This window comes from Sphingobium sp. RC1 (assembly GCF_059738765.1).
The window spans coordinates 169,873-284,504 of sequence record NZ_AP027308.1 but is presented as its reverse complement, the minus strand read 5'-3'; the positions used below and the strand labels follow the sequence as shown (position 1 = coordinate 284,504).

Below are 114,632 nucleotides of genomic sequence, written 5' to 3'. Positions count from 1 at the left end.
AGTTCCCGCCGGGATGCAAAGCGCGCCATATTTATGCGCGTTGGTAACCAGCTCATGCAGGATGAGTGCGACGTGCAAAGCCAGTTCAGGCGCCAGTTCCAGTTCCGGCCCCTCGATAGTCAGTTGCCCAAGATCGATAGCGCCAATGTCAATCTGCCCATTGACCAGTTCCCGCAGCGACGCGCCTTGCCATGTCGTGCTGCTCAGCAATGAGTGCGCGCGGGCGAGGGCATGGATGCGCCCGGTGAAGGTTGGAGCAAAGTCCGACGGACCCGATGAATGCCGCAATGTCTGCACCGCGATCGCCTGAACCGAGGCGAGGGTGTTTTTAACCCGATGGTTGAGTTCCCCGATCAGCAGGCGTTGCGTATCCTCGGCCCGCTTCCTTTCCGTCACGTCCAGCACCTGGACATTGACCGACACGAGCCGCCCCTGCCCATTGAGCAGCGCAGAACAATAGCATTCGCATTCCAACGTCGGCCCCTCGGCCGTCCGCATGCGCAGATGTTGAACCGCGCGAACGGATCGCCCGGCGATAAGGTCACTCATCAGGCTGTCGAACGTGGCCTCGTCTTCCGGGTCGATCCATTTCAGCTCGTCCGCCTTGAAACCAGCGACTTCCGGCGCCCGCCATCCAAACAGCCGCTCTGCCCCGTTGGACCATGCCACGATGTGTCGTCCGGCATCGAATTCGATGATCGCCAGCGGGGAATTGTCACTATGGGCATGCAGCCGGGCGAGGGCGGCGGCAATCTCGTCGCGCTGCCGGGCCAGTTCCTGCCGCTGCCCGAATAGCTCGACGAAAACCGCCGTCTTGTTGCGCAGGATATGCGCATCGACCGGCTTCAGCAGATAATCGACTGCGCCTGCTTCATACCCGCGAAAGCGGCGCCGTTCATCGGTCGCGACCGCCGTCAGAAATATGATGGGGACCCTGCGTGTCCGTTCGGTGCCGCGCATCAGTTCGGCGAGTTCAAAGCCGTCCATGCCCGGCATCTGCACGTCCAGCAGTGCCAGTGCGACATCATGCACCAGCAGCAGTTCGAGTGCCTGAACGCCAGACCGCGCCTTGAGCAGTTCGATGCCTTCCCCCGCGAACAGGGCATCCAACGCCGTCAGATTTTCCTCAACGTCATCGACAGCCAGGATCTTGGGCTTTTCAGGCGGCATGGCGCAGATCCTCCATATCCTTGACGTTGCGGCGGTAGATTTTTTCAGCCTCGTGGAAGTCGGCGAAGGCCTCGGAATAGCGGGAAAAGCGGAGCGTCTCCTTTGATCCCAGCCCCAGGAACCCGCCGCGCACCAGCGATCCGCCGAACAGCCCAAGCGCACGGTCCTGCAAGTCCCGATCGAAATAGATCAGCACATTGCGGCTCGATACCAGCTGCACTTCGGCAAACACCTCGTCACTGGCGAGATTATGCTCGGCGAACACCGCGCGGCGGCGCAGCGTCTTGTCGAACACTGCCGCGCCATAGGCTGCGGTATAATAGTCGGACAGCGACCGCTTGCCGCCAGCCAGCCGGTGATTTTCCGTAAACTGCGCGATCCGGTCGAGATCATATATCCCTGCCTCCGCCTTCTTGAGCGCGGCGGGACTGATATCCGTGCAATAAAAGATCGTGCGATCTTCCAGCCCTTCTTCTCGGAACAGGATCGCCAGCGAATAAAATTCCTCGCCATTGGCGCAGCCCGCGATCCAGATCTTGAGCGAAGGATAGGTGCGAAGGTGCGGCACCACCATTTCCCGCAGCGCGCGGAAATAGGCCGGATCACGAAACATCTCGCTCACTTGGATGGTCAGGAAACCCATCAGGTCTGCGAACACCGCCGGCTCGCGCAGCAGCAGATGCTGGAGTTGCGACAGGCTTTCGCATTCATGCCGTTGCTGCGCGCGGGCCAGGCGCCTGTGAAGCGAACCACGCGAATAGCCGCGAAAATCATAATGATAATGCCGCCAAAGTGCCTCCAGCAGCAAATCGAGTTCCAACTCCTCGTGAGGCGCAAATATCTCCTCGCTCATCGCGGCATCCACACGCGCGTGAGGCTCAGCAGCTTGTCGACATCGAGCGGCTTGGCAAGATAGTCGTTCGCGCCCGCGTCCAGGCAATCCTGCTGGTCGCGCGCCATCGCCTTGGCGGTCAGCGCAATGATCGGCATCTGCCTGCCCCAAGGCTGCGACCGGATTTCGCGCGTGGCGGTCAAGCCGTCCATCTCCGGCATCATCACGTCCATCAGCACCAGATCGACCGGATCGGAAAGGCCGCGCGCCGCCTCGTCCAGCGTCTGGAGCGCCTCGCGCCCGTTGCGCGCGATACGCACCTTCGCGCCGTGCGGCTCGAATATGGAGGTGAGGGCATAGACGTTGCGAATATCGTCCTCAACCACCAGGATTTCACGCCCATCCAGCGCCGCGTCGCGGTTCAACGACTTGGCGATCAGCGCCTGTTGCGGTTCGGGCAGGTCCGACACGACCTGATGCAGGAACAGCGTTACCTCATCCAGCAGTCGCTCAGGCGACTTCGCGCCCTTGACGATGATCGACTTGCTGTACCGCCGCAGCCGCATCTCCTCTTCCTGGGCGAGGTCGCGCCCAGTGTAGACGATGACGGGCGGGAAGCCGACGGCTTCGTCGGCGCTCAGGCGCTCCAGCAGGTCGAGGCCGGACGCATCGGGCAGGTTGAGGTCCAGCACCATGCAGTCGAATGTTTCGCGCCCAAGCAGTTCGAAACATCGCGCAGCGGAATGCGCCTCCACCGTCTCGACATCGCGCGACGCCAGCAGCAGCTTGACGCTTTCGGCCTGCTGCGCATCATCCTCCACCACCAGAACGCGGCGCATGCGCTGCGCCATGCGTGCTTCCAGCCCTTCCAGCATCTCGACCAGCGCGTCGCGCTTCACCGGCTTGAACAGATAACCGATCGCGCCGCTTGAAAGTGCCGCCTGGCTGTCATCATCCACTGACACCACATGCACCGGGATATGGCGGGTGCGTACGTCGCGCTTGATCCGGTCCAGCACGGACAGGCCGGTATGATCGGGCAGGTTCATGTCCAGAATGACGGCATTGGGCACATATTGCCGTGCCATCAGAGCGCCCTCATCCGCGGTGCTGGCGATCAGGCACTGAAAATTCAGTTCATGCGCGACATCGCAAAGGATCTTGGCGAAAACAGGATCATCCTCAACGATCAGGATGACGCGGGCGTCCCCCGACAATCTTTCGCGATCGTCCTGCGCAGCGGGGCCTCGGCGCGGGCGGCTAGGCTTGGGATTGGATGGCGCGGATCGGAACTGCTCGGCAGGCCGTATCCTGTCCGCCGATGCCGCTGCCGCGCCGTCATATCGCTCGGGCAGGATCAGCGTGAAGGCGCTGCCTTCGCCAGCGGTGCTTTCTACCTGCACTTCGCCGCCCAGCAACCGGGCGAGTTCACGCGAAATGGAAAGGCCAAGGCCAGTGCCGCCATATTTCCGGCTGACCGTGCCGTCCGCCTGGCGGAACGCTTCGAAAATCACCTGCTGCTGCTCGGCCGGGATGCCGACGCCTGTGTCGCGCACGGTAAACGCAATGCGCCCATCGGGCGTGCTGCTGACGCTCAGCTTGACCGATCCGCGCTCGGTAAACTTTATCGCGTTCGACAGGAAATTTTTCAACACCTGTTCGATCCGCTGAGGATCGCTTTCCATCTCGGTTGGTGCGTTGGGGGAGGGGTTTGCGTCGAACGCCAGCCCCTTGGACTGCGCGGACGGCGCGAATATCGCGTCCATCTTCTCGGTGAGCGCGCGGATGCTCATGCGGCGGGGCTGCAATTCCAGCTTGCCCGCTTCGATCTTCGAAATGTCGAGAATGTCGTTGATCAAGGTCAGCAGGTCATTGCCCGACGTTTCGATCGTCTCCGCATGGCGGACCTGATCGGGGGAGAGATTGCCGCCGCGATTTTCCGCCAGCAACCGTGCCATGATCAACAGCGAATTCAACGGGGTGCGCAGTTCGTGGCTCATATTCGCCAGAAACTCGGATTTATAGCGGCTCGCCTGCTCCAGTTCGCCCGTCTGGTTTTGCAGCGAATGTTGTGCCCGGGTCAGATCATCGCGCTGAATCTCCAACTGTCGCGCCTGTTCCTCCAGCTGGGCGTTGGTCTGCTCCAGTTCCGCCTGCTGCGCCTCCAGCCGTGCGGCCGATTCCTGCAACTGGCGGCTTTGCTGCTCCAACTCCTCATTATTGGCGCGCAGTTCTTCGCTCTGCGCCTGCAATTCTTCCGCCTGCTGCTGCGTTTCCTCCAGCAATTCCCGCAGGCGCGCACGATATTTGCCGGAACGAATGGCAACACCCAGTTGCCCCGCGATCCTGTCGAGCAATGCCAGCGCATCGCCGTCCGCGTCCTTGGAAAGTCCGAGTTCTATGACGGCATTGATGGTGCCGTCAGCCTGCGTGGTGCTGATCAGCAGGCTGTCCGGTTTCGATTGGCCCAGCGCCGATCCATAGGACAGATAGCCCTCGGGCACATCTTTCAGGAAAAAGCTGCGGCGATCGCTCACCGCCTGACCGAGCAAGCCGTCTCCCACCGAAAAGCGTTCGGGCAGGGGTGCGTCGGCAGGAACGGCGTAGGTCGCGTAGCGGCGGAAACCCTCGCCATTGGCGATATAAAGCGCCCCTGCCTGCGCCTGAAGATAATCGGCCATGAACGTAAGGGCGCTCGACGCCAGTGTATCCAGCGGTTGCTCCCCACCCACTGCCTTGGCAAGGCCAACTTGCCCATTTTGCAACCATTCCTCCCGCGATATCGCCAGGCGGTTGCGAATGAACAGGACGCCGACAATCGCCAGGATCCAGCAGGTCACGCCCGCCAGCGAACGGTTGGTGATGGCGACTTGAGGATCGACACCGGCCGGGGCAAGGGTGAAGCCGATAATCATCAATAGTGTCGCGGCTATTGCAACGACGATCGGGACCAGTGGACGCCGGGCGACATAGGACAGCACGAGCGGCAGCAAATATGCCACCCATACGGCGGTTCCCAACGGAAAGATTATGTCGGCGAGAAAGGGAAGGGCGAGCAGGACGGCCAACGCCGCATAAAGCCCTGCCTGCGTGATCGACGATTTGACATGCTGCATTTTAAAAAAGAGCCCCTGTAACGCTTCAAGCGCACAGGAAGCTCGCTCCCCCTTTAGACCCATTCCCTGATCGAACATCCAGACCCTGCAATACAGGGCAATCAATTCCATCCCGGCGGTCTCCAACGACCCGAGCGAATATTGGTTCCACGATATTCAGGCTTCACCAATTCACGCCCTTGTTCACTCGGGCCGTTCGCCTCTATGCAGGCGTCTGGGAGCAAGAAGGGCAGGAGGGGCTATGCTGACCGGGACGAACACACCGGCCGTTGCGGCGACATCTGGCGTCAACAAGCGTGAGCTACGGACGGTCGTGGGCGCCAGCCTGATCGGCACCATGATCGAATGGTTCGACTTCTTCATCTATGGCGTGGCTTCGGCGCTGGTGTTCAACCGATTGTTCTTCCCGTCTTTCGATCCGTTGACAGGCACGCTGCTCGCCTTCTCGACCTATGCCCTCGGCTTCCTAGCCCGGCCGCTCGGCGGCGTGGTCTTCGGCCATTTCGGCGACCGGATCGGACGCAAGACGTTGCTCATGATCAGCCTGCTCACCATGGGCCTTTCCACGACTGCTATCGGCTTCCTGCCCACCTATCAGCAGATAGGAACCTGGGCGCCGATATTGCTCGTCCTGCTTCGGCTGCTTCAGGGCTTCGCCGTCGGCGGGGAGTGGGGCGGGGCAGTCCTGATCGTGGCGGAGGTCGCGCCTGCTTCGCAACGCGGCTTCTGGACCAGCTGGCCGCAGGTCGGCGCGCCCGCAGGCAACCTTCTGGCCGCTGCCGTTTTCGCCATATCTTCCGCGCTGCTGACGGAAGCGGACTTCATGGCCTGGGGCTGGCGCGTCCCGTTCCTGCTGTCGATCGTGCTGGTATTCGTGGGCTGGTGGCTCCGCCGCGCCGTTTCGGAAAGTATGGTTTTCGCGCGCGAAGCGGCGGCAGGCGGGGTCGAACGCTTCCCGGCCGTAGAGGCAATCCGGCGCAAAGGCCGCGCCTTGCTCACCGGAGCCGGGCTCCGCTTCGGCGAGAATATCTGCTACTATGTCGCCGCAACCTTCTCGATAACCTATTGGACGGAAATAAGGGGCGGCGACCGTTCGCTCGTCCTCAACGCCGTGCTGATCGGCTCTGCCCTTGAATGCCTGACCATGCCCTTCTTTGCCGCACTGTCGGACAGGATCGGACGCAGGCTTGTATATGGCGCGGGCGCGATATGCGTTGCAGCCTGGTTCACGATCTTCTTCTCGCTGCTCGACAGCGGAACGATCTGGACCGTCGGACTGGCAATCACCATCGCGATGGTAGCGCACGGCGCCATGTATGCTCCCCAGGGCGCGATGATCACCGAACTCTTCCCAACGCGCCTGCGCTATTCGGGAGCCAGCATCGCCTATCAGGCGACCTCCATCGTGGCGGGGTCTCTCGCCCCCATCATCGCCCTGTCATTATATAAGGCGAGCGGCGGAACGGGCTTGGTCGCCGCCTATGTGATAGGCGGTCTGCTCCTCACCCTGATCGCCGTGGTTGCCGCCCCCGAAACGCGCGGAGTGGATTTGAACAGCGTGACCTGATGAGAGCGACGCTCTGCTTCTTCTAGGCCGGCGACGGAACAAGCTGAAGGTCCAGCTGTTCAATATCCACCTGGAGGAGGTACAAGATGGCCGAAGTACATAAAGATCCCTATACCGGAGACCGCGTGGTCGTTCACAAGAGCAACGGCGGGCGCACTGTCGCAATCGTGCTGGTCGTCATTCTGGCAATTGTCGGCATCCTGTTTGCCACCGGCTTCTGGAAGGCCGACGTATCTGGCGGCGATGTTCCGGAAGTCAGCGTGAAGGGCGGAGAGCTTCCCAAGGTGGACGTCGATTCGAAGGCAGTAGTCGTCGGCTCCAAAAAGGAAACCATCGACGTCCCAACCGTTGGCGTGAAGGACAATGGCGAGGAGTAACACTCGCTCAAGCAAGACTTTTTGAATAGAAAGCGGGCGAGATGCCGCGATGGCTGAAAAAGCTGCCGCGATATCTCGCCTGCTCTTTATATGCTTGGCGGCAGGCGATCAAACCTCAGCGATGATCACCTTCACCCCGGCTTTATCCAGCATCTCCATCGCTCCCGGTGCGACGCCCGGATCCGTCACGACAATATCCACTTCATTCAGGCCGCAAACGATCGCGCCCGATGAAGAGGTGAATTTACTACTGTCGACCAGCAATATCACCTGTTCCGCCCGATCAATCAGGCGGCGTTCGGCGGCAACCAGGATGACGTCCTGTTGCATCACCCCCTGAGGCCCCACCGCCGCCGCGCCCATGAACAGTTTGGGCGCATGGAATCGCGGCATCGACTCTTCACCCGCAGGCGCAAGAATGATGTTCTGCTCCCTGAACAATGTCCCGGAAGGCAGCAATATCTGCGTCCCCGACTGAGGCAGCAGCGCATTGGCGATGTGCAGCGAATTGGTCAGCACCGACAGGTCCAGTCCGCCAATATGCGGGCACATCTGCAATGTCGTCGTGCCGCCATCGATCATGATGCCTTCACCATGCTGGCATAGCTGGGCGGCGGCCCGCCCGATCGATCGCTTTTGCGCCAGATTTTCCGTTATCGACTGGGCAAAGGGCGTACCCGCGAGCCGGGCGGCGCCTTCAGGCTTGCCGCCATGGCTTTCCGTCAACCTTGCACCACCACGAACACGGTGGATCACGCCCCCTTCTTCAAGGCGGGAAAGGTCACGGCGGATGGTGGCGGGGGACGCCGCAAGCCGCGATTCAAGAGCGCGATAGCTGACGAAGCCGGTAAGGCCCATTGCTTCGATGATCAGCCTTTCGCGCTCTTCCGCGTGCATTGTCCCCAAACCCCCTTGATCAGGCAGCCGCCCGTTCAGCTTCAAGCTGTTCCAGCGACTTGCCTTGGTTGCGCGGCGCCCAAAGGGTGCCGATGACGCCGCTTATGACGAGGAAGCCTGTCAAAATCCACGCCAGTGTTGTGAAGCCGGTAGCGCTCAGCATCGGCACGAAGAAGCTGAATATGCCAAGGCTGATGCGGACGATGGCGAAACACAGCCCCTGCGCCGTGGACCGGAGCATCGTCGGGAACATCTCCGAACTCCACAGCTGGAAGAAGCTCTGCGCACCGAAACCGCCGCCGAACTGGAGCAGGAAGACGTAGAGCAGCGCCACCGGGATAGTCAGTGGGAAGATGGCGAGCAACGCCATGCCGACGATCTGGATCGCCGCCGAAATCGCGAACATCGTGCGCTGGTTCACCTTGTCGGCATAGCGCATGAAGACCAGACCGATGGAAACCATGCCGATCGCGAAGGACAGCGCCTGGATCGCGACCGACTGCGCCTGTGTGGCAGCGCCAACTGTGCGCAGGATATAGGGGAAGAAGAAGCCGTTGGTTCCCGCCCACAGGTTCCAGAAACCATACATGCCAACCAGACCCAGGATGGAGGCGAGATATTTGGGCTGGAACAGCGTGGACACCGGCAATTTGGGTGTGCCTTCCTTCTGCGCGGCTTCCCAGCGCTCGGATTCCTTCATGCGCGAACGCAGGAAGGTAAGGCCAAGGGCAATCACCAGCAGATGGGCAAAGACGATGCGAGCGCCCAATTCTCCAAGGCTGGTCAGCGCCAGGCTGAGCAGCAGCACGACCACCGGACCCAGATACCACAGCACCTGCGCGACGCCTGAATGCTTGCCGCGCCTGTCATCGGGCGCTTGCTCCGCGATCAGCGACCAGGATGCCGGAATGTCGGCGCCAACCGCGACGCCAACGATCAGGAAGCCCACCACGATCATCCAAGGCGCAAAGGCAAAGACCAGCAGCGCCATGCCGACCGCGTAGACGAGCATGTCCCACTGGTAGATTTTTTTCCGGCCCAGCTTGTCGCACAACCGCCCGCCAACATAGGCACCAACGCCCGCGCCGATCGCGTTCGGGCCGAACGCGCCGATCAGGCCGATGAAGTCGTTCGACAGCTTATAATGTTCCTGCCAAAGCGCGAGTGCGGCAGAGCCGGCAACGATCGAACCAGCGTCGATATAGTTGGCAAGACCCGCAAGGATCGTATCCCGCCAATTGTCCTTCTGTGCTCCCGCACTCATTACACGTCCCTCCCGGCCAAAATGCTCTGATCTATGTCGGCGATATTGGAGCAGCCGGTGAGCGCCATCGCCACGCGCATTTCGGCTTCAATTAATTGCAGCATCTTCGTAACGCCCGCTTCCCCCTGCGCAGCCAAGGCATAGGCCCAGGCTCGGCCCAGCAGCACGCCCTTGGCGCCCAGCGCCAGCATGCGCACCACGTCCAGACCCGATCGGACGCCGCCATCGGCCAGCACGGTCAGCTTGTCGCCAACCGCCTCGGCAATCGGGGGCAGGGCGCGGGCCGTGGACAGCACGCCGTCCAGCTGTCGCCCGCCATGGTTGGACACGATGATGCCGTCCGCGCCCAGCGCAGCGGCCTCCCGCGCGTCCTCGGGGTCGAGCAGGCCCTTGATGATCAACGGCCCCTTCCATTCGGATCGGATGAAATCCAGATCGCGCCAATTGATCGACGGGTCGAAATTATTGCGCATCCAGGCGAAGAAATCTTCAATCCCGGTCTTGCCCTTGAGCACGGGAGCGACATTGCCCAGCGTATGGGGGCGGCCGCGAACGCCCACATCCCATGCCCAACCGGGCTTCATGGCGGCTTGAGCGGTACGCCAGATTGCACCCTTCAGGCCGTCCGCCCCGGCAAGCCCGCTATGATAGTCGCGATAGCGGCTGCCGGGCACCGGCATATCCACGGTGAAGACAAGCGCCGAACAATTGGCCGCCGCTGCCTGGGCCAACAGGTCCTTCATAAAGGCCCGGTCCCGGATCATGTACAGCTGAAACCAGAAAGGACGCGATGCCGCACGTGAGACTTCCTCCAGCGAACAGGCGCCCACGGTTGACAGGGTGAAGGGCACGCCAGCGCCTTCGGCCGCCTTCAGCGCCTGACATTCGCCGCGCCGTGCATTCAGCCCGGCCAGGCCGATCGGCGCGAGCGCCACCGGCAGAGCCAGCTTCTGCCCAAACAGGTTAGTCGAAAGATCGAGTTCCGAAACATCGCGCAGCACCCGCTGGCGGAGCGCGATGTCGCTGAGTTCGCTCACATTCTTGCGCAGCGTCACTTCGGCGTAAGAACCGCCATCGATATATTCGAATAGGAACCGGGGCAGGCGGCGGCGGGCGGCCTCGCGGAAATCGGCAACGCTGGCTATCGGCATTCGCGGAAACCTTTAAGAAACCATCTCACCAATTCCAGCCAACCAACTGGAACGGTAAGAGGAAATATCCTGATCCAGCGGTTTGACAAGGCTGAGCGATCCCTGCGGCTTCAGGCTCGGATCGATCAGGCGCAGTGCACCGAAGGACACATCATTATGGGCGTTGGCCGTATAGACCTGCATTTCGGGCCGCAGCGAAGCCAGAGCCCGCACGAACACCTCCGCATCGGCAAAGCGTCCCTCGACCAGCAGTCGATCGCGTGAGCCGATCAGGTCCAGCATCGTGTCGGCGACCAATGCTGCATACAGGCAGACCGCCGCGCGCCGCTGATACCAGTCTTCCGGCCGTGCAATCCAGTTGCCGCTGCCGGTGGGGTAGGGGCCAAAGCCCTGCGCCAACGTCGGCAGTAACATCGCGCCCGATAGTACGACCTCGGACACAGCGGCCAGCAAGGCTGGTTGATCGGGTTTGATATCGACGCGGCGTGTGTCAAATTCGATCACCGTCTCGATCTCGCGTCCGCCCATGAAGCGGGCCGATGGCACGGCGCATCCATAGGCATCGACGTTCACCAGGCAATCGCGCCCTTCGGCAAGGCTGCTGGTCGCCAAAGCTTCTTTCGGCAGGCGCATCGCGATGAACCAGGTGCCGGTGGATAGGATCGTCGAATCGCCCTGTGCGATCTCTTCAAATCCGCGCGCGGCGAGCAACGCCGCGTTGGAATCGTGCAGCCCGGCAAGAGCGCGGATATTGGGCGAAAGGCCGGTGCGCTCCGCCAGTTCGGGCCGGATAGTGCCCAGGCTGTCCGCGGCCTTGACCAGCGGCGCAAAACGCTTCGCCCAGCCAAGCCGTTCGGCCAGCGGTGAAAAGCGGGCCTGATCGGGCGTCCAGAGGTCGCTGTGACAGCCGAGGCTTGTCACTTCCGTCGCTGCGGTTCCCGACAGGAACCAGCCCCAATATTGAGCCCAGGGCAGCAGCGTCGCCGCCGCCATCTCGGCGGGGTAGAGGCGTTCGAGCCAGTACAGTTGCGACCCGATATTAAGGCCGTCGGGCAGGGCGGGCGAACCGGTGATCGCAAAGGCGTCGCGCTCCTTGCGATAGGCGTCCATGATCTCGTTCGGAATAGACTGCTCATAATCGAGCGGCGCGAAGGCAAGTTCATCGCCGACAAGCGCAGCCACGCCTGCGCCATGCGCGACGGGGACGATGACTTCCACAGGACTCGACGCGTAGCGCGAGAGTGATTCTGTGAGCCATGCGGCGATGCCTGCGGTGTCGAGGCGGCGAATCCCGTCCTCGATCCGCACCTCGTTCGGGCGGACCTGTCGATCCAGAATCTGGCCCTGGCGAGACCAAAGGGACACTTTGCTCAGCGTTTTGCCGATATCGACGATGATAGCGAAGCCGCGGTTCAGTTCGTCCTCCCGCATGAAACTTTTCTCATATTGTTTGATCGAATATGATCGATTAGTAACGCAAAGGATTGATCGAGGAAAGCGCAAATGATAATAGGAGCGCCATGAACATGCAAAATCCAGTCTCGTCGGCGGCCATCCCCTTTGCCGTCCCCTCCAGCCGCTGGGATGACGGCGTCGCCGCGACTCTCAGCCCTGCCGAATTGCTCTTGTATCGGTCGAATCTGCTCGGTTCGGACCTGACGGTGACCAATTTTGGTGGTGGCAACACCTCCGCCAAGATCGTGGAGACCGATCCCCTGACGGGCGCGCAGACCGAAGTGCTGTGGGTCAAGGGTTCCGGCGGCGACATCGGTTCGATGAAGCTGGATGGCTTTTCAACGCTCTATCAGGAAAAGCTGCTAGGCCTTGAGAAACATTATGGCGGTCCCGACGACGACGACAAGATGGTCGGCTACCTGCCCCATTGCACGTTCAACCTGAATCCCCGCGCCGCCTCGATCGACACCCCGCTGCATTCGCTACTTCCTTTTGCACATGTCGATCACGTCCACCCCGACGCCATCATCGCGCTTGCCGCTTCTTCCGGCGGCGAAGCCGCGACCAAGGAAATCTGGGGCGGCAAGATCGGCTGGCTGCCCTGGAAGCGCCCCGGCTACACACTGGGCGTGCAGCTGCGCGACTATGTGAAGGCCAACCCCGGCGTCGAAGGCGTAATGCTCGCGGGCCACGGCATCATCTGCTGGGCCGACAGCGCCAAGTCCTGCTACGAACATACGGTCGAGCTGATCGCGGACGCCGCCAATTATCTGAACGCCAAGCTGGCCGAAAAGCCTGCCTTCGGCGGCCGGGTCGTTGCTCCTAATGCTGATCGTGCAGCGATCGCCGCCGATCTGATGCCGCGCCTGCGCGGCCTGATGACCGGCGCGCGCACCAAGGTCGGCCATTATTCGGATGACGCCGAAGCGCTGGAGTTTGTGGGTTCGTCCGAGTTCCTGCGCCTTGCCGCGCTGGGCACTTCCTGCCCCGACCACTTCCTGCGCACCAAGATCGCGCCGCTGCCGCTCGATCCGGCGAAATTGCAGGACGACGCCTATCTGGCGGAGCAGATCGCGGCCTATCGCGAGATGTACGCGGCCTATTATGAGCGTTGCAAGCGGTCCAACTCGCCCGCGATGCGGGACGCCAACCCGATCGTCGTGCTGGTGCCGGGCGTCGGCCGCATCACCTTCGCCGGTGACAAGACGACCGCGCGTCTGGCCGGTGAGTTTTACGGCAACGCGATCAACGTCATGCGTGGCGCCGAAGCGATCGGCGAGTATATCGCGCTGGACGAACAGGAAGCGTTCGACATCGAATATTGGCTGCTGGAAGAAGCAAAGCTCCAACGCATGCCCAAGCCCAAGCCGCTCGTCGGCAAGATCGCCTTGGTAACCGGTGGCGCGGGCGGCATTGGTGCCGCGACCGCTGCACGCCTGCTGGCGGACGGTGCCTGCGTCATGCTGGCCGACCGTGCCGCCGACGCGATTGAAGAAGTGCGGGCGGGCTTTGCCAAACAGTTCGGCAAGGATGTGATCCGCGCCGCCGTGTGCGACGTGACCGACGAAGCGCAGGTCCAGGCCGTGTTCGACGATTGCGCCCGTGAGTTTGGTGGCCTCGACATTCTGGTCGCCAATGCAGGTATCGCTTCGTCGGCGCCGATCGAGGAAACCACCGTCGCCCTGTGGCGCAAGAATTACGACGTGCTGGCCGAGGGCTATTTCCTTACCGCTCGTGCCGCCTTCCCGCTGATGAAGCGGATGAAGGAGCAGGGCGGCGCCTCGATCGTGTTCATCGGTTCGAAGAATGGCGTTGCCGCCGCGACCAACGCGTCGGCCTATGCCTCCGCCAAGGCCGCCGCCAACCATCTGGCGCGCTGCCTGGCGCTGGAGGGCGCGCCCTTCGGCATCCGCGTCAACACGGTGAACCCGGATGCTGTCATCAAGGGCAGCAAGATCTGGGACGGCGACTGGCGCAAGGAACGTGCTGGCGCGCACGGTATCGACTCCGGCAAGGAACTGGAGGAACATTACCGCCAGCGTTCGATGTTGAAGCGCGACGTGCTGCCGTCCGACATCGCTGAAGCGGTTTACTTCCTCGCTGGCGACATGTCGGCCAAATCGACCGGTAACATGATCAATGTCGATGCAGGCAACGCCCAGGCGTTCACGCGCTGATCGATCAGGAGAGGCTATTATCATGAGCAATCTGCCCATTTCCGCCGAGCTGATCGCGGAATCCAATGCCCGCGACACGCAAGCACTGGAAGAAGATTATGCCGCGCTCGGCCGCAAGCTGTCGCGCACCGGCATCGACATCGACGCGATCAAGGACCGCGTGGCGGGCTTTTCCGTCGCCGTACCCAGCTGGGGCGCGGGACGGGGCGGCACCCGCTTCGCCAAGTTCCCGATCGCGGGCGAACCGACCAACATCCACGAAAAGCTGGAAGATTGCGCCGTCATCAACCAGCTGAGCCGTGTCACGCCCCGCGTCTCGCCGCACTTCCCCTGGGACAAGGTAAGCGATTACAAGGGCCTGCGCGAGGAAGCTCAGAGCCTTGGTCTTGGGTTCGATGCGGTCAATAGCAACACCTTCCAGGATCAGCCCGGACAGGCCCAAACCTACGCCACTGGATCGCTGTCCTCGACGGTCGAAGCGACGCGCCAGCAGGCCGTCGAGCATAACATCGAATGCATCGAGATCGGCCGCCAACTGGGTTCGACCGACCTTACTGTCTGGGTCGGCGACGGCACCAACTTCCCCGGCCAGCAGGACTTCGCCCGCAGCCTGGACCGCTATCTGGAAGCCGCAGCTCAGGTCTATGCGGCGCTGCCCGACGATTGGCGGATGCTGCTGGAACATAAGATGTTCGAGCCGGCCTTCTATTCGACGGTCATTTCGGATTGGGGTTCGTCGATCCTCGCCGCGCAGGAGCTGGGTCCGAAGGCCAAGTGCCTGGTCGATCTTGGCCACCATGCGCCCAATGTCAACATCGAGCAGATCGTGGCCCGCCTCCACCGTTTCGGCAAGCTGGGCGGGTTCCACTTCAACGACAGCAAATATGGCGACGACGATCTGGACAGCGGTTCGATCAACCCGCACCAGCTGTATCTGGTCTTCAATGAGCTGGTCGAGGCGGAACTGCATCCGCGCGACGGGTTCAACCCCAGCTACATGATCGACCAGTCGCATAATGTGACCGACCCGATCGAATCCATGCTTTCGTCTGCCGAGACGATCACGGCTTGCTACGCCAAGGCACTACTCGTTGATCGGGGCGCGCTGCACGCCGCGCAGGAAGGCAATGACACGATGATGGCGTTCCAGGCGCTGCGCCGTGCTTATAATGTCGACGTGGCACCGATCATCGCCAAGGCACGGTTGGAAGCTGGTGGCGCGATTGATGTCCTTACAACCTACCGCGCCAGCCTGTGGCGCGAGCGCAAGGCGCAGGAGCGCAAACCGGTCGGCTTGGGCGCGGGAATCGTCTGATCTGAAATGTGATAGGACGCTGCCAGAATATGGTAGCGTCCTATTTTATGCCGGGAAGATCGTCGGCATATTTTAGTGAGATGATTGGGCAAAGCTCATCGCCGCGATATCTGTGCTTGTGAACAATGCGGCTTCCGCACGGGGCGCTCGCACCTACGTTGTAGATTAGCAGGCCAACTTCGATGCCATCAGTGGCTGCCGCAACCTTCGGCAGCATTTCGTCGGATGTGACGTCCAAAGGGAGTGTGCGAACCTCTACATCGAAGCTAGCTCCAATGTCATCTTTCAACGTTCGACGCGGGTCGGGCTTGCACGCGATCAAAGTAAGCGGGGTCTGACGGCGGCCTTGCGCGGCTGCCGTTCGCAGGGATGATTGCCGCTCTTTGAACGGGTTGGCCGCTGCCGGGCCGACGGCGGTGGACGGTGGAGCAAAAGCGGGCCGTCCTGCGGCACGCAGCGAGGGAGTGATCGGTATCGAGCTGCCGTCGGGCATCAGGGTGAGCGTGGACGCCACCGTCGATGCCAATGCGCTGTCGCGGGTGATCGGTATCCTGACGCGATGATCCCGCTGCTGCCTCAATGCGGATATTCCTGGCCTGCGGTGCGACAGACATGCGCAAGGGTTTCGACGGCCTTGCCGTGATGACGCAGCAGGTTCTGGAGCAAAGTCCGCATTCCGGCGCGCTGTTCGCCTTTCGAGGGAAGCGCGGGGATCTGACGAAGCTGCTCTGGTATGACGGTCAGGGCATGTGCCTTTTCTCCAAGCGGATGGACCCACGCTTACCGTGGGCTAGTCGGCTAGTTCAAAGAGCTGGCGCAAATTGTGGGCGCCATTCGCCAAAAGCCCAATATCGGTGCCGACAGACAGAAAATTGACGCCCTCACCGATGCGCCGCTGGGCATCGTCCGGTGAAATAGCAAACAGGCCTGCCGGTTTTCCTAGAGACTTAATGCGGCTTAACCCCTTGGAAATCGCCTGCTGCACGTCAGGATGACCGGGGTTCCCAAGATACCCTAAAGACCCAGCGAGATCGGCGGGACCGATGAATAGCGCATCCACGCCCGGCACAGATGCGATATCCTCTATTGCATCCAGACCTGCCTGGCTTTCGATCTGAACGATCGTGAATATTCTCTCATGCGCGGTCGCCAGATAGGATTTATCGACACCGAACCCGGATGCCCGGCTGGTCGCGCTCGCGACGCCGCGCATGCCAAGAGGTGGAAACCGGGTAGCCGCTACGATCCTTTCAGCCTGGGCGCCACTTTCCACCATAGGCACCAACAGGGTCTGGAAACCGATATCGAGATACTGTTTGATGATTGCCGCTTCGTCAACGGGGACGCGCGCAACCGGGGCGACTGGATAGTTGGAAATCGCCTGAAGCTGAGCCAGCAACGTTTGCAATGTGTTTGGCGCGTGCTCCCCATCGAACAGCAGCCAGTCAAAGCCTGCACCCGCGCAAATTTCAGCCGTATAAGGATTAGCGAGCGCTTGCCAAAGCCCGATCAACGGGCGACCTTCATCCAAAAGCGTACGAAAGGCGTTCATGCAAAGCGCACCGAAATGGCGCCCATGGGACCATAGTCCACATGGAAGCTGTCGCCCGCGCGCGCGGGCACGGGCGCGGTGAAACTGCCGCCAAGGATGATTTCACCCGCCTCCAGATATTCACCGTAAGGAGCTAGCTTGTTGGTCAGCCAGGCTGGACCATTGGCCGGATGATTCAGCACCGCTGCGGCAACGCCCGAATCCTCGATAACCCCATTACGGTAAAGCAATGCGGATACCCAACGCAGATCGACGTCCATCGGGCGGATCGGCCGCCCGCCCAGCACGATGCCCGCATTCGCGGCATTATCCGAAATCGTATCGAACACCTTGCGCGTCACGCGACTGGCCTTGTCCACCTGCTCAATGCGCGCATCGATGATCTCGAGCGCTGGAACAATATAGTCCGTCGCCGAAAGAACATCAAAAATCGTGCAACCAGGGCCGGTCAACCGGCTTTTGAGGATGAACGCCAGTTCTACTTCGACCCTGGGGACGATAAAGCGCTCGATCGGGATATCCTGCCCATCGGGAAAAAGCATGTCATCGAGCAACAGGCCGAAATCGGGTTCGCTGATATTGGACGATCTTTGCATCGGACGGCTGGTGAGGCCGATCTTGTGTCCAATCGGACGTCGTCCATCGGCTATCTTCCTGGCGACCCACGCGCGCTGCACGGCGTAAGCGTCCTCGATCGTCATGCCTGGATAGGCCAGGGAAAATTGAGAAACCTGCGTGCGCGATTTTTCCGCGACATCAAGTTGGTCCGCCAAGCGGGTGATGATGTCGTCAGCGAGCGCCATGATCAGAACTTTCCGAAGCTTGAGAAGGGCAAACTGCGCATTTTTTGTGCGTTGAAATCATTTAATGCACTTCCGTTGATCGTCCCGCTCACAATAAGGGTTATCAATATGCAGATCGCTATTTATTTAACATGATAATTTGTCAAGGCCGATATGAGCCCGAGATGTGATATGACGTGGTATCGTCTCCCCTATCGCGCTTCCTTGGCAGGCGATTTGCTCGGCGCTCGTGAAGCCTTTATGGGACCAATACGGCCGATCCTGGGCGATGCAAGCGTGACCGAGCAGCAGTGGCGCGTGCTTCGCGTACTCGCCTTCGAACGCCATACGGAGCCATCGGTGCTAGCGGAAGCGGCCCTGCTGCACGCACCCAGCCTGCCCAGAATATTGAAAGATCTGGTCGATCGGAGGTTGATTATGCGCGAAGCAGACACGCAGGATCGCAGGCGCGCGAACCTGACGCATTCCGATCAGGGGTCTCTGACGTCAATAATGGATGAGGTCGGATCGACCTATCCAACAACGAAGCAGTTTTATTTAACATAAGATATATTATCAATCATAACGGCCATGGCCGCTATTCGGACACGTTGCCTTCCAGACCATCATTGTCAGAAAACATGTCTCGCTGGACAAACGACCTAACGCCGGACCCATTTCTGCCGCCAGAACGATCGATACAGCCTTAGGGCGTAAACTCATAAATATCGCGTTCGAGGCGCCAAAATGGCGAACATATCGGGCCAAAATACGCGCCGCGAAGGTCATACACCTTTGCAAGCGTATTTTGGTTCGAGATGGAAGCCATTTTGGCGTCCTGTGGATTTGACCAAAAAGGCCCATCACGGCGTCGAGAAGGCTTGAAATAACGACATATTCCTGCGCCCTCTCTCCTTGTGCTGGGCCTTTTTGCCTCAAACCTCGAACGCGATATTTATGAGTTTACGCCCTAGCTTCAGTCGGATTGTACCTCAGGGAATGAGATGAAGCGCATTAGTACCCGCCGAACCGTCCCGATATACCATAAGTCCGGACGCCGCCTTGATCCTGAAGCGGTTCCTGAAATCACGGCATTTCCAACAATATATCCGAGACTCCAGACCGCAGTCCTGGCTTTAGCCCAAGGCGCTGCGACTGCTCAGACCGGCACATGGCTCGCGAAAAGCGCCGTGGCTCCCCGCTAGCCTGTTGCCTGCAAAATCAACCGCCGTTCTGGCTCAGCTGAAGCATGTGGCCCTCCGGATCGGCAACAAAAGCAACCTGCATGCCGCCCATGCCGGGAACTTCCCGCGCTGGCTCCAGAACACGTCCACCGGCTTTTTCCACTCGGGCGATCAGGTCGGCAATATCCTTCGTTGCCAGGCCTAGGATCGACTCGTTTGCGACCGGCGTTTGGGTGTCGTGGAACTGAGCAAGAATGAACAGCGGCCCACCCTCGTAGGTCGGCATAAACACGACTTCGCTGACCTTCCGTCCATTGATTTCCGCTTCAACGCGGTTCATCTCGACCAGGCCGATAGCCGAGGAATAGAAGGACACCGCCTTGTCCAGGTCCTTGACCTGGAGCTTGGTGAACATGAAATCGGTGTTGCCGTTTTTGGCAAAAGGTATCGCCACGTTTTGTCTCCTATTCCGACATTCTCGCACAGCGATCGACTTCTCGCCGAACTGCATGAAGCGGTGGAAGCCGCCATTAGGCGGCTTCGTCCATTGCATCGGCGGGGATGTTCGTGGGACCGCCAATATCGTAGACCTTGGCCAGAAGACCGACGAACGCATTGTCGTTCATGGGATCGGTCGGCACTTCGAACTGGACACCACGCTTCTTCATGTCCTCGATCAGCATGTTGATCGCCTGCTCATGGGTGATGTCGTCGCGGTGATCGTAGGTCAGCTTGAAATCGTCCATGTCCTTGAACAGACGAGCGCCCCAATGGACCAGGAAGCGCATTTCCTCTTCCGGCACCTTCTGGGTGACCTTACCAAAAGTTTCGATCTGCCAGCCCGTCGGATCCTGCGCATCGGGGCCAAAGGTCGAACTGATGTCGAGCCCTTGCGGCCTGCGCATGGCGACCGGACCCGCAGCCTGTCCGTGGTGGAACGTCATCTCGTTTTCGACGACCACCGCGCGGCCCCAGATGGGGGCGTTGATCTGCATGGCCTCACCGCTCGGCCCATCAGGCCAGCAGTTAAAGCCGCCGCCGATCTTGCCCTTGTAATACCAGGCGATCACCTGGCCCTTCTTCGAGCGCCAGCGATTGAACAGGCAGGACTTCGCCATGGTCAGCAGCAGCCAAAGCGGCGTGTTTTCCATCGTCAAACCACGGAAGACCGTACCATCCAGATGGGGCGGCCCGCCGAGGGGGGTTGGCCCCTGGATATTGAAGAGGAAGGTCTCGGGTTCGGCATATTGGCAATCGTAATAATTACGCACCAGCTCGAGAAAGCGGGAGTTGTAATAGCAATCCTCGATCTCTGGGTAGAAGCAGGTTCCCCCACGCGCCAAATACCCTCGAAATCCGGGATAGATGCCAATCATGTCCCAGGTCAGCTTGACCCCTTCCGGCAATTGCTTGCCTGCGCCTGAGGTCGTGGCGATAACCTCCTCTGGCGTCTTGAAGTTTTCCGCAAGCATCAACGGCCAAGGACCATTGTTACGAGCAACACTCAACAAACGCGCATGCTGATCGTCCGTATAAGCTTTATCGATCAACTGCGGAGGTGCGACAGGGCGGAACTGCTCAGCGAGATCACGAAGCATCATCTAGTCTCCCAATATCATTCGGTTGTTTACGGAAGCGGATCAGATGGTCAGCATTTCCATTTCGCGCGGTGCGGTCTTGGCGGCATCGTCGGCACGCGTGACATTGAAGTCTTCTTCGCGGGGCGAGCGCAGGACATGCCATATGCGCGAGTTGTGGCGCGGGATGGCGAGGATGACCTTCTTCTGCCCGTCGGCGCCCTTGTCGCGATAATAGCCATGGGCGCTGCCGCACTGGACCCAGGCCGTGTTGGCCAGGTTCGCATCGACATCGTCGATGAACGCCTGCGTCGCCTCTGGCGACACATCGAAGGACGACAGATGATCGTCCACCATCCATTGCAGCAGTTCGACGATATAATGGACCTGCTGCTCGCTCACCACCGCATGGTTGGCGACCAGATAGCTGTAGGGCGCGCCCATGAAGACGAAGTTGGGGAAGCCGGTGATCAGCATGCCTTCATAGGAGAAGGGATGCGGGTCGAACGCGTCCGTCAAAGTTTCGCCGCCGACGCCGCGAATGTCGAACTGCCGCCCGAAATGCAGATTATAGCCGGTCGACAGCAGCAGCACGTCGCATTCGATCCGCGTGCCATCGGCCAGGATCACCGCGTCCTGCTCGGCCTCGGCCAATTCGCCGCGCACGATCGACACATTGGGCTTCTTGAGCGTGTCGTAAAAACCGCAATCGAGGATCGGCCGCTTGGCGAACACCGGGAAGTTGGGTGTCAACAGCTTCACCATCTCCGGATCGTCCGGGAAATGGCTCTTCAGATAGCCTTCGCACATCATGCGCATGCCGTCGTTGATCGGGCCAAAGCCGCCCGTCTTCGCGGCATAATCCTCATCCTTCATGATCATGCCGTGCATGTCGCGCATCTGGCTGTGCAAGCCCTGCAGACGCTTCCACTGCGCGACGAAGGGCACATATTCCATCGCCCAGCGCTCGATTTCGGCCACCGGCGCATGCGCCTGCGGATTGGGGATGATATGTTCCGGCTGGCGCTGGACGATCACCAGTTCGCCGACCTTGTCGGCAATGGCCGTCGCTACTTGTACGCCCGAACAGCCCGTGCCGACCAGGACGACCTTCTTGCCCGTCAGATCGACCGAATGGTCCCAGGCGGCCGAATGAATGACCGGCCCCTTGAAGCTGTCGAGATTCTTCACCTTGGGATAATTGGGATTGTTGTTGGGTCCCACCGCCATGATGAGGACGTTGCACTCATGGCTTTCCGGCTTGCCGTTGCGGATCGCCTTCACCGTCCAGATCTTGCGCTTCTCGTCCCATTCCGCACCCTCGACCCAGGTGCCGAACCGGATCCGGTCGCGAAGACCATATTTGTCGGTGACGCGATCGAGATAGGACAGGAATTCCGGGCCACGCGGGTAGAATTGCGTCCAGGAAGCATTGGGTTCGAAGGAGAAGGAATAGACCCGGCTCGGCGTATCGACCGCCGCGCCCGGATAGGTGTTGGTCAGCCAGTTGCCACCGACCGTGTCCATCGCCTCCAGCACGGTGAAGTCAAAACCGGCCTGCTGCAATTTGATGGCGGCGTTGATGCCCATCATGCCCGCGCCCACAACCAGCACCTTGAAATCGGCGGGCGGGACATCGGCAGCCTTGCGAATGCGCGTGTCGGTGGTGAACCCGGCATGCTGGAACGCGACATCCACCGACATTTCGGGAAGGTCCTGACCCAGCAGCAAACGGCTCATCCGCTTGAACATCGGCCGGTCCAGCTGTGGCATGACCGGAGGCTTCCCGGCCTTTACCGCCACGCGCAGGCGATCGCGGATCTCGGCGACCACGGCCGGATCGATGGCAGGCCGTTCTTCATGCGCATGGATGTCGACGAACGTCTCGACCAGCTCTTCCTGCCGGCCGTCAATCGCATCCCAATAGTGGTTCAGCAGCGTCCGATTGCCGGTCATCTGGATCAACGCCATCAGCGCCATGGTGGGGTCCAGCGCATCGATCGCGGCATCGACCCTGGCATTCATGTCCAGCACCCGTTCGTGCATCCCGTTTCTCCTCATATGTGCCCGCTTTCGGACTCGATGAGAATGAATTACACATTAGTGTGTAATTGATCAAGCAACATTCACCGACAGCGGCCAAATGATGCTGCGCCACCCTACTGGTCTGCTCCGTCATTTCGGCTTCAGTCATTTGGCGATCCGCCCAGGATCATCCGCCACTGAAGCTCACCGAAGGCTTCGTCTCGCCATTCATTGGGGACGTTGCGCCAATCCCCATTTTCCGTGTCGGATCAATTGGTGAGCCCATATGGTAACTTCACGTTAGACATGCGGGCGCTCCCCATGAAATGCCAATTCAATCCGTGAAAAATTTTCGACATTGGCGATGTTTCCTCGATGGAGCTTGTCGGCAACGTAAGTTGCGAACAACTATCCATCTCTCATTATGGACTCACCGGCATATGGAACCATCCGCTGCCGGACGGCCCGCTGCGAATTAGCAACGTCCGTCTCGCCAACATTCCGGACAAACAGAGTTCGTCGCTCGGTTAAAGGAATTCTCTCACATGTCACTCGCTCCCGCCATTGCCTCTCCTTCCTCTCCCGTCATCATCACCGGTGGCGCATCGGGCATAGGTCTTGCGTCCGCTCATGCGCTGGCCGTCATTGGCCGCCCTGTTGCTCTATGGGACATCGACGGCGACAAGGCATCGGCAGCGGCCCGCGCCATCATGGCGGAACATGGCACAGCGTCCACGGGCATTGCGATCGATCTGCGTGAACTTGGTGGCATCGAAGCTGCCCTGGCGGCGACGCGAAAAGCGATCGGCAGGCCAGGCGGACTGGTCCATGCTGCTGGCGTTGTTGATACAGCATCGCTGGACGGACTGACGCCGGAAAGCTGGGACAGCGGGATAGCGATCCATCTCCGCTCCCTCGCGTTCATCGTTCAGGCACTCCATCAGGATCTGGCGGCGCAGCCGGGCTCCGCAATCGTGGCGATAGCTTCCATCAACGCAACCCTCGGCAATGCCATGAACCCGGTCTACAGCGCGGCGAAAGGCGGAATATTGTCGCTCGTAAGATCGCTGGCCGATCGGCTGGCCCAAGATGGCGTCCGCATCAATTCGGTATCACCGGGCCAGATCATGACGCCCATGATGCGTCCCGCAGTCGAAGCTCTGCCCCATGGGCATTTCGAAAAGCGTATCCTGCTCAATCGCCTTGGCGATCCAGAGGAAGTGGCACGGGTTGTACGCTTCCTTTTGTCCGATGAGGCAAGCTATATCACCGCGTCGGAGATTGTCGTCGATGGCGGCAACATTTCGTCCCAAAGGGGATGAGCATAAGGATCGCGGCTTCCTTCCCGGGTCGCGGCGCATTCTTCTCGAATGCCACGTCCCTTACCCACCACCCGTTGCCCAGCCTCGGGTAGCCAGAACGAGGACGTTGACCGGCGTTCATAAATGAAACGTAGTTGTTTACATTATCGACCTCGCACACTAAAACCGCCCCTAATGATGTAGCTTACAGGGCTGCGCTAGCCATGCCGACGACCGGACAAGGCCTGTTACGCCTGGCCCCGTGTTAAGTAGCAAGGCCTGCGAATGGTCTTGCCTGAAACGGGCCTAATGAAAGTCGACGAGGAGATTATGTGCGCCATCCCTTCCGTTATCTGACGCTCATGCTTTGCGGCGTTACGCTCGCTGGACAGGCTACCGCCGGTGAAATGCCGCGCCTTCGCACGGAAAATGGCCGCCATGCGCTGATGGTTGACGGCAAGCCCTATCTGATGCTGGGCGCGCAAGTTCATAATTCCAGCAATTATCCTTCGGTACTGCCCCAGATATGGCCGGTGATGCAGGCTTTGAGCGCCAACACGATCGAGATTCCGGTCGCCTGGGAACAGTTCGAACCCAGCGAAGGCAAGTTCGACTATAGCTGGGTCGATACGCTGCTGACCCAGGCCCGCCAGAATGACATGCGCGTGGTGCTGCTGTGGTTTGGCAGCTGGAAGAATGGAGAATCGACCTACACGCCAGAATGGGTGAAGAACGATACCAAGCGCTTCCCCCGCCTGATGCGCCGCGATGGCCGTCCGACAATGACCTTGTCGCCGCTGGGCGAAGAGACGCTCAAGGCGGATCGCAAGGCCTTCACGGCACTGATGCGGCACTTGCGTGAGGCGGACGCCAAGCACACGGTGATCATGGTCCAGGTCGAAAATGAGATCGGCAGCCATGGGGTCGCGCGTGACTATTCGCCCGCAGCAGAGCAGCTGTTCGCGCAGCCTGTGCCCGAAGACGTCCGCATCGCGTCCGGCAAGCCTGCCGGCACTTGGGCGGAAGCCTTCGGCAAGGAGGCGGATCAGGCATTTGCGGCATGGACCTATGCCCGCTTTGTCCAGCAGGTTGCCGTCGCGGGTAAGGCCGAGAAGAACCTTCCCCTCTACACGAACGCAGCAGTGTTCGACGCCACGGGGACGGCCATGGCGGCTCAGGTTGCGAGCGGAGGCCCCAATTGGAATGTGTTGCCCATATGGAAAACCGTTGCGCCCGCGCTAGACCTTATAGGCCCTGATCTCTATCTGCCCGTGGATAAGACCTATCTCGGCCTGCTGGATCGTTATACCCGCCCGGACAATGCATTATTTGTTCCGGAAACGAGCAACGCGGCTTGGGCGGCGCGCTTCTTCTGGTCGGCGCTCGGTCGTGGAGCCATTGGCTACGCGCCTTTCGGCATGGATGCGACCAGCTATTCAAACTATCCGCTGGGTGCACGGAAGCTGGACGCAGCCACGATCGAAGCCTTTGCCGCGCCCTATCGCCTGTTCCGTCCAATCGCGAGCGACTGGGCGGCGATCGCCAGCAAGAACCCCACTTGGGGCACTGCGAAGAATAGCGCGGGCGAAGACTCCACCAATATGGGCAGCTGGAAGATTTCCGTGACCTACGGCCGTAACAACTTTGACGTGCCCGCCTGGCCCGGCATGGAACCGCCGCCCTGGGCCAAGGAGCCGTTAGGCGGAGGGGTCGTTGCTCAGTTGGCTCCCAACGAATTTCTGGTCGCGGGTCAATATAGCCGGTTCCAGTTCGCACCGACGGATTCCGCTGTCAACGGGCAGATCCTCAGCGCGGAAGAAGGGACGTTCGTGAACGGCCGGTGGGAAGCGCGGCGTCGCTGGAATGGCGATCAGATTTCCTACGGCTTCAATTTCAACGAACAGCCTGCGCTTCTTCGCGTAAAATTATCCACCTATTAAGGTTCAAGCCTGGGGGCGGCACGCCCGCCCCCTCACGGCTGCGGCTGGCTACTATCAGGTGACCTACAGTCGGCTCGAAATCGGCTGGCGTATCGACCCGTTGATCCTCAAACGCCGATGAACGCCACGCGACTCTCTTTCGACCTTGCAGCCTCGCGCTCGCGCGCCTGTTCCAGCGCTTCATGATTGTCGCCGATCCAGTCACAAATCTGACTGACCGTTCCCAGGAACCCCCTACCCAGATCGGTCAGTCGATATTCCACGCTCGGCGGCATGGTCGGCCGGACCTCCCTTGATACCATCCCGAAACGCTCAAGTTCGCGCAGCGTCTGCGTCAACATTTTGGAACTGATGGGCGCTGCGCAACGCTTGAGGTCGGAAAAGCGCATCTCGCCACCACCCAGTCTGTAGGTGACAAGCATTGTCCACTTGTTCCCGACCAGTTCGAGAATTTCCAAGGCGGTTCGTGGGTCTACTTTGGTATCCATAAGATACCTAATACCTGATCGGTGCCTTGTTGCAAATCAAAACTAGAATCGGTAGCCCTCTTTCATCAAGAGGCGCGACACGCCTGTGGAGAGGAACTATCATGAAAATTCTTGTTATTGGCGGGACCGGCATGATTGGCGGCCATGCAGCCCTTCATCTTGCATCGCAGGGGCATGACGTCACCGTCTCGGGCCGCAAGCCCCCGCAACCGGACACCGAACTGTCGCGCCTGCCCTTTTTGCAGGGCGATTATGTTGAGGGCAGCTTCACGGGGCAGGACTTGACCGGCTTTGACGCGATCATCTTCGCGGCCGGAGCCGATCTTCGCCATGTTCCCGAAGGTGCGGATTATGAGGCTCACATCTTCCGGGCCAACGCCGAAGCCGTGCCGCAGTTCGCCGCGCTCGCCAAGCAGGCAGGCGTCCGGCACTTCATCCATGTCGGCAGCTTCTATCCGCATGTCGCGCCCGAACTGGTGGAAAAAAGCGTATATGTTCGCGCCCGAAAACTTGCCACCGACGGTATTACCGCGCTGGCGGATGACAGCTTCCATGTTGTCAGCGTGGACGCGCCGTTCGTCGTGGGTGCGGTCCCGGGCATGAGCCTGCCGATGTTCGAAGCATATACCCGTTATGCCGAGGGACAACTTGGCATCCCGCCCTTCGCTCCCGCCGGGAGCACCAATTTCATTTCCACCCTGTCCTTGTCCGAAGCGATCCAGGCCGCTCTGGAAAGAGGCGAAAATGGCAAAGCCTATCTGGTTGGCGACGAAAATCTGAGCTTTGCGGACTATTTCAAGCTGTTCTTCCGGGCCGCCGGGAACGACGTGGATGTGCCTGCGCTGGACCAGGAACATCCCCTGCTGCCGGACGTCGCGATCTTCACGGGGCGCGGAAACGTCGTGCGGTACGAGCCCGACGCAAAGACGCTGGCTGACCTTCGCTACCGCCGCAACGATGTCGCGCGCGCGGTAAAGGAAGTCGTCGATCAGTTCCGGTCGGCAAAATGAGTATGGCTCCTCTGGCGGGCCGAACAGCGGTCGTTACGGGGGGCAGCGGCGGTATCGGCACGGCTTGCGCACAGGCGCTGGTCGCCGATGGCGCGCGCGTGCTCATCACAGGGCGCAGACTGGAGGCGCTGAACGCAGCGCGCGCCCGCATAATCGGCGATTTTCCGGAAGCCCAAGTGGCGACCTTCGCTGGTGATGCTACATCCGAAAAGGACGTTGGCGACGCGCTTACGCAGGCTTATGCCATGGCAGATCGCCTCGATATTCTGGTGCCTGCGGTCGGAGGCGGCGGCTTCGGCCCCTTCCTCTCGACCAGTGTAGAGGATTTGCGCCGGGATCTTGACCTCAACATCACCAGCGCTTTCATCGCGATGCAGGCCGGGGCCAAGTTGATGCGCGAAGGCGGGTCAATCGTGTGCATATCGTCCACGGCCGCGACCCTCCCCTTCCCCGCACTAGCTACCTATTGCGCCAGCAAAGCCGGGCTGGAGGCGTTGATCCGAACCGTGGCCGACGAACTGGGCACGCTCGGCATTCGTGTGAACGCGGTTCGCCCCGGCCTCACCCGCAGCGACGCGACGGTGGACATGTTCGCCAGCCCGGCGATCATCGATCGCTTTCTGGAGCAAACGCCGCTCAAACGGACGGGGGAGCCGGAAGATATCGCGGCGGCCGTGGCCTATCTCGCCAGCCCCGCTGCGTCCTGGGTCACCGGACAATCCTTTGCGGTCGATGGCGGACAGGAATTGCGGCGCAATCCGGACCTGCTGGGCGCCGCCTGATCAACGGACAGAATAATCGAGGACAGGATGATGCTGGATTTCACGGGCAAGACGGTTTTGGTGACTGGCGGCGGCGCGGGGATCGGACGCGCCTGCGCCGATGCATTTGCAGGGCAAGGCGCAAAGGTCTTCATTGCAGAGATCGATCCGGAACGCTGTGCCGATTTCACCGTCGGCAAGGCGATCCAGTGCGACGTCAATGATCCGCAACAGGTTGATGCGCTGGCCGACCGACTGAAACAGGAAACGGACGGCAAGCTCGATGTCCTTGTGAACAATGTCGGCCATTTCCTTCATGCCAAGTCATTTTCTGATCTTTCACGTGATGAGATGCAGGAAATTGTCGGCCTCAACCTGATCAGTCTCATGCATGTGACGAACCGTCTGCTCCCGCTACTGAAGGCATCGGCCCCCGGCAGTTCGATCATCAACATCACCTCCATCGAAGCCTATCGCGGCATTCCCAACTGCTCTGTCTATGCCGCCGCCAAATGGGGGATAACGGGCTTCACGAAGAGCCTCGCGCTCGAACTCGCGCCACTTGGCATCAGGGTGAATGACATCGCGCCGGAAACCACGGACACCCCACAGACCCCCGTCGATTATATGGTGCCGCCGGAAAACCGCGAACATGTGCAAAGATGGGTGCCGCTCGGGCGCTTCGGCCATCCGGACGACTGCGCGGGCGCGGCGCTCTACCTTGCCAGCCCGCTTGCGTCCTGGGTCACGGGAACGGCCATCAATGTCGATGGCGGTTCGCTGGCGGCGGCGGGATGGATTCGCGATATCAACGGGACCTGGACCAATATGCCGATCGTGACCGGCAACGGAATGAACCTGTGAGCGGCGCGATGAACAAGCTGATCGACGAAGCGGCACTCCGGCGCTCAGCGGAAATTTATGCTCAGGGTGCGGATCGGAAGGACAAGCAACTGTGGCGATCCGTGCTGGCGGATGACTGCCGGATTGAAGGGCCGGGATTCATCACAGAAGGGCTGGAGGCGACGTTGATGTCCATCGATGGACTCGCGCAGATGTTCCGCTCGACCTTCCACTGCGTCCATAACCAGACAGTTATGATCGATAGTGACAGAGCCAGCGGAGAGACCTATTGCACCGCCGATCATTTGCTCAACGACGCAGACCAGATTTTGCGCTGGACGATCCGTTATCTCGATGAATGGCGTCGTGATGGCGACGCGTGGCGCTTTACCCGGCGCAAGCTCGAACTGTTGTGGGAGGAACTGGTGCCTGTGACGGTTCGTCACGGCTGACCCAAATCCCAATTCATTGGGAAGCAATCAAAATCGCGCTACACATGTTGGACCCTGTCCAGCCCGGATCATATGCCGCATCGTCGGCGTTGTAGATCCAGGCAGCAAAGTGGAATGCGATGAACGAAAGACGTGCCTGCATAAACGCGATAGGTTGCGCCGTTCCTGACCAGGATGTGCATTCCCCTTTCATTCGATGGGCCAGCCAGCAATTAGTGGATGAACGGGCGCGCAGTCTGTTCGTCCGCATGGCAGAGCGCAGCGGCATCAATCATCGCTGGTCAGTCCTTCCCCAAATGGACGCGGAAGCCTCACCTGTCGATCCGGGCGGCTTTTATGCGGACGCCATGCCTTCGACATCGCAACGCATGCAACTCTATCATCGCTACGCCCCTGAATTGGCCCTTCGAGCCATCGCCGCTTTGCGCGCGAAGATAGTTCTTGATGGCGTCACCCATCTGGTCGTCGCCAGTTGCACCGGCTTCGTCGCTCCCGGCGTCGATCAGATCATCGCCGATGCGCTGGGTCTGGTCGGTGTGGAGCGGACACTTGTGGGGTTCATGGGCTGTTACGCAGCGGTCGCGGCGCTTCGGACTGCGCGGCATATCGTGCGGTCGGAACCCGATGCGCGCGTGCTGGTCGTCACCGTCGAACTGTCCTCGCTTCACCTTCAGCGGGAACAGCAGGTCGAAAGATTGCTGATGATGCTGCAATTCGGCGATGGCGCGGCGGCGGCACTGGTCAGCGCGCAGGATAGCGGCTTCGCGATGGATGCGCCCTTCGCGATAAATCTGGAAGGTTCTGCCGATCTCATCCGGTGGGAGATAGGCGACGCCGGTTTCGTCATGCACCTGTCCGGCGAAGTCCCGAGCCGCATTCAGACTGCTCTGCGAGACAACGGCGTCAGGGAGCGGATTTGCGGTTCGACTGATCCCGCATCGGTCGCGAACTGGGCGGTTCATGCGGGGGGCCGGTCCATATTGGACGCGGTCGAAAACGGCATGGAGCTGCAACCCGATGCTCTGGCCGTGTCTCGCGGCATCCTCGCGCGCCATGGCAACATGTCGTCCGCGACGCTGATGTTTATCCTCAGCGACCTGCTTGATGAAGGGAGCTCCGGCCCCGGCGTCGCGCTCGCGTTCGGACCGGGCGTCGCTGCGGAAGGATTCCGCTTTTCGCGGGCAGGTTGATGACAGGAGCGGCCAATCTGGAGGCGCTCATCATCGGCGGCGGCCCGGCTGGCTCTGCCACCGCCATCATCCTCGCCCGCGCCGGAATGAGGCCGCATCTCATTGAGCGTCAGGCCACTGCCCCCGCTGGCGTGTGCGGCGGCTTTCTCGGCTGGGACGCGATCGCTGGCCTTATGGAATTGGGGGTAGACCCGTGGAAGCTTGGGGCGCGGCCCATAAGCCGCTTCAGGCTGGCCACGGGGGCACGCTGCGTCGAAGCAGCCCTGCCCGCCACAGCCGCCGGTATTTCCCGCCACGTCCTGGACAATGCTCTTATCGAGGCAGCCGCCCACGCCGGTGCTATTGTCAGCCGAGGCCGAACGGCCCGCACAGCCGATCCAGATAGCCGCGCCGTGCGTTTCGACAATGGCGAGACGCTTACCGCAGACGCCCTGTTCATAGGCGTCGGCAAGCATGAGTTGCGCGGCGTGACCCGGCAATTCTCAAGCTCATCGGTCGGGCTGCGCACCTCCCTCCCTGCGTCCTCCGCATTGCATGGCGCGCTGTCGGGCTTCGTTGAACTGCACCTGTTTAATCATGGCTATGCAGGACTGCTTTTGCAGGAGGATGGATCGATCAATCTCTGCCTGTCGGTAAGCAGAGATCGGCTCACCACAACGGGAAGCGTTCCCGCGCTGCTAGACGAGTTGCAACAGGAGGCCCCACTGCTCCACGAACGGCTTCAGGGCGTCCCCACCCATTTCGATGCTGTCGCGGGCGTTCCCTATGGCTGGCGCGCGCCCCAAAGCCAGAAAGGCGTCTTTCGGATCGGCGACCAGAGCGCCGTCATAGCCTCACTCGCGGGCGACGGTATCGCTATCGCCCTGGCCAGCGGAGCGAGCGCTGCCGGAGCAATGCTGGTCGCAGGACCTGAAGCCTCACCGGCATGGCAGGACAAATGGCGGCGGCAGTGCGCGCGGCCTGTCGGCATTGCCGAAGCCCTGCGCCATGGTGCCGCAGCGCCCCTGACCCGCAATATCCTCATGTCGCTCTTACGGTTCGCGCCTGGATTGGGAACCGGCGCCGCATCCCTCACCCGGATCAGGAAAGGGTAAGCGGCGTCTCCCGCACGCGCTCCACGCACAGGCGAAAGGCGAAACGGCGCACTATCCGCACCTGATCCTCAGATATGCCCGCCTGCGCCAGCAGATCGATCCACTCCCGACGCCGGAACGATCGAGCGATCGATAATTGACCGTCTTCCCGCACGATCCTGTGGACGCGCAGCAGTCGCGCCAGAATGGGGAAGCCCCAATGCGCAAAGCCATGTCGGTGCAGGTCGCAGATCAACCAGCCCATCCTCGCATTCGCCTCCATATGACGCAGGAAGGTCATCGACTGCGCGTCGGTCATATGATGCGTGACCTGGCTTGAAATGATGAAGTCGAACGGCTCCGGCTGATCGAGATAATCACCAGCCCGATAATCGATCGACAGGTCGGACGGGGTCGCATGCCGCGCCGCCTGCAAACTCTTTTCATTGAGGTCCACGCCGATCAGTTCGGCATCGACACCCCGGCGCCGCGCCCATCGGGCAATCGCGCGCAGAACGTCGCCGTCGCCAAATCCAACATCGAGCAGGCGGAAATGTCTTGCCTGTCCCGCTGCGCGTTGGAGGAAAGCGATGGTGGGCCAGGATGTGAATGTCCATCGGTTGACGCGCGCCAGATCGTGCAGAACCCGCTCATAAACAGCCGGATCGAGATCGGGCGCATCCATCTGCTCTTCCTGACGCGATCTTGTGATGAGCTTGGCCATGTCTCGTCTTCTCCCGCCCTCATTCTACCACATAGAAAGCAGTTGATGCGCTGCAGTTTTTGTCTCACCGTGCAAGGGCGGGGGCGGATAGGAGTATGACAATGCTGGCGGCTTCCCTCCTCTTGCTCGCCTCTTCGGCTGCGCTTCCTGCAACCGACGTAGCCGGTCTATGGGTGACGGACGATGGCAAAGGCCTCGTCAAGATCGAGCCGTGCGGCGCGAAACTGTGCGGCCGGATCGTGCGAGTACTCGATACGAGTGCCGACGTCCCCAAGACGGACGTCCATAACCCGAACCCTCGCCTCCGCGCGCGGCCTCTGGCGGGCCTTCTCACCCTCTGGGATTTCAGCCGATCCGGCTCCACATGGACAGGCGGGCGGGCCTATGATCCGAAAAGCGGGAAAAGCTATCGTTCCTCACTGGCGCGCAACCCTGACGGATCGCTGAAGCTCACGGGCTGCGTGCTCTTCATCTGTGAATCGCGACGCTGGACCCGAGGCGGCTAGGCCGCTTCCCACTGGAATATCCCATACCGCATCGCCCCTGTACGTAAGGCGAGGATAAGGCGTGGAAGGCTCAATATAAAATCGCGGCTCATCGTCGCGCGGCCAAGCGCAAGCCGACGAATGTCCCGGTCGCTCAACACGCTCTTCGTCAGACGACCAAGGCAGATCGACCAGGTACGGCGCACCTCCCGGCTGATGTCCCGATAGTCCATCAGGCGAAATCCAGCATTCGAGGCCAACGTCAGATAATCTTCCCGGCTTCCCATGTTGGGCAACCTGCCCTCCTTGCATATCGGCAGCAGCAAATGCCGCACCTCCCAAGCAGATGCCCCCTCCCCCTCCAACCAGGCGCACACGACCAGACGGCCGCCCGGCCGCAATATGCGCCTTGCCTCGGTGAAGAAGCGCTGCTTATCCGTCATATGCTCGGAACTTTCGATCGCATAAGCGCGGTCGAACGACGCCGTTTCCAGGCCATTGTCCAACCAGTCCCGCACCAGACAGGTAAAGCGCGGCGAACGCTCTTGCGCAATTGCGTGCTGGGCTGCCGATAGCGTCAGGCCGACGATCGACACGTCATGACGTGTCAGGATATCGGCCGCCGTCGCGCCATATCCGCAACCAATGTCGCAAATTCGGTGCCCCGCTTCTATGTCAAGCCTTTGCTCCACCGCAGCCACCAACTCGGCAGCGGCCTGCTCGGGCGTTTCGGTCCCGGTGCGCCAATATCCGTGATGGACATGATCGCCCCAAATGCGACGATAGGCGAGGTCAAGCTCATCATAGTGAAGCGCGACGCTGCGGGCCGTTGGCGCATTGTCGGGAACAATCATGCGGTTCAGGGCACCGGCCGATCCGCATGCGTCGCGGTCAGGAAAGACGGATACAGCATCGTGACGGAAGCCGCAGCGATGATGACGAGCGCAGCGATCAACGCGGTGCCACTACTCAACCGCCCCCGATTACGCGCATAAAGCACCAAGCCGAGCAGGGCCGCAGCGATCAGGATGATGATGGCAGTAAGTCCGGTTAGCGACATCGATCAAACTCCTGAAATGAGGAAGATCGGTCCCTCGTACAGGGATCACGAAGATTGCAATTACCGATGCGGCGTTTCGTTCCGGTTTTCGTCCCCCACTGGTGCTGTGGTTACAGAGGCTGGTACCGCCACATCTGACGTTCGCGATGCCGGATCGGGCGCACGCAGGCTGGTATAAGCTATGAGCGCCGCCAGAGCCAGACCCGCAGCAACGATCGCCCACAACCATCGCTTGGCATTTCGCCGCTGCCGCCGCTCTTCATCCTTGGGCATCAGCCAGCCTCTCTCTGCGCTTTACCTAATCGAACGGCGGTTAAACCGGTTCCGGCAGATAAGGATGGATATTATGAATGACCGCAATGCACATCTCGCGATTGCATGTGCGCTCAGGCAGTCAGTGGCTCGATCCGGTCGAAGCCCCCTTGCGTTCCCCCCGCGATAGGCAGAACATCGCTCCGTCAGAAGGACCGTCTTCGCCACGAAAGACGGGATGAGGAGAGCAAGGATGAGCGGCACGCAATCGCGCTCCATTGCGCTGATCGGCCCCGCCGGAGCGGGTAAAACCAGCCTCGTGGAAGCAATCATGCACATCAGTGGGGCTGTTTCGCGACAGGGATCGGTCGAAGCTGGCACCAGCGTTGGCGATGCAAGTCCGGAAGGGCGAGAGCGGGGAAGCTCCACCGAACTCAATCTCATGCAGTTTGAATGGATGGGGGATCATTTCTCCATCGTCGATATTCCGGGCTCGCCCAGCTTTGCCGATGACGCGGCCATCGCTCTCAATGCGGTCGATCTGGCTATCGTCGTCATCGATCCTGACCCGGCCCGCGCCCCTCTGGCAGAGCCCACACTGCGCAAGCTCGAACGGGCGGGCGTTCCACATGCCCTGTTCGTCAACAAGATCGAGCAGGCGCGAGGCAGCATCCAGGACCTGCTTACGGCCCTCGCTCCCATGAGCGCCGCCGCGCTCGTCGCCCGACAAATCCCGATCCGGTCGGGTGATCGGATCGACGGCTTCGTCGATCTCGCGCTGGAACGGGCCTATCATTATGAGACAGGCAAGCAATCGCAGCAGATCGCGCTCGCCGAAGAGTTGAAGGCTGACGAAAGCCAGGCGCGCTTTCATATGCTGGAACAACTGGCCGATCATGACGACGTCCTGCTTGAACAGCTTCTGTCGGATGAACAGCCAAGCCTTCAAACCATCTTCGCCGATCTGGCACAGGAAACCGCGAGCGGCCTCATCGTGCCGGTGCTGTTCGGTTCCGCCGCCAATGGCTTTGGTATCCGCCGCCTGCTCAAGATGCTGCGGCATGACACACCTGCCCCCGCAAAGACGGCTGATCGGCTAGGCATCAGCGGAGCGGCGGCACAGGTGCTGAAGATTTCCCATGCGGCAACGGTAGGCCGCCTGGCGATCGCGCGGCTGTTCGGTGGCAGCTTACAGGACGGCGCCGACTTGCAGGACAATGGCGGACAATCGCTACGCGCGGGCGGGATATTTTCGCTTCAGGGTCTTGCCACGACCAAGATCGCCACCGCCGAACCCGGCGCGATCGTCGGCATTGCCAAGATCGACACGGTAAAGGCAGGTGACCTGATCGGCATCGCGGCCAAACCCGGCGGCAACGGGCTGCTCGCTCACCGACCGGCAACCAATTGCGCAGTAGCGATCGCCGCGAAGGATCATAAGGACGAGGTGCGCCTGTCCACCGCCCTCAATCGACTGGCGGAGGAAGATCACGCCCTTCACTGGAGCCAGGACGAAGCATCACGGGAGACACTACTTCACGGCGTTAGTGACGAGCATTTGAACGTCGCGCTGGCCCGCCTGAAGCGCCGCTATGGCGTGGCCGTGTCGGTGCAGCCGCCGACAATCGCCTACAGGGAATCGATCCGCAAAACGGTGACGCAACGTGGGCGTCACAAAAAACAGTCCGGCGGCCATGGCCAGTTCGGCGATGTCGTGCTGGAAGTGCGCCCACTGGAACGGGGAGAGGGCCTTCGTTTCGAGGAACGGATCACGGGCGGCGCAATACCCAAGCAGTGGATTCCCGCGGTCGAAAAGGGCGTACATGACGCCCAGGCAAAAGGCCCTCTAGGCTTTCCCGTGGTCGATGTCGCGGCGACTTTGGTCGACGGCTCCTTTCATAGCGTGGATAGCTCCGAACTCGCTTTCCGCACCGCCGGACGGATAGCAATGAGCGACGCGCTGGCCGCAGCGTCCCCCTATCTGCTGGAGCCGGTCGCGCATGTGACGATCATGACGCCCGGCACCGCATCATCCCGCATCACCTCCGCCGTGGCCTCTCGCCGTGGCCAGATGCTGCGGATGACAAGCCGCGAAGGCTGGTCGGCCTGGGACGTGATAGAGGTCCTGCTGCCGGAAGCGGGTCTGCAAGGGTTGGAGGCGGAAATCCGCTCGATGAGCCAGGGCATGGCTCATTTCGAAGCGCATTTCGACCATCTGGCAGAAGTCGCGCCGAAACTCGCCAGCAGCATCGTCCAGCGAGTCAAGGAGCCCGCCTGATCACGCAGGCAGATGCTGCCGCGCCCAGTTGACGATCGCAGCCATCGGCATGGCGCCCGCATTACGGGCTATTTCCCGCCCCTTGAGCACAATGACCAGCGAGGGAATGCTCCGGATCGCATAGCGGGCGGCAAGATCGGCTTCCGCTTCGGTATCAATCTTCCCTAGCCGGGCATGTGGCTCCAGCTGCGCGGCGGCGGCCTCGAAGGCTGGCGCCATCTGGCGACAGGGACCGCACCAACTCGCCCAGAAATCGATGATGAGCGGAACGTCGCTGCTCGCTGCATGCTGCGAAAAATTGGCGCTGGTCAACGTCACCGGCCGACCCTGAAACAAGGCCTGCTTGCACCGCCCGCAACGCCCCTCGCCCAGCCGCTCCTTCGGGACACGGTTCAGCGTGGCGCAGGCCGGGCAACTGATCACAAGGGGTCTGTCCATGCTACAATGGCCTTCTGTTTAGGCCGCCAGCCCGCGCGATCGAAGCAAGGCATCGACTTCCGGCGCACGTCCGGCGAAAGCCCGAAAATTCTCGGCTGCGGAACGGCTGGCGCCCGCCGCCAATATCTCGCGGCGGAAGGCGGTGGCGCCTCCTCCCGGCAGATCGGCATGAGAGAATATTTCGAAAGCGTCTGCGGAAAGAAGTTCAGCCCACAGGTAGGAATAATAGCCCGCCGCATATCCGCCCGCAAAAATATGGCTGAAAGCATGGGCAAAGCGGTTCCATTCAGGCGGATGGACGACAGCCACCGCTGCCCGCACCTGCTCCAGCGTTTGCAACACCCGCGCCCCCTGCGCCGGATCATAGTCGCGATGCAGCAGCAGGTCGAAGGTCGCAAATTCGATCTGACGCAACAATGCCAACCCCGCCTGAAACTGCCGCGCGGCAAGCAGCCGGTCAAATAGAGGTTCAGGCAATGGCTCACCCGTGTCCACATGGCCGGACAGGCCGATCAGCGTGTCCTTTTCCCAGGCGAAATTCTCCATGAACTGACTGGGCAGCTCGACCGCATCCCATTCGACGCCGGAAATGCCGCCGACCGACGGCAGATCGACCTCCGTCAGCAGATGGTGCAGCACATGGCCAAATTCATGGAACAGCGTCACCACATCATTATGCGTCACCAACGAGGGACGGTCACCGGCAGGCGGTGCGAAGTTGGTGGTCAGATAGGCAATCGGCCGGTGAAACGCATCGGCATCCCGGAACCGCGCCCGACACACATCCATCCAAGCTCCGCCACGCTTACCCGCCCGAGCGAACAGGTCGAGATAGACCCCCGCCACAATCTCGCCCTTCGCATCCAGCACGTCGTAGAACAGGACGTCGGGATGCCAGGTGGAAACAGCTTCCCGTTCGATCAGGCACACATCGAAAAGCCGCTCGATCAGCTTCTGCGTACCCGCCAGTACCCGCGGTAAGGGGAAATAGGCTTTCAGCGCTTCCTGATCGACCCCATGCAACGTCCGCCTCATCGCCTCGGCGACGTATGACAGGTCCCACGGATAAAGTTCGTTCAAACCAAAATGCTCAGTGGCAAAGGCTCGCGCCTCCTCGAGTTCCTTCTCACCGACCGGGCGAGCGCGCTTGGCGAGGTCAGCCAGAAAGACCAGCGCCTCGTCCGCATCCGCCGCCATCTTGGTTTCAAGCGAGTGCGCGGCGGAATCGTTGAAGCCCAATATCTGCGCCGCCTCATGCCGCAGCGCCATGATCTGGTCGATCCGCTCGCTATTGTCATGGCTGCGGTCGTCCGACCGATCGGACGCGCGCGTATTGTGGGCGCGATAAACCCGCTCCCGCAGTGCCCGATCTTCGGCATGAAGCAAGATCGCCAGCACACTCGGCTGACGCAGAGTGATGAGCCATCCCGGCAGGCCCTTTTCCTGCGCATAGGCGGCAAGAATAGCGTTGTCGCTTTCCGGAACCCCGGCGAGCGCCGCCTCGTCGGTCACATGCTCGCTCCACGCTTCCGTCGCGTCCAGCACGGCATTGCCAAAGCGGGTGCTAAGGTCGCTCAGCGCCACGCCAATGTCGAGGAAACGCTGGCGGGCGTCACCCTCCAAGGCTACGCCCGCCAAGCGGAAGGCACGCAGCGCCAATTCGACGGCCCGCTTCTGCGCAGGACGCAAATCGGCAAAGTCGGGCCGGTCGGCCACGCGCGCGACTGCATCGTGATGCGCCCGGTTCTGCCCCGCCTCCATCAGGTAAGCCGTCATCAAAGCCTGTGCCGAAGCATGGGCTTCCCGCAATTCCGGCGTGTCGGCTACCCCCGCAAGATGGCCAATGGGCGACCATGTGCGCGACAGGAGAAAGTCCGCCCGCTCCGCCGCCAATATAACGCTGCCGAAGTCATCGGCTTGCCCAGCCGTAATCTGCTCGATCGCGGCGCGGTGCTGGTCAATCGCTACCTCTATGGCGGGAATCACATGTGCTGCCTCGATGGCGGCGAAATCAGGCAGGTCGGTATCGGCAAGGAGGGGGTTAAGCGAAGTCATGGCTACTCTTGGCTGGGGCAGCCCAAACGGGCTAGGGAAGCCCCTTAATTGGGCCATGACACCCCGCTCTTCAAGCTCCCTGTCGCTACCTCGTCCCCACAATCTTAGCGAGCATCCATCCCGTTGATCGCCAGGACCGTCACGACAAGAGCCGTCGTCCCGCTGCGGACAGCCGATCTGCCACTGGCGCGTAGAGCGGAGAATGGTTGGTGGGCGGCGTGATCCCCTCTGCCTTATATTCCGCCACCGTCTCCGGCGTATCCCTACCGATGATCAGATAAGCCGACGGAGTACTGGACGCCCCCAACTCCGAACAATCTTCGCTTCCAGAAAAGCCGGGTGCACTGGCAGGAATGGAAACCACGCCCTGCCCAAAGGCTGTCGTAAAAGCAGGGGCGTTCCGCGCGACCAGCGTTGGATAATTAAAGGATGCCCTTCGGCGCTTGCTGATCTGCCCCATGCAGCGTCCGGCACGTCAGCTGCGCGACGTCGAGGCCCCATGGAACGGGCGTATAGCTTATAAACTGACGGCACGGCCATGTCCCGCGCCGCCTTTTCTTTTACTTGGCCAGCAATTCCACAACCTCGATAAGGTGCCCCTCGGGATCGGTTACGAAGGCGACCTTCACGCCATGAGCTTCCTTGACTTCAATCGGCTGCACAACATTGCCGCCAGCCTTTTGGACCCGCTCGACAAATGCCTCAAGGTCGCTCGTCTGAAATCCCAGGATGACCTCATCCTGTGCGGGGGCATCCCGATCCAGAAACTTGAACAAAACGAAGGTAGCGCCGCCTTCGCCCGTAGCATTGAACAGGATTTCATCGATCTGCCGATCGCCGACCGTATCCTGAATCCGCGCCATTTCAACCAGGCCCGCAACATCCTTGTAGAAGGCGGCGGTTCCCTCCAGGTCTTGCACCACAAGCTTTGTAAAACCAAAATGCGAGGTCATTCATCCTACTCCTGATTATATGGAAAGGGCCAGGGGATAACCTCCCCTGGCCCTCTGAAACGCTATCCTTACGACAGGATCGACATCAGAACCGGAAAGTTCCGGTCAGGCCGAATTCGCGCGGATTGGTCACGTTCACGACGCGATAACCGGACTCATAGGGGATACCAGCAGCCGTGTTGATTTGGGCGGTGCCCAGGCTGATGTTGGTGATCCGCTTCTGGTTCAGCAGATTCTTCGCGAAAGCGGTCAGCTCGAACCGATCGTCTTCCGTACGGAAACCTGCAAACAGGTTCAGCAGGGTACGCGAACGATAGTCATAATCGACCTGGTCTGCATAGAAGCCCGGACGATAGTTGACGAGCGCCCGCACGAACGGGGTGAACTCACCCATCGGGAAACGGATTTCCGTATTCGCGGTGAGGGTGAAGTCCGGAGTCTGGGACAGACGACCGTTGGTCACGCAATAGCTGACATTGCCCGGACCAGTTACAGCGGGTGCGCCGCTCTGATTGGGAACGCCAGTGCCTGCATAGTCATTGCAGGGCACCAGAGCATCCTTGTAGCGCGCACGAACATAGGATGCGCTTACGCCCAGGTCCCAATTATCCGTCACCCGCCCGTCGATGGACGCTTCGATACCCTTGATCTTGGCATCCCCATTATAGTTGAAATCGAAGCCGCCCGTCGGAGGATTGGCCGCCGCAGACTCATAATAGATTCCCGTGAACCGGCTCAGATAATTTTCCAACGTCTGATAGAAGGCGGAAATAGTGAAGTTCGCCCGGTTGTCGAACAACTTCCCCTTCAAACCTGCCTCGAAGGAGTCGGTCTTTTCTGCCTTGGTACGGATCAGGTCCTCGCTCACGCCGACGGGTACAGCGACGCCAGTGCTGCCAGCACGGTACGAGTGACCATAGGCAAAATATGCGTTGAGGCGCGGATTGAACTCATAGGAGACCGTAACGCCGCCCGTGAGTGGCTTGTCCGTGAAGCGCTGCAGGTTTGCCGGTACGCCTTCGATCGGAGGGCCAGCCGGGAAGGCTGGAGATGTCACGAAGATGTCGGTCGTCTGGACATTCTTGATGATCGAGTAACGAAGACCGCCTTCAATCGAAAAGCCATTGGAACGATATCTCAGATTGCCGTTGAATGACCAAGTTTGCGTATCGACCGGAGTGAAGACTTCCGTATTGATCGGCAAGAAGAGGCCAAACGCAACCGGGACGGGAGCGAAAAACACGTCTGCCCGCTGGTTGCTCACAACGGTGCCGGTCTGCTTGGTGTAGAATGCACCGACGCCCCAGCCGAAGCCTTCCTTATTGTTGGAGGCAAGGCGCAGTTCGGCCGAATCCACCTTGTAGGGCGAATTGACGGTCGATGCGTACACATAATCAGGGATGGCGTTGCCCGCGTCGAGGTCGCGTTCAGCCTTCAGCCTGCTGTACTGGTGAGCCCCGACGAACGACAGGGTGGCCGGGCCAAGATCATAATCGAAGGCCAGATTGACGATGTGGCTTTCATTCTGGTTGCGGAAGCGGCCATCCGAGACGGCAGCATAATCAGACTCAGAAAGAGCCGGCCCCGACGGGTTAAAGCCGTCCGGCACGTTGCCCGCACCGACAACCTGCTGGGGCTGAATATTGTCCGCAAACAGATACTGGTAGCTCAGGTAAGCGGTGAAGTCGCTGCTCGGCCGCCAGCCCAGCGTGACGCGCGCGCTTTCGGTGCGGCTGCGCGCACGCTCGCCAGTGGTGATGTTGCGCACGTTATTGAGACGATTGCCATCGACCAGGCCAGCGACGCGGATCGCGAGCGTGTCATTGAACGGCAGCGAAACACCAGCCTGGACGTTGTAACCAGCGCGCGACGTTGCGGTCGCCTGCGCATAGCCTTCGATCTCATCGAAGTTCGGACGGCGCGTCGCGATGGTGATGGAGCCAGCCGGTGCCGACAGACCGCGCAACAGGCCCTGCGGGCCGCGCAGCACTTCAATCTGCTGGATGTCGTAGAGCGCCGTATAAACGGTCTGCGCATCCGTCGGAATTTCGTTATAATAGACCTGAACCGCCGGGCTGGTGCCTTGGTCGGGATCAAAGGTCACGCCACGCAGGGTGGTCGTGTTGTTGCGGCCAGTAGTGTTGGTCAGCTCAAGGCCCGGCGCGAGCTGCTGCACATCTTTTGCGTCGAAGATATTGAACTTCTGAAGCTGTTCGCCGGTCGCGACGTTCACGGCCATCGGCACCGACTGAAGCGAGCGCGATTCACGAGTCGCTGTTACGACGATTTCGTTGGTGGCGCTGTCGTCGTTGCTGACACTTTCCTGCGCCCAAGCAGCAACAGGGACAATCAGCGCCGCACCGCACAACAATGCAGAAATTCCGTTAACCTTCATGACATCCTTTCCGAACAGCCCAGATATGGCCCGAGCGATGTGGAGCCCGCTAACGGCCATAGGGCTTCATCGCAATCCGGAGACTCATCGCCTCACAAATTTTCGCACGCCACCGTGTTTTATGAGCAACACATGACCAATTCATTCGTAGGGAATGCGCACATGACGTCCGCATATATATGAACGGATATTCATCTGATTGCATTATTCGTTGATCGACGAGGAATCGGATATCGATGTTCCGACCGTCGTTCAAACTACATTCTTGTTATTGGAACGCTAAAGTGCGATTAACGTCGCATAATTTGGGGAACGCATCATGACCGACAGCCGCAAGACAATTTTCCTGACCGGGGCCACCGGCAATATGGGTCGCGAGACGGTGAAGCGCATTGCGGAAAAGGCAGACACGCTGCGCCTGCGAATATTGGTAAGGCCAGAGGAAAAGTCGCACCCCGTCGTAAAGGACGTCCAGCGCCGTGGCCTGGCCGAAGTCATTTGGGGCGACCTCACCGACCCCACTTCGATCCGTAAGGGGGTCGAGGGCGCCGATGTCGTGCTTCATGTCGGCGCTCTGGTGTCACCACTTGCAGATCGCCTTCCGGCCGAGCTTGTGACCCGCGTCAACGTCGGCGGCGCGAAGAATATAGTCGATGCGATCCACGCGGTGGGCGACCCCAAGCAGACACGGCTCATCTATATCGGCACCATCGCCGAAACCGGCAGCCGCAATGCACCTGTGCATTGGGGGCGGACGGGCGACCCGATCAAGATCAGCGCCTATGATCATTATGCGGTTACAAAGACGCAGGCCGAAGCGATCGTCGCACAGAGTGGCATCACCCATTGGGCATCGGTGCGCCAAAGCGGGATGGCGCATTTCGAAATGTGGAAGATTTTCGATCCGATCATGTTCCACAATCCGCTCAATGGCGTGTTCGAATGGTCTACCGCAAATGACAGCGGCCGCTTGATGGCGGCACTGTGCGGCGACGATGTGCCGGATGCATTCTGGCGCAATTTTTATAATCTGGGCGGCGGCGCGTCGTCGCGCGTGGTGAATCATGAGTTCATGGAGAAATCCATGCCCAACTACCGCAAGGTGCTGAAACCGCACTGGTTCGCCACCCGCAATTTCCACGGCCAATGGTATGCTGACTCCGACCGGCTCGAAGCCTTGGTGCCCTTCCGTGAACAATCGCTCGATGAGTATTTCCGCGAAGCCCCACGGCATATGCCATGGATCTCCCGCATGGTGCCCAAGCTGGTGCCGGGTGTCATATCAAAACAGATCGAGAAACTAGCCAATGGGCCGGACGGCAGCCTCAACTGGTTCGCCACCAATGATGAAGCCAAGATCCGCGCCTATTTCGGATCACGCGCGGCATGGGAAGCCATTCCCCGCAATTGGGACGACTTCCACTACGCCCAGCCTTCGCGGGAACCGACCTTGCTCGATCATGGCTATGACGAAAGCCGCTCGCCGGAAGATTGGCGGATCGATGATCTGAAGGCAGCGGCGGAATATCGCGGCGGCAAATATCTTGGCAACTCTTTCGATGGCCCGGACGTACCCGTGGAATGGCAGTCCGCTATAGGCCATCGCTTCACGATGACGCCACGCCTATACCTCCAGGGCGGTCATTGGTGCCCCGTCACCATGCTCGATACCACCGCCTATGAAGCGGAAGCGGCGCGCAATCCCTTCTTCGCGCAGGTATGGGGCGACGCCGCCGGTTAAGCGGGACAAGATATAGGGAGAGGTGGAATGAAAACGACGTTCTTTTGTCTGGCTGCCGCATGGATTCTGGGGACTAATGCGGCGGCTGCGCAGCTGCCCGCCCCGTCGGAATTGCAACAGGCAATCCCTCTTGGCACCGGCCCCGTGCCCGGTGGCAACGGACCTGAAATCTGGTTCGGTAAGTCCGGCAACATGAGCGTCCGCAATACCGGCGAAGCCGCCTTGCTGCCCGTCCTCCCCGACCCGTCAAAAGCGACCGGCACCGCCATGGTCATTGCGCCGGGCGGCGGCTTCATGACGCTTTCCTGGGATCATGAGGGGATGGAGGTCGCTCGCCTGTTGGCCGATCGGGGCATCGCCGCCTTCGTACTCAAATACCGGCTGGACCCGACCCCGCGGGACTGGCCAGCTTTCGGAAAGATGATGCAGGGCAGAATGACCGACTGGGTCGGCAAGCCCGGTGAAGGCCTGCGCATCGTCACGCCCCCTTATGCGATCGCCGATGGGATCGCGGCGCTGAAGCTCGTCCGGGCGCGTGCGGCGCAATGGCATGTCGATCCGGCCAAGGTCGGCATGATCGGCTTTTCTGCTGGAGCGCGAACGACGATCCGCGTGACCATCGACGCGCCGATCGCCGACCGTCCCGCCTTCTCCGCCATGCTCTATCCGCCGATGGAAAGGGTAGACGTGCCCACCGACGCGCCTCCAGCCTTCGTGGCGATGGCGACCGACGACCCGCTGTCAGGACGCGCGGGCTATGCACTTATCGAAAGCTGGATCGCTGCTCGCCGCCCAATCGAGTTCCACGCCTATCAACGTGGCGGTCATGGTTTCGGCCTGGGTTTTAAGGGCACGACGACGCAGGGTTGGACCGATGCGTTGTTCCGCTGGATCGACCTCAACGGCTTCGGGGCAAAGGAAGCCCCGAAGCGCTGAGTGTGCTGCCCCGTCCTAGGGCCGATCGACATTCAGGAAATGGCGTGCCGAGCCGAAGGCCACCGAAGGTAAAATGGTGGTTTTCCGTGAGCCTTGAAGCGAGTCACGCGCCTCGCTTCAACGCAGCGTACTCAAAGTACGTGAGCACCGGAAGCGCGGAGAACCGCCATTTGCAGGCCGCCAGAACTGAATGTCGATCGGACCTAGCGCACCGGCACCTTCAGCTTGGTGGTGGCGCGGGTCAGCGGATAGCGCTTGCCATTCCACAGGAAATCCCCCGGCAACCCCTTCGGCCGGGTGATCTCGGCATTCAAGGTGCCTCCCGAAATCCGGTAGCGCACGCTGACCGCACCCTGAGGCGTGGCAGCCGTTGCAGCCAGGCTCTTGAGCGATCCCAACGCGGGCTCAACCTTCAGCCGCGCATAGCCCGGCGCATCAGGCCCAATCCCGGCCACGATACCCAGCAGGTCTGCACTCGGGTGCGCACTCCATGCATGGCTGTCCGATCGTGTCGATTGGCCCTTGCCTCCCTGCCCCGCGTCGTCGCGCTCTTCCGGCCAGGTCGTATAGTGCATCGCCAGCAGATCGCGCCACGTCTTGAGCATGTCGAGATAACGGTCGCTCTTCCCCGCATGGACCAGCGCCTGCGCCAGATACCAGGAGAAATAATAGCTGACGCTCGTAATCCCTTCAGGCGCATCTATCCCTTTGCCCGGCACCATTATCCGGTCGATGATGGCCCCTGCCGCATCGCGGCTCGCGACATCATAGAGGATGGCGAGCGCATTCATATGCTGGCTGAATCGGTCGCCATCAGGATTATCGGCATAAAGACCGCGCGCCGGAACCCAGCACCGGTCGCGGATCGCCGCCTTCAAGGTTTCGGCACGCGCGGCATAGCGCTGCGCCTGGCTCGCGTCGCCAAAGGCTCCCTCGATCGCCGCCCCCTGCTGGAGAGCGCCGAGCCAGCTGACGCTCATCAAACAGCTTTCGTCCGTCTTGCCATAGGAAGGAAAGATGGTCCGGTCGGTGGCGGACTGGCCGACCCAATCGATGAAGTTCCATTGCGGGTTCTTACCCAACAGGCCGCTGGGGCGGCGGTAGGTTTCGAACCAGTCCAGAACCCGGCGCATGCGCGGAATATTGCGGACGATGGGTGCGGGGTCGGGCTGGCGCAATCGCCAGTCATCCAGCATGCCAACCCACATCAGCGCGAACGGCGCGATCACATTATTGCCGCGCGTCGGCCAGGCGCCTTCCATCAGCCCGCCATCGACATCGGATGCAGCGAAGGCATCGATCGCCTGCTCGGCCAGACGGGGATCACCCGATACGGCATAGGAAATCAGCATCTGAAGGCGCGTGTCGCCCGCATATTGCAGCTGTTCCCAATAGGCCGTGTCCATATAGGTTTCATGCGCATCGACCCGTGCTGTGCGCCAGCCTATGTCGAAAATCCGTGCAAGTTCAGAATCATCGCTTTCGAACTTACCAACTTGTTGGAACGGATAGCCGGTCTCGTACGCTCTTAGCCCCTCCAGCACCAACGGCTGATCCTTGGTCTCGACCGTGATTTCGGCATAGCGCCAGGTCCGCCACCATAGCGGGGCAAAACTGCGCTTTTTTCCATCAGCGATAAAGCTGTCCCATATGCCGATCGGCTTGCGATCTTCGATCAGGTTGCGGTCGCCCTTCCGGCCCTGCGCATCATACAGCGCCTCGGTCCACAGAAGCTTGATCGCCGCCCCCTTGCCGCCGGACACGTCCAACTGAGGATAGGCCGACACCATCGCATCGCGCTGAATAAGCAAGGTCGCCTTGCTGTTGGCCGGGATCGTCACCGCCCGCGCGGGAAAGGCCATGGCGGCAGGCAGGTCAGTCCGCACCACCTTGCCCGCTGCCACAGGCGTATAGGATTGCTGCGGCAGCCGGTCGGCCACCAGCGTCCGCTTCGCTGCATCAGGGGCGGGAACCGCGTCCTGCCAGCCCTCCCCTTGTTCCGTCGGGCCAGCGGCATCGAAATCAGCCTTCGCCGCATCGATCTTCTCGGGGTTGCCCGCGACATAATACCAGCGCTTCACCTGCCCCCAGCCATTGGCGAAGCCACGACCCTCGTCGCGCTTCACCCGCCATCCCTCCCGGTCAGTCGAAAGCTCCGCTGCCTCGCCTTCGCCGATCAGGCGAAGCCCGGTCGCGACGCTCTGCTGAAACAGCGGCGCCGTATTGGTGAAGAGCGAATTGCCCTGAGCCGCCGAAACCTGCGCGGGCGTGGCATTGGCGGGCAGCTTCAGCGGCTGCACCCCGTTCCACACCGTCGCCGCGATGACGTTGACGCCCGCCTTCATATAGGGCGCAAGGTCGATGCTCTCCTCGCGCCAATGGGCGATATCGCCCGTCGAAGGCCCCACCGCCACACGTCCGCCATTCACAAACAATATGAACCGATTATCTGCCGTCACTCGCACCGTATAAGAACGCGGTTTGCCCGGCAGATCGAGCGTGCGGCGGAAATGCAGTACAATCGGGCGCACCGTCGGCCCCGCCTCCGCATGACTGATCCAACCCTCAGCGCTACCCGTCTGAGCGATAGCGGCGGGCGCAGCGCCCAACATCAGCGAAGCAGCCAGCAATGTGCCCATCCTCATCATTTCTTCTCCGGCGAAAGGGCGCGGGCCAACGCCGCATCGAGCGCGGCATTGAACTGCTGGGATATGGCCGCGCGCGGCACGATCAGCTGGAATCCGTGGAAAGCGCCCGGTATCACCAGCAATTCGGTAGGGACGTCCGCATCGATCAGGCGGCGGGCAAACTCCACATCCTCGTCCACGAACAGGTCGACCGACCCGACCCCGATAAAGGTCGGCGGAAGCCCCTTGAGGTTCTTCACCCGCGCAGGCACCGCGCCTTCGGGCTGAGTGGCAGCGCCAGGCCGCCGCCCAAGCAGCGCCTGCCAGCCCTTCCGGTTCGACTCCGCCGTCCAGACCAACTGACCGATATGCGGGGGAACCGGACGCGAAGAGCCCGTTCGATCATCCAGCATGGGGTAGATAAGCGCCTGAAACGCGACGGGCACCTCGCCCCTGTCACGCGCCGCAATCGTCAGCATAGCAGCCAGACCGCCGCCCGCGCTTTCACCCATTACGACAATCCGCCCCGGATCGACGCCCAGCGCGGCGGCATTGCCGTGCAGCCATTTCAAACCCGCATAGGCATCTTCCAGAGGTCCGGGGAAATGCGTCTCCGGCGCCAACCGATATTGCACCGACACGATCACGCAGTTCAGCCGCTCGGCCAGGCTCTTGAGCGCGGGCAGATTTTCCCGCGCATCGCCGCCGATGAAACCACCGCCATGGACGAAGAAGATGGCGCCGCGCGGCGCTCCCTGCTTGGCGCTAGCGTTCACGACATAGACCGGCACCGACGGTTGCCCGCGAGATCCGGGTACCTGACGCTCCTCGACCCCTGCGGGCAGTGGGCCGGGCTTGGCGGGCTTGTACGTCACCCCGCTCCGCTGCGCCTGCATGATGCCGCGCGCGACCGGCCGCAACTCCGGATTGACCGACCTCAGTCCCGCTTCCGGAGAAGGTACGACCGGCGCCGCCGCGATCAGCAGGCAGGATGCGATCGCAGCTGCGAAACGCCGCCCTCTCACCGTTGCGCCTCCAGTTTCGCTGGCCCCACCCATCCGGCGGGAACCGGCTTCAGCTTCTTGTAGATCGTGTCCTTGGGATCGATCATCGCATTCTGGGGTACGTTGGCGATAGCGACACTGATGTCATTCTTGCCCGCACGAACCAGCTTCGTCACATCGACGCGGAACGGTGCGCTGAACAGGGTGGGCAAGCTTTGCCCGTTGACCGTCACCGTGGCGACGTCATGCACTTCGCCCAAATCCAGCATCACGCTTGTTCCCTTGGTCAGCCAGCCCGCATCGACATTGATCGTGCGCCTGTAGGTTCCCGTCCCTGCAAAGCGCGCCAGTTCGGGCAGCTGCTGCCAGTCCTTCAGGCTGATAGAGGCGAAATCCTGGCTATAGGGCTTGCGCTGGACATGACCGGTCGCCTGAAGCCGCCATCCATCCATGGGCAGCGTCATGCTGGCCATGGTAGCGGATGCCGGAACGGTGACAGCCTGCGTCTTGGGATCAAGCATCAGCAGCGCGCTTTCCCCCGCCGCAAGGCTAAGAGGCACATCCGTCGCCTGCCCAGCGACGCGCGCCGACACAGGCGCAACCGTGCCGTCCATCGCATTCCACCGCGTCACGCCCCCCGCATCGGGCAGCGTCAGCGTCACCTGCCGTGCGACTTCTCCCCTGTTGTACATAAAGGTCGCCGTGCGGCCCTCGATCTTCCGCTGGACGAAGTAAAGATCGGCAGTATCGCCAGAAAAGCGCAGATTTGCCGGAATCGCCGCTGCCCGCAGAGCATCGGTCACACCAGCGGCGGGAACGATCTTCGCTCCGGATTTCAGCGCGGCGGCCACCGCTTTCTTCACCCTCGCATCGCGCTGGCGAGCCTGGGCCAGCCCTTCATCCCGGCTCGGCGCCCGATCGGTGAAGAACACCGGCAGTCCCGCCTTGGCAAAACGCGCGATCGCCTCGGCTGTCTCTGCCTGAATGCCGTCGATCGGCGGCAACACCAGCACCGGATAGCGCTGGTCGCCCTGCGAAACGAGCTGCTTCCCTTCGACCCGTGCATGAGCGATCGAATCCGGGTTGATCCGGTCGAAATCATAGCCTCCCGCCAGGAATGCCTTTTCCGCTGCCTGCTTGCCCGCGCCGTCATCCTCGATGCCGACATAATAGCCGTAGCGACCATAGAAGTAGGCGACCGGAACCACCGCCTCACCTGCCTGCATGACGGCCTGCAAGCGGCCGATATAGCCCGCCAAAGGCTTCATTGCGGGCCAGATCGGATTGGTCTCGTTCAACATGTTGGAAAAGCCGCCAGCGAAGGGGCTTGGCTGGAAAGCGTGCCAGCCGGGCCAGTCGTCGGCATGGAAGCGGTAATTATAACCATGCAGGATCATGGAGTTGACGCCACCCGCCATGAAGGCATCGACCCGCCGCCGCATTTCGTCGGGCGTCACGTCATAGGGACGATCTTTCCACGCCAGGCTTTCCGCGGATACGATTGGACGCCCATAGAGATGCGCACCCGACCGGGCCATCCGCATGAACAAAGGATCGCCTGAACCGGGCAGATCTTCCGTTTCCGGTATATCGACGATGCCATATCCCCGGATCGTATCGAACGCGCCGCCATGCGCCTGGAACTTGGCCTTCAGACCATGCGCATGGTTCCACGCGACGAAGGGTTGGATGAACCCCTCGATCATCATGTCGGACACCGTGCGGCGATAGTCGGCGCGCACCCGTTCCGCCACATCGCTGTTCGCCGTGTCGAAATAGGGCGGCGACCAATGCTCGCTCCACGCCTGCATCCAACCGGGCTGGACAACGAAGGGCAGATAGGGCGTCAAGTCATACCCGCGCCGCTTCCTGAACTGTTGCAGCAATTCAGGTCCCCACTGAATATCCTGCATCAATTCCAGGCTGTCCACGAATGTCGATCGGATTCCGACCGGGTCATTCCCCAACGGATCACCGACGCGCGCCACATGGGCCGCAAAAGCTTGCGGGTTCATATGATCCAGTATCAGCTGCGGCCCCTGCCCGGCCGCGCCCAGCACCCCGACGTCCGAGGCATATTGGCGAAACACGAAAATCTGCCAATCGCCGGGCGGTGGGGTCCAGTCGAGCGTGCCGTCATCACGCAACTTGCTGGTCAGGACGACGCTTGACGAAGGGTCGAGCGTACCCGCCGTCACCACGTCCCGCCACGGAGTCAACGTCAGGCCCATCGCGCCTGGCGCGGATGGCTGCAATTCGGGTGCCTGACCCTTGACCGCAACGACTGCGACAGTGCGCGCCCGGCCCTCCATCCGCTTGCCCCAGTCTGCTACCTTCGGGTCCTTGACGCGCGCATCGAACATATTGAGCGCGCCCAGCCGCCTTGTGCGCTTGGGTATATTGAGCTTGATCGGACCAGCCTCGCCGCCCTTGACCTGGGTACTGGCCATGGAAAGTTCGGTGAACGCCAGTTCCGGCGTGATGGCAAAGCCGCCGCCGGACGGCCAGGACGAACCCAGCGTATAGTCCAGCGTCAGGCCCAATGCCTTCGCCGCCTCCGCCGCAGCACGGACATGGGCGAAGAAGGACGGCTCGGCATATTGATCGACGCGTGCCTTCTCGTCCGGCGTAAGCGTCACGAAATTGGGCGTGAACGACTGAATCTCCGCACCGGCAAATCCGGTGTCCGCCATCAGCTTCAGCTCACGCTGCAATTCCTGATCCGTCACTGCATCGCCCGGCCACCACCAACGCAGTCGGGGGCGAGCATCGACGGGCGGGCTCTGGAAATGATCGTCCAGCGGACCTGCAAAAGCCGGAGCCTCGACAAGTGCAAACATAGCTGTTGCCGCCAGCAGGCAGTTCTTCATCAAACGCTTCGCTGTCATGGCTCAGGGCCTCCGGATCATACGGTTCAGCCGCGTCGTGCCGGTCAGCACCGGATCAGCGGCGGATGTGCCCACCTCTACCTTGACGTCACCCGCTGGCACCACCCAACGCTGCGCCTTTGCATCGAAGTCCGCGATCACGCGCATGTCCGCCGTAACCGTGACTTCCTTACTTTCGCCGGGCTTGAGATTGGGCTTCGCCCATCCGATCAACCGCTTGGCCTTGCCCGGCCGGGTGACGTAGACCTGCGGCACGTCCGCCCCCTCTCGCTGACCGTTATTCACCACGGTGAAGCGGACAGACAGCGCCTTTCCGCCCGTCACCTTCAGCCCTTCGTAGCGGAACTGCGTGTAGCTAAGACCGTAGCCGAAGGGATAAAGCGGCTTCAGCCCCTTCTTGTCAAACCAGCGATAACCGGCATCCGATCCTTCCGGATAGACGATGTCGAACGGCTTCAAACCCGCCTGAAGACCATAGACGGCGCGCGTTTCCTTATCTGCTGGCGGCGCATCGGAGCCGGGAAGCACTGGGTTAGGCAACTGATCGACGGAGGCCGGGAAGGTCACGGGCAGGTGACCGGACGGGTTCACCTTTCCGGTCAGAACCCGCGCAATGGCAGCGCCGCCACGCTGGCCGCCATACCATGCCGACAGGATGGCCGGGACCTTGGTCTGCCAGGGCATCAGGACGGGGTTGCCGGTTTCCAGTACAACGATCGTCTTTCCGTTCGCGCTCGCCACCGCGTCGATCAGGTCGTCCTGACCCTCGCCCAGCGACAGGTCCTTATCGTCGATGGCCTCGGTCGCGTACTTCTCCGCGAAAACGACAACGATGTCGGCCGACTTCGCTGCCTGAACAGCGGCTGGCACATCCTTGCCGTCCAGATAGCCGACAGTCGCATTCGGAAACTCGGCGCGCAGCGCATCAAACGGCGCCGTGCCCCCATAGCCGCGACGGGCAAAGCCAGCGGCAGGGCCGCTTTCCGCGCCCTTGGAAACGCGCTTCAATCCGCCGACGGGATTGACCTGGCTCGAACCGCCGCCGCTCGGCACGCCAACATCGGCATTGCCTCCGACCACCAGGATCGTCTTCGCCGAAGCGGCCAGCGGCAGGATGCCGCCCTCATTGCGTAACAGGACGATCCCCTGTTCCGCCGCACGCTGCGCGATGTCGCCGTTGGCGTTATAGTCTATCGGCTGCCCCGGCTTTAGCGGCTTGTCGGCCACGCCATGGGCATAGATGGCGTAGAGCACGCGTCCGGCCGCCTTATCGACCGCCGACTGCGGCACCTTCCCCGCTTTGACCGCTTCCACCATCAGGTCGGAAAAATAGCGCTTGCCGTCGATCTGCTCGCCTGATTGCTGATCGAGGCCTGCGATGATGGCTTCGGTCGAGTGCACCGCGCCCCAATCAGACATCACATAGCCCTTGAAGCCCCAATCGCGCCGCAGCACGTCGTTCAGCAGAAAAGGATTCTCGCAGGCGTATTTTCCATCGACGCGGTTATAACCGCACATCACCGACCCAGGCTTGCCCCGTTCCATGCCGATCTGGAAAGCCAGCAGATCGCTTTCGCGCATTGCCTGCTCATCCATGTTCACCGATGCGATGTTGCGCCCGGTTTCCTGATTGTTGAGCGCGAAATGCTTGATCGTGCCGATGATGTCGTTGGACTGCACGCCACTGATCTGACTTCCGACCAGTTCCCCAGCCAGCAGCGGGTCTTCACCCAGATATTCGAAATTTCGGCCAGCGCGCGGGTCACGCACCAGATTGACGCCACCCACCAGCATCACGTTGAACCCCTTGGCCCGTGCTTCCGCCCCGATCATCGCGCCGCCCGCGTGGGCGATTTCCGGGTCCCATGTGGACGCAAGCGAAAGCCCTGAGGGCAATGCCGTCGCCACATCGCCCTTGCGCATTTCCATCAGGTTGGACACGCCAAGGCTCGCATCGCTTTCCACCAGCGTAGGAACGCCAAGGCGCTCCACACCTTCAATATATCCCGCACTGAGCGGCATTCCCTGCGGCCGCTTCGACGCAGGGACGAGGCCCGTCATGGGGCCGTGGATGAGCCGGATCTTCTCTTCACCCGTCATTTTCGACAGGGTCTCAGCCGCTCTGCGCTCGGGTGACTTCCGGGTATCGCGGGCATATCCCGCGACCGGCGTCAGCATCGTCCCTGCGGCGGCAAGCAACAGGATGGATGAGGAATTCTTCATGATGTGCAGCCTCTCCGCTGGGGGGACATTTTCCGATTGTCGGCAGTTTACATTCTTACGTTCCAGAAGCGCACACGTCAATATTCGATCGGTGTCGTTCGATTTATTTCAGAATGCCATTGCTTCCGCCCATGGCTTGAGTCAGAGATGCGGTCATGTCAGCCACAAAGACCGAGAAAGCATTCACCCCAAAACGCGGCCGACCCGACGCGAAACAGGTCGCCGCGATCGATCGCGCTATCCTGGCCACCGCCACCCGGATGTTCCTGGAACTGGGTTATGACGGCGTGGCGATGGAAAATATCGCTGCGGCTACCGGCGTTTCCAAGGGCACGCTGTACGCCCGCTATCCCTCCAAAGAAGCGTTGTTCACGACCGTCATCCATGATCGCGTCAAGCAATGGTCGCTTATATCGGCAAGCCAGGATCATCTGCTGACCGATGACATTGCCGAACGCCTCCACCATCACGCGCAAGTGATCGCCCGGTCGCTGCTTCAGCGGGAAGTGCACGCGTTCCAGCTTCTGACGCTCGCCAATCGTGAACGCTTCCCCGAACTGGCCCGCGCCATGTATGAAGCAGGCTATCTCTACATCGTGCGCCTTATCAGCGACGACATCAGCCAGGCGGCCGCGCGCGACGGCATTCCTGCCCGCGATCCGTCCGCGATCGCTCGACAGCTTGTAGCCGCCATCACCGGGTGGGAATTGCAGGAAAGCAGCGCGGGTCCGATCGTCGAAGCCGAACTGTTAGGCGCCGCCCGGAAAACCGTCGATCTTTTGCTGGCCGCCCGCAAAAGCTGGTGACTTGAATTTAGAACGACATCGTGCGATATAGGAAATATCACAAACGGAGGATCCTGTTCCATGCGATTTTTGATTCTTGCTGCCGCTGCTTTGTCGCTCGCCACTCCGGCGCTGGCGGAAACTGCTGCTCCCGCCAAGTACACCTCTGCCGACACCGAACTGGGCGTCCTGCTCGACAACCCCGCTGCCAAGGCGATCGTTGAGAAGCACATCCCCGGCATGACCACCAATGATCAGGTCGATATGGCCCGCGCCATGACTCTGAAGGCGGTCCAGCAATATTCGCCCGACGAGGTGACTGACGCCCGTCTGGCGGCAATCGACGCCGATCTGGCCAAGCTGCCCTAAGGGTAAAAAGCTCAGGCTTTATTGAGGGAAAGGGGCGCGCAAGCGCCCTTTTTCTGTTGGGCACCCCCTACAGCCACATAAAAGAAAGGGCCGGTTGTGGCCGGCCCAAGTAGGTGTAGGAGAGTGCCTAAAAGGCACATCTAATTGAACATGTATGTTCGATATGTCAAGCGATCAGTTAGCATCTGTCAACATTTCCATCATATGGGAAACGGATCGTCATCTCCCGGTTGACGCGGCGTCACCAGACGCGCGGCCCTTGGCGTGATCCATCTTTCGATGCTTTCGACGATCTCATAAATCACCGGCACGAAGATCAGCGACAACGCCGTTGAGGTGATGAGACCGCCGATCACCGCCAGCGCCATCGGCTGGCGAAACTCCGCACCCTCCCCAATGCCCAACGCGGTCGGCAGCATGCCCGCCGCCATCGCCACCGTCGTCATGACGATCGGCCGCGCACGTTCACGGCATGCATTGCGCAGCGCCTCGGTCATCGGCGTGCCTGCCCGCTCCTCCTCGATCGCGAATTCCACCAGCAGGATCGAATTCTTCGCGCATAGGCCAAGCAGCATCAGCAGGCCGATCATCGCGGGCAGATCCAACGTCTTGCCGAACAGCGTCAGCGCGGCAAAGGCACCCAGCAGCGACAGCGGAAGCGCGGCCAGGATGACCACCGGCTTGAAGAAGCCCTTGAACAGCAGCACCAGCACCGAAAAGGTCAGCCCGATCCCTCCGACAATCGCCAGCATGAAGCCGCCGAACAGCTCGGACATCGCTTCCGAATCGCCCGTCTTCGCTTCCTGAACCCCCTTGGGCAGGTTGCGCATGACCGGCAATGCGTTCACTTCCTGCAACGCCTGGCCCAATGTCCGCCCGGCGACCAGATCCGCCTCCACCGACACCCGCCGCTCCCGGTCATAGCGCACGATCTTGCCCGGTCCCGCCTTGAACCGAATATCCGCAACGGCCGACAAGGGCGTCGTCTGCCCGTCAATGGTTGGCACGCGCAGGTTCGCGATCGTCTCCAGATCCTGACGCGATCCTTCGGGCAGGCGGACGCGGATCGGCACGCGTTCGTCGCCATCCGAATATTTCGCCACGCTGGCATCGATGTCGCCAATGGTCGCGATGCGCAGCACCTGGGCCAGCGTCCGGCTATCGACGTTAAGGCGCGACGCCTCCTCCGGCCGGGGCGTCACGATCAACTCCGGGCCTGCGGGCGGAGGCGCCGGGCGCGGGTCGGAAATCGACCGCACGTTGCGCATCTGCCGCAACAATTCGATTTGCGTCCGCTCCAGCGCCTGCCCATCCTCCCCGGCCAGCACGATGTTGACCCCAGCCGAACCGAACGTGCCCTGATTGGACAGGCGCACGTCCGGAATATCGCGCAATTTCGGCCTTATGATCTGCCGGAACTCATCCGTCGTGACGTCGCGATCATGTTTCAGCACCACGGTCAGCGTGCCCGTGCGCATGTCGTCGCCCGCGTTGAAGCCGCCGGACGTTGACCCCACCTGGGCAAAAACCCGTTCCACCGAAGGCTCTGCCGACAGCATGCGGGTCGCGTCGTTGACCGCCCGCGCCATGTCGTCACGCGTCGCGCCGGGCGGACCCTGCACCGCGATGTAGAGATAGCCCGGATTGCCGACCGGCTGGAATCCCACCGGCGTAAGGCTCGCCAGCAGGAGCGACAGAAGGAAAATCCCGCCACCGATCGCCATCGTCATCCATCGGTGGGCCAAGGCCCAATCCAATATGCGGCCATAGATCGGGTTTACGGGGCGCTTTTCCCGATGCACCCGATCCTTGAGCGGCACGAGGAAATAGGCCGCCATCAACGGCGTCAGCAAACGCGCCACGACCAGCGAGAAGAGCACCGCGACAGCCACGGTCAAACCGAACTCGCGGAAAAACTGTCCCGCCTGCCCCGGGATCAGTGACACCGGCGCGAACACCGCGATGATCGTCGCGGTCGTCGCGATCACCGCCAGACCGATGGCATCCGCGCCGATCAACGCGGCGCGATAGGGCGTCTCGCCAGTCTCAATCCGCTTCTCGATATTCTCGACTTCCACGATCGCGTCATCGACCAGGATCCCGATCACCAATGTCAGCGCCAGCAGCGTGATGCTGTTGAGGCTGAATCCCATGGCCGACATAAGGACGAAGGTCGGGATCAGGGATAACGGCATGGCCACCGCAGCAATGATCGTCGCGCGCCAGTTGCGCAGGAACAGATAGACGACGATCACCGCCAGAAAAATGCCCTCGATCAGCACATGCTGGGTCGATGCAAAGGTCCGCCGTGTCGAATCCACCGTGGATACCAGCTTGGTGAAGGTGACGCCCGGATGCTCGGCCTGAATCCGGGCTATCGCCTTGACCGCCCGGTCCTCGACACTGATGTCGCTCGCTTCGCGCGTCTTGCTGATCTGGATCGCGGTCACGGGCCTGCCGTCCAACCGCGCAAACCCGCGCTGTTCGGCCGCGCCATCGCCAATCTCGGCAATGTCGCCCAGGCGAACATAACGACCCTGAACCGGGATCGCCAGGTCGCGCAACCTGTCAATGGTCATGGATGACCCGAGGACACGGATCGTCTGTTCGACTGCCCCCACATCGGCACGGCCACCCGGATCGTCACTGTGGAACGCGGCAAGGGCGTTGTTCACCTGCGGCGCCGTCACGCCTAGTGCCGCCATGCGCTGCGCATCCAGCACGATGTTGATTTCCCGATCGGCGCCCCCAATGCGGTGAACCTGCGCCACGCCTTGTTGGGCCTGCAATGCACGAGTGACCACCTTGTCGACGAAGCGCGACAATTCCGTGTTGCCCATCGCGGGCGCGCTGACCGCATATGTCAGAATGGGCGCGGCATCGATGTCCAGGCGCTGCACAAGCGGCGGGTCGATCCCCGGCGGCAAATCGATGCGCGCGCGCTCCACGGCGGTACGGACATCATCCGTCGCCTTCTGCATGTCGCTGTGCAGTTCGAACTCGACCGTCGTGGTGGACGATCCCAGCACGGCCGTCGAACTGATATGCTTGACCCCGGCCACGCTGCTCAACGCATTTTCGATCGGCCGCGTGATCTGGTTCTCGACTTCGCTGGGCGCCGCGCCATTTTGCGTCACGGTTACGCTGACGACAGGGAAGTTGACGTTGGGGAACTGCTTTATAGGCAGACCGATATAAGCGACGATCCCCGCGATCGTCAGCAGGATGAACAGCGAAACGACCGGGATCGGATTGCGGATGGCCCAAGCGGAAATGCGCATGGTTACTTGCCCCTGCCAGCGGCGATCCGCACCCGGTCACCCTCCAGCAGGAAAGCGCCGCCGCCCAACACGGCCCGCACGCCGGGCTTCGCGCCGCTCAATATCTCGACCATGCCACCCGCGCGCCGCCCTGTCCGTACCGAAGCGCGATGAACCCGGTCGGCCTTGTCGAGCAACAGCATATAGGCGCCGTCGGCATCATAGTGCACAGCGGCTTCAGGCGCGGCCAACACCGTGCCGCTGGCTTTGACGAACTCCGCCTTGGCAAAGCCGCCGGGGCGCAATTGCGGGTTCACCGGCAAAGCGATGCGCGCGCTCGAAAGACCTGTCTGATTATCGACGCGCGCGCCCAGCAGCCTGATCTTGCCCGACAGCCTGGTTCCCGACGCCAATGTAACCGTCGCGGGGTCACCGATGGAAAGCGTTCCCATGGCCGCTTCCGCAACCTCGGCGTCCAATTCGACCAGATCGTCGCGCGCAATGGTGAACAGCACCGTGCCCGACGCGGATGGTTCGCCCGGCCGCGCGGACCGCTGGAGAACACGGCCCGCGACGGGCGATCGGATGATCAACCGGCTCTGGCGGGTCAGCAGGTCGTCAAGCTGCGCCTTTGCCACGCCCACGGCGGCCTGCGCCGATCGCGCCGCGATGCGCCGCTGGTCGATCGCCTCCTGCGACAGCACGCCCTGATTGTCGAGGCCCGCTACCCGGCCCGCGTCCATGCGAGCCCTTTCATAGGCGACCTGCTGCTGGCTCAACTGCGCGCGCGCCTGATCGATCTGCGAACGCAGCAGCGTATCGTCCAGCACCGCCAGCACCTGTCCAGCGCCTACCCTGGCGTCTTCTTCCACCAGCACGCGCGCGATGCGATAGCCCGAAAGCTCCGGCGCGACCGCAACTTCCTCGCGCGGGATCAGGCGGCCCGATGCGCTCAGACCTCCTGCCAGCGCCCGATGATCGACCATGGCCACCGTCACGGTCGGCGGCGGCGGCTCCTTCGCCGCTTCCTTGCCCCCACCGCAGGCGGCAAGCAGCAGGGCGAGGGGAAGCGCCATGGCAAAGGGATGCGGCTTGAAGATCACGGCATTTCCTTGGATTGAATAGGCAGGGCGACCGGCGGCTGTTCAGGCGCCGTCGCGGGATCGTCCGGGCTCCACCCGCCGCCCAGCGCACGGAATGCGCCGACGGCATTGCCCAGCGCCTGTGTACGCGCATTGGTAAGCGCACGGCGCGCGGAGCGCCACGTCTGTTCCGCCTGAATCAACGTCGTAAGATCGGTCAGCCCGGCGCGATAACCCTTGCGCCCGGCATCAAACGCAAAGCGCGCCCGCTCCTCGGCAAGGCTGAGGTCGGCGAGCCGCACCCGGTCGGCAGCGACCAGCGCCAGCGCGATGTCGGCATCCCGGAAGGCCGCCTGCACCGCCGCCTCATAGCTTACCACGGCGCGTTCGCCCTGCGCCTCCGTCGCGCGCAATTGCGCCATCAGGCGGGTGCGGTCCAGAACCGGCAGGCTCAATCCGGCGGCGATGGACCACAGGCTCGAAACGCCGCCCGCTACCCCGGACGTGCGGTTGATGCTGCCGTTGCCCTGAAGCGTGAAACGGGGGAACAGCGCCAGCCTGTCGACCTTGACGGCGCTCGTCGCTGCCGCAACCCGCGCCTCGGCGGCCAATATGTCCGGTCGCCGCGTCAGCAGCGACGCGGGCAGCAGCGGCGGAACCGGCGGCGCCGTGTCGAGCCGCGCCTCTATAGGCAGGCTATCGGTCGGGGCGTCCGGCGTTCCGATCAGGACCAGCAATGACCGCTTGGCGTTTCGCAGCGCCGTCTCGATCCGCGTCAGCTCCGCCTGCGCCGTTGCCGCGTCGCCTTCCAACCGAGCCGTTTCCGAAGCCGCTACCAGCCCGCGATCCCGGCCGAGCCGCGACGCCCGTTCCAACTCTCTCGCGATGCGCAACCCCTCCTGCGCGTCGTCGCGTTGGACAGCCAGCCCTCGCGCCTCGAACAGCGCGCTCGCAACATCGGCGGCCAGGCTCAACCGGGCCGCATGATAATCATAGGCCGCCGCCACATAGGTCGCCCGCGCGCCTTGTCCGATCGCGCCCAGCCTGCCGAACAGGTCGAGTTCCCAGCTGGGACTGAAGGCCAGCGACTGGCTGTCACTGCGCGCGGTCGACCCGAACAGATCGGTTCCCGACAGCTGGCTGCCATCCTGTATCTTGGCGGATCCGCTGATGGCGCCCGTCGGCAGGCGTTGCGACAGCGACTGGTCACGAATGGCGCGCGCTTCGCGCAGCCGGAAATAGGCTGATCGGGCATCGGTATTCTGCGCCAGCGCCTGTTCCACAAATGCGGAAAGTTGCGCGTCGTTGAAACGGCTCCACCAACGATCCAGCCTTTCCTCGGCGACCTGGGCGGGCGCCGCTTCAAACCGCTCTGGCAACGCGATCCTGGGGCGCGCGAGTTCGATCGACGGCGCGCAGGCGGACAGCAGCGCACAGAGCATGAACGAGGAACGGCGCGGGCCAGAAAGCGGCAAGCGGAATGACTCCAATCTTGATCGACCGCGACACGGATAGCGCCGCGACAAAAAGAAACAAGATTGTTTATTTTCAACCGAAGCTTTTTTTGCCAATGCTTTCCTTCATGGTTTCCACTCCCCCCATCCGCCGCCCCGGCCGCCCCCGCCGCGAAGAAAGCGGCGACGTCGAGCAGCACCTGGTCGATACCGCCATGCAGATGCTCGTCGAACATGGGCCGAACCTCACGATGAACTCGATCATCGCGGCATCCGGTCTGTCGCGGAAAACCGTCTACGCCCATTATCCCAACAAATCCGCGCTATTTGCCGCGGTCGTTCGGCAAATGCTGGGTTATGGCCTCGAACCGATGACCGTCCCTCCCCGCCCCGACTGGCGCGAAAGCCTGCTCGCGTTCGTTGAGGCCTGCCTTGTCGAAGTGTGCGAACCCTATGCCACCGGCATGCGCCGTCTACTGATGTTGAACCCCTCCTTCATGGAAGAAGCCCGCCCTCATATCGAACAAGTCGTAGTGCGCCGCTATCTCGATCCGATGATCGCATTTCTACAATCGCTGATCGACCAGGGCGCCATCCCCGATCAGGATGTAGCTTTCGCGGCTGAGTCTCTCACCAGCCTCATCCTCTCTGAATCCCATCGCCGCTTTTTCCAGGGCGAGGCCGAAAACAGCATCGACCCGGCCCATCTCAATGCTCATGCACGCCGTTTGACCGGATTGTTTTGCGGCGGCATCTTGGCGCCAACGCAAGGCTGCTGAAGCAAGGTTTAGCGTTGCCCTTTCTGTTCGGCGCATCCAACCAGCCAAGCAATTTTGCTCATCCGGTTCATTTCGCACGTCGCCGTTTAGAAAAGCGTTGCTAGCGTTGTCTACTCGAATATAGTGCACGAAACGGCCCAAATTAACGAGAGCCGTTTAACAGCAACACCCTCAGGGGAGGATTATCGATGCGAATTAAGCGTGTCTCACGCGCGGCGCTCCTGTGCGCTGGCGTTTCTGCTTTTACCGTGCCCGCAGTTGCTTATGCACAGGCCGGGGCAGAAAATTCCAGCAATGAAATCATCGTCACCGCCACGCGCCGTGCAGAAAAGTTGCAGGACGTTTCGATGTCCGTAAACGTGGCCACTGGCGAACAGCTTGAAAAATTCAACATTTTCGACGTCAAGGATGTGCAGCAGCTGGCTCCGGGCCTTGAACTGACCAACACCACCGGCCGCAACAACACCACCACACTGCGCGGCGTGACCTTCGACCCCGATCAGGGGACGGGTCCAGCAGTGATGATTTACTATAATGAAATCCCGACCGACGCTCAGACGGTATTCACGGCGATATATGATATCGAGCAGATCGAAGTTCTACGCGGACCTCAAGGCCTGCTTCGCGGCCTGTCAGCTCCCGCTGGCGCGATCACCATTCGTACGCGCCGCCCGAATTTCGATACGATTGAAGGCTTTGCACAGGCCACTGCAACGGATCGTGCAGGCTATAACGTGCAGGCCGGCGTATCCCTTCCGTTCAACGATCAGCTGGCTCTGCGCGTCGCGGCCGTGGTTGATGGTAACCGGCTCAATAATGTCACCAATATCACCCGCGGTGAGCGTTCACATAGCGACACCCAAAGTGTTCGCGCTACCTTGGGTTGGAGGCCGAGCGAAGATTTCACCGCTTATTTGACTTATCAGTATCTTCACGCTGACAACCGGCAGTTCCAGCAGGTAGCAGGCCCCGGCAACGAACCTTTTGCATTCAGCGGAGTTTTATCTGGCCCGGCTCTTTCCCCATCGGATTATAAGGCGGTAGCCGATGGCACTTTTGAAGTGCGAAACCTGACGCATATGGTCAATCTGGCATTCGACTATGATCTTGGCGGTTCGACCGTGTCGTTTGTCGGCGCGCATCAATATACCAAGCTGGATAACGAGCGCGATCTCGACTCGGGGAATTCCGTTCCTGGCTATATCGCCGCATCTAAAGTCGTGACCCCTTATAAGGTGGATACCGCAGAGCTGCGCTGGCAGACCAACAATGACGAAGGCTTAGGCGGGGGCGTCAGCGCCTTCTACACAAAGCAAACGGGCGACACTATCGTCGATCAGCGCGCGGACAGCTTCCTGGCACCGTTTTTCGGTCCTGATGCCTTGATTCCAGTGGCTCCCGGATTTTCCGTGCCGAACACTCTGCCGATCGGCGTGAATGTCGTCGTTCCCGTCGATACAAAGACTTGGTCTTTCGCGGGCAATCTGCGGTTTAAGTCCGGCCCCCTGACGATCGAAGGCGGCCTTCGCTATTCGATTATGAAGAGCGTACAAACCACGCAGCAAACACTGATCTTCGGGTCACATCCATTGTTGCCGAGCGGCACGGTCGGACCCGTAGAAATCATACCTCCCGAACTACAAAGGCGCACGAACAAGCCGCTGACAGGCGGCCTGAACATCAATTACGCTATCAGCGACGCCCTAAACGTCTATGCCGCCTATGGCCGCGCCTTCCGCGCGGGCAGTACCGGCGTTGCGGTCCCGGCCGGAATTTCCAACGACCTTATTTCCACGCGGGGTGAAAAGACCGATTCCTTTGAAGTCGGTTTCAAGGGCTCCTTGATGGATCGTCGGATCAACTTCGCGGTTGCGGCCTTCTATCAGAAATATGACGGCTTCCTGACACGCTTCACCGGCATCCAATATAACTGCCCTGAAGCGTTTGGAGCGTGCAGCGCGAGCGGAACTCCGATCGCGCCAGGCGAACCAACCAACGGCGGTTTCGATTTCAACTATAATGCCGATGCTAAGGTGAAAGGTATCGAAGCATCGATCGACGCGCGGTTCATAGACACTTGGGATCTGAATCTCTCGGCTGCATACACGCGCGCGCGCTTCAGCAACGCGACTGTGCCGTGCAATGACTTCGATGGATCCGGCGTTCCTAACCAGAACGGAACCCCTGTCATCACTGGCCCAGGTAACGTCAGCTATTGCCGCACGAACGGTCGCATGGCGGAAAGCCCTGACTTCAGCCTTACCGCGAATACTGAAGTCCGTTTCCCCATGGGTGAGTACACTCCCTTCGTCCGGGCGCTGTTTACCTATCGTCCGGGCTTTACATCTGAACAGGTAAATTACCGCTATCAGGACCGGGAACTTCTGAACCTGTTCGTCGGCCTGCGTGGGCCTGAGAGCAAGTGGGAAATCACTGCTTTTGCCCGTAACCTGCTCAACCAGAAGCGGATCACAAACATCTCGCTCGGTAATGCGATAACGCCAACGCAAAGCGGGACGTCGCTGGACTCAGGCTACCGTACCGTAAACGTCATGAACCCACGTGAATTCGGCGCCACCGTCAACTTCAAGTGGTAAATTCTGGCTGGCCTCCATGTCCCTGCTGGAGCGTGGAGGCCAGCATCCTTTTGAGAAGATCAACGAAGCCACCGCCCGAGGGTCAGTCAGCATCCTCTGACAGACCAACGTCGAGATTTCAGAACTCCACCTGATTTATCTTCTACGGCTGGAACATCGCGCTTCCACTTTCATAGCGATAAGCAGTCGGTGAATGCCCCGTCCATGCGCGGAACGCCTGACGGAAAGCATCTGAATCGCAGTAGTCGAGCCTGGCCGCTATGTCCTCGATCGATATCTCTGTTCGGCGCAGTAAATGCAGCGCCAGTTCGCGGCGGCAACTTTCGCGTACCTGGCGGTAACTTGTCCCTTCACGCGCCAACTGGCGGCGAAGCGTAGCTTCGCTTCCTCCTAGCCTGCTCACGATCTCACTAAAGGAAGGCAGCCGCCTGTCATTTTTGAGCGCTGCCATCGCAATGCCGCGAACGCGTATCTCGGTTGGCGGCCGGTCGGCTTCCTGAGCGTTGGAGACGAACAGGAGATTGCTGAGCGGCCGACGATGCTGGTCTTCCCAGCTGCGCATTACGGGATAATCCAACAGAGACGCACTGAAATCAAAACCGCTCCAGCCCTCGTTTAGGCGCACCGGAAACGGCAATACCGGCAGGTTAAGCGCCTCGAATATTTCGGGCGCATGCTTCAACCAGGCATTGCGTGCTGGGATCGCATGGTCGATCAGCCAACCAAACAGGCCATGTATTTCCATCACACCGAAAAGGTCGATCAAGCAGCCCGCTGACGTCGACCCGCCGGGTCGCATAGCCTCCAATTGAAGTTCAGCCCTGTCCCCATGGGTCCGCAGCGCCATCTTGCCACATCGCCAGTCGATGGCTTCAAAACAATCGCAGCAACGCATGATGGCTTCACGCAAGGTTCGTGCGCTCGTCAGGCTGTACATTATGACGCGCCAATCGCACGGGCCTAGCCCCCGGCGCCCTATCATCACCGCGTCCCGGCGCGCCAGTTCGTTAATCGCCTGGCTGGTCATCCGTGCAAGATCGGAAACCGGCAAGGCTCTCAATGAACTTTCCCCATCGCGCGACCGGCCTACATGGGCAAAAAGTGGTTCAGTGGACCCGAACGCTTCGGCATAAATGGCGAGCACGCGCTCAGCGACGCTCTCGGCAAGATGCCATTCGCCGGATTCCGTCTGTAATGGCCGCATTGATACTTCCCTTGATTTTCGATCAACCTAGTCGATCCAACGTCCAGGATAAATCTTTCTGTTCCCGGAGTTGGCGCAGAATGGATGCGCGAAATTGCCGCGCCATATGATCGATTTTGGGGTGGTGGCAAACCGCAGGAAGAGTCATGAAATCTGAAGCACCCGCATAAAGCGGCATCAGAGAGGAATATATGAAGGGCAGATTGGGATCGACCGGCGATCGGCCGACCAGAACATATGTGGCCCTGCCCCTGATCGCGGCGTCCCTCATCGGCGCCGACGCGCCCACCGGCGGTGAAACCGGTGTGCATGCCTTCGTACTCAGCAATGTCTATCTTGCCCAGGGTGGGGAAAAAGACAGTTGTCCCGTGCCCGATAGCGGGGATCTCGATCGGTTCTATGCCATGCTGTCGCCTGCCGAGCAGGCCAAATATGCCGGTAAGGAGAAACGGCAGGAACTTGAGCAGCGGATGAACGAATATTTCAAATTCCGCAGAATATTTCTTCGCGGCGACCACTCATCTTCCGCAATCTTCCCGCCGGGCTACGATCCAAAGGCAGAGCCGACGCAGGAGCTGGCGGCGGCGATCGGCGCCCTGAATGGTTTACCCAAAGGCGCCGGGCGGCTCGCCTTCCAGAAGCGCGAAGTGGTTTACAGCGCCTGCTCCAACCCCGCCGATTTCCCGGCATTGGCGAAGAACTTCAAAACCTATGAGGGCAAGATTGCCGCCGGTATCGACCTGGACGGTAGAAAAGGAAAATTGGATTTCGAAGGGCCAGATGGCGCAAGTGGCGTCGATAACCGGCTTTGGCGCGCCGTCGGCTGCGTTTCTACCTTCCGCGAAAACGGCAAGGAAGAAGTTGCGGGTAAGACCATGATCTCGGCCCGGGCGCCTACTGTAATCGAGCTTCGCGGCGTCGATAGCCTTCAGGATGATCCTGAAGTGAGCGTCACCATTCTTGCCGTCAGTGAACCGCTGACCCGCAACGGCCGTGGCGGCCCGCTCGCCCGTGCCACCTTTACGCCCGATCCTGATCCTCGACTCCGCGCCACGGTCTCAGGTCGCATTACAGGAGGCATCCTGACGACTGACCCGGTCGATCTGACGATGAACTACAAAGAACAGATAGTGGATGCGCCCCGTCATATCCGGGGCGCCCGGTTACGTGCAAAGTTCAGCCCTGATGGCTCGATAGAAGGCAGCATCTTTGGCTATTACACACTGGACAGCTTCTATGACTCGATTGAACAGATGACCCAGAATGGTGCCAATCTGACGCGAGTATCCTGCCCCGGTGTGCGCAAGGCGATCGATCGTCTGGCCGACGGCTATCGCGATCCGCGCACTGGCCGCTTCACTGCCATATCGTCGGCCTATGATTTTGTCGGCGTCAAAGCCTTCCTCGCTGCGCCCAACCAGATCGCACAAAGCGAGGTGCGTCCATGAAGGTCCGCGCCCTTCCCTCGCTAGCCCTAGCTGGCGCCTGCCTCACCCTTGGGCTCAGCATCGCCCTCAATGGAGCGCGCGCCGACGAAACACACGCTGACACACCTCCCAGCCAGATCCGGCGATTGACGGAAAGCCAGTACCGCAGCGTCATCGCCGATATTTTCGGCCCCGACATCAAGATTGTCGGCCGGTTTGAGCCAGACCTGCGCATTGACGGGCTTCAGGCGGTCGGCACCAGTGCCGTCTCCGTCACGGCAGCAGGCCTTGAACAATATGAGACGTTGGCCCGCAGCATCGCGACGCAGGTGACGGACGAGCAGCATCGCGAAAAACTGATCGGTTGCGCGCCTACTCCAGCGGACAAGGACGGCGCTGCGTGCGCCCGCCAGTTTATTCAACGTGTCGGCTCACAGCTTTACCGACGCCCCTTGAACGAGGGCGAAGTTGCGGCTCTCACAAGGTCAGCGACAGAGGCGACAGCGACGCTCGGAAATTTCCACGCAGGTCTGGCGGCAACGCTAGGCGGAATGCTGACCAGCCCCGAATTTCTCTTCCGCATAGATCGCCCTGCCCCGTCGCGCCGGAGCGTCGATGCATGGTCGAAGGCAAGCCGCCTGTCCTTCCTGTTGTGGAACAGCGCGCCCGATCAGACCTTGCTCGACGAAGCACGCAGCGGCGCGCTCGATACACAGGCAGGACTTGCCAAGGCCGTCGATCGGCTGATCGCCTCACCACGGTTCCAGGAGGGTGTTCGCGCCTTCTTCACCGACTATCTGCGCCTGGACGGAATGGACGACCTGGCGAAGGACACCCTTATCTATCCCGCCTATTCGCAGGCCATCGGCACTTCGCTGCGAGATCAGACGCTGCGCACCATCAACTGGTTGCTGGTGGATCGGAGGGGCGACTATCGCGATCTCTTCACGACGCGGTCCATCGCGATGAACCGCACGCTCGGCCCGATCTACGACGTGCCGGTGACCAAACCCGACTGGTACATTTATGAATTTCCGCAAGGTGATCCACGAACCGGGCTGCTCACCCATGCCAGCCTGCTTTCGCAGCATTCGCATCCGGGCCGCACCTCGCCGACACTTCGCGGGGTAGCGCTGCGCGAGATATTCCTTTGCGAAAAAATCCCCGCCCCCCCCGCGAACGTGAATTTCGCGGTGGTGCAGAATGTCGACAACCCGACGCTCAAGACAACGCGCGCCCGGCTTCAGGCGCATCTTGATGACGAGGAATGCGCCAGCTGCCACCGCCGTACCGATCCTATAGGCTTGGGGCTGGAACAGTTTGACGGCGTCGGCCAATTCCGAAAGGTCGAACATGACGAGGTGATCGACGTCACCGGCGATTTCGAAAAGCAGGCCTACAATGGCGCTGCTGCTCTTGGGCAACTGTTCCACGACAGCCCGCGCGTCAGCAGTTGCCTTGTCCAGTCGGCATGGCGCTACGCCAATGGACGCAATCCGGTGGAAGCAGACGGAGCCGGGATAGCGCGGCTCAGTCAGGGCTTTTCGGCGGGCGGCTATCGCTTCCCGTCCCTGATGCGCGCCATCGCGCTGGACCCGGCATTTTACGCCATGCCGCGCCTTGCTCCTGAAAGTCGCGTGGCAACTGTTCGCAGATCGAAGGAGACTGGCTGATGAATGGAACGACACGGCGCGGTTTCCTTCTGCGCGGGATATTGGGCGGCGGTGCAGTAACGCTGGGGCTACCGCTGCTGGACGCATTTCTGGACAATAACGGTACGGCCTTTGCCGCGACCTTGGGGGGCGGGCGCCTGCCCGTGCGCTTCGGTACATGGTTCTGGGGATGCGGAATGATCCCCGATCGCTGGCAGCCGAAGTCGATAGGGGCCGATTACGACCTGCCCCCGCAGCTTGCGCCTATTGCTGCTGTGAAGCAGCATGTAAGTGTCCTGACCGGGTTCGACGTGATGCTGGACGGCAAGGGCAATCTGCCTCATCTGTCGGGCAACACGGCCGTCCGCACGGGCGCGCCCGCGGACGATTGGCTCGCCATCCGGGCACCTACACTTGACGTCCTTATCGGCGATGCGATCGGCGGCGGTTCCTTCTTCCGTTCGCTTGATCTTTCGGCGGATGGTAATGCGCGTACCAGCTATTCGTTCCGCGACGGACGCAGCATGAACGCCGCCACGCCAAGCCCGGTCGAATTCTACCGCAAGATCTTCGGCCCGGACTTCAACGATCCCAACAAGGCCGATTTCAAGCCCGATCCACGCATCATGGTGCGCCGGAGCGTATTGTCCGGGGTTACCGAACAACGCCGCGCGCTGGAAACAAGCTTGGGCGCGACCGACAAGGCCCGTCTGGACCAATATTTCACCTCCGTCCGCGAGATGGAAGGAAAGCTGGCGCTACAGTTGCAGAAGCCACCCCCGGCCGAAGCATGCGTTGTGCCCGCAGAAGCACCGGCCATGTCAGGCGACATCACCGATGTCCAGCAGCGCAAGATTAATCACAAGCTGATGGCGCAGATGCTGGCGATGGCACTGGCTTGCAACCAGACTCGCGTGTTCAACATGAATTTCTCGACAGCAGCATCCGATCTGCGTCAAGCGGGGCAGACAACGGGATATCACCAGAACACGCATGAGGAAATGATCGACCGCGCCATCGGATATCAGCCGACCGTGGATTTCTTCGCCACCCGCAGCATGGAAGCCTGGTCAGATTTCGTGTCGGCCCTCGCCGCGATCAAGGAAGGCGACGGCACCCTGCTCGACAACACACTGGTATTTGCGCATTCGGACGTATCCTATGCCAAGAACCATGATGTTCTGGGCATTCCGGTGATGCTGGCCGGGCGCGCAGGCGGAAAGGTCAAATCCGGCATCCACGTCCATGGCAATGGAGAGTCGATCAGCCGTGTCGGCTTGACACTCCAACAGGTTATGGGAATTTCGGTCGACTCATGGGGCATGGATGCCATGAACACCAAGCGGCCCATCGGCGAAATATTGGCGTGACGATTACAGAAAGAATGAGGCAAAAGATGAAGCTTCCCTACTCCCTGGCTTTGGCAGCCGTCGGCTTGGCCGCGAGCTACGCAGCCTATGCCGCCACACCTGCGGTCACCAACGCGATCAAGGCGCGCCAAGCCAGCTACAAGGAGATTGGCGGAGCTTTCAAAAGCATCAATGATGAGCTTAAGTCCGGATCACCCGATATGAACAGCGTCCGCCCGCTGGCGCGTGATATCGCTACTCGCGCCGCTTTGCTGCCCAAATATTTCCCGAAGGGCAGCGGCCCGGAATCGGGCATCAAGACGCGCGCCAAGGCCGAAATCTGGAAGGATAATGCGGCGTTTGTGAAGCTTCAGGGCGACATGATCACCGCTTCGAAGGCCCTCGATGCAGCAGCAGCCAGCGGCAATGTAGCCGGGCTTGGCGCAGCGCGCACCGTTTTGGGCGGCACCTGCAAAAGCTGCCACGATCGTTTCCGCGCGGAGCTTTGATGGTGGATGCGGAAGTGAGCGGCGCGCCGGTGCGTCTGCGTATCTGGGATCTGCCGATCCGCCTGTTTCACTGGACGCTGGTGCCGCTGCTGGGCTTCGCCTGGTGGACTGCTGAAGAACGCATGCTGGATTGGCATCGGCTAGCCGGTTACAGCATTTTCGCACTGCTGCTCTTCCGCCTGATCTGGGGTTTCGCGGGGAGTAGCACTGCTCGTTTCTCTAACTTCGTTGGCGGTCCATCGACGCTGCTTCGCTATGTCCGCGGCCATATGTTCAACCGGGCGGCGACGCCAGCAGCTGGCCATAATCCGGTTGGCGGCTGGAGTGTGATCGCGATGATCACCATCCTCGCGGTGCAGGTGGGGCTTGGCTTCTTTTCCGTGGATATCGACGGCATGGAGTCCGGTCCCTTTTCTTATCTGGTGGATTTCGAAACCGGCCGGGTCGCTGCGGAATGGCACGCCTTCATCTTCAACGTCATTCTTGCCCTCACGGCCCTTCATGTCGTGGCCGTTCTTTTCTACCTTCTCCATCGGCGCGACAATCTTGTCGGACCAATGATCAGCGGAACGCGGAAATGGTCCGGAGATCGGCCCGCGCTCCGGTTCGCATCGGCTTGGTCCGCGCTTATTCTCTTCCTGCTGATTGCGGGTGGAACGTGGTTGCTGATCGCCCAGTTCGGGCGGGCGTGACACGCGATCTGCGCCAATGCGCTATAAGGAAGGCCCTCTTCGCATTCAGCGCAGAGGGTCTTCCACTCATTGCGGCAGTCCGCCTAAAAATCCATCTCAAGCCTTGAGATGCTTCGCCAAATGCTTGTTCATTTCGAACATGCTGGCCTTCTTGCCTCCGAATATCTTCTCAAGCTTGTCATCGGCCAATATCTCTCGCTTGTCCTTCGGATTTTGGAGGTCATTCGCCTTTATGTAGGCCCAGATTTTCTTGACCACTTCGCTCCGCGGAATCTTGCTGTCGCCAATAATATCGGCCAACTCAGGAGAGGGCGTAACCGGCGCGGTGATCCCTCCGCGCGCGCCACCGGTGGCCTTGCCTGTTTTCTTTACCTTGGCGACAGCCGCTTTTGTTTCCTTTTCGCCACGCTGCTCACGAGTCTGCGCCATGAACTTCTCCCTTGCTGGTCGCTAGCGGGTTGATGATCATGCCAAGTCATGAGGGACGAAAAAGTTGCCTGTCATATGACAATCAAGGCCTCTTTCTCCCGGCGTCGGCCACATAAGCATCACGCTCGCCAAGCGTTTTGGTCGGCCGACCGTGCTGCCTTGCGCCCTTTGCTTCAGTCCAGCAGCAGGTGCATGCGACCCGTCGCAATCGGCTTGTCCCGATCCGCCTGCCAGCAAACAGCATCGGCGTTCACCACCCTTCGTCCCACGCGGATAAGCCGGGCCTGCGCATAGCTGTCGATCATCAGTCCTCCACGCAGGAAGTCGAACGACATGTTGATCGGCTTGGGCCAAGGCTCCCTCCGATCCTGCGCGACGGCCTCAAGACATGCGAGTTCCAGCAGACTGGCAATGACGCCGCCATACAGAAACCCCGACCGTCCTTCGAGCGAAGGAGCAGCGGGCATCATCAGGACGGCAGTTTCGCCATCCAGCGCGACGCTCCGGATGCCCAGCATCTGCGCATAGGGGGTGCGTACGATCATGACTCGTCCGTGAAGAAGAAGCTCGCGGTTGCGGTGGCGATCGGCGCCTCCGGATCACCATCATGCACGTCACAACGGGTGAAAGCGACCTTGCGCGTTATATGATGGCAATGGGCGCGCGCGTGAAGGCTGTGCCCTGCCCTTGCTGCCCGTAGATAATCGATATGCAGGTCGAGCGTAGCCATCCCCCGCCACTGACGCGTGCGCGCGATGACGGCCGCGCCCGCCGCTGCATCGACCAGCGATATGATGGGGCCGGACGATACCAGGCCCGCATCGGCATCCATCAGAAATCCGGGAGCGAAAGGGCAAGCCAGTTCCGCCCAGTCCGGTCCATGATCGACATTATAGATGCCCAACAACGCATGATGCCCCCGCGGTGGCAGGTTCTTCAAGCGCTCGAAGGCATCTTCCTCCTCCACCTCTCAGGCGTTCCCGCGCGGTTCTCGGGGCAGGCCCAGCCCCCGCTCGGCGATCAGGTTGCGCTGGATCTGGTTAGTGCCGCCGTAAATCGTGTCCGCGCGGGAGAAGAGGAACAGATTGGGCAGCGTATCCCATTCATATTCGGCATGATCGCTGATCTCGCCGACCTGGCCCAGCACGTCCATCGCCAGTTCGCCAAGGTTGCGGCGCCAACTCGCCCACTGGATCTTGTAGGTCAGGGCAGCGCCATCGATCTTGGCATGATCCGTTTGCGACAGCATGCGCAAGGCCCCATACCGCATCAGACGCAGGCCCACTTCCGCCTTGGCGAGGCGCTGACGGATCAGCGGATCATTCGCTGCTCCATTGGCCTTGGCCGCCGCGATGATCTCGTCAAGTTCATTGCGGAAGCCCATCTGCTGACCCAGCGTTGAAACCCCGCGTTCGAATGCCAGCAGACCCATGGCGATCCGCCACCCGTCGCCCACCGCGCCGATCAGGCTGTCCGCCGGACACCGCGCATCAGTGAAGAAGGTTTCGTTGAACTCCGCATCACCGTTGATCTGGCGGATACCGCGTATCTCGATACCCGGCTGATCGATCGGCATCATCAGGAAGGTCAAGCCCTTCGGCCCCTGCGACCCCTCTTCCGTACGCGTCACAACGAAGATCCAGTCGGAAATATGGGCAAGGCTGGTCCAGATTTTCTGGCCGTTCACCACCCATTCGCCATCCTCAAGCCGCGCCTTCGTCCGCACGCTCGCCAGGTCCGAACCGGCATTGGGCTCCGAAAAGCCCTGACAGAAAATGGTCTTGCCGCCCGCGATGCCCGGCAAGAAACGCTGCTTCTGCTCCTCGGTGCCGAAAGTCAGGATTGTGGGACCAGCAAGCTCGATACCGATATGATTGACGCGGCCCGGAACGCCCGCCCGGGCATATTCCTCGGCAAAGATCACCTGCTGCGCCAATGTCGCGTCGCGCCCGCCCCATTGCGATGGCCAACCGATGCAGGACCAACGGTGCGCGGCGAGCTGCTGCTCCCACTCCTTGCGCCGTTCCGGGCTGCCGGTCAGCTTGGTGATGCCCTTGATGTCGCGAAATTCGCCCGCCATCTGGCCATTCAGCCAGTCGGCGCATTCCTGCCGAAACAGTTCTTCTTGCTGAGAGAATCCGAGTTTCATGCCGCTTCTCCCAGGATCATCGTGGCGATCTTCTCACGGTGCCAAACATTGTTGCCCAGCATCGTCTGAAGCGAACGGGCGCGCTTGAAAAACAGATGCGCGTCATGCTCCCAGGTGAAACCGATGCCGCCGTGAAGCTGGATCATATCACCGGCGCAGCGGAAATAGGTGTCAGTGGCAAAGGATTTGGCGGCATGGATGGCCATCTCCGCTTCCTCAGCGCCCTCATCCACGGCGCAGGCAGCCCAATATACCGCCGACCGCGCCTGCTCGATCTCCACCATCATGTCCGCTAGCCTGTGCTTATAGGCCTGGAACGACCCGATCGGCCGACCGAACTGAATACGCTCCTTGGAATAACTAACCGTCCGGTCAAGGCACGCCTGCGCGCCGCCTAGCGCCTCCGCAGCCCCCGCGATAAACCCAGCGCGATGGACAGCGGTCAGCGCAGCTCCCGGATCGCCAAGCCGCTCACCTGCCACATTGTCCAGCTGCACATGAGCCAAGGGGCGGGTCTGGTCCATGCTCGTCTGACTCGTCACGCTGACGCCCGGCGCGTCCGCGCGGATAATCCAGACCTGCCGCATGTCGGTCACCACGAACATATCGGCAGCGGCGCCATGGGCAACGAACCGCGATCCGCCCGTCAGCCGGTCGCCATCCGACAGGATGTCCGCACCATTGAAATAACCGCCGATCACCTCGCCAGAGATCAGGCGCGGCAGCCACTCATTCTGCTGCTCCGCATTACCGCCAGCGGCGATGGCCTGAGCGGCTTGCACGAGACTGCTCAGCATAGGCAATGCCGCCACCTGAGCGCCTGCCGCTTCCGCGATGATTGCCAGCTCCACCATGCCCAGACCTGCACCGCCAGCGCTTTCCGGCAGTCCGATGCCGGATAGCCCCAGTTCCTGACAGAAAGCCTGCCAAAGCGCCCGGTCGACGCCGTCGCCCGCCATCGCCTTGCGCGTGCGCTCGCTTGTGGCATTCTCCGCGAAGAAGCTGCGCGCCGTCTCCGCGATCATCTGTTGTTCGTCGGTAAATGCGAATTCCATCTCGGCCGCCTTTAAATATGCTGGCGGAGATCCTTGCCCCGGCACCCAACGGTGCGAGACATCAGCCGTCCAATCACGCGGCGGCTCTCTCCTGCCAATGACGATCGGCAGACATGTGCTGCCTAACGCCGTCACATCCTGCTATATGAGCTCATTTTCCTTTTCAAGCGCTCATATGCGGAATTTTAAAATATTTAGATTCCGAATTTAATTGCTCGAGACAGCTTTACACACTGCCGACCGTCTGCGCGTCCGTTATCCGCACTACCCGGTTGCTGAACTTCACAGTCCTGACGGCCAGCGAGGTTTCGACGTGATTTACGCCCTCCATCGACAGGATCTGCCCCGACGCCATCTTGTGAAGGTTGTCGAGGTCATCATACAGGCACGTCGCCATGATGTTGCACGGCCCCAATGTGATCATCACGGCCTTAACCAGCGGTATATGCGCGATGTCCCGCGCGATCTGGCGGACATGGCTGACATCCGCCTGCACCGCGACGAAAGCCACGTTGGTCGCCTTCTCAAGCTTCAAGCTCGTCAGCGCGGTGAAGGCGATCAGCTTTTCCTGCTGCAACCGCTTGATGCGGCCCCTAATGGTGCCCTCATTCACGCCAAGATCGGCCGCGATCTTGCGGTTGGAAACACGCGCATCTTGCGCCAATATGTCGATCAGCTGGTGGTCCAGCTCGTCGAGGTCCGGCCTCCTCATGCAAGCCTCCTGCGATCGATCGGAGCGGTATCAAGGCCATAGCGGACGATGTCGAGTCCAATCGCGGGTGTCATCGATCTTATTCCCCGCACCTTCGACAACCGATCCGTGATCAGCGAGGGAAGCTCATCAATGTCATGGAGCGTCAGGAGCAGGCTGATCTCATAATTACCTGTCACCAGATGCGCGGCGAAAACTTCCGGAAATACAGCCAGTTCTTCTGCAACGTCCAGTGCCGACCGCCCACTCACCTGAACCGCCAGGTGGATGAGGACATGATAACCATGTACCGCAAAGTCGGACACGGCCACAACGCGCAGCATCCCCGCATCCTCCATCCGTCGAATGCGCGTCGAAACGGTGGAAGCGATCAGGTTGAGAGATTCCGCGATCTGCTGATTGGTGGCCCGGCCATTTTGCCGCAGCTGTTCGACAATCTTCCGGTCCGTCTCGTCGAACGCAAACGTTTCGCTCATATACCCACTCAACCTCTTTCAACCGCTGCTCTTGCCAGCAAAGGGCCAGAAGGTCGAATCGAAAGCGCATCCTCCGGCCAGCAGCATCGCCAGCACAACCCAAGGGTTGGAAGCGGGCCGCATGTCTTTCAGTCTCGCAAAAGCGATCCGCCATTCACATGCCAGAGCTGCCCGTTGACCCATTCCCCATCGTCGGAGGCCAGGAAAGCGACCGCGCCCGCAATATCATCGGGCTTGCCGAGGCGGCGGTGGGGCAAATTCTCCAGCATCCCGTCCACATAATCCTGCGTCAGATGCTGGGCCACTGCTTCGGTCAGGACGACCCCAGGGCAAATGCCATTGGCGCGGATGCCCTGCTTCCCGAACTTGCGCGCAACGTGCCGGACGAGCGCATGCAGCGCATTCTTCGTCATGGGATAGGCGACCTGCATTGGGTTGCCCGAAATAGCCGCACCCGATGAGGTATAAACCATCGCGCCACCTCCACGCTCCAACAGCACTGGAAGCGCCGCCTGCGTCGCCAGAAAATGGCTCTTGGCATTGATCGCGAAGGACCGATCCAGCACCTCTTCCGAACAGTTCAGCACATCAATGTCGCCTTCAGTGCCGCCCGCCAGATTGCTGTGGTAAAAGTCCAGCCGCCCGAACTCCGACAAGGCAGCCTCAACGATCGCGGCCTGCGATGCTGCCTTCGTGCCGTCGAGCACCACGCCGATCGCCCGTCCGCCCTGCTCGCGAATGGCGCGCGCGGTCTCTTCCGCCCACTCGCCGACAATGTCGCCGATTACAACCGATGCGCCTTCGGCCACCAGCCGCCGCGCCGTGGCCGCGCCGATACCGCGCCCGCCGCCCGCGACGATCCCCGCCTTGCCTTCCAATCCGCGCATCATATTCTCCAATATATTAAATCGCCGGACGCCTGTTCTTCCACGGCGCAGCACCTTCCAACTGCCCGGCCAGGCGAAACAGCAACGCCTCATCACCATAGCGTCCCGTAAACATCACCCCGATCGGCAGGCCCGCCGATGACATGGCGAGCGGCACAGACATGGCAGGCTGGCCGGTCATGTTCGCAACCTGGGTAAAGGGCGAGAAGACCGCAGCCCGCTGTCCCCACGCCGCAAAATCGACATCAGGCGTCAGGTTTATCTGCCCCAGCTTCAACGGCGGAGCGGCCAAAGTGGGCGAAAGGATCACGTCATAATCCGCCATGAACTGCGCCATGACAATCGCTGCCGCCTGGAGCGTGTTGTTCGCGCGAGCGAAGTCCATGCCGGTCGCCTTCTGCCCATAGCCGACGAAACCCAACGTAATCGGCTCCAGCACATCAGGCCCGATCGCGACGCCGGTCGCCTTGGCACGGTCCATCATGTCCGCAGCGACGGATGATCCGATCAGCACAAAACTCGCCGCGCCCATCGCCGCGACGTCCAGCTTCGGCGCGGCTTCCTCGACATGATGGCCCAGGCTCTCGCACAGCCGCGCCGCCTTACGCGCCGCATCCACGCATTCCGGATCGACGGGCGATCCAGCAGGTGCATTCAGCATCAACGCTATCCGCAACCGGCCCGTAGCCTTGCCGACCTGCGACAGGAAAGTTTCGCCCGGCGTCGGCGCGGCATAGCGGGCGCCCGGCTCTGGACCCTGCGTCGCATCCAATATGGCGGCGGAGTCCCGAACGCTGCGGGTGACGGCATGATGCACCGACAGACCGCCCCACCCTTCGGTGCGCGGCGGCCCCATCGGCACCCGCCCCCGGCTCGGCTTCAGCCCAAAGAGCCCGCAGCAGGATGCGGGAATGCGGATCGACCCGCCGCCGTCGGTGGCATGCGCGGCTGGGAGCACGCCCGCTGCCACCGCCGCAGCCGCGCCGCCCGAAGAGCCGCCAGTGATCCGGCTCACGTCCCACGGATTGCGCGTATCGCCCGTCAGCTTGTTTTCGGTCGTGCCGGTCAGGCCCAGTTCCGGCACTGTCGTCTTGCCGAAAATGACAAAGCCCGCCTTCTCAATGCGCCGCACCAGCTCGGACGTTACATCAGGCTTGTAACCCTTGTAGAAGCGGCTGCCATTCTCGGTCGGCAGGCCCGTAATATAGGTGTTCAGGTCCTTTAACAGCCATGGAACGCCGCTAAACGGCCCTTGCGGCAGACCATTGGCGATCGCCGCGCGGCCATAGTCATAATGTTTCTGCGCAAGAAAGTTGAACCGCGGGTTCAACGCCTCCGCCTTCCCGATCGCGGCTTCCAGCAACTCGCCCGGCGACACCTGCTTCTTGGCGACAAGTTCAGCCAGACCCATGGCGTCATGCGTGTCGAGCGGGCTCGCCGACGGTGTGCGGGCCTTTGTCGTCCCCGCGACGCCCAATAGAGCCGCGGCACCGACGCTCGCTATGCTCTCGCGACGTGTCATGTCCATTCCTCTCACTCCCACGCCGTCTTCAACCCGGTGTTCCTGCGAATGCAGGAACCCAGTTCCACCCTCGCCTTATGACGCAACCTCTGATCTGGGCTCCTGCTTGCGCAGGAGCACGTCACTTCGTTCAGCTACGCCGCATCCTGATCCGCATAGTAGCGCGCATAATATTTGCGGAACTGCGGGATCGGCCCGTCACCGTCGCAAATGATCGGGTTCGGCTCGAACTTCTGCCTATCCCAAACAACCTTGTCCTGGTCGAATTGCTTGCAGATGTCCCGGATGATCGCCTTGGCAACGCCTGCCCGCTCGCCTTCAGCCTGCGCCTTGGGCTGGGTGAAGCAGAAGCGCACATGCACATGATCCAACTCGACTGGCGCCAGGCAGGCGACCAGCAGCGTTTCCGAAATGCCGGTAAAGCGCGTCCAGCTTTGCCCCGGACCCATCGTGTCATAGCTGATGCAGCCATCGACTTCGCCCCAGGGTGTCCCCATCTTGGCCTTCACGTCAGCGCCACGGCCCCAATCGCCCCAGCGCAGTTCGCCCAGCGGCACATTGGCGGTGCCATGGATGAAACGGAAATGCGCAACGTCCACGCCATTTTCCGCCATATTCTGGAGCGAACCCCAGACATTCCACTCATGGACTTCATAATCGGTCCATTCAGGGTCGCTCGCCTCCGGCAGCACCGCCACTTCAAACAGAGGCGCTTCATCCTGCGGATGATACCAGGCCCAGATAAAGCGGTTCGCTTCGGTAATGTGCCAGTTGCGCGTGCACTTGCGCTTCACCTGCGGCGGGATATTGCGAGCATAGGGCACGTCCTTCACCACCGCCTCGTCGCCATCATAGCGCCACGCGTGAAAGGGGCATTCCAGTAAATTACCATGCACCTTGCCGCCATGGCCCATATGGGCGCCCAGATGCTTGCAATAGGCGTCCAGCATGCGGACCTTGCCATCCTCGCCGCGCCAGATCGCCAGATCCTTCGAGAAATAACGCAGCGGCTTCACTTCGCCGACCTGCAATTCCGAAGAGAGCAGGATCGGATACCAGCCAAAAGGAATGCCGATATTGAGGTTGCGCTCTTCGATAGACGCGCGGTCCTTTACTTCGGCCAGCCGCCAGTCGAGCAGGTCCTGCCCCTTCAACTTCTCAAGGATTTGCCATACGGCGACGGGTGGCGTCCGCGCATCGGACGCGGCGGCGGTTTCGGGGTTAGACATGGAAAAGGCTCCGTCAGATTATTTGAGGTCAAAGACCTTGATGGCATTTTCACGCAGAAACTTCGGCCACACTTCGTCCTTGAAAGGCACATTCTGCATGTCGCTGAATATCCGCTCCAGGCTGAGACCCATGGGGAAGTATCCCGCGTAGATGATCTTGTCGGCGCCCCGCGTATTGGCGTAGTCAATAATCGCCTTGGGGTAATGCTTGGGCGCAAAGGCGCTGGTCGAATAATAGAGGTTTGGCCATTTCAGCATCAGCTTGACCGCCAAAGCTTCCCACGGCTCCGCGCCATGGCGCATGACAACCTTCAGGTCCGGGAAAAACCAGCACACCTCATCCAGATGCTCGACCTTCTGTGTCTCCATCGGAATACGCGGACCCGGAATACCGGCATTCAATAGCACCGGCAGCCCCAGTTCGGCGGCAACCGTGTAGAGCGGGAACATATATTTATGGTTGATCGCCACCTGCGGCAGCGTGCCCGCGGGAAAGACGCTGATCGCCGACAGCCCGACTTCGGCATGAATGCGCTTGATCCGCCTTACTTCCTCCATGCCATTGTTCGGATCACAGGGCAGGTCGAAGAAGAAGCGGTCGCCATACATTTCCTTGGCGCGATAGGATGTTGCATTGTCGTTCCATCCGACCAGCGCCTTGTCGATGCCATATTGATCCATCTGCTCGACGGTCCAGGACACGAAGTCATCCACCTTGCCGGTCTGCGGAATGTCCTTGAACATATATTGCGCGGGCATCGCAAATTGCTGGAGCGTCTGCTGGTCCTTGATCAGCGGCCGGAAAGGATCGAACCAGGCGGAACGGTCTTCCGCCTCTGGAATCCCGAGCATGCAGTCGATTATCTTTATGTCCTTGGGCATGCCCATGGGAACTCTCCTGTTCAGTTGTTTTCGGCCAGCTCGGGCCACAGCGCACGAAGCGCGATCTTGTTGATTTTCTGCGACTGGTTGCGTGGCAGGGGCTTGGCCGAAAAGGCGACGCGCACGGGCGCCTTGTAGGGTGCAAGCCTGCCCGCCACCCAATCGATGACGCTGCGTTCGTCCAGGCCATCCGCCTGAACCACGGCGACCAGCGCTTCGCCCAGGCGCTCGTCCGCAATCCCGAACGTTGCACATTCGGTGATCTGCGGCATTTCGCTCAGGACACGCTCGACTTCGGCGCAATAGATATTCTCGCCGCCTGAAATCACCATGTCCTTGGCGCGATCGACGATGAAGATGTAACCTTCCTCATCCTGATAGCCGATGTCACCAGTGCGCAGCCAGCCATCGGCCGTAAGGCTCTTTGCCGTATCCTCTGGCCTGTTCCAGTAGCCATTCATGATCATGGCACTGCGCACGATGATCTCGCCGGTTTCATTGGGGCCGCAGACCGCGCCGTCCTCCCGCTCGATACGCAGATCGACCAGCGGCAACACCCGTCCTGCCGAGGCGCGAGCCGCCAGAAAGTCCGCTCCCACGGCCTGCGCGATCGCGCCCGACGTTTCCGTCATGCCATAGCCGGTCCCTATCATCGCATGCGGGCACAGCTTGCGCACTTCCTCAAGCAGGTTGAGCGGCAGCGCCTGCCCGCCTGATCCAATGTTCCGCACAGAACTAAGGTCAGCGTCCTTGGTGCACGCCCGGTGCACCATGTCCCACAACATGGTGGGAACGGCGGAAAGCTGCGTCACCCGCTCTTGCTCGATCAGGCGCACGGCCTCTTCCGCGTCCCAGCGGCGCATGACCACGATCTTGCCGCCCGACAGGAACGGCGCAAGGAAGCCAGCGCCCAGCCCCGAAATGTGAAAAAGGGGATAGACCAGCAAAATTGCCTGAGGCGGCACCTGCGCTGCGATGGCTTCCACCGGAACCCCATATTCGCGCGCCATATTGTGCAGCACCATCATTCCGGTCAGCTGCGTGCCCAGCAATCCCGTAATCAGGCTGCGATGGGAAAGCACCGCGCCCTTTACCCGTCCGGTCGTTCCCGAGGTGAACAATATGGCGCACGGATCGCCCGGTCCCGCAGCCGCATCGTTCGCGATCGGTGACGCCTCATCACCCAACGGCTGCGTCACGTCGATCAGACGCCCCGTATAGCCTCCGTCGCGCAGCAGCGCGGCCCGTTCCGTGTCCGCCAGAACGAGGCCCGGCGTCACCTCCTCGACCATCGCATGAAGTTCGGCGGGCGACCCGCGGCTGTTGAGCAACGCCGCAACACCGCCCTGCTTCACCACCGCCAGAAAAGCCACCATCCACTCCGCGCGGTTGCGCATGCAGATCGCGACCCGCTGCCCCCGTTCGACGCCCAACCGGGCAGCCAACTGATCCCGCCAAGCGAACATGTCCGCAAAGCTCAGCCGCCGCTCACCCTCCGGCCCGTCGAAATCAACGATACAGACCTGTTCTCCGAAGCGGCGCGCGTCTTCTATCAATTGATTGAGGTCCGACGGCGCGTTCACGAAAAAGCGCAGCCCATCCTGCTCGCCAATCTCAAATGGCGTGCCCGGCGCGGTGACTGTCGCGAAAATTGGGTCGATCTTGCTCATGCTATCCTTGGGGATCACTCTACCGCCGTGGAATTTTTTCGACGAGAGTTTGCGCCGGAGCCGCAGCCCCCGCTCATTCCCGACATCCTCTATCCTCGACTCGTCGCCTGCTTTTGCTGAGGCCAACTTTATTCCGTCATTCGCGGAATTCAACAATATTATTTTTCCGCATGTTTCAGACCGCCATCCATACCGCTTCCGCAAGCGAGGAAGTCGCCAAAATGCCCTGAAACCAAAATATTTTCGCGCAATCCCAACTTAGCCAATGGCGGATCGCGACATCATTTCGACGCCGTCATATATCCGTTGCGAGGCTCTGAAACATCAATACTCGGAATTTATAGATTTACAAATTACGAATTCTGCATGATCCTGAGTCGCATCGCACCGGTCTCGGCAAGAGTGTGATTCTGTTTAGGTGAGGTTCTGGACGTCAAATGAGCGAGGATTTTCAAGGCCGCGTCGCCATCATCACGGGCGGCAGCGATGGCATCGGCCTCGCGACCGCCACCTTGTTGGCGCAGCGCGGCGCTCAGGTCGTCATTTGCGGCCGCAGGCAGGCCCTGCTCGACAGCGCGCGTGACAGCATCTCTGCACAAGGCGGCCGGATCGAAGCAATCCAACTCGATGTCACCGACACCGATGCACTTGCGGCGATGGTCGAAGGCACCGCGCAAAAATACGGGCGCCTCGACATGCTGGTGAACAACGCCATGTCCACCCATTATGCGCCCATCAGCAAACTGACGCTGGAACATTGGCGCAAGGATTTCGCCGTCAACAGCGACGCCGCCTTCGTCAGCACCAAGGCCGCCCTGAAAGTAATGGCTCAGGCGGGCAAGGGATCGATCGTCAACATCGCCTCGACCTGCGGCATCCGCGCGACCGTGAACATGGCAAGCTATTCCGCTTCCAAGGCTGCGCTCGTCCACTTCACGGCCGCCGCCGCGATGGAGGCTGCGCCACTCGGCATCAGGATAAACGCCATCATTCCCGGCCAGGTGCAAACCGCGCCGACTGAACTGTTCTCGGCACGCGCAGCGGATACTGCCGCCCGTACAACGGCCGCCATACCGATGCAGCGTGGGGGCCAGCCCGAAGAACTGGCTCATGCCATCGTCTTCATGCTGTCCGACGCCGCAAGTTACATCACGGGAACAGCTCTACCCGTCGATGGCGGCAAGGCGGCTCAACTTTACATGCCCAACTGAGTTCAAAATCAGCGGCATCCAGAACTGAATAGTCCGGGACGCGCAAATATACTTCGACGCAGTCTAATTCGTCACAACTACAAACCTTATGATATCTATGGGAGAGATATTGATGGCCAAGACATATACATGTGCAGCGCTACAACTGATCATCGGGGTCAGCGGCCTGGCTCTTGCCAGCCAATCAATGGCGCAGACCACCGCGACACCTTCGGAACCGGGCCTCGACGAAATCGTCGTCACCGCTCAGAAGCGCGCCCAGAATCTTCAGGATGTTCCCATCGCCATCAGCGCGATCAGCTCCGAAAAGGTGGAACAGCTCGGCATTCGCGACAGCCGCGATCTCAGCGGCCTTGCTCCAAACGTCGTCGTGACGCAGGGCACCACAAGCAACAGCGCGGCCGTCTTTTCCATGCGCGGCATCTCAAACGGCGGTAGCGAAAGCTTCGGCATCGATGCAGCCAACGGCCTTTACGTGGATGGCGTGTATATCGCGCGCGGCGGTGCCATGGGCCTCAGCGTCATGGACATTGAGCGGGTGGAGGTTCTGCGCGGGCCGCAGGGCACCCTGTTCGGCCGCAACACGACGGGCGGCGCGATTCATTTCATTTCCCGCGCGCCCTCACCCACCTTCCGGCTGAAGGCGGAGGCTGGCTATGGCAATTTCAACGCGTGGAACGGCAAGATTTCCCTCGACCCAGGTGAGATCGCTGGCATCTCGACCACCTTCTCCTACAGCCACAGCGAACGTGACGGGGTCATCGACAACATCCTGCAACCCCGCGACTCCCGCGATCCGGGTGCGCGAAAGTCCGACGCTTTTCGCGCTGGCGCCAAAATCGACCTGGGCGGGACTGGCAGCGTCCAATATGTTTTCGACTGGAACCGTATCAAGGGCACCCCGCTCCCCTTCATCCTGACCCATGTCGCAGATGGCACGCCCAATGCCCCCATCACTGTCGATGGTCGGCAGGCGCTGGTCACGCAGCAGGCGCCGGTCGCCCAATATCTGGCGGGCGCGACCTTCGCGGACCCGGAATGCGCGGCACTGGCCGTGCCCTCACGCACCTATCGGCATAAGGTCTGCAACAACATCCTCAGCAGCGCTACCGACAAGACCTGGGGTCATAATCTGCAAGTTCAGAATGACTTTGGCGGCTTCAAGGTCAAGACGACAACGGGCTATCGCTTCTGGAACAGCGACGGCGTCACCGATCTGGACGGGATCGGCGCGTTCAGCGGCCCGGCCTTCTCCAACGCAACACTGTTCAATGGCATGCCTGCATTCCTGCTTCAGCAAATTCCCACCATACCGGCTGCCGCCATTCCGTTCATTTCCGCAGCGCCGGTGCCGACAGTCAGCCAGGATCTGTTCTTCGTAGACAATAAGCGGCGCCACAAGCAGTTCAGCCAGGAAGTCGAAATTTCCGGCGACAGCAGCTCGCTGGATTGGGTCGTCGGCGGCTTCTACTTCTGGGAAAAGGGTTCGGAGAACGGCCGTCAAAATAGCGGCTTCATCCTGGACACTAACTCGGTCTTCCTCGCCAATTTCGGTCCCCTTGGACCGGACTTCGCCGCCAACAATCCGGCCCGTTACCGGCTCGTCCAGACGCTTGCCCGGCTTAACTACACGACATCGAGCGAGAGTACCGCGGTCTATGGCCAGTTCACCTTCTATCCGGGTGGCCGTGACAGTGGCATCCGCCTCACCGCTGGTGGCCGCTACACCTGGGACGAGAAAAAGATGATCCGTCTCCAGAACGGCGCAGCCCCGCCTCCCGTCCCTGAATATGGCGCTGCCAAGTTCAGCAAGTTCACCTGGAACCTGATGGCGGGTTATGATGTCGCCGATGGCATCAACCTCTATGCGCGCGCCGCCACCGGCTATCGTTCGGGTGGCTTCAATTCTCAGGACCCCGCACTCTTCGGCACCAACCAGCTGGGCAGCTTCGAACCGGAGAAGGTGACCTCCTACGAAATCGGCGCAAAGACGGAATTGTTCAACCGCCGTCTGCGCCTGAACGTCGCGGCCTATCACAACATCTACGACAATCTGGCCGTCATCGGCCCCGTCACCGACGCTCCAGCGGGCACGTTCGCCACCCGCATCATCAACGCGGGCAAGGTCGTCTATAATGGCGTGGAAGCCGAAGCGCAGGCAGTCCTTTCCGACAACTTCTCGATCGACGGCAGCATCGGCTATATCGACATAAAATATAAGGAGTTTCTCGCCGGACAGTCGCCTGTGACCGGGGAGCCTCCGGTCAATATCGCGTCGATCGCAACGCCCGGCTATACGTCCCCGCTGACCGCCAATGTGGCACTGAATGCGCAATTCCCGTTGAACTGGGGCAATGCCACGCTGCGCGGCCGGATCGGCTATACGCATGAAGACGGCAAATATAATTTCAGCAGCAGCCTCGGTTCGCCGTTCAACGAACAGATCAAGGGCGATAATATCGACTTGATCGACGCACAGATCGGTGTCGACGGCATTCCTCTGGGGACGGGCGAAGGCGAAGTCCGCCTGTGGGTGAAGAACCTCACCAACGCGAAGGATTTCGCTCGCGGGATCGACTTCGGCCAGCTTGGCTTTGCGGGCGGATATTATGCCGAGCCGCGGACCTACGGCATCACCGTCGGCGCCAAATTCTAACCCTTTTCGGGGCCATTCCCGCCCTCCCATGCCCCGTCTCCTCCCGGAGGCGGGGCCTTTTTCTGCCTGACCTCGGCGATCATTTCACTTCGCATTCAGCCTCATTGCGCTAAAACAAGGATCCGACCTATCGCGAAGGGATACGCCGAACTTGCTGAAATCATTGGCCGCCGCATCCCTTCTTGCCCTATCCTCAGGCTTCGTTGCGACGGCCAATGCCGAAACCTATTATGTCAGCTCGGCGCAGGGCGACGACAGCTTCAACGGCACCTCACCAACGCAGCCGTGGCGCTCTCTCTCCCGCCTATCGACTTTCCCACTGCAACCAGGCGATCAGGTTAAGCTGATGGCGGGATCGGTATGGCGAGAGCCTCTCACCCTCACCCGGTCGGGCAGTGAAAAGGCGCCCATCACCGTCACCTCTGACGGGACAGGGTCCCGCGCGCGCATTGATGCAGGCGGCGTTTCCCCCCATGCCGTGGGCATCATCAATGCGGATTATGTGACGGTCAGCGGCCTCGAAGTCACGAACGACAGCCCCCTTCCCGCCCACCGCACCGGCGTTCTCATATCGGCAGAGGATCGCGGCATCACGCGCGGTATCCGTATTCGCGACATGTACATTCACGATGTGCGCGGGACCAACGACCGAAAGGATAATGGGGGCATAGTCTTCCGCGCCACCGGGCAAAAGCTGCCGACCCGGTTTGACGACCTCATCATCGAACGCAACATAGTCTGGCGCGTCGATCGATCCGGCATAGCCGGGATCAGCGATCAGGTAACATCCTCCAACTGGTTTCCCAGCGAAAAAGTCGTCATCCGCGACAATTATGTGGAAGATGTGGGCGGCGACGGCATCGTCCCACGGGGCACCAATGGCGCACTCATCGAACATAATATCGTGCGCTATGCGGGCAGCCGCGCGCCCGGCTATAATGCAGGCATCTGGCAATGGAGCACGGACCATAGTCTGATACAGCTTAATGAGGCCGCTTATACCCGAACCCGCTACGATGGTCAGGGCTTCGATTCCGATTTCAACTCCCGCCGCACGACGTTCCTGTACAACTACAGCCACGACAATGCAGGCGGATTCCTCCTCATCTGTTCTCCCGGCCAGGACGACAGCGCCAATATCGGCAATCACAGGACAGTCGCCCGTTTCAACGTCAGCCGCAATGACGGAACCCGCATATTCCAGATTGCGGGCAATGTGTCTGACGCGCTGATCGAGAAAAATGTCGTCCATGTCGGAAAGGCGATGGACGTCCAGATGGTCGTCGCGACGCAATGGGACGGATGGGCGCGCGGTGTCCGCTTCCGCAGCAATGTGTTCAAGGTTGCGGGGACCGCCCGCTACGGCAGCGAGATTGGACGCAACGGCCCTGACTATCTGATCAAGGCGGGCTTTGACCCAGCGGAATCTGTCCGATTTAAGGGCAACAGCTATTTGGGCAGTCACGTCGATGCCCCCGATGACGGCGCCGCCCAGATCGAAACCATCTATGAAGAACAGCCTGCCGACTGGCAGGTCCCCGTTTTCGACCCCGCCAAACCGGACGGCTTTCCCGAATATATCGCAAGCCATCGGCTCTGGATGCTAGGAATGCTGCGCCGCGAACTCGGCACTTTCGTGAAACTGAAGCAGCCCCGCCGTCTTCATGTTTCAGAAGTGCGGAGGTAGAGCATCTTGGCCGACCGCTCGACCACGCAATCCGTTCGGGCTGATACGCCACCTCTCTATGACATGCTGATCGTCGGCGGAGGGATAAATGGTGTCGGCATCGCCCGCGATGCGGCCGGGCGCGGCTACAGGCTCCTTCTGGTGGAGCAGGACGATCTTGCCAGCCAAACCTCCTCCGCCTCGACCAAGTTGATCCACGGCGGCCTGCGTTACCTCGAATATGGTGAGTTTCGGCTGGTCCGTGAATCCCTGATCGAACGGGAACGGCTTTGGCGCATGGCGCCTCACATCATCTGGCCGCTTGCCTTCCTGATGCCGCAGAACCTCTCGACGCGCCCGGCATGGTTGGTGCGCCTCGGCCTCTTTATCTATGATCATCTCGGCGGACGGAAAAAGCTGCCCTGCACGCGCACGATCGCGCTTGATCGATCGCCTTTGGGTAGCGGCCTTGCAAACCGCAAGGGGCGCGGCTTCCTCTATTCGGACTGCTGGGTCGAAGATAGCCGTCTGGTAGTGCTGAACGCAATGGACGCGGCCAAGCGCGGCGCCCATATCGAAACCCGCACCCACCTGCTCGACGCCCGCCGGGACGGCGAAATCTGGTCGGCCACCATCGAAGATGCGCGTGGGGTGAAAGAAGTGCGCGCACACATATTGGTCAATGCCGCAGGCCCATGGGTCGCCGACATCATCACCCGCTCCGGCCTGGAGAGTCAGCGGAAAATCCGCCTCGTAAAAGGCAGTCATATCGTCGTCCCGCGCCTCCACGAAGGGGACCATGCCCTCACGCTCCAGCATATTGACGGGCGCATCATCTTCGCCATTCCCTATGAGCATCACTTCACGCTGATCGGCACCACCGAACAAGAGTGGCACGATCCACCGGGCAAGCCACACATCAGCGAGACCGAGATCGACTATCTGCTAGGCGTGGCAAACAGCTATTTCGCCCGGAAAATTGCGCGCGAAGACATAATCTGGTCCTATTCAGGCATCCGCCCGCTCTATGACGATCAGGCAGGCAATGCCTCCGCCGTCACCCGCGACTATGTCCTCGACCTCGACAGTGAAGGCGCTCTCCTTCTCAGCATCTTCGGGGGCAAGATCACCACCTACCGGAAACTGGCCGAGCAGGCGCTCGACCTCCTCACGTCCCAGGGAATCGAGACGCGGGGCGCTTGGACCGCGAACGCACCGCTTCCGGGCGGGGACATGCCTGAGGGGAACTTCGACACCTTCCTGCACGAATTGGAAAGCCAATATCCCGCCCTACCCCATAGGCTACTCCACCGCCTGGCCCGCGCTTACGGCACATGCGCCCTGAAACTGCTGGGCGCGGCCGAAACGCTGGACGATCTGGGGGAGATATTCGGCGGCGATCTCAGCCGTGCGGAAGTCGACTATCTTGTCAGGGAAGAATGGGCACAGACCGCCGAGGACATTCTCTACCGCCGCAGCAAGCTCGGCCTTCATCTGACTCAGGAAGCAAGCGCGGCGCTTGCCCGCTATCTCGACCATCCTGTTTCATGTCGATCCGATGTCCGGAATGAATGAAGCACAGCGCCCCAGGTGGGGAGATGGGTCTTTGGGACGCTGTGCTTCTCTCCCACAGTGCGACCCGAGGGAGTTGAGGCAGCGCGACATGGCGGGGCTATCCCGCACATGATCGCGATATGTCTGTAACCGGGACCGGGCAGGCTCGATCGACATCCTGCGCCAGCCCGAATGGGTGGCTAATTTAGTCCCGACGGCAAATCGCGGCGCCAGGCGGCCCAAATTTCAGGAATGGAGAAAAAGGGATAAGCGGTTTCATCGCATCATGTCCTGTTTCGGCAACCCCGCTGTCTCAATCAAGAGATCGGAAGCTTTGCGTCCTGCCGTCACCAGCAGTTTGCCTTTTCGTCAGATCACTCGCCGTAGCGCGCTTCTCTGCCTTGGGGATTATTTAACCGAATTATCGCGTCAGGTCAAACATTTGTGGTCAAAAAAAGATGTAGCCTGACAACTTCGCCGACGATCCATCTGTAGTTGTTCATCTCTTCCACCACCCCCCGAGGCCCTTCCCCCGAACGATCCGAACCGATAACAGCATCATGCGGCGCCAACGAAACAGGTGGGACAAGGAATGACCGATCAGTTGATCATCTTCGTGCAAAATGGCGTCGGCCGCATCCGCCTGAACCGGCCAAGGGCGATCCATGCGCTGACGACTGAAATGTGCGCCGCCATGATCGACGCCCTGCTCGCCTGGCGTTACGATGATGCCGTTTCCTCCGTCATCCTCGACCATGCCGTTGCCCCCGATGGCGACCCCAAATTGTCGCGCGGCTTCTGCGCAGGCGGCGACATCGCCATGGTCGCTAACAGCGCCAAGGGCGACTGTTCGGAGGCGGAGCGCTTCTTCCACACCGAATATCGGCTGAACCATCTGCTGTTCATATATGAAAAACCCGTGATCGCCTTCATCGATGGCATAGTCATGGGCGGAGGCGTCGGCATTTCCGATCCGGCGCGCTTCCGCATCGCGACCGAGCGAACGGTCTACGCCATGCCTGAAACGGGCATCGGCCTTTTCCCCGATGTCGGCGGTGGCTGGTTCCTGCCGCGCATGCCGGGGCGCACCGGCACATGGCTCGCCACCACCGGAGCCCGCATCAATGGAGCGGACTGCGCCGCGATCGGCATCGCCACCCACTATATGACCTCGGAAAAGCTGGACGCGGTCAAGGCCCGGATCATCGCCGACCCCGACGGCATCGGCGAAATCCTGGACGAGATGAGCGACCCACCGCCCCCATCCCCCTGGGAAGCACAGCGGGCCAACATTGACCGGCTGTTCGCCTCCAACCACTACGAAGACATCCTCGCCGCCCTGCGCGCCGACGGATCGGAATGGGCCATCGCACAACTAGCGGTTCTCGCGACCAAATCACCCCAGACGATCAAGGTCGCCCTGCGGCAAATGGCAGAGGGTGCGGCCTTTACGGACTTCGCGGCGAACATGCGCAATGAATATCGCATCGCCTGCCACGTCATCCGCCGCCCCGACTTCATCGAAGGCGTGCGCGCCGTCATCTTCGACAAGGACAATGCGCCAAGATGGAACCCGGCCACCCCCGAAGAAGTGACGAATGCGCTTATCGACAGCATCTTCGCACCACTCTCACCGGACAGGGAATGGACGCCGCTTCCCGAACTCAACGAATAAGCGGCCCTTGATCCGGGTCCCGCTCTAAGCCCCGCCAATCAATCACACATTCCAAACGCCTCTAGCCGCCGCATCCTGCGCATATTCGGAAAAGCGTCTCGGCTTCCGGCCCAATACCCGCTCAACATCATACGTGACATAGGCCAGCTTGCCGTCGGCGATACCCGAATAGGTATAGGCATATTCCTCCGGCAAACCGTTCGACAGGATCGACTCCCGAAATGTGTCGAAAGTGATGGGGGTGAAACTGATCTTCCGTCCCGTCGCCTTCGTCAACGCATCGGCGGCTGCTTCAAAGCCTATCGATTCCGGCCCGGTCAGCTCATAAACCTGTCCTCTATGCCGACCGTCCAATAGCGCCTCCGCCGCGACAGCAGCGACATCTTCAATATCGATAAACGGTTCGGTAGCGTCACCAACCGGCAGCACGATCTCCCCCGCCAGCACCGCGTCCAGGAAGAACATTTCCGAGAAATTCTGCATGAACCATGCCGGGCGAAGCACTGTCCAGTCCGCCGCACTCGCCCTGAATCCGCCTTCAACCGCATCCAGAAAGCCCTTATCGGCTCGCCCGGAAAGCAGCACCTGCCGCTTTACCCCGCAATCCAGCGCAAGCTGTGCAAGCCGCCCAACCTGCGCGCCAGCATCGGGATGCGTATTGTCATGGTGCGCGATATAAAGGCCGTCCGCGCCCTCCAACAGGGGTTTCCAGCTGGCCTCATCTTCCCACAGAAACGGCTGCTCCGCGCTACGCGAACCAATGCGGACAGTGTGACCAAGAGCCGTCAGACGATCGGCCAGCCGACGACCCGTCTTGCCGGTGCCGCCGACGATGAGAATGGTCGATTTCTGGCTCATTGCTATCACCTCGGCTGCCATCAGCATATCAATTACAACGATGAATGTAACCTGGCGCCCGCTTTGTCCACGAAGAGTTCTATACTGACCGCTTTCCCGGCCACTGGCGCGTTAGCCAAGGACAGGCTATCAGCCCGTCATGAGCGAGGATATCCGCCACATTCTCGATCGCCTGCGCACGCCGCCCGACAATGTCGTGGCACGCGCCCGTCGCATGGTCGAAGCTTATGTGCCGGAGGATCGCCGTGGCCCCGGTTGGGACCGCCACTGGCGCGAACTGGAAGCCTATATAGAATTGCCCGGCCGCTGGATCGGCGGAGAGAAAGCCGAAGATGACGTCTGACAAAATCACGGACCTTCTCGTCGCCTGCCTTGTTCGCGACCACGGTCGCAGCAAGCATCACTGGCGCAAGGTACTCGGCGCCGTCCGCCTCTACAGCCGCGCCACCCATCCGCATTGCAACTGGACGATCACGCCAACGGGCACTTTCCATGAGGTTTCGGTGATCGAAGGACTGATGGATGACCTTAGAATGCGTTATCCGGTGATCAGCGGCTGAAGCGACGGCCTGCCATTCAGGCCGATCTGATCAACTGCCTGCTTGCGTATTAACTGGTGGTGCCAGTGGGTTGGGATCCTTCACATCGCCTTTTTCGATCCTTTTCTCCGCCTCGCCGCTTTCCTGATCGCCACCGGCCAGCGGGGATCCCCGTTCCGGCGGCGGGGTGTCGTCACGGCCCTCTGCCGGTTTGTCAGATGATTGGCCGCTTTTCCTGTCCTGCTGCATCGACTCTTCCTTTTGCTGCTATCCTTGATCAACGCCGCGACGGCAGCAGATATCCATGAGCGAATCTGGCGCTAACATTGGCATGTCGGTTAGCCCGGCATCCCAAAGCCATCAAAGGCGTTCAGCCACCATGGCACGCGCGTTCAAGGTCTATCGCACCCCTATCGGCTTTCACGACGCCTATGTCGCCGCACCCAGTCAAAAGGCGGCGCTGGAAGCCTGGGGCGCCGACGCCAATCTTTTCGCGCGTGGTTCTGCCGAGCAGGTCACCGAAGCAGAATTGATGCGAGAGCCCCTCGCCAATCCCGGCAAGGTCATCAAACGGCCGCGCGGCAGTGAGGCGGAACATCTGGCATCCCTTGCCAAATCCCCTCAGCAATCCGGCAGGGCGAAATCCCGCCCGGAAAAAGCGACTCTTCCCAACTCGCCGCCAAAGCGCGCCTCCCCTCCAGCACCACGACCCAGTCGTGAACCACTCGACAAGGCGGAAGAAGCCCTCGCCCAGCAGGAGGAAGAAGGCAGGGCGGCGCTGAGAATATTCGAAGAGAAACAGGCACAGCTTCGCACCCAGATTGAGCAACTGCGCAAGCAGCAGCAGGCCGCCTATAGTCAGTTGACCAGCCGCGTGGAAAAGGAACGCCGCAAATATGACACCGCGCTTGAACGTTGGCGCGCGTCATGATCGATCAACCCGCCAAAAAGATAAGGATTTTTGCCGCTTTCCGTCAACAGCTTGGCACCAGATCGACTTTGCATCGTTATCGTCATTCAGGAGGGGTCTTGAATGGACACCCGTGAAGACATTGTTGCGATAGGGCTGCTGACGCAGAACGATATTCAGCGGCTTGGCGAAAGTTTTTCCCGGCTGTTCCCTCTCCCGCGCGACGGCGCCTTCGACGACCTGATAAAGGCAATCGATGAAGCGGATCGCGAAAAGGACCATCGTCCCAAACCCTGATCCTCTGCCCACTGGCCTGGCTAAAGTGCTAAAGGAAAGTCGGGTCCGGCTGTAAAGCTTCGACCTTATCATGGTCGGGGCAACCGGACCCGGTTCCGCGAGATCGGGGGAACCTCGCGGAAGCCGCAGGCTCCCCGAGCACCGGCGACTGGGCAGCATTCTACAATGACGCGCTTCCGCGAACACTGACGCTTAATGCTGCAAGTCCGGCGATTTGGGACAAAGCCAAATCTCCTTTAGGAGAGTTGACGGAAAGCCACGCTATCCCCATGGAATCGCAATTGGCTATCCCGATAACAGCAGGCTTGAGCAGGCCGCTGCCGTGCCGTTATGACGCAACCATGCGATCCTCCCTTTTGCCGCTCCTGCTTGCCCTGTTCATCGCTGGGTGCGCGTCGTACCAGCCCGTATCGGACACCCCGGTTCGCGTCGGGCCGCCCTATACGGTGCGGGGCGTCACCTATGTCCCCGCGCAACAACCGGGCTATGATGAGGTAGGCTATGCCAGTTGGTATGGAAATGAATCAGGGAACCGTACAGCGCGCGGAGAGAAATTCCGGCCGGGCGGGATCAGCGCGGCTCATCCCACCTTGCCGCTGCCTTCCTATGTAGAGGTGACGGATCTTGGCAGCGGCCAAACCGTGCTGGTTCGCGTCAACGATCGCGGCCCCTTCACGCGCGGGCGGATCATCGACCTTTCCCGAGGAGCGGCGGAAGCACTCGGGATACACAACCGGGGGCAAAGCGCCGTGCGCGTCAGGCTTGCCGAACCCCGCGAGAAGGATCGCCAGCGCCTGCGCAAAGGCAAGGAAGCGAGCGAACGGCCGCCGCTGACCGGCGAGGCACTTGCCGCGCAACGCCGCCGACTTCTTTTACCGCGCTGAATTTAACCTCGCCTTGACGGCCAACCGCTGTATAGCGGCATATATACCTTAAGCGTCAGGCGTCGCATGCATCGGTTCCTTGTTCTGCTCCTTCTGCTCATTACCGGCTTTGCGGTTGACCCCGCTGAAGCGCGCGAACGCGGGCCTTTGATATTGGCCGCCGCCAGTCTTCAGGAATCGCTGACCGCCGCTGCGGATGCCTGGACGGCGCAGGGGCATGACCGGCCGATCCTCTCCTTCGCCGCCTCTTCCGCTCTCGCCCGGCAAATAGAGGCCGGGGCGCCTGCCGACCTGTTTTTATCGGCGGATGAGCCGTGGATGGATGCCATCGCCGCGAAAGGGCTCGTCCGTCGCGGCACCCGTGTTCCCCTGCTTACCAACCGCCTCGTCCTGATCGCACCGGCGGGCAACGTCACGAAAATGGCGATCCGCCGTGGATTCCCCCTCGCCGGTGCGATCGGCAATGGCCGTCTAGCAATGGCTGACCCGGACAGCGTTCCGGCCGGAAAATATGGCAAGGCGGCGCTTGTGGCACTCGGCGTCTGGCCAGCGCTATCCGGTAAAGTGGCGGCGGCGGAAAACGTCCGGGCGGCTCTTGCGATGGTAGAGCGGCGGCAGGCGCCCTTTGGCATCGTCTATGAAACCGATGCACGGGCCACGACCGCCGTCCGTATCGTGGGCGTCTTTCCTGCGGCCAGCCACCCGAAAATCACCTATCCACTGGCGCTGTTAAGCCGCTCCACCCATCCGGAAGCGGCAGGATTCCACCGCTTTCTCCTGTCCCCACGCGGCAAGGCGATCTTCCGCCGCTACGGTTTTGGAACGCGTTGACGGTGACCGTCTTCAGCCCGGAGGAATGGGAGATCGTCCAGCTGTCCCTGAAGGTCAGCTTTGCCGCCATGCTCTTCACTCTGCCCTTGGCCTTCGCCCTCGCCTGGGTCCTCGCGCGCTGGCGCTTTCCCGGCAAGCTGCTGCTCGATGCGGCGGTTCACCTCCCGCTTGTCCTGCCGCCGGTAGTGATCGGGTGGCTATTGCTCCTGACCCTCGGACCTGCCGGACCTGTAGGAAGCATAATGGAACGCTGGTTCGGTGTGACCGTCATGTTCCGCTGGACCGGCGCCGCCATCGCCGCGGGCATCATGGCCCTCCCCCTGATGGTGCGCGCCATCCGCCTGTCGATCGAAGCTGTAGATCACCGCCTGGAAGAAGCCGCCCAAACCCTCGGCGCCAGCCCCACCTGGTGCTTCCTCACGATCCTCCTCCCACTATCTCTACCCGGATTAGCTGCGGCATTCATTCTTGGTTTTGCCCGCTCGCTCGGCGAATTCGGCGCGACCATCAGCTTTGTCTCAAACATCCCGGGAGAAACGCGCACGCTGTCACTCGCCATCTACAGCGCCCTCCAGATTCCCGGCGCCGATGCCGTCGTATGGCGGCTCGCCGTGATTTCGATCTGCCTGTCGCTAGGCGCACTGCTACTTTCAGAAGCGCTCAGCCGCGGTGTATCGGCGGATAGGTCCAGCCATGTCCTTTGACATCGACGTCCGCAAGGTTCTCGGCCCCGCCCTCATTACGGCGCGCTTTGCAGCATCAGATGGCATCACTCTGCTCTGGGGGCCTTCCGGCGTAGGGAAGACCTCGATTCTCAACATGATCGCTGGTTTGTTGCGCCCGGATCAGGGCCATATCAGCGTCGATGGAGAAATATTGTTCGATGCCGATGCCGCCATCGATTTGCCCTCCTATTGTCGTCGCATCGGATATGTTTTCCAGGATGGCCGCCTTTTCCCGCATCTTCGGGTGCGAGCGAACCTGCTCTATGGCTATCGGCTTGCGACGCCGCAGGACAGATGGATGTCTCTACAAGCAGTCGTCGATTTTCTCGGGATTGAACATCTGCTCAGCCGCTGGCCACGCACGCTGTCGGGCGGCGAAGCACAACGCGTTGCCATTGGCCGCGCTCTGCTGTCTGGCGCCCGAGCCTTGCTCATGGACGAGCCTCTCGCCTCCATTGACCCTGCCCGCCGGGAAGACATCATGGATGTTGTCCTGCGCATACGGGACGAGCTTCGGCTCCCGATAATCTACGTCACCCATAATCCAGAGGAAGCCGACCGCCTGGCAACGCGAAAGATCGAACTTACGCCTTCATTTCGATAAGGGCGACCAGCCCGCCACCTTCCGCATTCATAAGCCGGACCGACGCATCAAAGGTGAGTGCCAGTGACCTCGCTATAGTCAGACCGATGCCCGTGCCGGGCCGCCCACCCGGCTGCCCTGAAGCCCCGCGCGTAAAGGGCTCAAACATCTGATCTAGTTGTTCCGGCGGTATGCCCGCCCCCTTGTCCCGGATGTGGATGACAAGTCTGCATCCCTGGCGGGAACATCCGATTTCGGCCTCGCCACCATATTTGAGGGCGTTGCTGACCAGATTACTGATGCATCGGCTCAGTGCATTGGGCTTGGCCCGGATCGTCCCACCGCACCCTCCCGCGAACCGCAATGGAGCGCCCAGATCCTGCGCATCCTCGACCATGCTTTCCAGCATGGAATCGATGTCAATGACGGACCATTCTTCCTGCGTCTCAGTGCTGGCGGCGAGATCAAGTCCCTCCTTGACCAGGGTTTGCATCGCCTGATGGTCCTGCAACAACCGCGCACGCAACTCCTCATTTTCAACGAGTTCAAGTCGCAACCTTAGCCGGGTGAGCGGCGTCTGCAGATCATGGCTTATCGCCGCCAGCAATTGCGTACGCTCGGCAAAACCAGCACGCGCGCGCCGTTGCATGAGGTTGAAGGTCGATAGCGCCGCTCGCACTTCTTCCGGCCCATTTTCAGGGATTTCTTCCGGATCGAGCGACAGGGAGAAGGACTCCGCCGCATGCTCAAGGCGCCGCAGTGGTTGGGTTACGATCCGGGACACGATGATAGCAAGACCAGCAGATGCAACGATGATCAGGAGCATATAGAGCGGGTTGGCCATCATGCTGGGCGGACGCTCCATGCGCGGCAGGTTGAGCGCCATGGACCGCCGAGCACCAGTGCTATCGGTAAATCGCACGATCCAGCAGGACGGGCGCGGCGCGTTGACCACCCCAGCGGCGCCCGCCGATGGATCATAACGCAAGCGGGGAAAGCAAAATCCTGCAGGAACCTGGCTAGCCTCCGGGTTCGACCCGGGGCCGAACCGCGCCCTGAGCGCTTTTGCAAGCTCAGCATCCGGTTCAGCCACCGCGATGCCCTCCGGTGCTAACGCCGCGCCCATGATTTGCTGGGCCGCCAGCATCGCCTCCACCCGCTTGGGATCACGCTGAAGGCGATGGCCGATGTCCTCGGCGCTCGCTACCACCCGCTGCATGCGCCATTGCTGAAAATCATGACTCCTGCTCTGTTCAGCGATCAGCAAAGCCAGCATCGCGGCCAACGACATGCCAATCGTCAGCAGCAGGAATATCTGTCCTGTCAGCGAACGCAGAAAACCTCGAACACGGCTCCAAAGACGCTCAATCATTCGTAGGACACCGGACTGGCGAGTACATACCCTTCGCCCCGCACCGTCAAAATGAGTTCCTCGCCCCCCGGCATGGTCGCCAGTTTCTGCCTCAATCGGCTTACCTGTAGATCGGTCGAGCGGTCGAACGCAGCAGTCGCTCGACGTTCAGGCACAAGGTTTTCCCGTGAGAGGACCACATTGGGCTCATCGATAAACCGGGACAGCAAGCGAAACTCCGCAGACGAAAGCATCACCAACCGACCGTCTTCAGCGATCAGCCTGCGCTGGAAGAGATCAAGGCGCCAGGGACCGAGCCTGGCGAGGCGCACGCCTTTGTCGCGCTGCCGGTCGGGTTCGTCAGCATGGGACCGGCGTAACAGGTTGCGTATGCGAACGAGCAATTCGCGTGGTTCGAACGGCTTTGTGAGATAGTCATCCGCTCCCAGTTCCAACCCGAGCACCCGGTCGATCGCGCTGCCTCTGGCGGATACCATGATGATGGGGACATCATTTCCTTCGGCCCGCAACTCCCGGCACAGGCTCAGCCCGTCGCCGTCCGGGAGATTGAGGTCAAGGACGATGAGGTCGGCCGCATGCACCGAAAGGGCCTGATAAAGCTCTCCCAAGCTGCCTGCGGCTACCACCTCATAATGTTCCTGCCGCAACTGCTGAACAATCAAGTCCCGAATATCGGGGTCGTCATCGACTACGATCAGGCGTGCTTGGCGGTTGTTCATCTGGTCAGGCATCGCCGCCTTTTACGGTGTTCAGCATTAAAAGTCTGCCTTCCTCAGAGCCCCTGATACGCGCTGATACATTTCGACATATTGCGATGCACAATGGCACATGTTCGGCCTTTTCAAACACCTGCCAAGAAGCGAATAGGGAGCGTCGGAGCCTGTCAGACAGCTGGCCCGTCCTTCACCCGGCGCTCCCCCTCCCCCTGCGCCGGGTGAAGTTTCCGCACTGCTGAACCCCGCCATTGGATAACCTGCCGCCATGCCGCTGCGCTCTGCACTCTCTTCATCCCGCTACGCTCAATTTGGCGCGGCCTTTTGTTTGCTCGCGACCGCATGCAGCCAAAGCGAACCGCCTGAGAGAAAGCTGGTCGAAGTGGGCGTGGTCACGCTTCAGGCGCAGGACGTTACCGTATCGACAGAGCTACCAGGACGCACCGCTTCGACGCTGATGTCCGAAGTGCGGCCTCAAGTTGCTGGGGTCGTTCAGAAGCGTCTCTTTATCGAAGGCTCCTATGTGCATGCGGGCCAGCCTTTATATCAGATTGATCCATCCCTCTACCGCGCCTCTCGCGATGAGGCGCAGGCGGCCCTCGCCAATGCGCAGGCAACAGCGATTGCGGCGCAAGCCAAGGCGCGTCGCTATCAGGCGCTCGGGCAGACAGAGGCCGTAAGCGCGCAGGAGCGTGACGACGTGGTCGCGGCTTCGCGGCAAGCAAGCGCCGCCATTCAACAAGCGCGCGCGTCGCTTCAGACCGCCAGCATAAGTCTGCGCTTCACCGAAGTCCGGGCACCGATTAGCGGGCGCATTGGCCGTTCTTCGGTCACACCGGGCGCATTGGTCACAGCCAGTCAAGCTGCCCCGCTCGCGACGATCCAGCAGCTTGACCCCATCTTTGTCGATATTACCCAGTCCAGCGCGCAGATCCTGGCGCTGCGCCGCAATCTGGCCTCAGGTAAAGCACTACCCGCCAGTGCCACCATCCGGCTGAAGCTGGACGATGGCAGCGACTATCCTCTTGAAGGCCGCATAGAATTTGCCGAGCCCATCGTGGATCCCAATAGCGGCACCATCACCCTGCGCGCACGCTTCCCCAATCCTGACAGTCTCCTCCTTCCCGGCATGTTCGTACGCGTCGTGGCCCCGCAGGCCATCGTCCCCAATGGCATACTCGCGCCCCAGCAGGGGATCAGCCGTGACCCCAAGGGCAATGCCACGGCGCTTGTCGTCAATCGCGCAAACAAGGTGGAGCAACGCACCGTCACTACGGCACAGGCAATAGGCGACAAATGGCTCGTGACCGCAGGCCTCAAGTCCGGTGATCGGCTGATCGTCGAAGGAACGGACAAGGTGAAACCGGGCGATACCGTCCGCGCTGCAACCGTCGGCCAAGGGAGCTAGGTCCTCCGATGCTCAGCCGCTTTTTCATCGATCGGCCAATCTTCGCCTGGGTGATCGCGATCGGCATCATGCTGGCCGGACTTGGCGCCATGCTGTCGCTGCCCATAGCCCAGTATCCCGATATCGCGCCGCCTGCGGTCAATATCCAGGCAAATTATCCAGGCGCCTCGGCCGATACTGTAGAAACCAGCGTTACTCAGGTCATTGAGCAGCAACTGACTGGCATCGATGGCCTGATGTACTTCTCATCGACATCTACGGCCAATGGCCAGTCGCGTATCACTGTCACCTTTGATAAAGGCACCGACCCCGACACCGCGCAAGTACAGGTTCAAAACAAGGTGCAGCAGGCGTTAAGCCGGTTGCCTAATGCCGTTCAGCAGCAGGGCCTGACCGTCACCAAATCGCAGACCGATTTCCTGATGCTGGTCGCGCTGTACGATCGCACCGATCGAGCCACTCAGACTGATATTTCCGACTATCTGGTCAATAATTTTCAGGACCCCATCTCGCGTCTGGAAGGTATCGGCAACGTTCAGATTTTTGGATCGCAATATGCCATGCGCATATGGCTGGATCCTTATAAACTCGCGACGGTAAAGCTCATGCCGTCGGACGTTGAAAGCGCGATCCGCTCCCAGAATGTCGAAGTTTCCGCCGGTCAGATCGGCGCTGATCCGGCGCCCGCCGGACAGCAACTGAATGCCACCGTTCGCGCGCGTGCACGCCTCCAGACTCCCGAAGAGTTTCGCAACATCATAGTGAAGACTCAAAGCGATGGGTCCGTCGTTCACCTCTCCGATGTTGCTCGGGTCGAACTTGGGAATGAAAGTTACACCTTTTCAGCCGCGCTGAACGGACATCCTGGATCGGGCATCGCACTCCAACTCGCTCCGGGCGCCGACGCTCTGAAGACCGCCGAACTCGTCAAGGCAAAGGTCGCCGAGCTGTCCACGAACCTGCCTCATGGGTACAGCATTGCATTCCCGCGCGATACGACACCCTTCATCCGGCTTTCCGTGGATGAGGTCATCAAGACACTTATCGAAGCCGTCGGACTGGTCGTCGTGGTCATGTTCGTCTTTCTGCAAAGCTGGCGCGCGACGCTGATCCCGGCGGTGGCGGTTCCGGTCGTCCTGCTCGGGACCTTCGGCGTGCTCGCCCTTTTCGGCTATTCCATCAACACGCTCACCCTGTTCGGCATGGTGTTGTCCATCGGCCTTCTGGTCGATGACGCGATCGTAGTCGTCGAGAATGTCGAACGGCTGATGCACGATGAGGGGCTTGGCGCCCGCGCCGCCACGATCAAATCGATGGAAGAGATAGGCAGTGCGTTGGTTGGCATAGCCCTTGTCCTTTCGGCCGTTCTCCTGCCCATGGCCTTTTTCGGCGGTTCAACGGGCGTTATTTACCGGCAGTTCTCCATCACTATTGTGTCCTCCATGCTTCTGTCCGTGGTGGTTGCGCTCATCCTGTCGCCCGCTCTGTGCGCCACATTGTTGAAATCGGCCAGTGAGGAGCGCCGTCAGCAGGGATGGGCGGGCCGGTTCAACCGCTGGTTTGGGCGCGTGACCGGCGGTTATATGCGGCGGCTCGAAGCAATCATGCATCGGCGCGCCCTCTTCTGGACAATCTATCTGCTGATATTGGGCGTCCTTGCGCTAATCTTCGTTCGCTTGCCGACCAGCTTCCTCCCCGTAGAGGATCAGGGGCAGGTCATGGTGCAGATGACCCTTCCCGCTGGCGCCAAGTCCACGCGAACCGCGCAAGTGGTCGAGAGTGTTCGCAACTACTTCCAAAGCGAAGAAGGAAATAACGTCGGCAGCATATTCATCGCCCAAGGTTTCAGTTTTGCGGGACAGGGCGAAAATACCGCACAAGGCTTCATCAATCTCAACCCTTGGGAAGACCGGAACGGTAAGGCGAACAGCGCGACCGAGATCGCGAACCGAGCTACAAAGCAGCTCGCAGCCATACGTGATGCGAAAATTCTGGCCATGACGCCGCCCGCTATCCGTGGCCTGGGCCAGTCGAACGGCTTCACCTTCGAGCTGCTCAACACAGGCGGCCTCAGCCGGGACAAGTTCCTGGCCGTGCGCAACCAGCTGCTCGCTGCAGCTTCTCAAAGCCCTCTGCTTGGGGGTGTGCGTGCCGCTACGCTTGAGGACACGCCTCAGTTGAAGGTCGATATCGATAATGAAAAGCTGGCTGTGCTTGGACTTACACAAAATGATGTGGACGATGTGTTGAGTTCCGCCTGGGGAAGTAGCTATATCAATGACTTCATTGATCGGGGACGCGTGAAGCGCGTCTTTATGCAGGCAGACGCGCCTTATCGAGCTTTGCCGACCGACATTGAAAACTGGCAGGTGCGCTCTGCCGCCACGGGCGAAATGGTTCCACTCTCCGCTTTCGCCACCACCCATTGGGAAATGGGTCCGACAACAGTGTCGCGCTTTAACGGCCAATCCTCCTATGAAATACAGGGACAGGCGGCACCCGGTGCGAGTTCGGGAGAGGCCATGGATGAAATGGTGCGTTTGCAGCAGCAATTGCCGACCGGAACCAGCTATGCCTGGAGCGGCCTTTCCTACCAGGAACAATTGTCCGGCGGACAGGCCCCCTTGCTTTATTCCCTTTCCGTACTGGTCGTCTTTCTCTGCCTCGCTGCCCTTTATGAAAGCTGGTCGGTGCCGCTCGCAATATTGTTCGTAATCCCACTGGGCTTGATCGGAGCAGTCGTCGCCGTTTGGGCGCGCGGGCTGGAGAATAATGTATTCTTCCAGGTAGGACTCCTCACCACGATGGGGCTGGCGGCAAAGAACGCAATCCTCATCGTTGAATTCGCCGAGTTCGCCTATCGCGATGGCAAGGATGCAATGAGCGCAGCGATCGAGGCGGCCAAACTCCGGTTCCGACCGATCATAATGACCTCGCTCGCCTTCATCGCGGGCGTTATGCCGCTGGCGCTCGCTCATGGCGCTGGCGCACAAAGCCGCATCGCCATCGGCACGGCGGTTGCTGGCGGCATGCTGACCGGAACCCTGTTGGCGATATTTTATGTGCCGCTATTCTTCTTCACGATCATGCGGCTTTTCAGACGCAAGGGCCATTCACCTGTCACCGGATCGGAGGTGCCCGCATGAAGCGCTTGCTCCCCCTCAGCCTGTCCGTCACGCTGACCGCCTGCAATCTGGCGCCCGCATATGAACGGCCCGCCGCGCCCGTTCCGCCCGCCTGGCCAAATGGATCCGCATATTCAGCCGCCCTTCCTACAGAAAAGGCAGGCTTACCCTGGACGGCTTTAGTCGGCGACGAAAGGCTGCGGACCATCATTGATCGGGCACTGATCAACAATCGGGATCTTCGCGTAACTCTGGCCAACGTTCTCGCGGCGCGCGCCCGATATCGCATTCAGCGAGCCGCGCAGATGCCTACGGTTACGGCGGATGCCAACGCAACGCTCACGCGCCGGAATGACCAACGTCAGGACAGCTATAGCGCCGACATCGGTTTTAGTGCGTTCGAAATCGATCTGTTCGGCCGCCTGCGCAACTTGAGTGAAACCGCCCTTCAATCCTATCTCGCGAGCGAGGAGGGTGCGCGAGCCGCGCGCATCGCGCTCGTCGCGGAGACGGCCAGCGCCTATGCAACGCTTGCTGCGGATCAGCAATTGCTCGCCGTAGCTCGCGACACGCTCAGCAGCGCCGAAAGAACGCTCGCGCTTACACGATCGCTCAACGGCGTCGGTCTTTCCGGCAAGCTCGATGTCCATCAAGCGGAAACGATCGTAGAACAGGCGAGGTCCGATGTCGCGTCCGCAGTTACGCAGGTAGCGCAGGATCGCAACGCGCTGGACCTGCTCGCCGGGGCGCCGGTAGAAGAAGCTCTACTCCCGCTGTCACTCTCCACTCTGATCAGCACGACCGCGCAAGTTCCCGCCGGTATTTCATCAGATGTCCTGCTCCAGCGGCCCGATGTCCTGCAATCGGAACACCAGTTACAGGCTGCGAATGCAAATATCGGCGCCGCGCGGGCTGCGATGTTTCCAAAGATCAGCCTGACGTCGGCGATCGGTGTCGCCAGTTCAGCACTGTCGTCGCTTTTCACGGGCGGGGCATTCAGTTGGACAGCGGCTCCTTCGGCGAGCCTCCCCATCTTTGGCGGCGGAGTCAAAGGCAATGTTGAGTATAGCAAGGCGCAGCAAAAGGCTGCTCTAGCCAGCTATGAGAAGGCCATTCAGAGCGCTTTTCGTGAAGTCGCCGATGCCTTGGCACGCGGAGGCACAATAGGTGAACAGCAGCAGGCTCAGCGAGCTTTGGTCGTTTCGAATGAGAACGCTTATGCCTTGTCCGAACAGCGTTATCGCGCGGGAATCGATCCGTTCCTGACCACACTTGTGAACCAACGCTCGCTCTATTCCGCCCGGCGAAGCGCGATCGCGACGGACCTTGAGCTGTTGCTAAACCGCATATCCCTTTATCGCGCAATCGGTGCCGATTTTTAGGAGTTACTCGGTTCAGCCGCCAATGGTGACGGGCCGCATGGCTGGAGCGCCCACCACCTCCCTCTCCACCAAGTTCGGTCGAGCCAGGTGAACTGACTTTGGGTGCGACAGTTTCCGTGCAATTTTCTTTGACGAAATGAGCTTCGAGCCACGCCGCGTGCTGTGCGGCATGGCTCGATCCTCACTAAACAGGCGTCGGCAGTCCTCAGCTTTGATTATCAGGCGCTGACCTGCACTTCCCCGATAAGGGCCAGTAACTGCTGAGCATGTTCCTTTCTGCAAATGAGCAGGTCAGGCAGATACACATTTGCCTGATTGTAGATCAGCGGGCTGCCATCAATCCGCGAGCAGTGCAGGCCATGCGCCTTCGCCACCGCGACGGGTGCCATGCTGTCCCATTCATATTGGCCGCCGGAATGCAGGTAAATGTCTGCCTGCCCCAATATCACCGCCATCGCCTTGGCACCGGCCGAGCCCATCGGAACAAGTTCGGCACCCAGCTTTTCCGCGACCGCGACAGCTTCGGCGGCCGGGCGGGTACGGCTGACCACCATGCGCAGCTTTTCGGGTGCAGGCGGGATCGGCTGCGGCTGATCCGATCGAACTATTGTGCCCTTCCCTGTCCCGGTCAGGTCAAGGCCCGGCAGCGCTACAGCGCCGATCTCCGGCTGCCCATCGATCGCCAGACCGACATGGACTGCCCAATCGGATCGCTCCTCGCCATATTCGCGGGTGCCATCGACAGGATCCACGATCCACACGCGGCTCTGGCTCAGTCGCTCGGCATTGTCCTTCTCTTCCTCAGACAGCAACCCGTCCTCGCCCCGTTGTTCGCGCAGGGCGTGAACAAGGAACTGGTTGGCCGTTTGATCGCCCGCCTTGCCCAGCGCCTTGGCGCTGAACATGCCGCTGGCGCGCACCTCAAGCAGGATGCGCCCAGCGGTTTCGGCAAGATGCGCCGCCAGGTCGGCATCGCTCATGCCGCCGCTCATGGGATCAACCTGGCGACGATGGCGTCGGCCGCTTCCTCGGCGGTCATGGCCGTTGTGTCGATGCGGATTTCCGGGTCCTCTGGCGGCTCATAGGGGCTGTCAATGCCGGTGAAGTTCTTGAGATCCCCGGCACGCGCCTTCTTGTAGAGGCCCTTGACGTCCCGTGCCTCTGCTTCAGCAAGCGGCGTATCGATGTGCACCTCGATGAACTCGCCCGGCTGCATCATCTGCCGCACCATTTCCCGCTCCGACCGGAAAGGCGAGATGAAGGCGGTAATGACGATCAGCCCCGCATCGGTCATCAGCTTCGCGACTTCGCCCACGCGGCGGATATTCTCCACGCGGTCGGCGTCGGTAAAGCCGAGGTCCTTGTTCAGGCCGTGACGCACATTGTCGCCGTCGAGCAGGAAAGTATGGCGGTTCATGCGCGCCAGCTTCTTTTCGACGAGGTTGGCGATGGTCGATTTGCCCGCACCCGAAAGCCCGGTGAACCACAGCACGGCAGGCTTCTGGTTCTTAAGGCCCGCATGGAACTCACGGGTGACATCGGTCGCCTGCCAGTGGACATTCTGCGCCCGCCGCAGCGAGAAGTGCAGCATGCCCGCTGCCACCGTCGCATTGGTGATCTTGTCGATCAGGATGAAGCCGCCCAGCGTTCGGTTCTGCTCATAGGACTCGAACACGATCTGCTTGTCGATGGACAGGTTCGCCACACCGATGGCGTTCAAGTCCAGCGTCTTGGCCGCCAGATGCTCCATCGTGTTGACGTTCACCTGATATTTCGGATGCTGAACCGTCGCGGTAACGGTCTGCGTCCCGATCTTCAGCCAATAAGGACGGCCGGGCAGCATTTCCTCGTCCGCCATCCACACGATGGTGGCTTCGAACTGGTCAGCGGCCTGCGGCGGATTGTCCGCCAGCGCGATTACGTCGCCACGCGAGCAGTCGATCTCGTCGGCAAAGCAGATCGTCACCGACTGCCCGGCGACCGCCTGATCCAGATCGCCGTCTAGCGTCACGATCCGCGTCACCGTGCTGGTCTTGCCCGAAGGCAGCACGCGCACCGCGTCGCCCGGCTTCACCGTGCCGGTCGCGATAAGGCCCGAAAAGCCGCGGAAGTCCAAGTTCGGGCGGTTCACCCACTGCACCGGCATGCGGAACGGCTTTTCCGCGTCGGTCGCGCTGTTGACCTCGACGGTCTCCAGATGCGCCATCAGCGCCGGACCCTTGTACCAGGGCGTGTTTTCCGAAGGGCCGGTGATATTGTCGCCCTTGAAGCCGGAAATCGGCATCGGCACGAAATGTTCGATGCCGATCGAGCGAGCGAACTCGGTATAATCCTTGACGATGCCGTCATAGACCGCCTGGTCATAATCAACCAGGTCCATCTTGTTGATGGCGAGCACGATGTTCTTGATGCCGATCAGGTGCGCGAGATAGCTGTGCCGCCGCGTCTGCGTCAGCACGCCCTTGCGCGCATCGATCAGGATGACGGCGAGGTCAGCGGTCGAAGCACCCGTCACCATGTTGCGCGTATATTGTTCGTGGCCGGGCGTGTCGGCGACGATGAACTTGCGCTTTTCGGTGGCGAAGAAGCGATAGGCGACGTCGATCGTAATGCCCTGCTCCCGCTCGGCGGCGAGGCCATCGACGAGGAGGGCGAAGTCGATCTCCTGCCCCTGCGTGCCGACCTTCTTGCTGTCTGCTTCCAGAGCGGCCAGCTGATCCTCGAAGATCATCTTGCTGTCATAGAGCAGGCGGCCGATCAGCGTCGACTTGCCGTCGTCCACCGACCCGCAGGTGATGAAACGCAGCATCGTCTTGTGCTCATGCACCTTCAGATATTCGTCGATATCCTCGGCAATGAGGGCATCGGTCTTGTAAATCGGTTCGTCGAGAATGTCGGTCATTGATCTAAATCCCGTCATCCCAGCGAAAGCTGGGATCTCGTTGATCTTGGGGAAAGGGTTCTGCCTGGAGGCCTGAGATCCCAGCGTGCGCTGGGATGACGGCCGTGGTCAGAAGTAACCCTCCTGCTTCTTCTTCTCCATGCCGGCGCCGCCAGCATCCTTGTCGATGGCGCGGCCCTGGCGTTCGGATGTGGTGGTCAGCAGCGTTTCCTGGATCACCTCGGGCAGCGTCTTGGCGCTGCTCTCGACGGCCCCCGTCAACGGATAGCAGCCCAGCGTCCGGAAACGGATCGACCGCATCACCGGCGTTTCGCCATCCTTCAGCGGGAAGCGTTCGTCGTCCACCATCAGCAACATGCCATCGCGCTCCACGGTCGGGCGCTCCTCCGCGAAATAGAGCGGCACGATCGGCACATTATTCAGGTGGATATACTGCCAGATATCCAGCTCGGTCCAATTGCTGATCGGGAAGACGCGGATGCTCTCGCCCTTGTTCTTGCGGGCGTTGTAGAGGTTCCATAGCTCGGGCCGCTGGTTCTTGGGGTCCCAGCCATGCGACGCGGTGCGGAAGGAAAAGATACGTTCCTTCGCCCGGCTCTTTTCCTCGTCGCGCCGCGCGCCGCCAAAGGCTGCGTCGAAGCCATACAGGTCAAGCGCCTGTTTCAGACCTTCGGTCTTCCACATGTCGGTGTGCAGCGCGCCGTGGTCGAACGGGTTGATCCCGCGCTCCTGCGCTTCGGGATTGTGATAGACCAGCAGCTCCATGCCGCTTTCCTTGGCCATGCGATCGCGCAGCTTGTACATTTCCTGGAACTTCCAGGTCGTATCGACGTGCAGCAGCGGAAAGGGCGGCGGCGAAGGATAGAATGCCTTACGCGCCAGATGCAGCATCACGGCACTGTCCTTGCCCACGCTGTATAACATGACCGGCTTTTCAGCCTCGGCCACAACCTCTCTCAGAATATGTATGCTCTCCGCTTCCAGGCGCGCCAGGTGGGTGAGCGTTTTGCTATCTGTCATCGTCTTTTCCAGCCTTTCGCCGACCCAGATGACAGAAGGCGCGAATCATCAAACCTCCCAGATGGGAGAGAGATATTTCTTCCATTGCCGCACGCCGAATATTTAATCTGCTACAAGAGCGCGAGCCGACTTTTCAGGCTTTATGGGCCGACGCTCCGTCTTCACCCGAACTCAGTTCCACCTCATAACCAGAGATGATCCGCTCCAGTGTTGTGCAATAATCGCCGAGGATGTCCGGCAGCGGTCCCCAATTGTCGGTCTCGTACTCAGGGAGTTGGATCAGCACCTCCCTCCGCATCATGCTGATCGCAGCACCGATCACGACCTGATTTATCTCGATATAAACATTCATGGCCACAGCGGGAGGAAGCCCCCTAGCCTCCAGCATCGTGAGTACCCTCTGCGAATAGTCGAACGAATGCTGTTCGGGTTCATTTCCAATCAGATTGGTGATGAGGTGAGGCAGGGACCGGAAGAGACGATAGGTAACTGTCGCATGTTCGCGCAGTATATCCTGCCAACTCTGTCCTTCATCCCTGATCAGCGCTTGCCCTACTAGACGCTGTGCCACGAGTTGCAGCAGATGTTCCCGCCCCCGCACATAGCCATATAGCGTGGCGACGCCGGTATTCAGCCTTTCGGCAACCAGACTCATTTCCAGCTTGGCGATGCCGACCTCGCAGGCGGCATCGACAATCCTTTCCAGCGTCAGCCTTCGGGGACGTCCTACCGTACGTTTCGCCTGCCTCGGCATTCCGCTCTCCAAATTCGATTTCAAAGCGATTCTAGCGCGCCTGTTTATATTGACAACGTTTCCCTACATTCTTGCACGAACTGGTTGATCTATGGATAAATTATATCGATCGCCTCGTCTCGGCGGTCAGGCGTATCCGCCCGCCACCGCACCGATCCGGTCGGCCGTTCGAGGCGCCGCCGTACCCGCCCCTCGCCGCTCCCCATGTGGAAGACATTAGCGGCGTCCTCGATCTGGCGGTCGTTCATCGTCATGCGATCGCGCTGGTGCAGATAATCTCCCCAGGTCGGACAATGATAATGTTCGGTCCAGAGTTCGGGATCGGCGATGTCACGTGCCACGGACCAGCCAAAGGCGCCACTTCGCAGGCGGGCGCTGCGCACCTTCTGCATCGCGGCATAGAAGTCGCGCGCCTTGTCAGTATCTACCCGATAATCGATTTCCACGACGATGGGACCACTGCGCGATGTCAGTGCAAGGCCAACCTGCGGCTGATGGCTGAGAATGCTTTGTTCCAATCCATCGGGGAGCGATCGCGCCAACGGAAAGACGAGACCAAGAATGATGCTGAACACCATCGCTGCCCCCGACATCATCATCGCCTCACCTGTTCCTAGAGCAGCGGCTACCGAGCCCCACAGCCACGCGCCCAAGGCGAGCCCACCGGTCAACGCCGAGCCATAGCAGGCAAGCGCGCGCGCCGTGACCCAGCGCGGTGCTGACATTTGCACAGCGACGTTGAACTGTGCGACCAGGATCATCCAGGCAAAGCCCGCGACCAGCAGTGCCGCGCAAGTCAGAAGGGTGTAACCGCTAATCCCGGCGAGAATGATCATTGCGCCCAGCAATATCGACAGCAGCCGCGCAGCCTGCTCAGGTCGCAGACGCCGACGCACCAGATCAAGCCCGGTGGCGCCCAGCACCGCGCCCACGCCATAGGCGCCCAATAACAAGCCATAAGTGCTTGCCGACCCGTGCAGCAGGTCCTTTGCAATCAATGGGGTGAGCGCGGACACTGATGCCCCCGCCAGACCCACGACATGTGTGCGGATGAGTACGACCCGGATTGGGGGCGAATGCACCGCATAGCGCACGCCCGAGACGATCGCCCGATCGATCCTTTCCGGGGGCAAGCGCGAAGGTTTATGTTCCCGCTGCCACATCAGGAAGGCGAGGATCAGCGGTAGATAGAAGAAAGCGTTGGCCGCAAAGGCCGCCATCGCCCCTAATGAGGCAACGATGATGCCGCCGAGCGCGGGGCCGAAGCTGCGCGCTACATTGTAGCTGATCGTGCCGAGGGCGATCGCTGCGGGCAGATGTTCACCGCTCACCTGCTCGCCGATCGAGGCTTGCCAGGCAGGCCCATATAAGGCGACCCCCGTGCCGATCAGGAAGCAGAAGAGCAGCAATGTCCAGGGAGAGAGCAATTCCGCACCGGCAAGCAGCGTGAGGCAGATCGCCATCAGTGATGCGAAGGCAAGGCCGGCCAACGCTACCTTGCGCCGGTCAAACATGTCCGCGATCGCCCCGGCGGGCAACGCGACGAGCATCAACGGCAGCATAAGGGCCGTTTGCACCAGCGCCACCATCTGAGGCGATGAACTCAGCCGCGTCATAAGCCAGGCCGCGCCGACGCCTTGTATCAGTTGCCCGAAGTTCGAAAACAGGCTGGCGATCCAGATCGTGCGGTAAGTCCGCTGGCGCAATGGCTCCAAAAGGGCGAAGCGGCCCGCCCCTGAAGGCGCGGTTTCAGCTGTGGTTACGGCCTTGTCGCTCATCTGCCTTGATCTCGTTTCACGCTGAACACTTGTCTTATGCGGCATAGGGACAGAATATTGCTGAACGTCCTGAAGTTTTCCAGCAAGGGTTTCGATTTAGATAGACTTATGACTTTCAGACAGCCGAGCGACGGCTCACGCCAAGTTCAATCGCGACGAAATATAGGGGGGCGCTTTTCAAAGAAGGCAGCGAAGGCTTCCTGTGCCTCTTCGGATTCCAACATCTGTTCGAACAGCCGTGCCTCCTGCTCGATCCTCTCGAGCAGCGCGGCAGGATCGCCCTTTAGCAGCCGCCGGGTGACCGCCAGTGCCTTGGGCGGCTTCTGCATGAGGGTGGCCGCCTTGGCTCGAGCGTGCCCAAGCAGTTCCTCGGTGGGTATGACAGCTGTCACCAGACCTGACCGGTCAGCGGTTTGGGCGTCCATGGACTCGCCCAGCAACAGCATCGCCGCTGCTTTTGCATGGCCCAGCGTCGCGGGCGCGAGCAGGCTTGAGCCAGCTTCCGGAACGATGCCCAGATTGACGAAGGGCATGATGAATCGCGCGTCGGGCGCCGCATAGACAAGGTCGCAATGGAACAGCATCGTCGTGCCCACGCCCACCGCCAGGCCCTGAACGGCAGCGATCAGCGGCTTGTCGAAGCTCGCAATGGCGCGGATGAATGCGAATGCAGCCGCGCCGCCCTGCGGTCCTTGAGTGAAGTCCTTAAGGTCATTGCCTGCGCAGAAGGCATCCCCCTTTCCAGCGATCAGGACAGCGCCGATGTCGCTCCGCACCGACGCGTCGGCAAGGGCGGCGGTCATGCTGTCGTACATGGCCGCGGTGAGCGCATTCTTCTTATCGGGGCGATCGATGTGAATTTCCAGGACGCCGCCCTGTTCGATAATTTCGATCCCGTTGCTCATGACCGCCTCCATTTCCTAAGCGCCCACTAATGTGTCGATCGGTCGGGCGTCTATCCTTTTTCCGTCGGACTGCCTACAGCCGCGGCATGAGCCGTCTCCGGGAAATCGCTGACCCCTTCCTGCTGCTGCTGATCGCCATGGTGGCACTGGCCTCCTTCCTTCCCGCGCGGGGCGAGGGTGCGCATATCGTTGGCATCCTTGCGGACGCCGGCATCGTGCTGTTGTTCTTTCTGCACGGAGCGAAGCTATCGCGCGAAGCGATCTTGAGCGGGGCGACGGCGTGGCGGCTGCATCTGGCGACGCTGGGAACGACATTCGCGCTGTTCCCGCTGATCGGGCTGGCGACGCAGCAGGTGGAAGCGATCCCCGGACAGATGCGGGCGGGGCTGCTGTTCCTGACACTGTTGCCATCGACGGTGCAGTCGTCGATCGCCTTCACGGCGATAGCGCGAGGCAATGTCGCGGCGGCGGTGGTGAGTGCGTCCTTTTCCAACCTGCTGGGGATCGTTCTGACGCCGGTGTTGGTGGCGCTGCTGATGCAGAAGAGCGTCGGGGGGACTGGTGGTCTGATTTCCCTGTCGGCGGTGGAGGGGATTGTATTGCAGTTGCTGCTGCCCTTCCTGCTGGGGCATCTGGCGCGGCCGTGGATTGGCGGTTTTGTGTCGCGGCACAAGGCGATGCTGGGGCGAGTGGATCGGGGTTCGATCCTGCTGATCGTCTATTCCGCGTTCAGCGCGGCGGTGGTCGAGGGGCTGTGGCATAAGGTGTCGCGGGAAGAACTGTTGTTGCTGGCGCTGTTGTCGATTGCGATTTTGGTGGTGGTGCTGCTGTTTACCTGGGGTCTTGGGCGCTTGCTGGGATTGTCGCGGAAAGATGCGGTGGTGCTGCAATTTTGTGGGTCGAAGAAGAGTTTGGCGACGGGAGTGCCGATTGCCGGGGTTTTGTTTCCGGCAAGTGCGGTGGGGCCAATATTGTTGCCGTTGATGTTGTTTCACCAGATTCAGTTGATGGTTTGTGCCGGACTGGCGCGGCGTTATGGAAGTCGTGAAGGAAATGGCGAATAGAACGGGATTTTCCGAAAGTCCGTGAGTTGTTATACACATGTATAAATATGACGCGGTCATCATTGGGGGCGGGCATAATGGGCTGGTGTGCGCATTCTATCTGGCGCGCGCGGGTTACCGGGTCCGCATATTGGAGAGGCGGCACGTCGTAGGGGGCGCGGCGGTGACGGAGGAGTTTCACCCCGGTTTCCGCAATTCCGTCGCGAGCTACACCGTAAGCCTGCTGCATCCCAAGGTCATCGCTGACATGGCCCTCACCGACCATGGCTATCGCGTGATCGAGCGGCCGGTCGCCAATTTCCTGCCGCAGCCGGACGGCCGCTATCTGAAAGTGGGCGGCGGCATCGAAAAGACGCAGGCGGAGTTCGCCAAGTTCAGCGCGAAGGATGCGGCCGCCCTGCCCCATTATCAGGATGCGCTGGAGGCGATAGCGGACCTGCTGCGCGACATGATGCTGAAGGCCCCGCCCAATGCGGGCGACGGGCTGTCGATGCTGACGGCAGCATTGTCGCACGGGCGGCGCGTCGGCGCATTGTCGCTGGACGCGCAGCGCGACATGCTGGACCTGTTCCTGAAATCGGCGCGCGCCTTTCTGGACGGATGGTTCGAGAGCGAGGCGGTGAAGGCGGCCTTTGCCTTTGACGCGGTGGTCGGCAACTATGCGTCGCCCGATACGCCGGGCAGCGCCTATGTCCTGCTGCACCATGTCATGGGACAGGTGAACGGCAAGAAGGGCGCATGGGGTCATTGCGTCGGCGGCATGGGCGCGATCACACAGATCATGGCGAAGGTCGTCCAAGCGATGGGCGTGGAGATCAGCCTGGAGGCGCCGGTCGAGCGGGTGCTGGTAGACGGCAGCCGGGCCGTCGGCGTCAGGCTGGAAAGCGGGGAGGAGGTCATGGCGGCGGCGGTCATCGCCAATGTCGGTCCCAAGCTGCTGTACGAACGGATGATGGACCCGGCCGACCTGCCACCCGATTTCCGCAAGCGCATCCGCGGGTTCAGGACGGCGTCGGGCAGTTTCCGCATGAATGTCGCGCTGTCGGCGCTGCCCGACTTTTCCTGCCTGCCGGGACGGGGCGAGCATTTGCAGGCCGGGATCATCATCGCGCCGGACATGGACTATATGGACCGCGCCTTTACCGATGCAAAGGCAAGGGGCTGGTCATCCGCGCCGATCGTCGAGATGCTGATCCCGTCGATCGTCGACGACAGCCTGGCGCCGCCGGGATGCCATGTGGCGAGCCTGTTCTGCCAGCAGTTCGCGCCGCAGCTGCCCGATGGCCGAAGCTGGGACGAAGCGCGGAGGCAAGCGGCGGACGATGTGATCGCGACGGTGGACGCTTATGCGCCCGGCTTTGCGGCGTCCGTGATCGCGCGGGACATATTGTCGCCGCTGGACCTTGAACGGAAGTTCGGGATGGTGGGGGGCGACATCATGCATGGTGCGATGACGCTGGACCAATTGTGGGCGGCACGGCCGGTGCTGGGCCATGCCGGTTATCGCGGACCTGCCGAGGGGCTTTATATGTGCGGCGCGGGTACGCATCCGGGCGGCGGCGTCACGGGCGCTCCGGGACATAATGCGGCGCGCGCGGTGATGAAGGACATGGCGCTGGGCGGACGGCTGTGGCGGCGGAAGCGTGCCGATTGAGCCTGCGGGTAAGCGGCCCGAGTCTGCGCCCAATGGTCAGCATGAAGGTGGGCGGAGAGAGATTCGCGCGGCACGAACAGGCGCATGGACCTCACCAACCTCCAAAAAATGTCGAATCCGGCACGAAAATATCGGTTAATGGGCAAAAACACCCCTAGTTGCGGGCGATGAGACAGGTTAAGACCCGTCGTCCACGAAAGGGAGACGATCGATGAACAATACCGAACTCGCCGAAGCAGTTGCAGCCGAGCATGGCCTGACCAAGGCCGACGCCCGCAAATATGTGGATGGCGTGTTTGCCGCTATCGCTGGCGCCGCTGCCAAGGGTGACGAAGTTTCGCTGAGCGGCTTTGGGAAGTTCAAGGTCAAGGATCAGCCGGCACGTGAAGGCCGCAATCCGTCGACCGGCGCAACCATCCAGATCGCAGCATCGAAGAA

General features: G+C 60.8%; 97 protein-coding genes, 2 pseudogenes and 1 riboswitch (2 of these 100 only partly in view). Of the genes and pseudogenes, 47 read left to right on the top strand and 52 right to left on the bottom strand.

Annotation, left to right across the window (positions count from 1 at the left end; genetic code table 11):
- The 3 genes in view from AC6JBC_RS15335 to AC6JBC_RS15325 are tightly spaced (each overlapping or abutting the next) and all read right to left on the bottom strand, a layout consistent with a single transcriptional unit that may run on beyond the window.
- On the bottom strand, positions 1–1,170 hold the 5' portion of the coding sequence (locus AC6JBC_RS15335; protein ID WP_498026342.1) for a response regulator. 705 nt of this gene lie to the left of the window's left edge; the window shows 1,170 of its 1,875 coding nt (coding positions 1–1,170); its start codon is at positions 1,168–1,170; its stop codon lies beyond the left edge, outside the window.
- The gene (locus AC6JBC_RS15330) at positions 1,160–2,023 is read right to left on the bottom strand and encodes a CheR family methyltransferase (RefSeq protein ID WP_498026341.1); all 864 of its coding nucleotides are present in this window, start codon (positions 2,021–2,023) and stop codon (positions 1,160–1,162) included. Before AC6JBC_RS15330 ends, AC6JBC_RS15335 begins: the two co-directional genes overlap by 11 nt.
- Positions 2,020–5,118 carry a response regulator gene (locus AC6JBC_RS15325; protein ID WP_498026340.1) on the bottom strand — a complete coding sequence of 1,033 codons (3,099 nt, stop codon included), beginning with the start codon at positions 5,116–5,118 and terminating at the stop codon, positions 2,020–2,022. Before AC6JBC_RS15325 ends, AC6JBC_RS15330 begins: the two co-directional genes overlap by 4 nt.
- 241 nt (positions 5,119–5,359) lie before the next feature.
- On the opposite strand from AC6JBC_RS15325, the gene AC6JBC_RS15320 reads away from it, so the two are divergent.
- Together AC6JBC_RS15320 and AC6JBC_RS15315 are read left to right on the top strand one after the other, a co-directional pair.
- Positions 5,360–6,685, top strand: coding sequence for an MFS transporter (locus AC6JBC_RS15320; RefSeq protein WP_498026339.1), 1,326 nt, complete (start codon positions 5,360–5,362; stop codon positions 6,683–6,685).
- Positions 6,686–6,771: 86 nt separating this feature from the next.
- Positions 6,772–7,062 (top strand): hypothetical protein, encoded by a 291-nt coding sequence (locus tag AC6JBC_RS15315; RefSeq protein ID WP_498026338.1) that lies wholly within the window; start codon positions 6,772–6,774, stop codon positions 7,060–7,062.
- A gap of 108 nt (positions 7,063–7,170) precedes the next feature.
- On the opposite strand, the gene AC6JBC_RS15310 is transcribed toward AC6JBC_RS15315, so the two are convergent.
- From AC6JBC_RS15310 to AC6JBC_RS15295, 4 genes are read right to left on the bottom strand one after another with little or no spacing between them, the layout of a single operon-like run.
- On the bottom strand, positions 7,171–7,959 hold the full coding sequence (locus AC6JBC_RS15310) for a DeoR/GlpR family DNA-binding transcription regulator (protein WP_498026337.1): 789 nt from the start codon (positions 7,957–7,959) through the stop codon (positions 7,171–7,173).
- A 19-nt stretch (positions 7,960–7,978) separates the two neighbouring features.
- Positions 7,979–9,223, bottom strand: a complete 1,245-nt coding sequence (locus AC6JBC_RS15305) for an MFS transporter (protein WP_464795195.1) — start codon at positions 9,221–9,223, stop codon at positions 7,979–7,981.
- Entirely contained in the window at positions 9,223–10,374 is a 1,152-nt protein-coding gene (lldD, locus tag AC6JBC_RS15300; RefSeq protein WP_498026336.1) for an FMN-dependent L-lactate dehydrogenase LldD, read from the bottom strand. The genes AC6JBC_RS15305 and lldD overlap by 1 nt, the downstream gene beginning before the upstream one ends.
- Before the next feature lie 12 nt (positions 10,375–10,386).
- Positions 10,387–11,805: an FGGY-family carbohydrate kinase gene (locus tag AC6JBC_RS15295; RefSeq protein ID WP_498026335.1), complete on the bottom strand. Its 1,419-nt coding sequence runs from the start codon at positions 11,803–11,805 to the stop codon at positions 10,387–10,389.
- Positions 11,806–11,894: 89 nt separating this feature from the next.
- On the opposite strand from AC6JBC_RS15295, the gene AC6JBC_RS15290 reads away from it, so the two are divergent.
- The 4 genes and pseudogenes from AC6JBC_RS15290 to tnpB form a co-directional block, all read left to right on the top strand.
- Positions 11,895–14,006 (top strand): bifunctional rhamnulose-1-phosphate aldolase/short-chain dehydrogenase, encoded by a 2,112-nt coding sequence (locus AC6JBC_RS15290; RefSeq protein WP_498026334.1) that lies wholly within the window; start codon positions 11,895–11,897, stop codon positions 14,004–14,006.
- A 22-nt stretch (positions 14,007–14,028) separates the two neighbouring features.
- Positions 14,029–15,321, top strand: coding sequence for an L-rhamnose catabolism isomerase (gene rhaI / locus AC6JBC_RS15285; protein WP_498026333.1), 1,293 nt, complete (start codon positions 14,029–14,031; stop codon positions 15,319–15,321).
- A 446-nt stretch (positions 15,322–15,767) separates the two neighbouring features.
- Positions 15,768–15,884: pseudogene (locus AC6JBC_RS15280) on the top strand (IS66 family insertion sequence element accessory protein TnpB); the annotation flags it as partial.
- Positions 15,885–15,900: 16 nt separating this feature from the next.
- Positions 15,901–16,116, top strand: a pseudogene (gene tnpB / locus AC6JBC_RS15275) (IS66 family insertion sequence element accessory protein TnpB); the annotation flags it as partial.
- Here tnpB and AC6JBC_RS15270 read toward each other — a convergent pair.
- A complete protein-coding gene (locus AC6JBC_RS15270; protein ID WP_498026332.1) occupies positions 16,112–16,873 on the bottom strand; it encodes an HpcH/HpaI aldolase family protein in 762 nt (253 codons plus the stop codon). The pseudogene tnpB and the gene AC6JBC_RS15270 overlap by 5 nt on opposite strands.
- On the bottom strand, positions 16,870–17,676 hold the full coding sequence (gene hpaH / locus AC6JBC_RS15265; RefSeq protein ID WP_498026331.1) for a 2-oxo-hept-4-ene-1,7-dioate hydratase: 807 nt from the start codon (positions 17,674–17,676) through the stop codon (positions 16,870–16,872). The genes AC6JBC_RS15270 and hpaH overlap by 4 nt, the downstream gene beginning before the upstream one ends.
- 171 nt (positions 17,677–17,847) lie before the next feature.
- Here hpaH and AC6JBC_RS15260 point away from each other — a divergent pair, with 171 nt between their 5' ends.
- Positions 17,848–18,222 carry a MarR family transcriptional regulator gene (locus tag AC6JBC_RS15260; protein ID WP_498026330.1) on the top strand — a complete coding sequence of 125 codons (375 nt, stop codon included), beginning with the start codon at positions 17,848–17,850 and terminating at the stop codon, positions 18,220–18,222.
- A gap of 654 nt (positions 18,223–18,876) precedes the next feature.
- On the opposite strand, the gene AC6JBC_RS15255 is transcribed toward AC6JBC_RS15260, so the two are convergent.
- Genes AC6JBC_RS15255 through AC6JBC_RS15245 form a run of 3 tightly spaced genes read right to left on the bottom strand, consistent with a single transcriptional unit; the run spans position 18,877 to position 22,462 of the window.
- Positions 18,877–19,350: a VOC family protein gene (locus AC6JBC_RS15255; RefSeq protein WP_498026329.1), complete on the bottom strand. Its 474-nt coding sequence runs from the start codon at positions 19,348–19,350 to the stop codon at positions 18,877–18,879.
- 19 nt (positions 19,351–19,369) lie between these two features.
- Entirely contained in the window at positions 19,370–20,440 is a 1,071-nt protein-coding gene (locus AC6JBC_RS15250) for a hypothetical protein (RefSeq protein WP_498026328.1), read from the bottom strand.
- A gap of 39 nt (positions 20,441–20,479) precedes the next feature.
- A complete protein-coding gene (locus tag AC6JBC_RS15245) occupies positions 20,480–22,462 on the bottom strand; it encodes a flavin-containing monooxygenase (protein ID WP_498026327.1) in 1,983 nt (660 codons plus the stop codon).
- 524 nt (positions 22,463–22,986) lie between these two features.
- On the opposite strand from AC6JBC_RS15245, the gene AC6JBC_RS15240 reads away from it, so the two are divergent.
- Together AC6JBC_RS15240 and AC6JBC_RS15235 are read left to right on the top strand one after the other, a co-directional pair.
- Positions 22,987–23,763: an SDR family NAD(P)-dependent oxidoreductase gene (locus AC6JBC_RS15240; RefSeq protein WP_498026326.1), complete on the top strand. Its 777-nt coding sequence runs from the start codon at positions 22,987–22,989 to the stop codon at positions 23,761–23,763.
- 311 nt (positions 23,764–24,074) lie between these two features.
- Complete coding sequence (locus AC6JBC_RS15235; RefSeq protein WP_498026325.1) at positions 24,075–25,682, top strand: DUF5597 domain-containing protein; 1,608 nt, start codon at positions 24,075–24,077, stop codon at positions 25,680–25,682.
- A 107-nt stretch (positions 25,683–25,789) separates the two neighbouring features.
- On the opposite strand, the gene AC6JBC_RS15230 is transcribed toward AC6JBC_RS15235, so the two are convergent.
- On the bottom strand, positions 25,790–26,140 hold the full coding sequence (locus tag AC6JBC_RS15230; RefSeq protein WP_498026324.1) for a winged helix-turn-helix transcriptional regulator: 351 nt from the start codon (positions 26,138–26,140) through the stop codon (positions 25,790–25,792).
- A gap of 131 nt (positions 26,141–26,271) precedes the next feature.
- Between AC6JBC_RS15230 and AC6JBC_RS15225 the strand changes: the two genes are divergently transcribed.
- The 6 genes from AC6JBC_RS15225 (at position 26,272) to AC6JBC_RS15200 (ending at position 31,520) form a co-directional block, all read left to right on the top strand.
- Positions 26,272–27,180, top strand: a complete 909-nt coding sequence (locus tag AC6JBC_RS15225) for an NAD-dependent epimerase/dehydratase family protein (RefSeq protein WP_498026322.1) — start codon at positions 26,272–26,274, stop codon at positions 27,178–27,180.
- A gap of 2 nt (positions 27,181–27,182) precedes the next feature.
- Positions 27,183–27,962, top strand: a complete 780-nt coding sequence (locus AC6JBC_RS15220; protein ID WP_498026321.1) for an SDR family NAD(P)-dependent oxidoreductase — start codon at positions 27,183–27,185, stop codon at positions 27,960–27,962.
- A gap of 30 nt (positions 27,963–27,992) precedes the next feature.
- Complete coding sequence (locus AC6JBC_RS15215; RefSeq protein WP_498026513.1) at positions 27,993–28,805, top strand: SDR family NAD(P)-dependent oxidoreductase; 813 nt, start codon at positions 27,993–27,995, stop codon at positions 28,803–28,805.
- Positions 28,802–29,236, top strand: a complete 435-nt coding sequence (locus AC6JBC_RS15210) for a nuclear transport factor 2 family protein (RefSeq protein WP_498026320.1) — start codon at positions 28,802–28,804, stop codon at positions 29,234–29,236. The genes AC6JBC_RS15215 and AC6JBC_RS15210 overlap by 4 nt, the downstream gene beginning before the upstream one ends.
- Positions 29,237–29,355: 119 nt before the next feature.
- Entirely contained in the window at positions 29,356–30,426 is a 1,071-nt protein-coding gene (locus tag AC6JBC_RS15205) for a type III polyketide synthase (protein WP_498026319.1), read from the top strand.
- Entirely contained in the window at positions 30,426–31,520 is a 1,095-nt protein-coding gene (locus AC6JBC_RS15200) for an NAD(P)/FAD-dependent oxidoreductase (RefSeq protein ID WP_498026318.1), read from the top strand. The genes AC6JBC_RS15205 and AC6JBC_RS15200 overlap by 1 nt, the downstream gene beginning before the upstream one ends.
- On the opposite strand, the gene AC6JBC_RS15195 is transcribed toward AC6JBC_RS15200, so the two are convergent.
- Entirely contained in the window at positions 31,507–32,223 is a 717-nt protein-coding gene (locus tag AC6JBC_RS15195; RefSeq protein ID WP_498026317.1) for a methyltransferase domain-containing protein, read from the bottom strand. The genes AC6JBC_RS15200 and AC6JBC_RS15195 overlap by 14 nt on opposite strands.
- Before the next feature lie 101 nt (positions 32,224–32,324).
- Here AC6JBC_RS15195 and AC6JBC_RS15190 point away from each other — a divergent pair, with 101 nt between their 5' ends.
- Complete coding sequence (locus AC6JBC_RS15190) at positions 32,325–32,729, top strand: DUF2147 domain-containing protein (protein WP_498026316.1); 405 nt, start codon at positions 32,325–32,327, stop codon at positions 32,727–32,729.
- Here the strand turns inward: AC6JBC_RS15190 and AC6JBC_RS15185 are convergent.
- The 3 genes from AC6JBC_RS15185 to AC6JBC_RS15175 are packed head-to-tail and all read right to left on the bottom strand — an operon-like array spanning position 32,726 to position 34,041.
- Positions 32,726–33,562 carry an SAM-dependent methyltransferase gene (locus tag AC6JBC_RS15185; RefSeq protein WP_498026315.1) on the bottom strand — a complete coding sequence of 279 codons (837 nt, stop codon included), beginning with the start codon at positions 33,560–33,562 and terminating at the stop codon, positions 32,726–32,728. The genes AC6JBC_RS15190 and AC6JBC_RS15185 overlap by 4 nt on opposite strands.
- Before the next feature lie 5 nt (positions 33,563–33,567).
- A complete protein-coding gene (locus AC6JBC_RS15180; RefSeq protein ID WP_464789809.1) occupies positions 33,568–33,768 on the bottom strand; it encodes a hypothetical protein in 201 nt (66 codons plus the stop codon).
- Between the two features lie 60 nt (positions 33,769–33,828).
- A complete protein-coding gene (locus AC6JBC_RS15175; protein WP_498026314.1) occupies positions 33,829–34,041 on the bottom strand; it encodes a hypothetical protein in 213 nt (70 codons plus the stop codon).
- 232 nt (positions 34,042–34,273) lie between these two features.
- Between AC6JBC_RS15175 and AC6JBC_RS15170 the strand changes: the two genes are divergently transcribed.
- A complete protein-coding gene (locus tag AC6JBC_RS15170) occupies positions 34,274–36,298 on the top strand; it encodes an elongation factor G (protein ID WP_498026313.1) in 2,025 nt (674 codons plus the stop codon).
- On the opposite strand, the gene trxC is transcribed toward AC6JBC_RS15170, so the two are convergent.
- The 5 genes from trxC to AC6JBC_RS15145 form a co-directional block, all read right to left on the bottom strand.
- Complete coding sequence (gene trxC / locus AC6JBC_RS15165) at positions 36,299–36,736, bottom strand: thioredoxin TrxC (RefSeq protein ID WP_498026312.1); 438 nt, start codon at positions 36,734–36,736, stop codon at positions 36,299–36,301.
- An 18-nt stretch (positions 36,737–36,754) separates the two neighbouring features.
- Positions 36,755–38,791: a M3 family metallopeptidase gene (locus tag AC6JBC_RS15160; RefSeq protein ID WP_498026311.1), complete on the bottom strand. Its 2,037-nt coding sequence runs from the start codon at positions 38,789–38,791 to the stop codon at positions 36,755–36,757.
- Between the two features lie 139 nt (positions 38,792–38,930).
- On the bottom strand, positions 38,931–39,251 hold the full coding sequence (locus AC6JBC_RS15155) for a hypothetical protein (protein ID WP_498026310.1): 321 nt from the start codon (positions 39,249–39,251) through the stop codon (positions 38,931–38,933).
- Positions 39,252–39,351: 100 nt separating this feature from the next.
- A complete protein-coding gene (locus tag AC6JBC_RS15150; protein WP_498026309.1) occupies positions 39,352–39,744 on the bottom strand; it encodes a VOC family protein in 393 nt (130 codons plus the stop codon).
- Positions 39,745–39,829: 85 nt separating this feature from the next.
- Positions 39,830–42,139, bottom strand: a complete 2,310-nt coding sequence (locus tag AC6JBC_RS15145; RefSeq protein WP_498026308.1) for a TonB-dependent receptor — start codon at positions 42,137–42,139, stop codon at positions 39,830–39,832.
- Between the two features lie 319 nt (positions 42,140–42,458).
- On the opposite strand from AC6JBC_RS15145, the gene AC6JBC_RS15140 reads away from it, so the two are divergent.
- The gene (locus tag AC6JBC_RS15140; protein WP_498026307.1) at positions 42,459–43,880 is read left to right on the top strand and encodes an NAD-dependent epimerase/dehydratase family protein; all 1,422 of its coding nucleotides are present in this window, start codon (positions 42,459–42,461) and stop codon (positions 43,878–43,880) included.
- A gap of 27 nt (positions 43,881–43,907) precedes the next feature.
- Positions 43,908–44,816: an alpha/beta hydrolase gene (locus tag AC6JBC_RS15135; protein WP_498026306.1), complete on the top strand. Its 909-nt coding sequence runs from the start codon at positions 43,908–43,910 to the stop codon at positions 44,814–44,816.
- Between the two features lie 203 nt (positions 44,817–45,019).
- Here AC6JBC_RS15135 and AC6JBC_RS15130 read toward each other — a convergent pair whose 3' ends face one another.
- From AC6JBC_RS15130 to AC6JBC_RS15115, 4 genes are read right to left on the bottom strand one after another with little or no spacing between them, the layout of a single operon-like run.
- Positions 45,020–47,464, bottom strand: coding sequence for an alpha-L-rhamnosidase-related protein (locus AC6JBC_RS15130; RefSeq protein WP_498026305.1), 2,445 nt, complete (start codon positions 47,462–47,464; stop codon positions 45,020–45,022).
- Entirely contained in the window at positions 47,461–48,468 is a 1,008-nt protein-coding gene (locus AC6JBC_RS15125) for an alpha/beta hydrolase (RefSeq protein ID WP_498026304.1), read from the bottom strand. Before AC6JBC_RS15125 ends, AC6JBC_RS15130 begins: the two co-directional genes overlap by 4 nt.
- Positions 48,465–51,335 carry a glycosyl hydrolase gene (locus tag AC6JBC_RS15120; RefSeq protein ID WP_498026303.1) on the bottom strand — a complete coding sequence of 957 codons (2,871 nt, stop codon included), beginning with the start codon at positions 51,333–51,335 and terminating at the stop codon, positions 48,465–48,467. The genes AC6JBC_RS15125 and AC6JBC_RS15120 overlap by 4 nt, the downstream gene beginning before the upstream one ends.
- Before the next feature lie 3 nt (positions 51,336–51,338).
- Positions 51,339–53,558, bottom strand: a complete 2,220-nt coding sequence (locus tag AC6JBC_RS15115; RefSeq protein WP_498026302.1) for a glycoside hydrolase family 3 C-terminal domain-containing protein — start codon at positions 53,556–53,558, stop codon at positions 51,339–51,341.
- A 155-nt stretch (positions 53,559–53,713) separates the two neighbouring features.
- On the opposite strand from AC6JBC_RS15115, the gene AC6JBC_RS15110 reads away from it, so the two are divergent.
- Positions 53,714–54,364 (top strand): TetR/AcrR family transcriptional regulator, encoded by a 651-nt coding sequence (locus AC6JBC_RS15110; RefSeq protein ID WP_498026301.1) that lies wholly within the window; start codon positions 53,714–53,716, stop codon positions 54,362–54,364.
- 60 nt (positions 54,365–54,424) lie between these two features.
- A complete protein-coding gene (locus AC6JBC_RS15105; RefSeq protein WP_498026300.1) occupies positions 54,425–54,712 on the top strand; it encodes a hypothetical protein in 288 nt (95 codons plus the stop codon).
- Between the two features lie 200 nt (positions 54,713–54,912).
- Here the strand turns inward: AC6JBC_RS15105 and AC6JBC_RS15100 are convergent, their stop codons facing one another.
- From AC6JBC_RS15100 to AC6JBC_RS15090, 3 genes are read right to left on the bottom strand one after another with little or no spacing between them, the layout of a single operon-like run.
- Positions 54,913–57,993 carry an efflux RND transporter permease subunit gene (locus AC6JBC_RS15100; protein ID WP_498026299.1) on the bottom strand — a complete coding sequence of 1,027 codons (3,081 nt, stop codon included), beginning with the start codon at positions 57,991–57,993 and terminating at the stop codon, positions 54,913–54,915.
- Between the two features lie 2 nt (positions 57,994–57,995).
- Complete coding sequence (locus tag AC6JBC_RS15095; protein ID WP_498026298.1) at positions 57,996–59,075, bottom strand: efflux RND transporter periplasmic adaptor subunit; 1,080 nt, start codon at positions 59,073–59,075, stop codon at positions 57,996–57,998.
- Positions 59,072–60,529, bottom strand: a complete 1,458-nt coding sequence (locus AC6JBC_RS15090) for an efflux transporter outer membrane subunit (protein ID WP_498026297.1) — start codon at positions 60,527–60,529, stop codon at positions 59,072–59,074. The genes AC6JBC_RS15095 and AC6JBC_RS15090 overlap by 4 nt, the downstream gene beginning before the upstream one ends.
- Before the next feature lie 17 nt (positions 60,530–60,546).
- On the opposite strand from AC6JBC_RS15090, the gene AC6JBC_RS15085 reads away from it, so the two are divergent.
- Positions 60,547–61,287, top strand: a complete 741-nt coding sequence (locus AC6JBC_RS15085; protein ID WP_498026296.1) for a TetR/AcrR family transcriptional regulator — start codon at positions 60,547–60,549, stop codon at positions 61,285–61,287.
- A 188-nt stretch (positions 61,288–61,475) separates the two neighbouring features.
- Positions 61,476–63,884 (top strand): TonB-dependent receptor, encoded by a 2,409-nt coding sequence (locus tag AC6JBC_RS15080; RefSeq protein WP_498026295.1) that lies wholly within the window; start codon positions 61,476–61,478, stop codon positions 63,882–63,884.
- A gap of 142 nt (positions 63,885–64,026) precedes the next feature.
- Here AC6JBC_RS15080 and AC6JBC_RS15075 read toward each other — a convergent pair whose 3' ends face one another.
- Positions 64,027–65,088, bottom strand: coding sequence for an AraC family transcriptional regulator (locus AC6JBC_RS15075; RefSeq protein ID WP_498026294.1), 1,062 nt, complete (start codon positions 65,086–65,088; stop codon positions 64,027–64,029).
- Positions 65,089–65,279: 191 nt separating this feature from the next.
- Between AC6JBC_RS15075 and AC6JBC_RS15070 the strand changes: the two genes are divergently transcribed.
- The 5 genes from AC6JBC_RS15070 to AC6JBC_RS15050 are packed head-to-tail and all read left to right on the top strand — an operon-like array spanning position 65,280 to position 70,717.
- Entirely contained in the window at positions 65,280–66,536 is a 1,257-nt protein-coding gene (locus AC6JBC_RS15070) for a hypothetical protein (RefSeq protein WP_498026293.1), read from the top strand.
- On the top strand, positions 66,533–68,188 hold the full coding sequence (locus AC6JBC_RS15065; protein ID WP_498026292.1) for a DUF1592 domain-containing protein: 1,656 nt from the start codon (positions 66,533–66,535) through the stop codon (positions 68,186–68,188). Before AC6JBC_RS15070 ends, AC6JBC_RS15065 begins: the two co-directional genes overlap by 4 nt.
- The gene (locus AC6JBC_RS15060; protein ID WP_498026291.1) at positions 68,188–69,537 is read left to right on the top strand and encodes a DUF1552 domain-containing protein; all 1,350 of its coding nucleotides are present in this window, start codon (positions 68,188–68,190) and stop codon (positions 69,535–69,537) included. Before AC6JBC_RS15065 ends, AC6JBC_RS15060 begins: the two co-directional genes overlap by 1 nt.
- Positions 69,538–69,563: 26 nt before the next feature.
- On the top strand, positions 69,564–70,025 hold the full coding sequence (locus tag AC6JBC_RS15055) for a c-type cytochrome (protein WP_498026290.1): 462 nt from the start codon (positions 69,564–69,566) through the stop codon (positions 70,023–70,025).
- Entirely contained in the window at positions 70,025–70,717 is a 693-nt protein-coding gene (locus AC6JBC_RS15050) for a cytochrome b/b6 domain-containing protein (RefSeq protein WP_498026289.1), read from the top strand. Before AC6JBC_RS15055 ends, AC6JBC_RS15050 begins: the two co-directional genes overlap by 1 nt.
- 96 nt (positions 70,718–70,813) lie before the next feature.
- On the opposite strand, the gene AC6JBC_RS15045 is transcribed toward AC6JBC_RS15050, so the two are convergent.
- The 12 genes from AC6JBC_RS15045 to AC6JBC_RS14990 all read right to left on the bottom strand — a co-directional run bounded on the left by AC6JBC_RS15045 (position 70,814) and on the right by AC6JBC_RS14990 (position 81,728).
- Positions 70,814–71,146 (bottom strand): SWIB/MDM2 domain-containing protein, encoded by a 333-nt coding sequence (locus tag AC6JBC_RS15045; RefSeq protein ID WP_464780342.1) that lies wholly within the window; start codon positions 71,144–71,146, stop codon positions 70,814–70,816.
- Positions 71,147–71,319: 173 nt separating this feature from the next.
- Positions 71,320–71,691: a PaaI family thioesterase gene (locus tag AC6JBC_RS15040; protein WP_498026288.1), complete on the bottom strand. Its 372-nt coding sequence runs from the start codon at positions 71,689–71,691 to the stop codon at positions 71,320–71,322.
- On the bottom strand, positions 71,688–72,086 hold the full coding sequence (locus AC6JBC_RS15035) for a PaaI family thioesterase (RefSeq protein WP_498026287.1): 399 nt from the start codon (positions 72,084–72,086) through the stop codon (positions 71,688–71,690). The genes AC6JBC_RS15040 and AC6JBC_RS15035 overlap by 4 nt, the downstream gene beginning before the upstream one ends.
- A gap of 30 nt (positions 72,087–72,116) precedes the next feature.
- Entirely contained in the window at positions 72,117–73,295 is a 1,179-nt protein-coding gene (locus AC6JBC_RS15030; RefSeq protein ID WP_498026286.1) for an acyl-CoA dehydrogenase family protein, read from the bottom strand.
- A complete protein-coding gene (locus AC6JBC_RS15025; RefSeq protein WP_498026285.1) occupies positions 73,292–74,350 on the bottom strand; it encodes an acyl-CoA dehydrogenase family protein in 1,059 nt (352 codons plus the stop codon). Before AC6JBC_RS15025 ends, AC6JBC_RS15030 begins: the two co-directional genes overlap by 4 nt.
- A gap of 226 nt (positions 74,351–74,576) precedes the next feature.
- Entirely contained in the window at positions 74,577–75,062 is a 486-nt protein-coding gene (locus tag AC6JBC_RS15020; RefSeq protein WP_498026284.1) for an Lrp/AsnC family transcriptional regulator, read from the bottom strand.
- Positions 75,059–75,538: an Lrp/AsnC family transcriptional regulator gene (locus tag AC6JBC_RS15015; RefSeq protein ID WP_498026283.1), complete on the bottom strand. Its 480-nt coding sequence runs from the start codon at positions 75,536–75,538 to the stop codon at positions 75,059–75,061. Before AC6JBC_RS15015 ends, AC6JBC_RS15020 begins: the two co-directional genes overlap by 4 nt.
- Positions 75,539–75,666: 128 nt before the next feature.
- Positions 75,667–76,425 (bottom strand): SDR family NAD(P)-dependent oxidoreductase, encoded by a 759-nt coding sequence (locus tag AC6JBC_RS15010; RefSeq protein WP_498026282.1) that lies wholly within the window; start codon positions 76,423–76,425, stop codon positions 75,667–75,669.
- 16 nt (positions 76,426–76,441) lie between these two features.
- Positions 76,442–77,947, bottom strand: coding sequence for an amidase (locus tag AC6JBC_RS15005; RefSeq protein WP_498026281.1), 1,506 nt, complete (start codon positions 77,945–77,947; stop codon positions 76,442–76,444).
- Between the two features lie 134 nt (positions 77,948–78,081).
- Positions 78,082–79,176 (bottom strand): Rieske 2Fe-2S domain-containing protein, encoded by a 1,095-nt coding sequence (locus tag AC6JBC_RS15000; RefSeq protein ID WP_498026280.1) that lies wholly within the window; start codon positions 79,174–79,176, stop codon positions 78,082–78,084.
- Positions 79,177–79,194: 18 nt separating this feature from the next.
- Positions 79,195–80,064, bottom strand: a complete 870-nt coding sequence (locus tag AC6JBC_RS14995) for an amidohydrolase family protein (protein ID WP_498026279.1) — start codon at positions 80,062–80,064, stop codon at positions 79,195–79,197.
- 14 nt (positions 80,065–80,078) lie between these two features.
- Entirely contained in the window at positions 80,079–81,728 is a 1,650-nt protein-coding gene (locus AC6JBC_RS14990) for a class I adenylate-forming enzyme family protein (RefSeq protein WP_498026278.1), read from the bottom strand.
- Positions 81,729–82,165: 437 nt separating this feature from the next.
- Between AC6JBC_RS14990 and AC6JBC_RS14985 the strand changes: the two genes are divergently transcribed.
- The 5 genes from AC6JBC_RS14985 to AC6JBC_RS14965 all read left to right on the top strand — a co-directional run bounded on the left by AC6JBC_RS14985 (position 82,166) and on the right by AC6JBC_RS14965 (position 90,490).
- Complete coding sequence (locus tag AC6JBC_RS14985; RefSeq protein WP_498026277.1) at positions 82,166–82,939, top strand: SDR family NAD(P)-dependent oxidoreductase; 774 nt, start codon at positions 82,166–82,168, stop codon at positions 82,937–82,939.
- Positions 82,940–83,051: 112 nt separating this feature from the next.
- Positions 83,052–85,595, top strand: a complete 2,544-nt coding sequence (locus AC6JBC_RS14980) for a TonB-dependent receptor (RefSeq protein ID WP_498026276.1) — start codon at positions 83,052–83,054, stop codon at positions 85,593–85,595.
- Between the two features lie 163 nt (positions 85,596–85,758).
- Positions 85,759–87,282, top strand: coding sequence for a right-handed parallel beta-helix repeat-containing protein (locus AC6JBC_RS14975; RefSeq protein ID WP_498026275.1), 1,524 nt, complete (start codon positions 85,759–85,761; stop codon positions 87,280–87,282).
- Between the two features lie 63 nt (positions 87,283–87,345).
- Positions 87,346–88,836 (top strand): glycerol-3-phosphate dehydrogenase, encoded by a 1,491-nt coding sequence (gene glpD / locus AC6JBC_RS14970; protein ID WP_498026512.1) that lies wholly within the window; start codon positions 87,346–87,348, stop codon positions 88,834–88,836.
- A gap of 274 nt (positions 88,837–89,110) precedes the next feature.
- A riboswitch (cyclic di-GMP riboswitch) is annotated at positions 89,111–89,188 on the bottom strand.
- A 219-nt stretch (positions 89,189–89,407) separates the two neighbouring features.
- Positions 89,408–90,490, top strand: coding sequence for an enoyl-CoA hydratase/isomerase family protein (locus tag AC6JBC_RS14965; RefSeq protein ID WP_498026274.1), 1,083 nt, complete (start codon positions 89,408–89,410; stop codon positions 90,488–90,490).
- Between the two features lie 42 nt (positions 90,491–90,532).
- Here AC6JBC_RS14965 and AC6JBC_RS14960 read toward each other — a convergent pair whose 3' ends face one another.
- Complete coding sequence (locus AC6JBC_RS14960; RefSeq protein WP_498026273.1) at positions 90,533–91,369, bottom strand: NmrA family NAD(P)-binding protein; 837 nt, start codon at positions 91,367–91,369, stop codon at positions 90,533–90,535.
- A gap of 118 nt (positions 91,370–91,487) precedes the next feature.
- Between AC6JBC_RS14960 and AC6JBC_RS14955 the strand changes: the two genes are divergently transcribed.
- Both AC6JBC_RS14955 and AC6JBC_RS14950 read left to right on the top strand, forming a co-directional pair.
- Positions 91,488–91,691, top strand: a complete 204-nt coding sequence (locus AC6JBC_RS14955) for a hypothetical protein (RefSeq protein WP_449469001.1) — start codon at positions 91,488–91,490, stop codon at positions 91,689–91,691.
- Positions 91,681–91,908, top strand: a complete 228-nt coding sequence (locus AC6JBC_RS14950; protein WP_498026272.1) for a hypothetical protein — start codon at positions 91,681–91,683, stop codon at positions 91,906–91,908. The genes AC6JBC_RS14955 and AC6JBC_RS14950 overlap by 11 nt, the downstream gene beginning before the upstream one ends.
- Before the next feature lie 30 nt (positions 91,909–91,938).
- Here AC6JBC_RS14950 and AC6JBC_RS14945 read toward each other — a convergent pair whose 3' ends face one another.
- Entirely contained in the window at positions 91,939–92,136 is a 198-nt protein-coding gene (locus AC6JBC_RS14945; RefSeq protein WP_498026271.1) for a hypothetical protein, read from the bottom strand.
- 130 nt (positions 92,137–92,266) lie between these two features.
- Here AC6JBC_RS14945 and AC6JBC_RS14940 point away from each other — a divergent pair, with 130 nt between their 5' ends.
- From AC6JBC_RS14940 to AC6JBC_RS14915, 6 genes are all read left to right on the top strand, one after another.
- On the top strand, positions 92,267–92,818 hold the full coding sequence (locus tag AC6JBC_RS14940) for a hypothetical protein (protein WP_498026270.1): 552 nt from the start codon (positions 92,267–92,269) through the stop codon (positions 92,816–92,818).
- A gap of 102 nt (positions 92,819–92,920) precedes the next feature.
- On the top strand, positions 92,921–93,094 hold the full coding sequence (locus tag AC6JBC_RS14935; protein ID WP_498026269.1) for a hypothetical protein: 174 nt from the start codon (positions 92,921–92,923) through the stop codon (positions 93,092–93,094).
- A 341-nt stretch (positions 93,095–93,435) separates the two neighbouring features.
- Positions 93,436–93,978 (top strand): septal ring lytic transglycosylase RlpA family protein, encoded by a 543-nt coding sequence (locus AC6JBC_RS14930; RefSeq protein ID WP_498026268.1) that lies wholly within the window; start codon positions 93,436–93,438, stop codon positions 93,976–93,978.
- A 66-nt stretch (positions 93,979–94,044) separates the two neighbouring features.
- Complete coding sequence (modA, locus tag AC6JBC_RS14925) at positions 94,045–94,809, top strand: molybdate ABC transporter substrate-binding protein (RefSeq protein ID WP_498026267.1); 765 nt, start codon at positions 94,045–94,047, stop codon at positions 94,807–94,809.
- Between the two features lie 2 nt (positions 94,810–94,811).
- On the top strand, positions 94,812–95,513 hold the full coding sequence (gene modB / locus AC6JBC_RS14920; RefSeq protein ID WP_498026266.1) for a molybdate ABC transporter permease subunit: 702 nt from the start codon (positions 94,812–94,814) through the stop codon (positions 95,511–95,513).
- On the top strand, positions 95,503–96,138 hold the full coding sequence (locus tag AC6JBC_RS14915) for an ATP-binding cassette domain-containing protein (protein ID WP_498026265.1): 636 nt from the start codon (positions 95,503–95,505) through the stop codon (positions 96,136–96,138). The genes modB and AC6JBC_RS14915 overlap by 11 nt, the downstream gene beginning before the upstream one ends.
- Here AC6JBC_RS14915 and AC6JBC_RS14910 read toward each other — a convergent pair.
- Both AC6JBC_RS14910 and AC6JBC_RS14905 read right to left on the bottom strand, forming a co-directional pair.
- A complete protein-coding gene (locus AC6JBC_RS14910) occupies positions 96,119–97,489 on the bottom strand; it encodes an ATP-binding protein (RefSeq protein WP_498026264.1) in 1,371 nt (456 codons plus the stop codon). The genes AC6JBC_RS14915 and AC6JBC_RS14910 overlap by 20 nt on opposite strands.
- Positions 97,486–98,208, bottom strand: coding sequence for a response regulator (locus tag AC6JBC_RS14905; RefSeq protein WP_464789861.1), 723 nt, complete (start codon positions 98,206–98,208; stop codon positions 97,486–97,488). Before AC6JBC_RS14905 ends, AC6JBC_RS14910 begins: the two co-directional genes overlap by 4 nt.
- 262 nt (positions 98,209–98,470) lie before the next feature.
- Between AC6JBC_RS14905 and AC6JBC_RS14900 the strand changes: the two genes are divergently transcribed.
- Genes AC6JBC_RS14900 through AC6JBC_RS14890 form a run of 3 tightly spaced genes read left to right on the top strand, consistent with a single transcriptional unit; the run spans position 98,471 to position 104,117 of the window.
- Positions 98,471–99,610, top strand: coding sequence for an efflux RND transporter periplasmic adaptor subunit (locus AC6JBC_RS14900; protein ID WP_498026263.1), 1,140 nt, complete (start codon positions 98,471–98,473; stop codon positions 99,608–99,610).
- 8 nt (positions 99,611–99,618) lie between these two features.
- Entirely contained in the window at positions 99,619–102,756 is a 3,138-nt protein-coding gene (locus AC6JBC_RS14895; RefSeq protein ID WP_498026262.1) for an efflux RND transporter permease subunit, read from the top strand.
- The gene (locus tag AC6JBC_RS14890) at positions 102,753–104,117 is read left to right on the top strand and encodes an efflux transporter outer membrane subunit (protein WP_498026261.1); all 1,365 of its coding nucleotides are present in this window, start codon (positions 102,753–102,755) and stop codon (positions 104,115–104,117) included. Before AC6JBC_RS14895 ends, AC6JBC_RS14890 begins: the two co-directional genes overlap by 4 nt.
- A 218-nt stretch (positions 104,118–104,335) precedes the next feature.
- Here the strand turns inward: AC6JBC_RS14890 and AC6JBC_RS14885 are convergent, their stop codons facing one another.
- From AC6JBC_RS14885 to AC6JBC_RS14860, 6 genes are all read right to left on the bottom strand, one after another.
- Positions 104,336–105,097, bottom strand: coding sequence for a 3'(2'),5'-bisphosphate nucleotidase CysQ (locus AC6JBC_RS14885; protein WP_498026260.1), 762 nt, complete (start codon positions 105,095–105,097; stop codon positions 104,336–104,338).
- Positions 105,098–105,105: 8 nt separating this feature from the next.
- Positions 105,106–107,019, bottom strand: coding sequence for a sulfate adenylyltransferase subunit CysN (gene cysN, locus AC6JBC_RS14880; protein WP_498026259.1), 1,914 nt, complete (start codon positions 107,017–107,019; stop codon positions 105,106–105,108).
- A gap of 108 nt (positions 107,020–107,127) precedes the next feature.
- Positions 107,128–108,039, bottom strand: a complete 912-nt coding sequence (gene cysD / locus AC6JBC_RS14875; RefSeq protein WP_498026258.1) for a sulfate adenylyltransferase subunit CysD — start codon at positions 108,037–108,039, stop codon at positions 107,128–107,130.
- Between the two features lie 133 nt (positions 108,040–108,172).
- Entirely contained in the window at positions 108,173–108,793 is a 621-nt protein-coding gene (locus AC6JBC_RS14870; protein ID WP_498026257.1) for a TetR family transcriptional regulator, read from the bottom strand.
- 89 nt (positions 108,794–108,882) lie between these two features.
- Positions 108,883–110,571: an MFS transporter gene (locus AC6JBC_RS14865; protein ID WP_498026256.1), complete on the bottom strand. Its 1,689-nt coding sequence runs from the start codon at positions 110,569–110,571 to the stop codon at positions 108,883–108,885.
- Positions 110,572–110,717: 146 nt separating this feature from the next.
- On the bottom strand, positions 110,718–111,476 hold the full coding sequence (locus AC6JBC_RS14860; RefSeq protein WP_498026255.1) for an enoyl-CoA hydratase: 759 nt from the start codon (positions 111,474–111,476) through the stop codon (positions 110,718–110,720).
- Positions 111,477–111,562: 86 nt separating this feature from the next.
- On the opposite strand from AC6JBC_RS14860, the gene AC6JBC_RS14855 reads away from it, so the two are divergent.
- The 3 genes from AC6JBC_RS14855 to AC6JBC_RS14845 all read left to right on the top strand — a co-directional run.
- Positions 111,563–112,540, top strand: a complete 978-nt coding sequence (locus AC6JBC_RS14855) for a bile acid:sodium symporter family protein (RefSeq protein ID WP_498026254.1) — start codon at positions 111,563–111,565, stop codon at positions 112,538–112,540.
- A gap of 37 nt (positions 112,541–112,577) precedes the next feature.
- On the top strand, positions 112,578–114,194 hold the full coding sequence (locus AC6JBC_RS14850; RefSeq protein ID WP_498026253.1) for a phytoene desaturase family protein: 1,617 nt from the start codon (positions 112,578–112,580) through the stop codon (positions 114,192–114,194).
- A gap of 211 nt (positions 114,195–114,405) precedes the next feature.
- On the top strand, positions 114,406–114,632 hold the 5' portion of the coding sequence (locus tag AC6JBC_RS14845; RefSeq protein WP_097093579.1) for an HU family DNA-binding protein. The gene runs 49 nt beyond the window's last position; only the first 227 of its 276 coding nucleotides appear in the window; its start codon is at positions 114,406–114,408; its stop codon lies beyond the right edge, outside the window.

What these genes read in the sequence shown, in the direction of transcription:
- AC6JBC_RS15330 (WP_498026341.1), bottom strand. Translation starts at nt 2,023, where the DNA reads ATGAGCGAGGAGATATTTGCGCCTCACGAGGAGTTGGAACTCGATTTG.
- AC6JBC_RS15325 (WP_498026340.1), bottom strand. Translation starts at nt 5,118, where the DNA reads ATGCAGCATGTCAAATCGTCGATCACGCAGGCAGGGCTTTATGCGGCG.
- AC6JBC_RS15320 (WP_498026339.1), top strand. Translation starts at nt 5,360, where the DNA reads ATGCTGACCGGGACGAACACACCGGCCGTTGCGGCGACATCTGGCGTC.
- AC6JBC_RS15315 (WP_498026338.1), top strand. Translation starts at nt 6,772, where the DNA reads ATGGCCGAAGTACATAAAGATCCCTATACCGGAGACCGCGTGGTCGTT.
- AC6JBC_RS15310 (WP_498026337.1), bottom strand. Translation starts at nt 7,959, where the DNA reads ATGCACGCGGAAGAGCGCGAAAGGCTGATCATCGAAGCAATGGGCCTT.
- AC6JBC_RS15305 (WP_464795195.1), bottom strand. Translation starts at nt 9,223, where the DNA reads ATGAGTGCGGGAGCACAGAAGGACAATTGGCGGGATACGATCCTTGCG.
- lldD (WP_498026336.1), bottom strand. Translation starts at nt 10,374, where the DNA reads ATGCCGATAGCCAGCGTTGCCGATTTCCGCGAGGCCGCCCGCCGCCGC.
- AC6JBC_RS15295 (WP_498026335.1), bottom strand. Translation starts at nt 11,805, where the DNA reads ATGCGGGAGGACGAACTGAACCGCGGCTTCGCTATCATCGTCGATATC.
- AC6JBC_RS15290 (WP_498026334.1), top strand. Translation starts at nt 11,895, where the DNA reads ATGAACATGCAAAATCCAGTCTCGTCGGCGGCCATCCCCTTTGCCGTC.
- rhaI (WP_498026333.1), top strand. Translation starts at nt 14,029, where the DNA reads ATGAGCAATCTGCCCATTTCCGCCGAGCTGATCGCGGAATCCAATGCC.
- AC6JBC_RS15270 (WP_498026332.1), bottom strand. Translation starts at nt 16,873, where the DNA reads ATGAACGCCTTTCGTACGCTTTTGGATGAAGGTCGCCCGTTGATCGGG.
- hpaH (WP_498026331.1), bottom strand. Translation starts at nt 17,676, where the DNA reads ATGGCGCTCGCTGACGACATCATCACCCGCTTGGCGGACCAACTTGAT.
- AC6JBC_RS15260 (WP_498026330.1), top strand. Translation starts at nt 17,848, where the DNA reads ATGACGTGGTATCGTCTCCCCTATCGCGCTTCCTTGGCAGGCGATTTG.
- AC6JBC_RS15255 (WP_498026329.1), bottom strand. Translation starts at nt 19,350, where the DNA reads ATGCAGTTCGGCGAGAAGTCGATCGCTGTGCGAGAATGTCGGAATAGG.
- AC6JBC_RS15250 (WP_498026328.1), bottom strand. Translation starts at nt 20,440, where the DNA reads ATGATGCTTCGTGATCTCGCTGAGCAGTTCCGCCCTGTCGCACCTCCG.
- AC6JBC_RS15245 (WP_498026327.1), bottom strand. Translation starts at nt 22,462, where the DNA reads ATGCACGAACGGGTGCTGGACATGAATGCCAGGGTCGATGCCGCGATC.
- AC6JBC_RS15240 (WP_498026326.1), top strand. Translation starts at nt 22,987, where the DNA reads ATGTCACTCGCTCCCGCCATTGCCTCTCCTTCCTCTCCCGTCATCATC.
- AC6JBC_RS15225 (WP_498026322.1), top strand. Translation starts at nt 26,272, where the DNA reads ATGAAAATTCTTGTTATTGGCGGGACCGGCATGATTGGCGGCCATGCA.
- AC6JBC_RS15220 (WP_498026321.1), top strand. Translation starts at nt 27,183, where the DNA reads ATGGCTCCTCTGGCGGGCCGAACAGCGGTCGTTACGGGGGGCAGCGGC.
- AC6JBC_RS15215 (WP_498026513.1), top strand. Translation starts at nt 27,993, where the DNA reads ATGCTGGATTTCACGGGCAAGACGGTTTTGGTGACTGGCGGCGGCGCG.
- AC6JBC_RS15205 (WP_498026319.1), top strand. Translation starts at nt 29,356, where the DNA reads ATGAACGAAAGACGTGCCTGCATAAACGCGATAGGTTGCGCCGTTCCT.
- AC6JBC_RS15200 (WP_498026318.1), top strand. Translation starts at nt 30,426, where the DNA reads ATGACAGGAGCGGCCAATCTGGAGGCGCTCATCATCGGCGGCGGCCCG.
- AC6JBC_RS15195 (WP_498026317.1), bottom strand. Translation starts at nt 32,223, where the DNA reads ATGGCCAAGCTCATCACAAGATCGCGTCAGGAAGAGCAGATGGATGCG.
- AC6JBC_RS15190 (WP_498026316.1), top strand. Translation starts at nt 32,325, where the DNA reads ATGCTGGCGGCTTCCCTCCTCTTGCTCGCCTCTTCGGCTGCGCTTCCT.
- AC6JBC_RS15185 (WP_498026315.1), bottom strand. Translation starts at nt 33,562, where the DNA reads ATGATTGTTCCCGACAATGCGCCAACGGCCCGCAGCGTCGCGCTTCAC.
- AC6JBC_RS15180 (WP_464789809.1), bottom strand. Translation starts at nt 33,768, where the DNA reads ATGTCGCTAACCGGACTTACTGCCATCATCATCCTGATCGCTGCGGCC.
- AC6JBC_RS15175 (WP_498026314.1), bottom strand. Translation starts at nt 34,041, where the DNA reads ATGCCCAAGGATGAAGAGCGGCGGCAGCGGCGAAATGCCAAGCGATGG.
- AC6JBC_RS15170 (WP_498026313.1), top strand. Translation starts at nt 34,274, where the DNA reads ATGAGCGGCACGCAATCGCGCTCCATTGCGCTGATCGGCCCCGCCGGA.
- trxC (WP_498026312.1), bottom strand. Translation starts at nt 36,736, where the DNA reads ATGGACAGACCCCTTGTGATCAGTTGCCCGGCCTGCGCCACGCTGAAC.
- AC6JBC_RS15160 (WP_498026311.1), bottom strand. Translation starts at nt 38,791, where the DNA reads ATGACTTCGCTTAACCCCCTCCTTGCCGATACCGACCTGCCTGATTTC.
- AC6JBC_RS15155 (WP_498026310.1), bottom strand. Translation starts at nt 39,251, where the DNA reads ATGGGGCAGATCAGCAAGCGCCGAAGGGCATCCTTTAATTATCCAACG.
- AC6JBC_RS15150 (WP_498026309.1), bottom strand. Translation starts at nt 39,744, where the DNA reads ATGACCTCGCATTTTGGTTTTACAAAGCTTGTGGTGCAAGACCTGGAG.
- AC6JBC_RS15145 (WP_498026308.1), bottom strand. Translation starts at nt 42,139, where the DNA reads ATGAAGGTTAACGGAATTTCTGCATTGTTGTGCGGTGCGGCGCTGATT.
- AC6JBC_RS15140 (WP_498026307.1), top strand. Translation starts at nt 42,459, where the DNA reads ATGACCGACAGCCGCAAGACAATTTTCCTGACCGGGGCCACCGGCAAT.
- AC6JBC_RS15135 (WP_498026306.1), top strand. Translation starts at nt 43,908, where the DNA reads ATGAAAACGACGTTCTTTTGTCTGGCTGCCGCATGGATTCTGGGGACT.
- AC6JBC_RS15130 (WP_498026305.1), bottom strand. Translation starts at nt 47,464, where the DNA reads ATGATGAGGATGGGCACATTGCTGGCTGCTTCGCTGATGTTGGGCGCT.
- AC6JBC_RS15120 (WP_498026303.1), bottom strand. Translation starts at nt 51,335, where the DNA reads ATGACAGCGAAGCGTTTGATGAAGAACTGCCTGCTGGCGGCAACAGCT.
- AC6JBC_RS15115 (WP_498026302.1), bottom strand. Translation starts at nt 53,558, where the DNA reads ATGAAGAATTCCTCATCCATCCTGTTGCTTGCCGCCGCAGGGACGATG.
- AC6JBC_RS15110 (WP_498026301.1), top strand. Translation starts at nt 53,714, where the DNA reads ATGTCAGCCACAAAGACCGAGAAAGCATTCACCCCAAAACGCGGCCGA.
- AC6JBC_RS15105 (WP_498026300.1), top strand. Translation starts at nt 54,425, where the DNA reads ATGCGATTTTTGATTCTTGCTGCCGCTGCTTTGTCGCTCGCCACTCCG.
- AC6JBC_RS15100 (WP_498026299.1), bottom strand. Translation starts at nt 57,993, where the DNA reads ATGCGCATTTCCGCTTGGGCCATCCGCAATCCGATCCCGGTCGTTTCG.
- AC6JBC_RS15080 (WP_498026295.1), top strand. Translation starts at nt 61,476, where the DNA reads ATGCGAATTAAGCGTGTCTCACGCGCGGCGCTCCTGTGCGCTGGCGTT.
- AC6JBC_RS15075 (WP_498026294.1), bottom strand. Translation starts at nt 65,088, where the DNA reads ATGCGGCCATTACAGACGGAATCCGGCGAATGGCATCTTGCCGAGAGC.
- AC6JBC_RS15070 (WP_498026293.1), top strand. Translation starts at nt 65,280, where the DNA reads ATGAAGGGCAGATTGGGATCGACCGGCGATCGGCCGACCAGAACATAT.
- AC6JBC_RS15065 (WP_498026292.1), top strand. Translation starts at nt 66,533, where the DNA reads ATGAAGGTCCGCGCCCTTCCCTCGCTAGCCCTAGCTGGCGCCTGCCTC.
- AC6JBC_RS15060 (WP_498026291.1), top strand. Translation starts at nt 68,188, where the DNA reads ATGAATGGAACGACACGGCGCGGTTTCCTTCTGCGCGGGATATTGGGC.
- AC6JBC_RS15055 (WP_498026290.1), top strand. Translation starts at nt 69,564, where the DNA reads ATGAAGCTTCCCTACTCCCTGGCTTTGGCAGCCGTCGGCTTGGCCGCG.
- AC6JBC_RS15050 (WP_498026289.1), top strand. Translation starts at nt 70,025, where the DNA reads ATGGTGGATGCGGAAGTGAGCGGCGCGCCGGTGCGTCTGCGTATCTGG.
- AC6JBC_RS15045 (WP_464780342.1), bottom strand. Translation starts at nt 71,146, where the DNA reads ATGGCGCAGACTCGTGAGCAGCGTGGCGAAAAGGAAACAAAAGCGGCT.
- AC6JBC_RS15040 (WP_498026288.1), bottom strand. Translation starts at nt 71,691, where the DNA reads ATGATCGTACGCACCCCCTATGCGCAGATGCTGGGCATCCGGAGCGTC.
- AC6JBC_RS15030 (WP_498026286.1), bottom strand. Translation starts at nt 73,295, where the DNA reads ATGAAACTCGGATTCTCTCAGCAAGAAGAACTGTTTCGGCAGGAATGC.
- AC6JBC_RS15025 (WP_498026285.1), bottom strand. Translation starts at nt 74,350, where the DNA reads ATGGAATTCGCATTTACCGACGAACAACAGATGATCGCGGAGACGGCG.
- AC6JBC_RS15020 (WP_498026284.1), bottom strand. Translation starts at nt 75,062, where the DNA reads ATGAGGAGGCCGGACCTCGACGAGCTGGACCACCAGCTGATCGACATA.
- AC6JBC_RS15015 (WP_498026283.1), bottom strand. Translation starts at nt 75,538, where the DNA reads ATGAGCGAAACGTTTGCGTTCGACGAGACGGACCGGAAGATTGTCGAA.
- AC6JBC_RS15010 (WP_498026282.1), bottom strand. Translation starts at nt 76,425, where the DNA reads ATGCGCGGATTGGAAGGCAAGGCGGGGATCGTCGCGGGCGGCGGGCGC.
- AC6JBC_RS15005 (WP_498026281.1), bottom strand. Translation starts at nt 77,947, where the DNA reads ATGACACGTCGCGAGAGCATAGCGAGCGTCGGTGCCGCGGCTCTATTG.
- AC6JBC_RS15000 (WP_498026280.1), bottom strand. Translation starts at nt 79,176, where the DNA reads ATGTCTAACCCCGAAACCGCCGCCGCGTCCGATGCGCGGACGCCACCC.
- AC6JBC_RS14995 (WP_498026279.1), bottom strand. Translation starts at nt 80,064, where the DNA reads ATGGGCATGCCCAAGGACATAAAGATAATCGACTGCATGCTCGGGATT.
- AC6JBC_RS14990 (WP_498026278.1), bottom strand. Translation starts at nt 81,728, where the DNA reads ATGAGCAAGATCGACCCAATTTTCGCGACAGTCACCGCGCCGGGCACG.
- AC6JBC_RS14985 (WP_498026277.1), top strand. Translation starts at nt 82,166, where the DNA reads ATGAGCGAGGATTTTCAAGGCCGCGTCGCCATCATCACGGGCGGCAGC.
- AC6JBC_RS14980 (WP_498026276.1), top strand. Translation starts at nt 83,052, where the DNA reads ATGGCCAAGACATATACATGTGCAGCGCTACAACTGATCATCGGGGTC.
- glpD (WP_498026512.1), top strand. Translation starts at nt 87,346, where the DNA reads ATGCTGATCGTCGGCGGAGGGATAAATGGTGTCGGCATCGCCCGCGAT.
- AC6JBC_RS14965 (WP_498026274.1), top strand. Translation starts at nt 89,408, where the DNA reads ATGACCGATCAGTTGATCATCTTCGTGCAAAATGGCGTCGGCCGCATC.
- AC6JBC_RS14960 (WP_498026273.1), bottom strand. Translation starts at nt 91,369, where the DNA reads ATGGCAGCCGAGGTGATAGCAATGAGCCAGAAATCGACCATTCTCATC.
- AC6JBC_RS14955 (WP_449469001.1), top strand. Translation starts at nt 91,488, where the DNA reads ATGAGCGAGGATATCCGCCACATTCTCGATCGCCTGCGCACGCCGCCC.
- AC6JBC_RS14950 (WP_498026272.1), top strand. Translation starts at nt 91,681, where the DNA reads ATGACGTCTGACAAAATCACGGACCTTCTCGTCGCCTGCCTTGTTCGC.
- AC6JBC_RS14945 (WP_498026271.1), bottom strand. Translation starts at nt 92,136, where the DNA reads ATGCAGCAGGACAGGAAAAGCGGCCAATCATCTGACAAACCGGCAGAG.
- AC6JBC_RS14940 (WP_498026270.1), top strand. Translation starts at nt 92,267, where the DNA reads ATGGCACGCGCGTTCAAGGTCTATCGCACCCCTATCGGCTTTCACGAC.
- AC6JBC_RS14935 (WP_498026269.1), top strand. Translation starts at nt 92,921, where the DNA reads ATGGACACCCGTGAAGACATTGTTGCGATAGGGCTGCTGACGCAGAAC.
- AC6JBC_RS14930 (WP_498026268.1), top strand. Translation starts at nt 93,436, where the DNA reads ATGCGATCCTCCCTTTTGCCGCTCCTGCTTGCCCTGTTCATCGCTGGG.
- modA (WP_498026267.1), top strand. Translation starts at nt 94,045, where the DNA reads ATGCATCGGTTCCTTGTTCTGCTCCTTCTGCTCATTACCGGCTTTGCG.
- AC6JBC_RS14915 (WP_498026265.1), top strand. Translation starts at nt 95,503, where the DNA reads ATGTCCTTTGACATCGACGTCCGCAAGGTTCTCGGCCCCGCCCTCATT.
- AC6JBC_RS14910 (WP_498026264.1), bottom strand. Translation starts at nt 97,489, where the DNA reads ATGATTGAGCGTCTTTGGAGCCGTGTTCGAGGTTTTCTGCGTTCGCTG.
- AC6JBC_RS14905 (WP_464789861.1), bottom strand. Translation starts at nt 98,208, where the DNA reads ATGAACAACCGCCAAGCACGCCTGATCGTAGTCGATGACGACCCCGAT.
- AC6JBC_RS14900 (WP_498026263.1), top strand. Translation starts at nt 98,471, where the DNA reads ATGCCGCTGCGCTCTGCACTCTCTTCATCCCGCTACGCTCAATTTGGC.
- AC6JBC_RS14895 (WP_498026262.1), top strand. Translation starts at nt 99,619, where the DNA reads ATGCTCAGCCGCTTTTTCATCGATCGGCCAATCTTCGCCTGGGTGATC.
- AC6JBC_RS14890 (WP_498026261.1), top strand. Translation starts at nt 102,753, where the DNA reads ATGAAGCGCTTGCTCCCCCTCAGCCTGTCCGTCACGCTGACCGCCTGC.
- AC6JBC_RS14885 (WP_498026260.1), bottom strand. Translation starts at nt 105,097, where the DNA reads ATGAGCGATGCCGACCTGGCGGCGCATCTTGCCGAAACCGCTGGGCGC.
- cysN (WP_498026259.1), bottom strand. Translation starts at nt 107,019, where the DNA reads ATGACCGACATTCTCGACGAACCGATTTACAAGACCGATGCCCTCATT.
- cysD (WP_498026258.1), bottom strand. Translation starts at nt 108,039, where the DNA reads ATGACAGATAGCAAAACGCTCACCCACCTGGCGCGCCTGGAAGCGGAG.
- AC6JBC_RS14870 (WP_498026257.1), bottom strand. Translation starts at nt 108,793, where the DNA reads ATGCCGAGGCAGGCGAAACGTACGGTAGGACGTCCCCGAAGGCTGACG.
- AC6JBC_RS14865 (WP_498026256.1), bottom strand. Translation starts at nt 110,571, where the DNA reads ATGAGCGACAAGGCCGTAACCACAGCTGAAACCGCGCCTTCAGGGGCG.
- AC6JBC_RS14860 (WP_498026255.1), bottom strand. Translation starts at nt 111,476, where the DNA reads ATGAGCAACGGGATCGAAATTATCGAACAGGGCGGCGTCCTGGAAATT.
- AC6JBC_RS14855 (WP_498026254.1), top strand. Translation starts at nt 111,563, where the DNA reads ATGAGCCGTCTCCGGGAAATCGCTGACCCCTTCCTGCTGCTGCTGATC.
- AC6JBC_RS14850 (WP_498026253.1), top strand. Translation starts at nt 112,578, where the DNA reads ATGTATAAATATGACGCGGTCATCATTGGGGGCGGGCATAATGGGCTG.